The 115,343-nt window shown below is 71.5% G+C and carries 104 protein-coding genes, 4 tRNA genes, 1 pseudogene and 1 riboswitch (2 of these 110 cut by a window edge); of the genes and pseudogenes, 18 read left to right on the plus strand and 91 right to left on the minus strand.

Annotated features, from left to right (window positions below; translation table 11 throughout):
- On the minus strand, positions 1–921 hold the 5' portion of the coding sequence (locus tag AC1DPN_RS10600; protein WP_477085193.1) for an aldo/keto reductase. 15 nt of this gene lie to the left of the window's left edge; only the first 921 of its 936 coding nucleotides appear in the window; it begins with the start codon at positions 919–921; its stop codon lies off the left edge, out of view.
- Positions 922–1,093: 172 nt separating this feature from the next.
- Here AC1DPN_RS10600 and AC1DPN_RS10605 point away from each other — a divergent pair, with 172 nt between their 5' ends.
- Positions 1,094–1,438, plus strand: a complete 345-nt coding sequence (locus tag AC1DPN_RS10605) for an RNA polymerase-binding protein RbpA (RefSeq protein ID WP_028046368.1) — start codon at positions 1,094–1,096, stop codon at positions 1,436–1,438.
- A gap of 13 nt (positions 1,439–1,451) precedes the next feature.
- On the opposite strand, the gene AC1DPN_RS10610 is transcribed toward AC1DPN_RS10605, so the two are convergent.
- The 10 genes from AC1DPN_RS10610 to AC1DPN_RS10655 form a co-directional block, all read right to left on the minus strand.
- A complete protein-coding gene (locus tag AC1DPN_RS10610) occupies positions 1,452–2,213 on the minus strand; it encodes a polyprenol monophosphomannose synthase (protein ID WP_477084712.1) in 762 nt (253 codons plus the stop codon).
- The gene (gene lnt / locus AC1DPN_RS10615) at positions 2,210–3,772 is read right to left on the minus strand and encodes an apolipoprotein N-acyltransferase (RefSeq protein WP_477084713.1); all 1,563 of its coding nucleotides are present in this window, start codon (positions 3,770–3,772) and stop codon (positions 2,210–2,212) included. Before lnt ends, AC1DPN_RS10610 begins: the two co-directional genes overlap by 4 nt.
- A 455-nt stretch (positions 3,773–4,227) precedes the next feature.
- A complete protein-coding gene (locus tag AC1DPN_RS10620) occupies positions 4,228–5,856 on the minus strand; it encodes an amidohydrolase (RefSeq protein WP_477084714.1) in 1,629 nt (542 codons plus the stop codon).
- Positions 5,857–5,873: 17 nt separating this feature from the next.
- Positions 5,874–8,732 (minus strand): DEAD/DEAH box helicase, encoded by a 2,859-nt coding sequence (locus AC1DPN_RS10625; RefSeq protein WP_477084715.1) that lies wholly within the window; start codon positions 8,730–8,732, stop codon positions 5,874–5,876.
- Between the two features lie 62 nt (positions 8,733–8,794).
- Positions 8,795–9,712, minus strand: a complete 918-nt coding sequence (locus AC1DPN_RS10630; protein ID WP_477084716.1) for a diacylglycerol/lipid kinase family protein — start codon at positions 9,710–9,712, stop codon at positions 8,795–8,797.
- On the minus strand, positions 9,709–10,497 hold the full coding sequence (gene tatC, locus AC1DPN_RS10635) for a twin-arginine translocase subunit TatC (RefSeq protein WP_477085194.1): 789 nt from the start codon (positions 10,495–10,497) through the stop codon (positions 9,709–9,711). The genes AC1DPN_RS10630 and tatC overlap by 4 nt, the downstream gene beginning before the upstream one ends.
- Positions 10,498–10,540: 43 nt before the next feature.
- On the minus strand, positions 10,541–10,837 hold the full coding sequence (gene tatA / locus AC1DPN_RS10640) for a Sec-independent protein translocase subunit TatA (protein WP_477084717.1): 297 nt from the start codon (positions 10,835–10,837) through the stop codon (positions 10,541–10,543).
- A 62-nt stretch (positions 10,838–10,899) separates the two neighbouring features.
- On the minus strand, positions 10,900–11,229 hold the full coding sequence (locus AC1DPN_RS10645; protein WP_477085195.1) for a hypothetical protein: 330 nt from the start codon (positions 11,227–11,229) through the stop codon (positions 10,900–10,902).
- A 2-nt stretch (positions 11,230–11,231) separates the two neighbouring features.
- Positions 11,232–12,206, minus strand: coding sequence for a helix-turn-helix transcriptional regulator (locus AC1DPN_RS10650; RefSeq protein WP_477084718.1), 975 nt, complete (start codon positions 12,204–12,206; stop codon positions 11,232–11,234).
- Complete coding sequence (locus AC1DPN_RS10655) at positions 12,199–13,242, minus strand: helix-turn-helix transcriptional regulator (protein WP_477084719.1); 1,044 nt, start codon at positions 13,240–13,242, stop codon at positions 12,199–12,201. The genes AC1DPN_RS10650 and AC1DPN_RS10655 overlap by 8 nt, the downstream gene beginning before the upstream one ends.
- A 34-nt stretch (positions 13,243–13,276) precedes the next feature.
- On the opposite strand from AC1DPN_RS10655, the gene AC1DPN_RS10660 reads away from it, so the two are divergent.
- Positions 13,277–14,401, plus strand: coding sequence for a DUF3866 family protein (locus AC1DPN_RS10660; RefSeq protein WP_477084720.1), 1,125 nt, complete (start codon positions 13,277–13,279; stop codon positions 14,399–14,401).
- A gap of 10 nt (positions 14,402–14,411) precedes the next feature.
- On the opposite strand, the gene AC1DPN_RS10665 is transcribed toward AC1DPN_RS10660, so the two are convergent.
- From AC1DPN_RS10665 to mihF, 18 genes are all read right to left on the minus strand, one after another.
- Positions 14,412–14,870: a PH domain-containing protein gene (locus tag AC1DPN_RS10665; RefSeq protein ID WP_477084721.1), complete on the minus strand. Its 459-nt coding sequence runs from the start codon at positions 14,868–14,870 to the stop codon at positions 14,412–14,414.
- Positions 14,858–15,706: an ATP phosphoribosyltransferase gene (gene hisG, locus AC1DPN_RS10670; RefSeq protein ID WP_477084722.1), complete on the minus strand. Its 849-nt coding sequence runs from the start codon at positions 15,704–15,706 to the stop codon at positions 14,858–14,860. The genes AC1DPN_RS10665 and hisG overlap by 13 nt, the downstream gene beginning before the upstream one ends.
- A 16-nt stretch (positions 15,707–15,722) precedes the next feature.
- Positions 15,723–15,986, minus strand: coding sequence for a phosphoribosyl-ATP diphosphatase (locus AC1DPN_RS10675; RefSeq protein WP_477084723.1), 264 nt, complete (start codon positions 15,984–15,986; stop codon positions 15,723–15,725).
- Positions 15,983–16,690, minus strand: a complete 708-nt coding sequence (pnuC, locus tag AC1DPN_RS10680; protein WP_477084724.1) for a nicotinamide riboside transporter PnuC — start codon at positions 16,688–16,690, stop codon at positions 15,983–15,985. Before pnuC ends, AC1DPN_RS10675 begins: the two co-directional genes overlap by 4 nt.
- Positions 16,690–17,157, minus strand: a complete 468-nt coding sequence (ribH, locus tag AC1DPN_RS10685) for a 6,7-dimethyl-8-ribityllumazine synthase (protein WP_477084725.1) — start codon at positions 17,155–17,157, stop codon at positions 16,690–16,692. The genes pnuC and ribH overlap by 1 nt, the downstream gene beginning before the upstream one ends.
- Positions 17,154–18,509: a 3,4-dihydroxy-2-butanone-4-phosphate synthase gene (ribB, locus tag AC1DPN_RS10690; protein WP_477084726.1), complete on the minus strand. Its 1,356-nt coding sequence runs from the start codon at positions 18,507–18,509 to the stop codon at positions 17,154–17,156. The genes ribH and ribB overlap by 4 nt, the downstream gene beginning before the upstream one ends.
- Entirely contained in the window at positions 18,506–19,111 is a 606-nt protein-coding gene (locus AC1DPN_RS10695) for a riboflavin synthase (protein ID WP_477084727.1), read from the minus strand. The genes ribB and AC1DPN_RS10695 overlap by 4 nt, the downstream gene beginning before the upstream one ends.
- A complete protein-coding gene (gene ribD, locus AC1DPN_RS10700; RefSeq protein ID WP_477084728.1) occupies positions 19,112–20,170 on the minus strand; it encodes a bifunctional diaminohydroxyphosphoribosylaminopyrimidine deaminase/5-amino-6-(5-phosphoribosylamino)uracil reductase RibD in 1,059 nt (352 codons plus the stop codon).
- Between the two features lie 75 nt (positions 20,171–20,245).
- Positions 20,246–20,378, minus strand: a riboswitch (FMN riboswitch).
- Between the two features lie 83 nt (positions 20,379–20,461).
- Positions 20,462–21,124, minus strand: a complete 663-nt coding sequence (rpe, locus tag AC1DPN_RS10705; protein ID WP_477084729.1) for a ribulose-phosphate 3-epimerase — start codon at positions 21,122–21,124, stop codon at positions 20,462–20,464.
- 13 nt (positions 21,125–21,137) lie between these two features.
- Complete coding sequence (locus tag AC1DPN_RS10710) at positions 21,138–22,637, minus strand: RsmB/NOP family class I SAM-dependent RNA methyltransferase (RefSeq protein ID WP_477084730.1); 1,500 nt, start codon at positions 22,635–22,637, stop codon at positions 21,138–21,140.
- Positions 22,634–23,572, minus strand: a complete 939-nt coding sequence (locus tag AC1DPN_RS10715; RefSeq protein WP_477084731.1) for a methionyl-tRNA formyltransferase — start codon at positions 23,570–23,572, stop codon at positions 22,634–22,636. The genes AC1DPN_RS10710 and AC1DPN_RS10715 overlap by 4 nt, the downstream gene beginning before the upstream one ends.
- A gap of 10 nt (positions 23,573–23,582) precedes the next feature.
- Complete coding sequence (locus AC1DPN_RS10720) at positions 23,583–24,233, minus strand: HAD family hydrolase (RefSeq protein ID WP_477084732.1); 651 nt, start codon at positions 24,231–24,233, stop codon at positions 23,583–23,585.
- On the minus strand, positions 24,230–26,281 hold the full coding sequence (locus AC1DPN_RS10725) for a primosomal protein N' (protein ID WP_477085196.1): 2,052 nt from the start codon (positions 26,279–26,281) through the stop codon (positions 24,230–24,232). The genes AC1DPN_RS10720 and AC1DPN_RS10725 overlap by 4 nt, the downstream gene beginning before the upstream one ends.
- Before the next feature lie 85 nt (positions 26,282–26,366).
- Positions 26,367–27,569: a methionine adenosyltransferase gene (gene metK, locus AC1DPN_RS10730; protein ID WP_477084733.1), complete on the minus strand. Its 1,203-nt coding sequence runs from the start codon at positions 27,567–27,569 to the stop codon at positions 26,367–26,369.
- A gap of 37 nt (positions 27,570–27,606) precedes the next feature.
- Positions 27,607–28,803 carry a bifunctional phosphopantothenoylcysteine decarboxylase/phosphopantothenate--cysteine ligase CoaBC gene (gene coaBC / locus AC1DPN_RS10735; protein WP_477084734.1) on the minus strand — a complete coding sequence of 399 codons (1,197 nt, stop codon included), beginning with the start codon at positions 28,801–28,803 and terminating at the stop codon, positions 27,607–27,609.
- Positions 28,804–28,812: 9 nt separating this feature from the next.
- A complete protein-coding gene (gene rpoZ, locus AC1DPN_RS10740) occupies positions 28,813–29,076 on the minus strand; it encodes a DNA-directed RNA polymerase subunit omega (protein WP_028046344.1) in 264 nt (87 codons plus the stop codon).
- Between the two features lie 59 nt (positions 29,077–29,135).
- A complete protein-coding gene (gene gmk, locus AC1DPN_RS10745) occupies positions 29,136–29,705 on the minus strand; it encodes a guanylate kinase (protein WP_477084735.1) in 570 nt (189 codons plus the stop codon).
- A gap of 82 nt (positions 29,706–29,787) precedes the next feature.
- The gene (mihF, locus tag AC1DPN_RS10750) at positions 29,788–30,099 is read right to left on the minus strand and encodes an integration host factor, actinobacterial type (protein WP_028046342.1); all 312 of its coding nucleotides are present in this window, start codon (positions 30,097–30,099) and stop codon (positions 29,788–29,790) included.
- A 351-nt stretch (positions 30,100–30,450) separates the two neighbouring features.
- Here mihF and AC1DPN_RS10755 point away from each other — a divergent pair, with 351 nt between their 5' ends.
- A complete protein-coding gene (locus AC1DPN_RS10755) occupies positions 30,451–30,849 on the plus strand; it encodes a hypothetical protein (RefSeq protein WP_477084736.1) in 399 nt (132 codons plus the stop codon).
- A 1-nt stretch (position 30,850) separates the two neighbouring features.
- Here the strand turns inward: AC1DPN_RS10755 and pyrF are convergent, their stop codons facing one another.
- The 9 genes from pyrF to AC1DPN_RS10800 form a co-directional block, all read right to left on the minus strand.
- Complete coding sequence (gene pyrF / locus AC1DPN_RS10760; protein ID WP_477084737.1) at positions 30,851–31,693, minus strand: orotidine-5'-phosphate decarboxylase; 843 nt, start codon at positions 31,691–31,693, stop codon at positions 30,851–30,853.
- Positions 31,690–35,052: a carbamoyl-phosphate synthase large subunit gene (carB, locus tag AC1DPN_RS10765; RefSeq protein WP_477084738.1), complete on the minus strand. Its 3,363-nt coding sequence runs from the start codon at positions 35,050–35,052 to the stop codon at positions 31,690–31,692. The genes pyrF and carB overlap by 4 nt, the downstream gene beginning before the upstream one ends.
- Positions 35,052–36,248: a glutamine-hydrolyzing carbamoyl-phosphate synthase small subunit gene (gene carA, locus AC1DPN_RS10770; protein ID WP_477084739.1), complete on the minus strand. Its 1,197-nt coding sequence runs from the start codon at positions 36,246–36,248 to the stop codon at positions 35,052–35,054. The genes carB and carA overlap by 1 nt, the downstream gene beginning before the upstream one ends.
- Positions 36,245–36,790 carry a PH-like domain-containing protein gene (locus tag AC1DPN_RS10775; RefSeq protein ID WP_477084740.1) on the minus strand — a complete coding sequence of 182 codons (546 nt, stop codon included), beginning with the start codon at positions 36,788–36,790 and terminating at the stop codon, positions 36,245–36,247. The genes carA and AC1DPN_RS10775 overlap by 4 nt, the downstream gene beginning before the upstream one ends.
- Complete coding sequence (locus tag AC1DPN_RS10780) at positions 36,787–38,106, minus strand: dihydroorotase (protein ID WP_477084741.1); 1,320 nt, start codon at positions 38,104–38,106, stop codon at positions 36,787–36,789. Before AC1DPN_RS10780 ends, AC1DPN_RS10775 begins: the two co-directional genes overlap by 4 nt.
- Positions 38,103–39,116, minus strand: coding sequence for an aspartate carbamoyltransferase catalytic subunit (locus tag AC1DPN_RS10785; RefSeq protein ID WP_477084742.1), 1,014 nt, complete (start codon positions 39,114–39,116; stop codon positions 38,103–38,105). Before AC1DPN_RS10785 ends, AC1DPN_RS10780 begins: the two co-directional genes overlap by 4 nt.
- Positions 39,113–39,709 carry a bifunctional pyr operon transcriptional regulator/uracil phosphoribosyltransferase PyrR gene (pyrR, locus tag AC1DPN_RS10790; protein WP_477084743.1) on the minus strand — a complete coding sequence of 199 codons (597 nt, stop codon included), beginning with the start codon at positions 39,707–39,709 and terminating at the stop codon, positions 39,113–39,115. The genes AC1DPN_RS10785 and pyrR overlap by 4 nt, the downstream gene beginning before the upstream one ends.
- Before the next feature lie 61 nt (positions 39,710–39,770).
- The gene (locus AC1DPN_RS10795) at positions 39,771–41,189 is read right to left on the minus strand and encodes a pyridoxal phosphate-dependent decarboxylase family protein (RefSeq protein WP_477084744.1); all 1,419 of its coding nucleotides are present in this window, start codon (positions 41,187–41,189) and stop codon (positions 39,771–39,773) included.
- Positions 41,186–42,562, minus strand: a complete 1,377-nt coding sequence (locus tag AC1DPN_RS10800; RefSeq protein WP_477084745.1) for an MFS transporter — start codon at positions 42,560–42,562, stop codon at positions 41,186–41,188. The genes AC1DPN_RS10795 and AC1DPN_RS10800 overlap by 4 nt, the downstream gene beginning before the upstream one ends.
- 104 nt (positions 42,563–42,666) lie before the next feature.
- On the opposite strand from AC1DPN_RS10800, the gene AC1DPN_RS10805 reads away from it, so the two are divergent.
- The gene (locus AC1DPN_RS10805) at positions 42,667–44,982 is read left to right on the plus strand and encodes a putative bifunctional diguanylate cyclase/phosphodiesterase (RefSeq protein ID WP_477084746.1); all 2,316 of its coding nucleotides are present in this window, start codon (positions 42,667–42,669) and stop codon (positions 44,980–44,982) included.
- Positions 44,983–45,044: 62 nt separating this feature from the next.
- Here the strand turns inward: AC1DPN_RS10805 and nusB are convergent, their stop codons facing one another.
- The 25 genes from nusB to AC1DPN_RS10930 form a co-directional block, all read right to left on the minus strand.
- A complete protein-coding gene (nusB, locus tag AC1DPN_RS10810; protein WP_477084747.1) occupies positions 45,045–45,461 on the minus strand; it encodes a transcription antitermination factor NusB in 417 nt (138 codons plus the stop codon).
- 1 nt (position 45,462) lies between these two features.
- A complete protein-coding gene (gene efp, locus AC1DPN_RS10815) occupies positions 45,463–46,026 on the minus strand; it encodes an elongation factor P (protein ID WP_028046332.1) in 564 nt (187 codons plus the stop codon).
- Between the two features lie 139 nt (positions 46,027–46,165).
- Positions 46,166–46,606 carry a type II 3-dehydroquinate dehydratase gene (locus AC1DPN_RS10820; RefSeq protein WP_477084748.1) on the minus strand — a complete coding sequence of 147 codons (441 nt, stop codon included), beginning with the start codon at positions 46,604–46,606 and terminating at the stop codon, positions 46,166–46,168.
- Positions 46,607–46,655: 49 nt separating this feature from the next.
- On the minus strand, positions 46,656–47,780 hold the full coding sequence (gene aroB, locus AC1DPN_RS10825; protein ID WP_477084749.1) for a 3-dehydroquinate synthase: 1,125 nt from the start codon (positions 47,778–47,780) through the stop codon (positions 46,656–46,658).
- Positions 47,777–48,331, minus strand: a complete 555-nt coding sequence (locus AC1DPN_RS10830; protein WP_477085197.1) for a shikimate kinase — start codon at positions 48,329–48,331, stop codon at positions 47,777–47,779. Before AC1DPN_RS10830 ends, aroB begins: the two co-directional genes overlap by 4 nt.
- A 5-nt stretch (positions 48,332–48,336) precedes the next feature.
- Positions 48,337–49,527 (minus strand): chorismate synthase, encoded by a 1,191-nt coding sequence (gene aroC / locus AC1DPN_RS10835; protein WP_477084750.1) that lies wholly within the window; start codon positions 49,525–49,527, stop codon positions 48,337–48,339.
- A gap of 75 nt (positions 49,528–49,602) precedes the next feature.
- Positions 49,603–50,394, minus strand: a complete 792-nt coding sequence (locus tag AC1DPN_RS10840; RefSeq protein ID WP_477084751.1) for a hypothetical protein — start codon at positions 50,392–50,394, stop codon at positions 49,603–49,605.
- Between the two features lies 1 nt (position 50,395).
- Positions 50,396–51,094: a PilN domain-containing protein gene (locus tag AC1DPN_RS10845; RefSeq protein WP_477084752.1), complete on the minus strand. Its 699-nt coding sequence runs from the start codon at positions 51,092–51,094 to the stop codon at positions 50,396–50,398.
- Complete coding sequence (pilM, locus tag AC1DPN_RS10850) at positions 51,091–52,155, minus strand: type IV pilus assembly protein PilM (RefSeq protein ID WP_477084753.1); 1,065 nt, start codon at positions 52,153–52,155, stop codon at positions 51,091–51,093. The genes AC1DPN_RS10845 and pilM overlap by 4 nt, the downstream gene beginning before the upstream one ends.
- Positions 52,156–52,258: 103 nt before the next feature.
- Positions 52,259–53,044 (minus strand): prepilin peptidase, encoded by a 786-nt coding sequence (locus tag AC1DPN_RS10855; protein ID WP_477084754.1) that lies wholly within the window; start codon positions 53,042–53,044, stop codon positions 52,259–52,261.
- Between the two features lie 7 nt (positions 53,045–53,051).
- Complete coding sequence (locus AC1DPN_RS10860) at positions 53,052–54,578, minus strand: hypothetical protein (protein ID WP_477084755.1); 1,527 nt, start codon at positions 54,576–54,578, stop codon at positions 53,052–53,054.
- A 2-nt stretch (positions 54,579–54,580) separates the two neighbouring features.
- A complete protein-coding gene (locus AC1DPN_RS10865) occupies positions 54,581–55,216 on the minus strand; it encodes a PulJ/GspJ family protein (protein WP_477084756.1) in 636 nt (211 codons plus the stop codon).
- Positions 55,213–56,832 (minus strand): prepilin-type N-terminal cleavage/methylation domain-containing protein, encoded by a 1,620-nt coding sequence (locus AC1DPN_RS10870; protein ID WP_477084757.1) that lies wholly within the window; start codon positions 56,830–56,832, stop codon positions 55,213–55,215. Before AC1DPN_RS10870 ends, AC1DPN_RS10865 begins: the two co-directional genes overlap by 4 nt.
- A 105-nt stretch (positions 56,833–56,937) precedes the next feature.
- Positions 56,938–57,345, minus strand: coding sequence for a type IV pilin protein (locus AC1DPN_RS10875; RefSeq protein ID WP_477084758.1), 408 nt, complete (start codon positions 57,343–57,345; stop codon positions 56,938–56,940).
- A gap of 161 nt (positions 57,346–57,506) precedes the next feature.
- On the minus strand, positions 57,507–58,739 hold the full coding sequence (locus tag AC1DPN_RS10880; RefSeq protein WP_477084759.1) for a type II secretion system F family protein: 1,233 nt from the start codon (positions 58,737–58,739) through the stop codon (positions 57,507–57,509).
- Entirely contained in the window at positions 58,739–60,352 is a 1,614-nt protein-coding gene (locus AC1DPN_RS10885) for a type IV pilus twitching motility protein PilT (protein ID WP_477084760.1), read from the minus strand. The genes AC1DPN_RS10880 and AC1DPN_RS10885 overlap by 1 nt, the downstream gene beginning before the upstream one ends.
- A 128-nt stretch (positions 60,353–60,480) precedes the next feature.
- The gene (locus AC1DPN_RS10890) at positions 60,481–62,154 is read right to left on the minus strand and encodes a GspE/PulE family protein (protein WP_477084761.1); all 1,674 of its coding nucleotides are present in this window, start codon (positions 62,152–62,154) and stop codon (positions 60,481–60,483) included.
- 140 nt (positions 62,155–62,294) lie between these two features.
- Positions 62,295–63,143, minus strand: a complete 849-nt coding sequence (locus tag AC1DPN_RS10895; protein WP_477084762.1) for a shikimate dehydrogenase — start codon at positions 63,141–63,143, stop codon at positions 62,295–62,297.
- Complete coding sequence (gene mltG / locus AC1DPN_RS10900) at positions 63,140–64,291, minus strand: endolytic transglycosylase MltG (RefSeq protein WP_477084763.1); 1,152 nt, start codon at positions 64,289–64,291, stop codon at positions 63,140–63,142. The genes AC1DPN_RS10895 and mltG overlap by 4 nt, the downstream gene beginning before the upstream one ends.
- A gap of 55 nt (positions 64,292–64,346) precedes the next feature.
- Complete coding sequence (ruvX, locus tag AC1DPN_RS10905; protein ID WP_477084764.1) at positions 64,347–64,916, minus strand: Holliday junction resolvase RuvX; 570 nt, start codon at positions 64,914–64,916, stop codon at positions 64,347–64,349.
- Between the two features lies 1 nt (position 64,917).
- The gene (gene alaS, locus AC1DPN_RS10910; protein WP_477085198.1) at positions 64,918–67,599 is read right to left on the minus strand and encodes an alanine--tRNA ligase; all 2,682 of its coding nucleotides are present in this window, start codon (positions 67,597–67,599) and stop codon (positions 64,918–64,920) included.
- 90 nt (positions 67,600–67,689) lie between these two features.
- Positions 67,690–68,058, minus strand: coding sequence for a hypothetical protein (locus AC1DPN_RS10915; protein WP_477084765.1), 369 nt, complete (start codon positions 68,056–68,058; stop codon positions 67,690–67,692).
- Positions 68,058–68,426, minus strand: a complete 369-nt coding sequence (locus tag AC1DPN_RS10920; RefSeq protein ID WP_477084766.1) for a DUF948 domain-containing protein — start codon at positions 68,424–68,426, stop codon at positions 68,058–68,060. Before AC1DPN_RS10920 ends, AC1DPN_RS10915 begins: the two co-directional genes overlap by 1 nt.
- 120 nt (positions 68,427–68,546) lie before the next feature.
- On the minus strand, positions 68,547–69,173 hold the full coding sequence (rpsD, locus tag AC1DPN_RS10925; protein WP_477084767.1) for a 30S ribosomal protein S4: 627 nt from the start codon (positions 69,171–69,173) through the stop codon (positions 68,547–68,549).
- A gap of 232 nt (positions 69,174–69,405) precedes the next feature.
- Positions 69,406–70,773, minus strand: a complete 1,368-nt coding sequence (locus AC1DPN_RS10930; protein ID WP_477084768.1) for a replication-associated recombination protein A — start codon at positions 70,771–70,773, stop codon at positions 69,406–69,408.
- A gap of 93 nt (positions 70,774–70,866) precedes the next feature.
- Here AC1DPN_RS10930 and AC1DPN_RS10935 point away from each other — a divergent pair, with 93 nt between their 5' ends.
- Positions 70,867–73,110, plus strand: a complete 2,244-nt coding sequence (locus AC1DPN_RS10935; protein ID WP_477084769.1) for an MMPL family transporter — start codon at positions 70,867–70,869, stop codon at positions 73,108–73,110.
- 4 nt (positions 73,111–73,114) lie between these two features.
- Here AC1DPN_RS10935 and AC1DPN_RS10940 read toward each other — a convergent pair whose 3' ends face one another.
- From AC1DPN_RS10940 to AC1DPN_RS10965, 6 genes are all read right to left on the minus strand, one after another.
- Positions 73,115–73,888 (minus strand): GNAT family N-acetyltransferase, encoded by a 774-nt coding sequence (locus AC1DPN_RS10940; RefSeq protein ID WP_477084770.1) that lies wholly within the window; start codon positions 73,886–73,888, stop codon positions 73,115–73,117.
- On the minus strand, positions 73,885–75,654 hold the full coding sequence (aspS, locus tag AC1DPN_RS10945; protein ID WP_477084771.1) for an aspartate--tRNA ligase: 1,770 nt from the start codon (positions 75,652–75,654) through the stop codon (positions 73,885–73,887). Before aspS ends, AC1DPN_RS10940 begins: the two co-directional genes overlap by 4 nt.
- A 125-nt stretch (positions 75,655–75,779) precedes the next feature.
- Positions 75,780–76,388 carry a hypothetical protein gene (locus tag AC1DPN_RS10950; protein ID WP_477084772.1) on the minus strand — a complete coding sequence of 203 codons (609 nt, stop codon included), beginning with the start codon at positions 76,386–76,388 and terminating at the stop codon, positions 75,780–75,782.
- A 287-nt stretch (positions 76,389–76,675) separates the two neighbouring features.
- Positions 76,676–77,746 carry an Rv2578c family radical SAM protein gene (locus tag AC1DPN_RS10955; protein ID WP_477084773.1) on the minus strand — a complete coding sequence of 357 codons (1,071 nt, stop codon included), beginning with the start codon at positions 77,744–77,746 and terminating at the stop codon, positions 76,676–76,678.
- 63 nt (positions 77,747–77,809) lie between these two features.
- Positions 77,810–79,162, minus strand: coding sequence for a histidine--tRNA ligase (gene hisS / locus AC1DPN_RS10960; protein ID WP_477084774.1), 1,353 nt, complete (start codon positions 79,160–79,162; stop codon positions 77,810–77,812).
- Positions 79,163–79,207: 45 nt separating this feature from the next.
- On the minus strand, positions 79,208–79,924 hold the full coding sequence (locus tag AC1DPN_RS10965; protein ID WP_477084775.1) for an MBL fold metallo-hydrolase: 717 nt from the start codon (positions 79,922–79,924) through the stop codon (positions 79,208–79,210).
- Positions 79,925–80,082: 158 nt separating this feature from the next.
- Here AC1DPN_RS10965 and AC1DPN_RS10970 point away from each other — a divergent pair, with 158 nt between their 5' ends.
- The 3 genes from AC1DPN_RS10970 (at position 80,083) to AC1DPN_RS10980 (ending at position 83,672) form a co-directional block, all read left to right on the plus strand.
- Positions 80,083–80,847 carry a peptidylprolyl isomerase gene (locus AC1DPN_RS10970; RefSeq protein ID WP_477084776.1) on the plus strand — a complete coding sequence of 255 codons (765 nt, stop codon included), beginning with the start codon at positions 80,083–80,085 and terminating at the stop codon, positions 80,845–80,847.
- Between the two features lie 23 nt (positions 80,848–80,870).
- The gene (locus tag AC1DPN_RS10975) at positions 80,871–82,889 is read left to right on the plus strand and encodes a DUF349 domain-containing protein (protein ID WP_477084777.1); all 2,019 of its coding nucleotides are present in this window, start codon (positions 80,871–80,873) and stop codon (positions 82,887–82,889) included.
- A 126-nt stretch (positions 82,890–83,015) separates the two neighbouring features.
- The gene (locus AC1DPN_RS10980; RefSeq protein ID WP_477084778.1) at positions 83,016–83,672 is read left to right on the plus strand and encodes a hypothetical protein; all 657 of its coding nucleotides are present in this window, start codon (positions 83,016–83,018) and stop codon (positions 83,670–83,672) included.
- On the opposite strand, the gene AC1DPN_RS10985 is transcribed toward AC1DPN_RS10980, so the two are convergent.
- The 10 genes from AC1DPN_RS10985 to pdxT all read right to left on the minus strand — a co-directional run bounded on the left by AC1DPN_RS10985 (position 83,621) and on the right by pdxT (position 94,214).
- Complete coding sequence (locus AC1DPN_RS10985) at positions 83,621–85,945, minus strand: RelA/SpoT family protein (RefSeq protein ID WP_477084779.1); 2,325 nt, start codon at positions 85,943–85,945, stop codon at positions 83,621–83,623. The genes AC1DPN_RS10980 and AC1DPN_RS10985 overlap by 52 nt on opposite strands.
- Before the next feature lie 69 nt (positions 85,946–86,014).
- Positions 86,015–86,626, minus strand: coding sequence for an adenine phosphoribosyltransferase (locus AC1DPN_RS10990; protein WP_477084780.1), 612 nt, complete (start codon positions 86,624–86,626; stop codon positions 86,015–86,017).
- Positions 86,623–87,717, minus strand: coding sequence for a protein translocase subunit SecF (gene secF, locus AC1DPN_RS10995; RefSeq protein ID WP_477084781.1), 1,095 nt, complete (start codon positions 87,715–87,717; stop codon positions 86,623–86,625). The genes AC1DPN_RS10990 and secF overlap by 4 nt, the downstream gene beginning before the upstream one ends.
- Positions 87,717–89,549, minus strand: coding sequence for a protein translocase subunit SecD (gene secD, locus AC1DPN_RS11000; RefSeq protein ID WP_477084782.1), 1,833 nt, complete (start codon positions 89,547–89,549; stop codon positions 87,717–87,719). Before secD ends, secF begins: the two co-directional genes overlap by 1 nt.
- A 126-nt stretch (positions 89,550–89,675) precedes the next feature.
- Positions 89,676–90,110 carry a preprotein translocase subunit YajC gene (yajC, locus tag AC1DPN_RS11005; protein ID WP_477084783.1) on the minus strand — a complete coding sequence of 145 codons (435 nt, stop codon included), beginning with the start codon at positions 90,108–90,110 and terminating at the stop codon, positions 89,676–89,678.
- Between the two features lie 146 nt (positions 90,111–90,256).
- Positions 90,257–91,312 (minus strand): Holliday junction branch migration DNA helicase RuvB, encoded by a 1,056-nt coding sequence (gene ruvB / locus AC1DPN_RS11010; RefSeq protein ID WP_477084784.1) that lies wholly within the window; start codon positions 91,310–91,312, stop codon positions 90,257–90,259.
- Positions 91,305–91,919: a Holliday junction branch migration protein RuvA gene (ruvA, locus tag AC1DPN_RS11015; RefSeq protein ID WP_477084785.1), complete on the minus strand. Its 615-nt coding sequence runs from the start codon at positions 91,917–91,919 to the stop codon at positions 91,305–91,307. The genes ruvB and ruvA overlap by 8 nt, the downstream gene beginning before the upstream one ends.
- A gap of 87 nt (positions 91,920–92,006) precedes the next feature.
- Positions 92,007–92,573: a crossover junction endodeoxyribonuclease RuvC gene (gene ruvC / locus AC1DPN_RS11020; RefSeq protein ID WP_477084786.1), complete on the minus strand. Its 567-nt coding sequence runs from the start codon at positions 92,571–92,573 to the stop codon at positions 92,007–92,009.
- A gap of 225 nt (positions 92,574–92,798) precedes the next feature.
- Positions 92,799–93,557 carry a YebC/PmpR family DNA-binding transcriptional regulator gene (locus tag AC1DPN_RS11025; protein WP_477084787.1) on the minus strand — a complete coding sequence of 253 codons (759 nt, stop codon included), beginning with the start codon at positions 93,555–93,557 and terminating at the stop codon, positions 92,799–92,801.
- Positions 93,558–93,614: 57 nt separating this feature from the next.
- On the minus strand, positions 93,615–94,214 hold the full coding sequence (gene pdxT, locus AC1DPN_RS11030) for a pyridoxal 5'-phosphate synthase glutaminase subunit PdxT (RefSeq protein WP_477084788.1): 600 nt from the start codon (positions 94,212–94,214) through the stop codon (positions 93,615–93,617).
- Positions 94,215–94,421: 207 nt separating this feature from the next.
- Here pdxT and AC1DPN_RS11035 point away from each other — a divergent pair, with 207 nt between their 5' ends.
- From AC1DPN_RS11035 to AC1DPN_RS11055, 5 genes are read left to right on the plus strand one after another with little or no spacing between them, the layout of a single operon-like run.
- Positions 94,422–97,706: an FtsX-like permease family protein gene (locus AC1DPN_RS11035; protein WP_477084789.1), complete on the plus strand. Its 3,285-nt coding sequence runs from the start codon at positions 94,422–94,424 to the stop codon at positions 97,704–97,706.
- Positions 97,706–100,501, plus strand: coding sequence for an FtsX-like permease family protein (locus AC1DPN_RS11040; RefSeq protein ID WP_477084790.1), 2,796 nt, complete (start codon positions 97,706–97,708; stop codon positions 100,499–100,501). The genes AC1DPN_RS11035 and AC1DPN_RS11040 overlap by 1 nt, the downstream gene beginning before the upstream one ends.
- 34 nt (positions 100,502–100,535) lie before the next feature.
- Entirely contained in the window at positions 100,536–101,486 is a 951-nt protein-coding gene (locus tag AC1DPN_RS11045) for an ABC transporter ATP-binding protein (protein WP_477084791.1), read from the plus strand.
- Positions 101,483–102,199, plus strand: a complete 717-nt coding sequence (locus AC1DPN_RS11050) for an ABC transporter ATP-binding protein (protein WP_477084792.1) — start codon at positions 101,483–101,485, stop codon at positions 102,197–102,199. Before AC1DPN_RS11045 ends, AC1DPN_RS11050 begins: the two co-directional genes overlap by 4 nt.
- Positions 102,200–102,229: 30 nt before the next feature.
- A complete protein-coding gene (locus AC1DPN_RS11055; protein ID WP_477084793.1) occupies positions 102,230–103,456 on the plus strand; it encodes a kynureninase in 1,227 nt (408 codons plus the stop codon).
- Positions 103,457–103,495: 39 nt separating this feature from the next.
- On the opposite strand, the gene AC1DPN_RS11060 is transcribed toward AC1DPN_RS11055, so the two are convergent.
- The 10 genes and pseudogenes from AC1DPN_RS11060 to AC1DPN_RS11105 all read right to left on the minus strand — a co-directional run bounded on the left by AC1DPN_RS11060 (position 103,496) and on the right by AC1DPN_RS11105 (position 111,442).
- Complete coding sequence (locus tag AC1DPN_RS11060; RefSeq protein ID WP_477084794.1) at positions 103,496–104,032, minus strand: NUDIX hydrolase; 537 nt, start codon at positions 104,030–104,032, stop codon at positions 103,496–103,498.
- An 86-nt stretch (positions 104,033–104,118) separates the two neighbouring features.
- Positions 104,119–105,042: a pyridoxal 5'-phosphate synthase lyase subunit PdxS gene (gene pdxS, locus AC1DPN_RS11065; protein WP_477084795.1), complete on the minus strand. Its 924-nt coding sequence runs from the start codon at positions 105,040–105,042 to the stop codon at positions 104,119–104,121.
- A gap of 106 nt (positions 105,043–105,148) precedes the next feature.
- Complete coding sequence (locus AC1DPN_RS11070) at positions 105,149–105,844, minus strand: hypothetical protein (RefSeq protein ID WP_477084796.1); 696 nt, start codon at positions 105,842–105,844, stop codon at positions 105,149–105,151.
- Positions 105,841–107,055 (minus strand): glycosyltransferase family 4 protein, encoded by a 1,215-nt coding sequence (locus tag AC1DPN_RS11075; RefSeq protein WP_477085199.1) that lies wholly within the window; start codon positions 107,053–107,055, stop codon positions 105,841–105,843. The genes AC1DPN_RS11070 and AC1DPN_RS11075 overlap by 4 nt, the downstream gene beginning before the upstream one ends.
- Entirely contained in the window at positions 107,052–107,489 is a 438-nt protein-coding gene (locus tag AC1DPN_RS11080) for an LpxL/LpxP family acyltransferase (RefSeq protein WP_477085200.1), read from the minus strand. The genes AC1DPN_RS11075 and AC1DPN_RS11080 overlap by 4 nt, the downstream gene beginning before the upstream one ends.
- A gap of 94 nt (positions 107,490–107,583) precedes the next feature.
- A pseudogene (locus AC1DPN_RS11085) lies at positions 107,584–108,006 on the minus strand (LpxL/LpxP family acyltransferase); the annotation flags it as partial.
- Positions 108,003–108,614 carry a phosphatidylinositol phosphate synthase gene (gene pgsA / locus AC1DPN_RS11090; protein ID WP_477084797.1) on the minus strand — a complete coding sequence of 204 codons (612 nt, stop codon included), beginning with the start codon at positions 108,612–108,614 and terminating at the stop codon, positions 108,003–108,005. The pseudogene AC1DPN_RS11085 and the gene pgsA, both read right to left, overlap by 4 nt.
- Positions 108,615–108,621: 7 nt before the next feature.
- The gene (locus AC1DPN_RS11095; RefSeq protein WP_477084798.1) at positions 108,622–109,209 is read right to left on the minus strand and encodes an HIT family protein; all 588 of its coding nucleotides are present in this window, start codon (positions 109,207–109,209) and stop codon (positions 108,622–108,624) included.
- A gap of 3 nt (positions 109,210–109,212) precedes the next feature.
- A complete protein-coding gene (gene thrS / locus AC1DPN_RS11100; protein ID WP_477084799.1) occupies positions 109,213–111,225 on the minus strand; it encodes a threonine--tRNA ligase in 2,013 nt (670 codons plus the stop codon).
- Positions 111,226–111,369: 144 nt separating this feature from the next.
- Positions 111,370–111,442 (minus strand) — tRNA-Val (locus AC1DPN_RS11105).
- 300 nt (positions 111,443–111,742) lie between these two features.
- On the opposite strand from AC1DPN_RS11105, the gene AC1DPN_RS11110 reads away from it, so the two are divergent.
- Positions 111,743–112,171 (plus strand): SsgA family sporulation/cell division regulator, encoded by a 429-nt coding sequence (locus AC1DPN_RS11110; RefSeq protein ID WP_477084800.1) that lies wholly within the window; start codon positions 111,743–111,745, stop codon positions 112,169–112,171.
- Positions 112,172–112,301: 130 nt separating this feature from the next.
- Here AC1DPN_RS11110 and AC1DPN_RS11115 read toward each other — a convergent pair whose 3' ends face one another.
- A complete protein-coding gene (locus AC1DPN_RS11115; protein WP_477084801.1) occupies positions 112,302–113,399 on the minus strand; it encodes a chorismate-binding protein in 1,098 nt (365 codons plus the stop codon).
- A gap of 133 nt (positions 113,400–113,532) precedes the next feature.
- Here AC1DPN_RS11115 and AC1DPN_RS11120 point away from each other — a divergent pair.
- The 4 genes from AC1DPN_RS11120 to AC1DPN_RS11135 all read left to right on the plus strand — a co-directional run bounded on the left by AC1DPN_RS11120 (position 113,533) and on the right by AC1DPN_RS11135 (position 114,293).
- Positions 113,533–113,604: transfer RNA gene (locus AC1DPN_RS11120), tRNA-Gly, on the plus strand.
- Positions 113,605–113,656: 52 nt separating this feature from the next.
- A tRNA-Cys gene (locus AC1DPN_RS11125) sits at positions 113,657–113,727 on the plus strand.
- Between the two features lie 40 nt (positions 113,728–113,767).
- Positions 113,768–113,839: transfer RNA gene (locus tag AC1DPN_RS11130), tRNA-Val, on the plus strand.
- A 238-nt stretch (positions 113,840–114,077) separates the two neighbouring features.
- Positions 114,078–114,293, plus strand: coding sequence for a hypothetical protein (locus tag AC1DPN_RS11135; RefSeq protein ID WP_477084802.1), 216 nt, complete (start codon positions 114,078–114,080; stop codon positions 114,291–114,293).
- A gap of 71 nt (positions 114,294–114,364) precedes the next feature.
- Here the strand turns inward: AC1DPN_RS11135 and AC1DPN_RS11140 are convergent, their stop codons facing one another.
- Positions 114,365–115,343, minus strand: the 3' portion of a protein-coding gene (locus AC1DPN_RS11140) for a peroxidase family protein (protein ID WP_477084803.1). Its footprint extends 794 nt past the window's final position; the window shows 979 of its 1,773 coding nt (coding positions 795–1,773); its start codon lies beyond the right edge, outside the window; it ends in the stop codon at positions 114,365–114,367.

Below are 115,343 nucleotides of genomic sequence, written 5' to 3' on the forward strand. Positions count from 1 at the left end.
AGGGGACGCGTCGTCGATCGCGGCGAGCTGTTCGAGCGAAGGCTCCCACAGGATCGACGCGACGTTTGCCCGCAGCTGCTCGGGCGTCCGCGCCCCCGCGATGATGGTCGAGACTGCGGGCTGAGCGGCAAGACCACCGAGAGCGAGCGTCGGCAGATCGATGCCCCACTCGCCGGCGAGGGCGGCGAGCGCGTCGATGCGGTCGAAGTCCGCACCAGCCAGCCGGTCGGGCCAGCGGGACAGCCGGGATCCGTCGGGGGCCGTCTCGCCGCGTCGGTACTTGCCGGTGAGCAGCCCGGAGGCGAGCGGCACGTACGGGATGAGCCCGACGCCCACCTGCTCGAGCGCCGGGATCAGCTCGGACTCCGCGTCGCGCACCAGGAGGTTGTACCGGTTCTGGGCGGAGACGAACGCCGAGGCGCCGGCGGTCCGCGCGCTCCAGTCGGCGTCCACCACCTGCCAGCCGGCGAAGTTCGAGGACCCGAGGTACCGGACCTTGCCCTCGACGACCAGCTCGTGCAGCGCCGCCAGCGTCTCCTCGATCGGCGTCACGGGGTCGGGCACGTGCATCTGGTAGAGGTCGATCCAGTCGGTTCCGAGCCGTCGCAACGAGCCCTCGACCGCGCCGCGGATGTAGCTGCGCGACCCGGGGGCGACACCGTCCGGAGCGCCCGCGCCGAACTTGCTGGCCAGCACGATCTCGTCGCGACGCCCCTCCAGTGCGGAACCCAGGAGCAGCTCGCTCTGACCGAACGAACCGCCGTACACGTCGGCGGTGTCGAAGAAGGTGATGTCGGCGTCGAGGGCCGCCGAGACGAGCGCCGGAACCCCGTCGGCGGCAAGCGTTGCGCCGAACGTGTTGCATCCGAGGCCCGCGACCGACACGGTCGGACCCCCTGCGCCGAGCTCTCGGAAGGTCATCTGCCTGGTGGGAGCCTCAGAATTCATCCAGCGAGCGTAAGCCTCTCCGCCACATGCTGAGGGCGTTCACAGTCCCTTCACCTGGACCTGGAACACTGGAGGGGCTCCCACCGTTGGAACCGGTGGAAGTTCACACTCTCGACGGCCGTACAACGGCACGGAGGATCCCAAGATGGCAAACCGGTCCCTGCGCGGCATGCGCATCGGGTCCCACAGCATGGAGACGGAAGATGGCGTCGAGTTCGCGCCCCGCCTCCAGGCTCACTACGACTGCCCCAACGGGCACACGATCATTCTGCCGTTCTCGGTCGAGGCCGATGTCCCGGTGGTGTGGGAGTGCCGTTGCGGCGAGGAAGCACTGCTCCGGGATGCCTCGCGTCCCGAGGTGAAGGCCGGCAAGCCCCCGCGTACGCACTGGGACATGCTGCTCGAGCGCCGCACGGTCGGCGAGCTCCAGGAGCTTCTGGACGAGCGCCTCGACCTGCTCCGGTCGGGCAAGCTGCGCCGCAGCGCCTGACCGACCCGGTCTTCTAGCTCTTCGAACGACGGAACGCTCCCGCCACACGGCGGGAGCGTTCTGCTATGCCCCACCGGGTGACGCTCACGAGGGCTTCGACGACGATCGCACGGCTCATCTTCGACGTGCCGAGCTCACGCTCGACGAACGTGATGGGCACCTCGGTGACGCGAGCTCCCGTCCGGACGGCGCGCCACGCCATGTCGACCTGGAAGCAGTACCCCTGAGACGCGATGTCGTCGAGCGTCAGGTCCCGCAGCAGGGTGGCCCGGTAGGCGCGGAACCCGCCGGTCGCGTCGTGCAGCGGGATGCCGAGCGCGATCCGCGTGTAGGTGTTCGCGCCGCGCGAGAGGATGTGCCGGCTCATGGGCCAGTTGAGCACCTTGCCGCCCGGCACCCAGCGCGAACCGAGGACCAGGTCCGCGTCGTGCAGTGCCGTCAGCAGCTCGGGCAGGTCCTGTGCCCGGTGCGAGCCGTCGGCGTCCATCTCCACCACGACGTCGTACGAGCGCTCGAGCGCCCAGTGGAAGCCTGCGACGTAGGCCGTGCCGAGGCCGAGCTTGCCCGCGCGGTGCAGGACGTGGACACGGCGGACCTCGTCGCGCGCCGCGATCTCTTCGGCGAGGTCACCGGTCCCGTCCGGGGATCCGTCGTCGACGACCAGGACGTGCGCGTCCGGGACCTCGGCCGCCAGACGCTCGAGGGCGATGGGCAGGTTCTCGCGCTCGTTGTAGGTGGGAACGATGACGAGGACCCGCCAGGACGTGTCGCTCATGCCGCGACGCCGCGGTCAGCGCGCCGGACAGCACGGGCGCCGGCGATCCCCGCGGCCACCATGACGATCGCCAGTGCGTCGACGATCCACGCGGGCCACGAGCCGAGGCGTGTGGCCGGTGTCAGCGAGTCACGCAGCGGGAGCGAGGCGACCATCTGCTCGGCCGTGAACAGGCCGGTCTGCTGGGCGACGACGCCGTTGGGCTCGATGATCGCACTGACCCCCACCGTCGAGATCTGCACCGTCGCGCGTCCGTGCTCGATCGCCCGGAGGCGGGACATGGCCAGCTGCTGGGTGGACTCGTCAGAGATGCCGAACGAGGCGTTGTTCGTCTGCACGACCAGCACCTCTCCCCCGGCCCGGACCGCGTCCCGCACGATCGCGTCGTACGCGACCTCGAAGCAGATGACGTCCCCGATGCCCACCGTGCGACCCAACCTCTCGGACTGCAGCGGGATGTACCCGGGCTTGTTCCCGGGGAGCATATCGCTGGTGACCAGGTCGACCGCCGACGAGAACGGTCGCACGAGCGAGCGCAGCGGGATGTACTCGGCGAACGGCGCGGGGTGCTGCTTGCTGTAGGACTCGGTGACGCCGACGCCCGGGACCCAGAGGACGGCGGTGTTGTACCGACCCCCGCTCTCGGGGTACTGCACCGTGCCGATGAGCATCGGCGCGTCGACCGCCACGGCGGCGTCGTCGATCAGCTGGGCGGCCTCGGTGTCGACCTGCGGGTCGATGTCCGTGCCGTTCTCGGGCCACAGCACCAGGTCGAGCTCGCCGGGGTCCACCTGGTCGAGCAGGGCGTAGGTGCCCTCCACGTGGTTGCTGAGCACGGCCTTGCGCTGTCCGAACGCGTCGAGCCCGGTCCCGGGCACGTTGCCCTGCACAGCTCCGACCTTCAGGGAGCCCTGCTGCGCGGCGGTGTCGAGCGGGATCGTGAGGCCGACGACGAAGATGACCGCGACGACGGCGCACGCGACTCCGAGTCGTACGAGGCGCAGCCGGCGGGCCGAGAGCCAGATCCTGGCCAGCAGAACACCCACCGCGACCACGACGCCGGTCAGCAAGGGGGTCCCGCCCCACGAGATGAAGGCTGCGAGCGGCGAGTCCGCCTGCGAGAACGCGATCCGCCCCCACGGGAACCCGCCGAACGGCCAGCTCGAGGCGAGCTCCTCCGTCGCGGCCCACAGGACCGAGAACACGACGACCTGGAGTCCGGCGCTCCTCCACACGGCGTTCCCCCGGCGCGCCCAGGACCACGCGGCACCGAAGAGAGCGAAGTAGGACGCCTCGAGGGTCGACAGCGCGAACCAGGGCACCTGCCCGACGGCGTCCCCGGTCCAGCTGATCAACGGGATGAACAGCGCGAGGCCCCAGACGAAGCCGACCAGGGCGTTCCAGCGCGCGCTGTCCCGGCGCATGGCGAGGTAGACCAGCGCTATGCCGACGAAGGCCATGCCCCACCAGCCGGGAGCAGGGAACGCGAGCCGGGTCAGATAACCACCGGCGACGGCGAGAACGAGGGTCCACCAGCGGGCGGGTTCACGGGCGGGCACCTGAGGAGAGTACGACAGCCAACTGGGCGCCGACCGACCGGCCCGCGTGTCCTTCGTACCGGTCGGCGTGCAGGCGCACGGACCGTTGTCTACTGAACACGCGGGCCCGGTCGGAGCCCTAGCTCTCCACCCTCGCCCCCCATGGCCGCACGTCGTCGTGGGCATGTTGCTCCGGTGGATCCCCTGAAACCTACCCAGTTCCCGGGGCGTGTCAAGGCCGCGTCGGCGCAGGTGACAGCCGTACCCGCAGGTCACCACGGCACCCCTGGTGAGGTCTGTACCCATGTGTTCGGCGTGTCGGTCCGCGTGTCGCGAGATCAGGCCGAGACAGGCGACGCGGCTTTCCCGGCGGCTCTCCGTTTTTCACCCGGTCAGATGTCCAGTTCGCTCGGCGTGTCTCGGTCGGCGTGTCCGGAGAGGAGCCGTCGCGCGTCGTTCCGGAGGCCGTCGCGAGGTCAGAACGTGTCGTGCAGGACCGTGCCGCCGCGCACGGTGCGCAGGCACTCGGGCAGAGGCGCGTCGGGCGACATGTCCGGGAGCAGAGGTATCCCGGCGCGCGCGTCCGTGCTCCACGACGAGAAGCTGCCGTCGGCGGACTGGACCGTGAGGTGCTCGGCCCGCCAGACCGCCAGGTGTGCAGGCGACCCGACCCGCAGCTCCCCCGCTCCGGTGTGGTCGAGCCCGGCCAGACGCCAGCCTCCGCGCGTCGAGGCCCGGAAGGCGGCGCGTGCGGAGATCCGCTGGTCGACGGAGCGGTGCTGGACGGCTGCTCGCACGGCGGCCCAGGGATCGATCGACGTGACGGGCGAGTCGGAGCCGAAGGCGAGCGGGACGCCGGCGGCGGCCAGGTCCGCGAGGGGGTTGAGCGCGGCCGCCCGGCCGGCACCGAGCCTCGCGGCGTACATGCCGTGCGGTCCGCCCCAGGCGGCGTCGAAGCCGGGCTGCACGCTCAGCTGGACGCCCAGCAGGATCAGCGCCGCGAGCGTGGGTGCGTCCACGAGCTCGGCGTGCTCGAGCCGGTGCCCTCGTCGCGCGATCGCCTCCGGACCCTCGACGTCGACCGCGGCCCGCAACCCGATGAGCAGCTCGTCCATGGCCCGGTCACCGATGACGTGGAACCCGCCCTGCACCCCTGCGCGCGTGACCGCGGTGAGGTGGTTGCAGACCTGCTCGGCGGTCAGGTAGAGCGCGCCGGCGTTGTCCGGGGCGTCGGTGTAGGGCGCGCGGAGTGCGGCCGTGCGTGAGCCGAGCGAACCGTCGATGTTCAGGTCGCCGCCGATCCCCGTCAGCCCCGGGACTGCAGCCAAGATCTCGCGGGCGTCGTCGACGGTCACGCAGAGCTCACCGCGGTAGCCGACGAGGTGCGGCAGACCGCTGGTCTCGTCGGCGGTCAGCGCGAGCAGCTCGACGAGCCCCTCGCGCGTGTCGATGAACGGGGCCGACTGCTCGTGCACCGACACGACGCCGCGAGACGCCGCATGCTGGAGCGCCTCGCGGTACAGCCGCGTCCTGCGCGCGGGGTCGACCGCACGAGCCGCGTCGCGGGCAGCGTGGTGGGCGTCCCGCTCGACCCGACCGTCGAAGCTCCAGCCCGGCAGGACGTCCAGCCCGGCGCTCGCGGTCAGTGCGCTCGACACCACGGCCGAGTGCACGTCGACGCGGGCGAGGTAGACCGGAGCGCCGCCGGCCGCGGCGTCGAGCTCGTGCCGGGTGGGCGGCCGTCCCTCGGGCCACGCCTGCTCGTCCCAGCCGAACCCGAGCAGAGGGCCGTCGCCGGAGCGGTGCTGCGCGGCCCGGTGCACCGCGTCGAGCGCGTCCGCGAGGGAGCGCACACCGCCCGTCTGCGACAGGTCGATGCTCCCGAGCGCCAGTCCGGTCTCGAGCACGTGGACGTGCGCGTCGACGAACCCTGGCGCGACGAGCGCGCCGTCCAGGTCGATGACCTCGTCGGCGCGCGCGACCATGCCGTCGGCCGTGTCGTCAGCCCCGACCCAGGCGACGACGCCGTCCTCCACGAGCAGCGCCTCAGCGAACGGGTCAGCAGGCGTGTGTACCGCGCCGTGGCGGTAGAGGGTCGAGCTCACAGGGGCACGATAGGCCCCTAGACCGACGAGTACGCCACCACGCCGTGCCGCAGGGCGTCGACAGCCTTGCGCGCGGTCGCCCGCACGCGGTCCTGGGGCGCCGCCTGGGAGATCTGGTCGAGCACGTCGATGACCTGCTTGCACCAACGCACGAAGTCGCCCGCGGACAGCTCGTTGCCCTTGAGCACCGCGTCGAGGCTGCGTCCCGCGGCCCACCGGTGCACGGCCTCGACCAGCCCGGTGTCGAGCGGCTGGGTCGTCTCGACCTTGTGCGCGGCCTCCAGGTCGTCGAGCTCGGACCACGCGCGCACGGTCGCGTCGAGCGCGACGCCCAGCCGGCTCGCGGGACCACCCGGGATGCGAGGCTCGTTCGCGTCGTCGCGTCGGGACCGGTAGACCAGCGCCGAGACCGCCGCCGCGAGCCCCGGCGCGTCGAGCTCGTCGAACACGCCGCGACGCAGGCACTCGGCGAGCAGCAGGTCGTTCTCGGCGTAGATCCGACGCAGCCACCGTCCCGCGTCCGTGACCTCCAGCGTCGCCCGCCCGCCGTCGGCCTCCGACTGTGCGAGATAGCCGAGGTTCAGCAGGACGTCGCAGATCCGGTCGAACACGGCAGCGATCGAGCCGGTGCGCCCCGCGATGCGCGCGACGAGCGCGTCGTGCTCGCCCGACAGGCGCGCCCAGCGCTCGGCCCAGCGCATGTGGTCGTCGCGGTCCGGGCAGCCGTGACAGGGGTGTGCGCGCATCCGACGCCGCAGGTCGGCGATCTCGGCATCGTCGGTGGCCGCAACCCGCCGGGTCGGCCGGACGCGTGCCTTCGACGTGTGCGCGTGCCCGCCGTCGCTGACCGCGGCGCGGAGCTGGGCCGCGAGGTCTCGACGGGCCGCGGGCACCCGGGCCGTGAAGCCCTTGGGCACGCGCAGGAAGCCGACGGTCCGGGCCCCGGTGCCGACGTCGGCCACCGTGAGCTTGCGGACCTGCCGGTCGACGGTGAGGACCGTGGGCTTCGGTCCGTCGAACCCTGCCTCGCCGCCCGGGTCGATGACGACCACGTGCCCCGATCGACGCCCGACCGGGATCTCGAGCACGTCACCGGGACGCAGACCTTCGAGCGTCCGGGCGACCTCGGCGCGGCGGGCGGTCGCCTCGGCGCGGGTCAGGTCCTTCTCGCGGGCCGTGATCTGGCGCCGCAGCGACGCGTACTCGGCGAAGTCCCCCTGGTGGCACTCCATCGCCTTGGCATACCCGTCCAGGGCCTCTGTGTGCCCCTGTGCCTGACGCGCGAGGCCGACGACCCCTCGGTCTGCCTGGAACTGCGCGAAGGACGTCTCGAGGACCTCACGGGCCCGGTCACGCCCTACCTGCGCCACCAGGTTGACCGCCATGTTGTAGGTCGGGCGGAAGCTCGACTTCAGGGGGTACAGACGCTTCGACGCCAGGCCCGCGAGCTGCACGGGGTCGAGCCCCGAGTGCGAGACGACGACCGCGTGGCCCTCGGTGTCGATCCCGCGCCGACCCGCGCGGCCCGTGAGCTGCGTGTACTCCCCCGGCGTGACGTCCACGTGGTTGGAGCCGTCCCACTTGACGAGCTTCTCCAGCACGACCGACCGCGCGGGCATGTTGATGCCCAGCGCGAGCGTCTCGGTGGCGAACACGACCTTGACCAGCCCCTGCGAGAACAGGTCCTCGACGGTCTCCTTGAACAGCGGGAGCATCCCTGCGTGGTGGGCCGCGACGCCTCGGCTCAGCGCCTCGGCGAACTCCCAGTAGCCCAGCACCGGCAGATCCTCGGGCGGGACGGCCGCGCACTTCTCCTCGACGATCATCCGGATGCGGGAGGCCTCGGCCGGACTCGTCAGCCGCACGCCGGCCGCGAGGCACTGCTGGACCGCGCCCTGGCACCCGGCGCGGGAGAAGATGAACACGATGGCGGGCAGCAGCCCGTCGGCCTCGAGCGCGTCGACGACGGCGAACCTCGGCGTCGGACGACCGCCTCCCCCGGGCCGGTGCGGGCGGCTCTGCTGGCGGTTCCGGTGTCCGGGCCCCCGCCGCGGCATCGGCTCCTCCTCGCGGTTGCTGCGTCGCAGCAGGTGCGTGAGGTCCGGGTTGATGGGTGGGTCGACGCCCGGCGCGGTCGGGTCGACGTGGCCGGCGTACAGGTCGAGCAGCTCACCTCGTACAAGGACGTGCTGGCCGAGCGGGACGGGTCGGTGCTCACTGACCACCACGGTGGTGTCGCCGCGGACCGTCGCGAGCCAGTCGCCGAACTCCTCGGCGTTGGAGACCGTCGCCGACAGGGACACGAGCTGCACGTCGTCGGTGAGGTGGATGATCACCTCTTCCCAGACCGGCCCACGGAAGCGATCGGCCAGGTAGTGGACCTCGTCCATGACGACGAACCCGAGACCCTGCAGGGCCGACGAACCCGCGTAGAGCATGTTGCGGAGCACCTCGGTGGTCATCACGACCACGGGAGCGTCGCCGTTGATCGTCGTGTCGCCCGTCAGCAGCCCGACCTTCTCGGAACCGTATCGGCGCACCAGGTCGCCGTACTTCTGGTTGGAGAGCGCCTTGATCGGCGTCGTGTAGAACGCCTTGCGGCCCGACTGCAGCGCCAGGTGCACCGCGAACTCGCCCACGACGGTCTTGCCGGCACCCGTCGGCGCCGCGACCAGGACGCCGCTTCCGCGTTCGAGCGCGAGGCACGCGTCTACCTGGAAGTCGTCGAGCGGGAAGCTCAGCAGCTCCCGGAACTGCGCGAGCTCGGTGCGTTCCTCGTCGGCACGACGCCGCGAGGCCGCGTAGCGCTCGGCGGGAGAGGGCTCGGCACGAGCGGGCTCAACGGGAGGGGACGTCTTGCGGGAGCGGGCCACCACACGCACACCCTAGGCACAGTCGGGCAGCGAGCAGGGCCGCCGCGCGGCTCCCGGCCGCCGCGTCAGCACAGGACGGACACGGCTCCGGGCTCGATCGTGACCCGCAGGGGCAGCGGTCCGATGCGCTCGCCGTCCGCGAAGGCGGCCGGTGGGAGCCCGCCCAGCTCGGTGATCGGCTCGATGAGCACCGACCTGCTGCGGTAGACCTCGACCGAGGGATGTCCCACGTGCTTGCCTCCGTAGATGCCGGGGAAGATCTTCACCACGCCTGCCTTGCTGAACGGTCCGGCCACGATGACGTCGAGCAGGCCGTCGTCGACCAGCGCGTCGGGCGCGATCTTCAGACCGCCGCCGATCCAGGGGATGTTCGCGACGGCGACGAGCGTGCCGGTCGACTCCCAGACGTGGTCGTCCATGGTCACGCGGTACCCGTAGGGCACGAACCTGGGCAGCTCGGCCAGCAGCGCACGGACGTACCGGCCGGAGCCCTTGGGCCAGGTCATCTCGTTCGCCCGGGCGTTGATCGCCGCGTCGAAGCCGCAGGACAGCACCCCGAGGAACCACTCGTGCGCCGCGGTCCCGGGCGGGCCGACCCGCACGGCGTCGACCGGCCGAGCCCCTTCTGCCAGTCCGTGCTCGACGGCCGCGACGGAGCCGTCGACGTCGCCGGGCTTGGGTACGCCGAGCGTGCGCGCGATGTCGTTGCCCGTCCCCGCCGCCACGATGCCGAGCGGCACGCCGGTGCCGGCGACGACGTTCACGCCGAGGTGCACCATGCCGTCGCCACCGACCACGACCAGGGCGTCGAGCCCGGCGAGCACGCCCGCCCGGGCGCGGTCGGTCGCGAGCGCCAGGGACGCGGCTGACAGGTCCTGGACGTCGTAGCCGCGGGACTGCAGCAGCTCGTGCGTACGTCGGCCGGCGGCCGAGCCCCGCCCCTTGCCTGCGGTGGGGTTGACGACGACGCCGAGTCGGGTCACGCCGCCCCTCCGGGGGCGTCCCCGGGCATGTGCCCATCGAGGGTGGGCAGGCCCTCGGCGAGGCGGCGCTTGTTGACGCGCCTGTCGTGGATCTCGCAGATGCCCAGCGCGACGAAGTACAGGCCGCAGATCGGCAGGGCGACCATGAGCATCGTGATCGCGTCGGGCGTCGGGGTCATGACAGCGGCGAAGACGAAGGCGACGACCACCGCCCACCGCCAGCCCCGTCGCCACGCCGCCGCCGACACCAGGCCCGCGAAGTTCAGGGCCACGATCAGCACGGGGAGCAGGAACGCGAGCCCGAATGCGAGCAGCAGGCGCATGACGAAGCTCATGTACGTCTGCGCGTCGATGATGTTGGTCGCACCCTCGGGGGTGAACTCGGTGAGGAGCCGGACCGCGTTGGGCAGGGCCCACCATGCGAGGTACGCGCCCGCGAGGAAGAGCGGCACGGCTGCGCCGACGAAGGCGAAGGTGTAGCCCCGCTCGCGGCGCGTCAGGCCGGGCGTCACGAACGCCCAGAGCTGGTAGATCCACCAGGGGCTCGAGATGAGGACGCCCAGGAAGAACGAGACCTTGATCTGCATGTCGAACGACGCGGCGAGGCCGGCGAAGTTCAGTGTGATGAGGCTGCCGCGCTCTTCCGCGACGTCGACGATCGGCTGCTGCAGCGCCTCGAAGACAGGCGTGTAGAGGAACCAGCCGATCACCGAACCGACCAGCAGGCCGAGGACCGCGAGGAACAACCGGTGACGCAGCTCGACCAGATGTGCCCGCAGCGGCATCCGGCCGCCGGGTTCACCCCCGCGGCGTGCGCTCACGTGTGGTTCAGACCTTCGGCGGGGCGGAGCCCTCGGTCGGCTCGGGCCGGTCCGGGGTCGAGACGACGGGTGACTGCACCACGACCGGCGGCGTGACGACGGTGTTCTGGGCGGCCGGCGGGGTGTTGGCAGTCGCGTCCGACGTCGGGGCGTCGTCCTTGTTCAGGTCCTTGACCTCGTTCTTGAAGATCTTCATCGACTGGCCGACGCTCTTGGCGACGTCCGGGAGGCGCTTGGCGCCGAAGACGAGAAGCACCACGACGAGCAGGATGACGACATGCCAGGCGCTGAGGTTTCTGAGCACGGCCCGACCTCTCCCTCGTTGGGTGGATGAAACACAGCGATCCTACGCGTGCCGGTCGACGGTCAGCGCCAGTACGCCTTCCACGCGCGTCGAGTCGCTTCCCGTCGCGCCTGCCGTGCCACCCGCCGACCCGCTGCGGCCACGCGCAGCTCGGCGTAGCGGTCGTACATCTCGGCGGGGTCGTCGAACACGTTCGGTCCGGTGTCCTCACGCAGCGCCGCCGCGGCCGACTGGAGCTCGTCGACGCGCACCGCGAGCTGCTCGGCGACCTCCGCGGCACGGCCGAGCTCCTTGGCCAGCGCGAGGCCCGAGCGCCAGAGCCGGCGCCCCAGCAGGAACGCGCCGCCCAGGGTGGCGAGCACCAGCACGGTCCACACGGAGAACCAGAGCATCGTCACGCCCCCGTCTCGGCGAGCAGACCGTACGCCCGCAGGGCTGCGCGGGCCGAGGTCGCGACCTCGTGCGCCACCCGGGGCGGCGAGACGTCCAGGATCTCGTCGGCCACCTGCAGGACGAGATGCCGCAGCCAGGACTCCTGCACGATCCGCAGGTCCACCTCGAACGAACCGTCGTCGTGGTTGCGGACGGCCTCGACCGGCGCCGTCTCCGCGACCCAGCGGGCGCGGCTCCCCAGGTGCAGCGTGACGAGCTCGCCCTCCGGTCCGGGAGCGAACAGGTGTGCCCGGTCGCTCACCTGGTGGTCGAGGCTCGGCACGTCCAGGACGTGGGCCTCGAGCACCCGGTCGATGCGGAACAGCCGCTCGCCGTCGACCAGCAGGCACCAGCCGAGCAGGTACGACCGCTCGTCGTCGGTCGCCAGCCGGATCGGGTCCACGTCGCGCTCGGTCGCGATGTCCGAGGCGTTGACGTACCGCAGGTGCAGGCGTCGACCCTCCCGGAGCGCGGTCGCCACCGCGGCGGCGACCTCGGGCGCCCCGTCCACGGCGAGGCGGACGTCGACCGCCGCGGCCGCGTCGCCGGTCGCCGCGGTCAGCTTCCCGAGAGCCGAGCGCAGGACGGCGGCACGTTCGGGGTCCAAGGCGGAGCCGAGAGCCGAGTCGAGCGCACGCAGCGCCGCGACGAGGGCGACGGCCTCGCGGGCACCCAGGCGCAGCGGACGGGTCATGCCGCGCGACTCGGTCAGACGCACGACGCCCTGCTCGTACGACGCGGCGTCGAAGTCGATGAGGTCGTGCGGGTAGTAGCCGGGCGTGCCGGTGACCCAGAGCGTGTCGATGTCGGACATCACCTGGTTCGTCGTGACGCCGAACTGGTCGGCGATCTCCTCGACCGAGACACCCTCGTGGCGGTCGAGGTACGTGATCATCCCCAGCATCCGCAGGAGCCGGTCGCTCGCGCGCTCAGCCATCGACGCGCACCTCCCCTGCACCGTCGTCGTCGCGGTCGAGCTGGGCCGCGGTACGCAGGAGGTGGAGCACGTGCCCCCGCAGGCTCTCCGGTGCGAGCACCACGACGGCCGCGCCGTAGCCGACGAGCTCCTCGGCGAGCTCCCATGCCGCCCGGTAGGGCACGTGCACCAGCTCACGGTTGGCGATGATCGGGCCTGTCACGGGGTCGGCCGCCCAGTCCGGGGCGTCGGCCGGCGGCGGGACCGCACGTGCGCGAGGTGCGCTGGCGCGTTCGGGCAGGATCGCGAGGGTCGCGATGTTCTCGGGCCCCGAGCCCCAGGCACGCAGGGCCTCGGCGAGCGCGGTCGCCGAGGGGGCCTCGAACGTGCCGGGCTCCCCCACCGTGCGGACCGGTCCTTCGATGCGGCTGAGCCGGAACGACCGGCTCGCTGCGCGGTCTCGGTCGAGACCGATGAGGACCCATCCGCCCCGGCGAGCCAGCAGCTTCCACGGCTCGACGACACGCGTGCGGACCTCGCCGGTGGTTGCGGCGCGATAGGTGAACCGCACCGCCTGACGCGCCTGGACGGCGTCGACCAGCGGGCTGAACGCACCACCGCCGGCACGCACCCGCGGTGCCAGACCCGCGACCAGGTCGGTCGACTCGACACCCTCGCCGACGGCCCGCAGCTTGGTCAGCGCCCGTGAGGTGTCCGCCTGGACCGACTGGTCCTGCCAGACCTGCGCGGCCATCGCCAGCACGCCGAGCTCGGCGGCGGTCAGGTCCAGGGGCGGCAGCGCGTAGGCGTCGAGGTCGACGCGGTACCCGATGTCGTCACCGTGACCCGCGTCGGTGATGGTCAGGATCGGGATGCCGAGGTCGCGCAGCGTGTCCTTGTCGCGCTCGAACATCCGCTCGAACGCGTCGTCCGACGGCGCCTCCTGGTACCCGGCGACGCTCGTGCGCACCTGCTCCTTCGTCATCCGGCCCGCGGTGTTCACGAGGGCGATGACGAGGTTGAGCAGGCGCTCGGCGGGGGCGATCTGAGCAGCCATCGGGCACCACCGTAGTGGCCGGTAGCGTGGGCGCGTGATCACGTGGCGTGCAGGAGTCGTGGTGTCGCTCGGATCCACCTGGCCCGGGGCCGCCGAGGTGACGGTCGAGCTCGAGTCCCCGGTCGGCTCGGTCAACACCGGCGACACGGTCCGGGCACTGGCGTACCCCGGTCTCGTGGGCTCTCCGACGGTCGGCGACCGGGTCCTTCTCAACGTCTCCGCCCTGGCACGCGGCCTGGGCACCGGCGGCTACGCGCTCGTCGTCGCCCTGCCGGACGCGCCTCCGCTCGACCCGCCCGACGGTCCGGGGCACCTGGTCAAGGCGCGGTACACGCCGCTGCAGGCCATGGTCCTGGGTGTCGACGACCAGGAGTCCCCGCACCACGAGCTCCTGCGCGACGCCGACGACCTCGACGGTCTGCCCGTCGTGGTCGCGGACCTGCACTCCGCGCTGCCGGCGATCATCGTCGGTGCACGGTTCGCCGCCGCGCTCGCCGGGCGGTCCGCGCCGAGGGTCGCCTACGTGATGACCGACGGCGGCGCCCTGCCTGCCTGGTTCTCCCGGGCGGTCGCCGGACTGCGCAGCGCCGGCTGGATCGACGCGTGCATCACCACGGGTCAGGCGTTCGGCGGCGACCTCGAGGCCGTCACGGTGCACACGGGCCTTCTCGCCGCCCGTCACGTCGTCGGGGCCGACCTCGTCGTCGTCGCACAGGGACCGGGCAACCTCGGCACCGGAACCCGCTGGGGCTTCTCGGGGGTCGCCGCCGGCGAGGCCGTCAACGCTGTGGCAGCCCTGGGCGGACGACCGGTCGCGTCGCTACGGGTCTCGGGTGCCGACGAGCGCGAGCGTCACCTCGGCGTCTCGCACCACTCGCTCACCGCCTACGGGCGCGTCGCGCTCGCGGCCGCGGACGTCGTCGTCCCCGTGTTCGACCCGGGGACCCTGGACGGGCTCGGGCACCGCATCGACGACCAGGCCGCAGCGCTGTCGGCACGGCACCGTCTGGTGCGCGTGCCCGCCGGGTCGGACCTGCTCAGCGCCCTGGCCGGCTCGCCGGTCCGGTTGTCGACGATGGGCCGAGGCCTGGACGCCGACCCGGCGTCCTTCCTGTCCGCTGCCGCCGCGGGCGTGCACGCGGTCGACCTGCTCCGCTGACTCTCGAGCCTCAGTCGTCCCGGGACGTCTCGGTGTGCTGCGCGACGAGGGTCGACAGCCGGCGCGCCTCGGCGTCGGCGTACGCGCCGTCCGCGCGCTGGATGCCCATGACCGCGAGGGTGTCGCCGTCGGCCAGGTCGAGCTGCACCCACGGGCGCCCGGAGCCGAAGCGCACCGACACGATCTCGGCCCACTCGAGGCGTCGCGTGTAGACGAGGTTCCGGACGGTGACGCCGTCGGCGTCCACGCGTGCCTGGACGGTCGCCTGGCGCCAGCAGAACCACACGATGAGCAGCGCCACGAGCGCGAAGCCGACCTGGTCGCCCGTGTTGAGCCCGGGCATCATCACGATCAGGAGCCCCGTCAGGACGATCACAGCCACGCCGAGCACCAGCGTCACCACCCGCGCGGCGCGGGGTCGGAACGTCCTGTACGGCGACGCCACGGTCGACCTGCTCAGAGTCGGCACGCGTGGATCGACGTCACCAGGATCGCGCGGGCGCCGATGTCGTAGAGCGAGTCCATGACGCGGTTGGTCTGGTCGCGGCGGACCATCGCCCGCACGGCCGCCCAGTCGCGGTTGTGCAACGGCGAGACCGTCGGCGACTCCAGACCGGGCGTGATCGCGACAGCGTCGTCGACGAGGCCGAGCGGCACGTCGTAGTCCATGAGCACGTACTCGCGCGCCGTCAGGACGCCCTGGATGCGGCGCGTGAGCACGTCGAGGCCCGCCGGCTCGTCGCCGTCGGCCCTGCGTACCAGGACGGCCTCCGAGCGCAGGATGGGATCGGCGAAGATCTCCAGGCCCGCCGCACGCAGCGTCGTACCCGTCTCGACGACGTCCGCGATCACGTCGGCCACGCCGAGCTTGATGGCGGACTCGACCGCACCGTCCAGACGCACCACGCCGGCCGGCTCGATGCCGAGCGAGCGCAGGTACGCACGGACCAGCACCGGGTAGCTCGTCGCGACCCGGCGACCGCCGACCTGCTCGACGGCGGTCCACTCCCCCGCCGTGCCGGCGAACCGGAACGTCGAGCGGGCGAAGCCGAGCGGAAGGTGCTCGACCGCGGCGGACTCCGAGTCCAGCATCAGGTCGCGGCCGGTGATGCCGACGTCGACGGTGCCCGCGCCGACGTACACCGCGATGTCGCGCGGGCGCAGGAAGAAGAACTCGACGTCGTTGTCCGGGTCGGGCAGCACGAGCTCGCGCGAGTCACGGCGCTGCTTGTACCCGGCCTCCTTGAGCATCTCGACGGCGGGCTCGGACAGGGAGCCCTTGTTCGGGACGGCAATTCTCAGCACAGCGGGTCCTCGGGTCTCAGAGGTGCGCGTACACGTCGTCGAGCGTCAGTCCGCGCGCGATCATGAGCACCTGCAGGTGGTACAGCAGCTGGGAGATCTCCTCAGCCGTCCGCTCGTCCGACTCGTACTCGGCGGCCATCCAGACCTCGGCGGCCTCCTCGACGACCTTCTTGCCGATGCCATGGACGCCCGAGTCGATCTCGGCGACGGTGCGGGAGCCGGCGGGACGGGTGGTCGCCTTGTCCGCCAGCTCGGCGAACAGCGCGTCGAAAGTCTTCACTCGGCCAAGAGTAGGGGCTGATGCGGACGGCCCCCGTCGCCGTCCGCTGGCCGGGCGCGGGCCTGCTGCCGCCACCAGACGACGAAGCCCCAGATCACCACGCCGGCGTAGACGAGGTAGAGCACCGCGGACGGGTAGTAGCCGGCCGAGAACAGCAGGGGTACGCCGACAGCGTCGACCGCGATCCAGATGAGCCAGAACTCGATCCAGCCCCGGGCCATGCCGTAGGTCGCCAGGAACGACCCCGTGAAGATCCACGCGTCCGCCCACGGCCCCCACGAGCCGAGCGCCTGGAAGATGTAGGCGAACGCGACGGTCCCGACGACCCCGATGGTGACGAGCTGGATCCAGCCGCGCCGTCCCGCCCAGTGCGGGACGACCCCCGGCGCATCCGGGTCTCCGTGCGCGCGTCCGGCCGCCCGCGCCTGGCTCCACCGCACCCAGCCGTACACCGAGACGATGATGAAGAAGACCTGGCGTCCTGCCTGCCCGTACAGGTCACGCGCCTGCGGCGTGTGGAACACCCCGCCGAGGAACACGGTGAAGAGCAGCACGTTGCCGACGATGCCTACGGGCCACGCCCAGACCTTGCGCCGCATGCCGCCGATCGCCGATCCCAGCCCGAAGCCGTTGCCGACGATCTCGCGCCACAGGATGTCGTGGCCCGCGATGGTCCACGTCGCATCGAAGAGCCAGCTGTGCACTACAGCCCTCTCAGCGCCACAACCGTCGCCACGGCCGCCTCTGCCGCCTCGGCGCCCTTGTCCTCGTGCGAGCCCTCCAGGCCGGCGCGGTCGAGAGCCTGGGCCTCGTTGTCGCAGGTCAGGACCCCGAAGCCGACCGGGACGCCCGTCGAGGCGGCCACGTCGGTGAGTCCGAGCGTCGCGGCCTGGCACACGTACTCGAAGTGCGGCGTCCCGCCGCGGATGACGACGCCGAGCGCCACGACCGCGTTCGCGCCGGCCTCCACGGCGGCGCGCGCGGCGACGGGCAGCTCGAAGGTCCCCGGGACGCGGATGACCGTGACGTCCTTGACGTGCGCCGCCTCGAGGGCGCGCTCTGCACCTGCGAGCAGGCCGTCCATCACGACCGTGTGCCAGCTCGCGGCGACGACCACGACCTTCAGGCCGGTTCCGTCGACGGTCAGGGTGGGTGCTCCAGCACCGCTCATGCCAGGTCCTCCAGGTTCTCGAACGCGTGATCCTCGTGGTCGGCACCGGGCAGGGCCGGTGTCGCGTGGACGGGCGCGACCGCGATCGGGTCACGCTCCGTGCCGGGTGCCAGGTGGAGCAGGTGCCCCATGGACGTGGCCTTGGTCCGCAGGTAGGCCTCGTTCTGCGGGGTCTGCCCGACCTCGAGGCTGCGGATCTCGGCGACGTCGATGCCGTGCGCGCGCAGGCCGGCGACCTTGGCGGGGTTGTTGGTCAGCAGGCTGATCCGGGTGACGCCCAGGTCGGTGAGGATCGCGGCCGCGGCGCCGTACTCGCGACGGTCCGCGGGCCAGCCCAGGTCGAGGTTGGCCTCGACCGTGTCCCGGCCGGAGTCCTGCAGCGCGTAGGCGGCGACCTTGGCCAGAAGGCCGATCCCCCGACCTTCGTGCCCGCGCAGGTAGACGACCGCGCCGCCCTGCTCGGAGGCGAGCTCGAGCGCGGCGTCGAGCTGCGGACCGCAGTCGCACCGGGCCGAGCCGAACGCGTCACCCGTCAGGCACTCCGAGTGCACGCGGACCACCGGGTGCTCGGCCAGCCCGCTCGTGGGCACGAGCGCGACGTGCTCGTCGCCGGTGCGCAGGTCGCGGTAGCCGTGGATGCGGAACTCGCCGTGCTTGGTGGGCAGGTAGGCGGTGTGGGTGGCGTGCACGCGCTCACGGGGGGGCGCGGCGACGGCGACCTCGCTGGTCACGTCGTCGCCGTGACGCGTGCGCCAGGCGACGATGTCCTCGATGGTCAGGAGCACGAGCCCCTCCGCCTCGGCCAGCGCCGACGAGTCGTCGAGCCGGGTCATCGACCCGTCGTCGTTGACCAGCTCGGCGATCGCACCGACGGGCTCCAGGCCGGCGAGCCGGCACAGGTCGACCGCGGCCTCGGTGTGTCCCGCGCGGTGCAGGACGCCACCCGGGACGGCCCGCAGCGGGAGGACGTGACCCGGGCGGATGAGGTCCTCGCGACCCGACGCCGGGTCGGCCAGCACCCGGAGCGTCCGCGCCCGGTCGGACGCAGAGATCCCCGTGGTGACGCCCGTGGCGGCGTCGACGGTCACGGTGTAGGCGGTGCGGCGCGGGTCCTGGCTGTGCGGGACCATCAGCGGCAGGTCGAGCGCGTTCGCCCGCGACGCCGGCATGGGCGCGCAGAGGTACCCCGACGAGTGCCGGATCGTCCACGCGATCCACTCCGGCGTCGCCGACTGCGCGGCGAGGATGACGTCGGCCTCGTTCTCGCGGTCCGGAGAGTCCGCGACGAGGACCGGGCGCCCCTGGCGCAGCGCCTCGAGGGCCTCCTCGACGGTACCCAGGCGGATGCTCATCGGAGCACCCCGGCCGACGACAGGAGCCGCTCCGTGTACTTGGCCAGGACGTCGACCTCGATGTTCAAGCGAGCTCCGGGTGCGAGGGTACCGAGGGTCGTGGCCTCGAGCGTGGTGGGGATGAGCGAGACGCCGAACGACTCGTCGGCCACGTGCGTGACGGTCAGCGAGATCCCGGACACCGCTATCGAGCCCTTCTCCGCGATGTACCGCGTCAGCTCGGGCGAGAGTCCGATCTCGACGTCGTCCCAGCGCGGTCCCGGCGTGCGGCTCAGGATCACGCCCACGCCGTCGACGTGGCCCTGCACGACGTGCCCGCCGTAACGACCGCCGACGGCCAGCGCACGCTCGAGGTTCACCGGGCTGGTCACACCGAGGTCCTCCAGCGCGCTGCGTCGCAGGGTCTCCGGCATGACGTCGGCCCAGAACGTCCCGTCGCCGGGCAGCCCGGTCACGGTGAGACACACGCCGGAGACGCTGATCGAGTCACCCAGGCGCGCGTCCGAGGTGACGAGCGGTCCGCGCACGAGCAGGCGCGCGTCGGTCCCCTCGGTCTCGATCGCCGCGATGGTGCCGACTTCCTCGACGATTCCCGTGAACATTCAGCTCTCCTCCGTGGTGGTGCTGGGCGTAGCGACGATCAGGACGTCCGGGCCGAGCGGCACGACGCGCTGCGTGACGAGCCGCACGGCGTCGCCGATGGCGGTGATGCCGAGGTCGGCCATGGCGGGCGGCCCGGCGCCGAGCAGGACGGGCGCGACGTAGGCGTGCACCTCGTCGACCAGCCCGGCGCGCAGGAACGCGGCGGCGAGCGTCGGTCCGCCCTCGACGAGGACGTGCCGGACCTCGCGTTCCGCCAGCGTGGACAGGACGACGGCGGGGTCGTGCGTGCCGAGCTCGAGCAGCTCGCCCCCCTCGCCCCGCAGACGTGCACCGGCCGGCACGGGCCGATGGCCGACGACGACCCGCAACGGCTGGTGCCCGTGCAGCTCTCCGGCCGCGTTGCGCGCGGTCAGGGAGGGGTCGTCCGCCAGCGCGGTCCCCGTGCCGACGACGATCGCGTCCACCTCCGCCCGCAGGTCGTGCGCGTGGTGACGCGAGACCTCCGACGTGATCCATCGGCTCGACCCGTCGGCTGCGGCGATCCGGCCGTCGAGCGACGTCGCCAGCTTGAGCGTGACGAACGGCCGTCCCCGCTCGACCGACGGCAGCCACGCGCCGAGCAGCTCGCGGCCCTCGTCGGCGAGCACGCCGGTCTGCACGTCGACGCCGGCCTCGCGGAGGCGCTGCGCACCACCAGCTGCCACCGGGTTCGGGTCGCCGACCGACACCACGACGCGTGCGACGCCGGCCGCGATCAGTGCCTCGGAGCACGGTCCGGTCCGGCCCGTGTGGTTGCAGGGCTCCAGGGTGACGACCGCGGTCGAGCCGACCGTGTCGGTGCCGCGGGCCTCGGCGTCGACGAGAGCGGCGACCTCGGCGTGCGGGGTACCCGCGCCACGGTGCCAGCCCTCCCCCAGCACCTCGCCGGTCGGGCTGAGCAGAACCGCACCCACGCGTGGGTTCGGACCGTTCGCCGGGCCGCGGCGAGCGATCTCGAGCGCGTGCCGCAGGGCGGACAGCTCGGCGGGAGCGACGCGCTCGACCTCCGTGCTGGACATGCTCACCTCCGGGCGCGATGGCTCCGGGGTATGGGGCGGCAGGAAGGGTCCCGCAACCACGGCGCAGAGCGCCGCCACGTGATCCTCCCATCCGGACTTTCACCGTCGGTCCTGGAGTTCCACCAGGTCAACCGCCCGATCCTTGCGGACCGGTCGGGTCGCGGACTGTCACCGCCGGCTCGGAATTACACCGACCCCGGAGCACGTGTATGTGTTCGTACTGCGCCAACGATCATGCCACACCGGGCATTCCCGAGTTGAATCCCGACAATCAGCGTCGAGTTTCCCGGATCAGGCCGTGGCGCTGTCCGCGAGCTGGCGAAGCGCCGTGATCTCCGCGCCGATGTCGGCCGCGCCGTAGACCGCCGAGCCTGCGACGAACACGTTGGCACCGGCGTTCGCGATGCCGGCGATGGTGTCCCGCGAGACGCCACCGTCCACCTGGAGCCACGTCGACGCGCCGGTCTCCTCGATCGCCTGCCGTGTCCGGCGGATCTTGGCCAGCATGCCCTCGATGAAGGACTGGCCGCCAAACCCGGGCTCGACGGTCATGACGAGCACCATGTCGAACTCGGGCAGCAGGTCGAGCAGCGGCTCGACCGGGGACGCCGGGCGCAGCGCGATGCCCGCACGCACCCCGTTCGACCGCAGCTCGCGGGCGAGCCGCACGGGCGCCTGGGTCGCCTCGGCGTGGAACGTCACCGACGCAGCTCCGGCCGCCGCGTACTCGGGGGCCCACCGGTCGGCGTCCTCGATCATGAGGTGCACGTCGAGCGGTACCGCCGAGACCTGCGCGATCCTGGTGACGATCGGCAGCCCGAGCGTGAGGTTCGGGACGAAGTGGTTGTCCATCACGTCGACGTGCACGTAGTCGGCGTTCGCGATCGCCGCGAGGTCGCGCTCGAGGTTGACGAAGTCGGCGGACAGGATGCTCGGGTTGATCAGCGCAGGCACGCCTGCAGCCTAGTCACGCGGTTCGTCGCAGCAGCGTCAGGTGCATCGCGTCCGTGCCGTGCACGTGCGGCCACAGCTGGACGTCCAGACGTCCGTCGGGCAGGTCGATCTCGCCACCGGGTACGACGGCACGCACCGCGGCCTGCGCGTCGAGCGTCTCGACGGAGAGCCCGTCACGGCCCGCGGCGCGGAGCGCGTCCTTGACGACGAGCTGGGTCTCGGCCAGGTGCGGCGAGCACGTCACGTAGGCGACGACGCCACCGGGTCTCACCGCCCGGAGCGCCGACACGAGCAGCTCGCGCTGCAGGGCGCTCAGCGGTGCGAGATCGGCCGGGCTCCGGCGCCAGCGTGCCTCCGGACGCCGCCGCAGCGCACCGAGACCGGTGCACGGAGCGTCGACCATGACGCGGTCGAAGCCCGCCGGTTCCTGCGTCCCGACCTCGCGACCGTCACCCGTCCGCACGTCCTCGACCGCGTCGGCGGGGACCGCGCGCAACGACTGCTCGACGAGCTGGGTACGGTGCGGCTGCAGCTCGTTCGCGACGATCTGCGCGCCCCGCTCCCCCGCCACGGCGGCGAGCAGGGCCGCCTTGCCGCCGGGCCCGGCACACAGGTCGAGCCAGCGGTCGTCGCGACCCTCGACCGGGACGCCGGTCAGGGCCAGCGTGACCAGCTGGCTGCCCTCGTCCTGCACGCCCGACCGGCCGTCGCGCACGCTCGACAGGGCGGCCGGGTCGCCGCCGGCCAGGACGACTGCCGTGGGTGTGAGCACACCGGGAGTGGACCCCCCGGCCTCGGCGAGCACCTCCTCGACGTCGGTGAGGCCCGGTCGCGCCACCACCGTCACGTGCGGGGCGACGTTGTCGGCGACGAGCAGCTCCTCGATCTCGTCGGCCGAGCGACCGTGCCCGACGAGCGCCTCACGCAGCGCGCGGACCACCCAGAGCGGGTGGCTCTGCACGGCCGCCAGCGCGCCGAGCTCGTCGGCGTCCTGGGAGATGCGCTGCTCCCAGACGGCCAGCGACTCGCGACCGATCGCGCGCAGGACCGCGTTGACGAACTGCGAGGCACCCGTGCCGAGCTGCTCGCGGGCGAGGCCCACCGTCTCCGAGACAGCGGCGTGCGCGGGCACCCGCATGCCGAGCAGCTGGTGGGCGCCCAGCCGGAGGACGTCGAGCACGGGTGGGTCGATCTTCTCGGTCGGACGGGCGGCGGCCAGCGCGATGATCGCGTCGTAGCGCCCCTGCAGCCGCAGCGTGCCGTAGGCGAGCTCGGTGGCGAACGCCGCGTCGCGCGCGTTGATCCTGCGCTCCCGCAGCAGCGGGGGCAGGACGAGGTTCGCGTACGAGTCGGTACCCGCCACCGCGCGCAGGACGTCGTACGCGGCGGTGCGGGCTGCATCGCTGCCCTTGCGGCGCTGCGACGGCGCAGACGACGAGCGCTGGGTCCGGCCCTGCGCGCGCGCGGCCCCACGCTGGCGGCCGGTCGCGTCACGACGGTCGTCGGCGGTCATGCCGCACCCCCGAGCAGGATCGTGGCGTCGAGGCGGGCACCGCGGGCCCAGTCGGCGGCGACCATGGGCCGCTTGCCCTGCGGGGTGACGTCGCCGAGCCGGACGGCGTGCCCGCCGGTGCCCACGTGGACGTCGCGCTTGCCCGCCCGCAGCTCTCCGGGGGCCAGATCCGTGACGTCGGGCGCCTCGAGCACAGGTCCGAGACCCAGGCGTGAGCCGTCGGGCAGCGTCGTCCAGGCTCCGGGGGCCGGCGTGCAGCCACGGATCCGGCGGTCGACGGCGTGCGGCGGGTGCGTCCACCGCACGCGCGCATCCTCCGTCTCCAGCTTCGGCGCGTGGCTCACGCCGTCGGTGCTCTGCGCGACGGGGCTCAGGATCCCGTCCTCGATCGCGTCGAGCGTCTGCACCAGCAGGCCCGCGCCGGCGGTCGCCAACCGGCCGAGCAGGTCGCCGGACGTGTCGCGCGGGCGGATCGTCTCAGTGAGGAACCCGTACACGGGTCCGGTGTCGAGGCCCTGCTCGAGCCGGAACGTCGAGGCGCCCGTGACCTCGTCGCCCGCGATCAGCGCGTGCTGCACGGGAGCGGCGCCGCGCCAGGCGGGCAGCACCGAGAAGTGCAGGTTGACCCAGCCGTGCACCGGGACGTCGAGAAGCGACGGGGGGATCAGCGCTCCGTACGCCACGACCGGCGCGGCGTCGACGGCAAGCTCGGCCAGGCGGGCGCGGAAGTCGTCGTCGCGCGGCTTGTCCGGGGTGAGCACCTCCAGGCCGGCGTCGAGCGCGCGAGCCTTCACGGCGCTGACGCCGGAGGCGCGCCCGCGTCCCGACCGCGCGTCCGGGCGGGTGAGCACCGCGACCACCTCGTGGCGGGACCCCAGGAGGGCCTCGAGCGACGGCACCGCGGCCGCGGGGGTTCCGGCGAAGAGCAGTCGCATGGCCCCGATCCTAGGCGGGCGGCAGCGGTACCCCGCGCGCACGAAGGTCGGTCCGCAGCTGGTCGGCCGAGGTGAACCGCACCGCCTGGAGGCCGCACAGGGCAGCGGCGTCGACGTTCCGCGCAGCGTCGTCGGTGAAGACCGTGCGGGCGGGGTCGAGGTCGAAACGCTCGATCAGCAGCCGGAAGATGCGGGGATCCGGCTTGGCCAGGTGCACGTCCCCGGACACCAGGACCTCCTCGAGCAGGCCGATCGCGGGGGCTGCCGGGACGGCGTGGTGGAACGTCTCGGCCGACCAGTTGGTCAGGCCAAGGGTCCGGATCCCGGCGTCGAGCAGATCCCGGACGAGCTGCGCCGAGCCTGGGACCGGGCCGGCGAGCGAGTCGGCGAAGTGCTCGACGTAGACGTCGAGCGCAGGCGCGTGGTGCGGGAACCTCGCAACGAGCGAGGCGCGTGCCTCAGCCCAGGACCGTCCGGCGTCCTGGTGGTGGTTGAAGGTCGCGAAGTCGACCTCGTCGAAGAACGCGTCGACGTCCTCGCGGACCATCCGGCCGGCGTACGGCAGGTACGGGTCCCAACGGACGAGCACCTGCCCGAGGTCGAAGACGACGGCGTCGACGCTCGTCCGCGGTCCACGCTCACCTCCGCCGTCCACCCTCACCCGAGGTCCGCCGGGTCGAGCTGGACGCGGACCGTGCCACCCTCACGGCGCGCGCTGCGGACCGCCTGCGACGCGGCGAGCGAGCGGGCGAGAGCGGTGCCCCTGTTCCGCGGGACCCGGACCAGGGCACGGACCTCGGGCTCGAGGGACTCCTCCTCCCGGGCCTCGACAGGGACCGGGCCGAGGACCTCCAGCTCGGGGACGTCGAGACGGCCCACGAGCGTGTCCACGGCGTCGCGGGGACCCGTGACCGACGCGATCCGGACCGTCGGCGGCAGTGCCAGCTCCGCTCGCTCGGCCAGCTCACGCGACGCGTACCCGGCCGGGTCCCAGCGCACGAGCGCCTGGGTCACGCGCTCCTCGGCGTCCCCGACGAGCAGGACCACTCCCCCGTCCGCGGCCGAGCGGACGAGCGCCGCGGCCGTGAGCCAGCGCCGCAGCGCGTCCTCGCCGGTACGCAGCGCACCGCCTGCCGTGCTGACCGACGCGTCGAGCAGGAGCGCCGCCGCGTAGCCGCCAGCGGCCACCGGCTCGGCGCCCGGCGTCGAGACGACGACCGACGGGACGTCCGGCACGGTCGCCAGGACGCCCGCTGCGGCGCGAGCCCCCGAGACACGAACCGGGACGCCCGGGAATGCCCGGCCCAGCTCCTCGGCGGTGCGTTCCGACCCCACCCGCACGGACCGCAGCGCGGCGGAACCGCACTCGGTGCACCGCCAGTCGGTGGCCAGCCGGCCGCACCATCCGCACGTGGGTGCCGAGCTCGCGGATGTCAGGCCGAGCGGACCGTGACAGCTCCCGCACCGAGCGGACGCGCGGCACCGACCGCACGCGACCGCAGGCAGGTACCCGGCCCGCGGCACCTGGACGAGCACGGGCCCGTCCGCGAGCCTGTCACGCACCGCCCGCCAGGCCGGCGCGGGCAGACGCGCGGCCGCCGCGGGACCCTCGCGTGCCAGCTCGGCGGAGGTCAGGGCCTGGACCCGCGGCCCCCGGGCGCGCGTCGTGGCACGGTCGGCCGCGACCTCCCGTGCCCAGCCGCTCTCGACGAGCGCCTGCGCCTCGACGCTCCGGCCGTGCGCGGCGACGAGCAGCGCGCACGACTCGAGCTCGGAGCGCAGGGCGAGCACCTCGCGCACGTGCGGGTACGGCGCCCTGGGTTCGGCGTGCAGCGGGTCGCCGTCGTCCCACACCACGGCGAGACCGAGGTCGCGCACGGGTGCGAAGGCGGATGCGCGGGTGCCGACCACGACGTCGGCCTGACCCCGCAGAGCGGCGAGGAACGACCGGTAGCGCACGGCAGGACCGTCGTCGGCCGCCAGCCGGACCGCGCCGCCGGTAGCGCCCGGAGTCCAGCGCGGCACCCCGACCTCGCCGAGCGCGGCCAGGACCCGGTCGATGTCGCGCGCGTCCGGCACGACGACGAGTGCCCCTCGACCGCCGAGCAGGCATGCCGCGACGGCCTGCGCGATGGCGTCCGGCCAGCGGTCCCCCGCCGCGCCGGGCAGGGCGGACCAGACGGCTCTCGGCGCGCCCTGGGCCGTGAGGTGCTGGAGGAAGGCTGGGCCGCCTCGGTACGGAGTCCACGCGGTCGCCGAGGGCGTCGGCACCGCACGCGCCTCTGTCGGGCCCGGCACCTCCGCCTCGACGCGTGCGTGCCGTGCCGGGATCGCCAGGCGCAGGACGTCGGCGAGGGTGCCCGCCCAGCGGTCGGCCACGGCGCGCGCGAGCCGCGCCACGTCAGGCGACAGGACAGGCTCGGCGGAGACGACCTTGCGCAGCGGCGCCAGGGTTCCGTCGTGCTCGGCCTCCTCGACCCGCTCGAGCACGTACCCGTTGACGTCCTGGCCACCGAACCGGACCTTGACGCGAGTCCCAGGCACTGCCGTCTCTGCGAGCGTGGCAGGGACGACGTACTCGAAGACGCGGTCGAGGTGCGCGGGTGGCAGGTCGACGCAGACGCGCGCGACCGGCAGCAGCTCGGCGACCTCCACACCGCTGGCCGGCAGCCGCGTGCGCCGACGCGGCTGGGGCAACCCGTCGAGCATCAGCTGCTCGCCGTCCGCCGTCACGTCCACGAGCTCATCTCATCACCCGCGACCCACAGCGGGAGCGCGGGAATCCACAGGCCGGTCAGACGACCGCGGCCTGCAGGGCGGCGACGCGGTCCGTGCGCTCCCAGGTGAACTCGGGCAGCTCGCGACCGAAGTGACCGTACGCGGCCGTCTTCTGGTAGATCGGGCGCAGCAGGTCCAGGTCACGCACGATGGCGGCGGGGCGCAGGTCGAACACCTCGCGGATCGCGGCAGTCACGCGGTCGAGCGGGACCGTCTCGGTGCCGAACGTCTCGACGTACAGGCCGACGGGGTTCGCCTTGCCGATCGCGTAGGCGATCTGGACCTCGCACCGGCGGGCCAGGCCCGCGGCGACGACGTTCTTGGCCACCCAGCGCATCGCGTACGCGGCGGACCGGTCCACCTTCGACGGGTCCTTGCCCGAGAACGCGCCGCCACCGTGGCGAGCGATGCCGCCGTAGGTGTCGACGATGATCTTGCGGCCGGTCAGACCGGCGTCCCCCTGCGGTCCGCCGGTCACGAACACACCGGTCGGGTTGACGAGGAGGCGGAAGTCGGAGGTGTCGAGGTCGAGCCCGTCGAGGACGAACTCCACGACGTGCTTGGCGATCGCGGGCCGCAGCTGCGTCTCGAGCTGGATGTCGGGATCGTGCTGCGTCGAGATGACGACGGTGTCGAGCTTGACCGCACGGTCGCCGTCGTAGCCGATGGTGACCTGCGTCTTCCCGTCGGGGCGGAGCCCGGGGACGATGCCCTCCTTGCGCACGGCCGTGAGGCGCTCGGCGAGCCGGTGCGCGAGCCAGATCGGCAGCGGCAGGAGCGACGGGGTCTCGTCGGTCGCATAGCCGAACATCAGCCCCTGGTCGCCGGCGCCCTGCAGGTCGAGCGGGTCGATGTCCGAGGAGTCGTCGCGCACCTCGAGCGCCTTGTCCACGCCGGCCGCGATGTCCGGGGACTGCTGCCCGATCGAGACCGAGATGCCGCACGAGTCGCCGTCGAACCCGATGTGCGACGACGTGTAGCCGATGCCGTTCACGACCTGGCGCACGATCTGCGGGATCTCGACGTACGCGCTCGTGGTCACCTCGCCCGCGACGTGCACCAGACCAGTGGTGACCATGGTCTCGACGGCGACCCGAGCGTGCGGATCCTGTTCAAGCAGGGCGTCCAGGATCGCGTCCGAGATCTGGTCACAGACCTTGTCCGGGTGACCTTCGGTGACGGATTCCGACGTGAAGAGGCGCAGGGGTGTCTCGGTCATGGCGCACAGCGTAATGGTGAGGGTGCGCGATCCGGGCTCACGCGAGCGTGATGACCGCATCCCAGACAGCGTGCGCGACATCGTGCTTGCTCCCGGACGCCGTCGCGACGATCTCGCCGCGGCCGTCCAGGATCGTGACGTCGTTCGCGTCGGTGCCGAACCCGCGGCCGTCACCCACGGCGTTCACCACGAGGAGGTCGGCTCCCTTGCGCAGCGCCTTGGCGCGTCCGTGCTCGAGCACGGAACCCGTCACGTCGCCGGTCTCGGCCGCGAACCCGACGACCACCTGGTCCGTGCGCAGCCGGTCGTGCGCGAGCTCGGCCAGGATGTCGACCGTCTCGACGAGCTCGAGCACCGGTGCGACGCCGTCGGCGCCCTTCTTGATCTTCGTCTCGACCGCGTTCCGCGGCCGGTAGTCGGCGACCGCGGCCGCCATGACGACGACGTCGGCGTCCTTCGCTGCGGCACGGACGGCGTCGCGCAGGTCAGCACCGGTCTCGGCCGGGACCACGTCCACGCCCGGCGGCACGGGGACGCTGATGTTCGCCGCGACGAGCGTGACGCGAGCGCCGCGCTCGAGAGCGGCGCTCGCGAGGGCGACGCCCTGGCGTCCCGAGGACCGGTTGCCGAGGAAGCGCACCGGGTCGAGCGGTTCGCGCGTGCCGCCGGCGGAGATCACGACGTGCCGCCCCGCCAGGTCCTGCTCGCGGGTGGCGACGAGGGCGAGTGCCGCCGCAGCGATGTCCTCCGGCTCGGGCAGACGACCCGGGCCCGTGTCCGCACCGGTCAACCGACCGGCGGCGGGGTCGAGCACGTGCACCCCGCGGGACCGCAGCGTCGCGACGTTGGCGACTGTGGCGGGGTGCTCCCACATCTCGGTGTGCATCGCAGGCGCCAGGAGCACGGGGCACCGTGCGACTAGCAGCGTGGCGGTGAGCAGGTCGTCAGCCTGGCCGGTCGCTGCTCGGGCGAGCAGGTCGGCGGTGGCCGGCGCGACGATCACGAGCTCGGCCTGCTTGCCGACCGCGACGTGGGCGACCTGGTCGACGTCCTCGAAGACCTCGGTGGTCACGGGCTGACCCGACAGGGCCTCCCACGTGGCACGACCGACGAACTCGAGCGCCGCCCGGGTGGGCACGACACGGACGGAGTGTCCCGCCTCGCGCAGCAGCCGCAGGAGCAGCACCGACTTGTAGGCGGCGATGCCGCCGGCGACACCGAGGACGATGCGCATGGGGACAGGTCAGCCCTCGGTGGCCTCGGACGTCAGCAGGCCGGCGTCGATCTCGCGCATGGCGATCGAGAGCGGCTTCTCCTGCGGGCGGGTGTCGACCAGCGGGCCGACGTACTCGAGCAGGCCCTCGTTGAGCTGCGAGTAGTACGCGTTGATCTGACGCGCACGCTTGGCCGAGTACAGCACCAGGGCGTACTTGGAGTCAGCGCGCTCGAGCAGGCGGTCGATGGGGGGGTCGGTGATGCCGGTGGGGGCTGCGACGGTTCCGGACACGGTGATCTCCCAAGAGTACGAGGATGTTGGGGCTGCTCACGACAAGCACTGCCCCCATCCTACCTGGTCGGGATGCCCATCCCGCGGACGAGCTCGTCCGTCGCGCGGTGGACGTCGTCGTTCACGATGATCTGGTCGAACTCCTCGGCCGCCGCGAGCTCGACCCGGGCGGTCGCCAACCTGCGCTCCCGCTCCTCGGCACCCTCGGTCCCCCGCCCCACCAGCCGCCGCTCGAGCTCGTCGAACGTCGGCGGGGCGAGGAACACGAAGTGCGCGTCCGGCATGGACGCCCGCACCTGGCGGGCGCCCTGGAGGTCGATCTCGAGGAGTGCCGGCTCGCCGGCCGCGAGCCGTTCCTCGACGGGTCGCCGCGGAGTGCCGTACTTGTTCTGACTGTGCACGACCGCCCACTCCAGGAACTCCCCGTGGGCGACCATCCGGTCGAACTCGTCGCCGGACAGGAACAGGTAGTGGACCCCGTCCACCTCCCCCGGCCGCGGGGAACGGGTCGTCGCAGAGACCGAGAGCCAGACCTCGGGATAGCGGGACCGGACGTCGGCGGACACGGTCCCCTTGCCGACGGCGGTCGGTCCGGCGAGAACGGTCAGCCGGGCGGGCGTCGTCGTCATGGGTGGTGCAGCACTCCTCGGGCGATGTGGTGGGCCGTGAACGGAGCCTCAGGACGAGAGCAGCGCCGCAGGACCCGGTTCGTCACCCGAATCGGTCGACGAGAGCCTTCACCTGGTGCGGCCCGAGGCCACGGACGCGCCGCGTCTCGGAGATTCCGATCTCGGAGATGATCGCACGAGCCTTGACCTTGCCGACGCCAGGCAGCGACTCCAGGAGCGCGAGCACCTTGAGCTTGCCGATCGTCTCGTCCGCCTGGCCCTGCGCGATCACCTCGGAGAGCGTGCCCTGGGAGTACTTCAGGCGATTCTTGACCTCGGCGCGGGCCTGCCGCGCCGCAGCTGCCTTCTGGAGTGCTGCCGCTCGTTGTTCGGGAGTCAGCGGGGGGAGAGCCACGCGCGTCACCTTCTCGTCCTTGGGCCGGCGATCCTGCACGTCATGGACGCGGGACCATTGAGACGAAACTAGCGAGCGACCAGGTGAACGGCAACGCGGGGGGGTCGATCGGCGTCAGCTCTTCGGGTCGCGGTACCTACCGGGCGTAGCGTGAGGACGTCGGATGGCGTCCGCGGATCGAGGAGCGCGCGATGGGGGGCGGGACCGAGCTCGAGCGAGCGCAGGAGGCCGTCGTCGCCGGGGCGTGGCAGGAGGCGTACTCCGGTTTCGCGCGAGCGGCCACGGAGGTCCAGCTCGATGCTCGCGATCTTCTCGCATGGTCGTCCGCAGCCCTCCTGAGCTGGCACGACGATGAGGGGTGCGACCTCCTGGCGAACGCCTTCGACGCAGTACCGGAACCCGGACCAGGTGCCCGCCGGGCGGGTGCTGGTGGTGGGCGCGTCGCACGGGCGTCCGCGACGCCGCCCCGAGTTCGACGACGGCTCCGTCTGCGACGCTCGGTGCGTCGTCTGGGCAACGGGCTTCCGCGACGACTACCGCTGGGTCGAGCCCGCGCCGCTCGGCGACGACGGCTACCCCGTCACCGACCGTGGGGTCACGTCCGTACCGGGGCTGTACTTCATGGGTCTGCCGTTCCGGTACGCGTTCTCGTCGGCCATGGTGCTCGGCGTCAGCAGGGACGCGGCATACGTGGCACGACACATCGCCGCAGCGAGCCGTGCCGCGGACCGAGTCCCGGCGCTCGCCTGAGTCAGTCGCGCAGCGCCGCGCCGGCCTCGTCGGACGCGGCGCGGGCGGCCGCCCGAAGCGCGCTGACCGACGGACCAGCTGCGAGCACGCCGCGCGACGACGACGCGAGCACCTGACGGCGCGCCGCACCGAACACGCGTGCCAGCTCGCGCGGACCTGCACCCTGCGCGCCCACCCCGGGTGCGAGCAACGGTCCGTTGACGGCGGCCAGGTCGACGCCGGTGCGCTCGGCCGCGTCACCGACGGTCGCCCCGACGACCAGGCCGATGGAGCCGAGCGGGCTGGCGTCCGCGTTCAGCGCCGCCGCACGCGACGCCACGAGCGCAGCGATGCTCTGGCCGTCCGACGTGCGTGCGTGCTGCACCTCGTGCCCCTCCTTGTTGGAGGTCAGGCACAGGACGAACAGGCCGCGTCCCGTCGCGAGCGCGAGGTCCACGGCCGGGTCCAGCGACCCGAACCCGAGGTACGGCGACACCGTGAGTGCGTCACCGGCGAGCGGCGACCCGTCCCGCAGGAACGCGTCGGCGTACGCCGCCATCGTCGATCCGATGTCTCCGCGCTTGGCGTCGACGATCACGAGCGTGCCCGCGTCCCGACCGGCCGCGACGACCTCCTCGAGGACCGCGACTCCCCGCGAGCCGTGCCGCTCGAAGAACGCCGCCTGGGGCTTCACGGCTGCCACACGGCCGCCGACGCCCTCCAGGACCGTGAGCGCGAAACGGCGCAGCCCGTCGACGTCGTCGGAGAGCCCCCACTCCTCCAGCAGGCTGGGGTGCGGGTCGATGCCGACGCAGAGCGGTCCGTGCTCGTCCATCGCGGCCGCGAGCCGCTGCCCGAACGTCACGCTCCGACCGCCGCGCTCGCTGCGGCACGAGCAGCGATGCGCGCCTCGCGACGCACGAGCGCCGCCGCGTCGTGCTCCTGCAGGCTCGTCACCTGGAAGGGTCCGGCCTGGGCCGCCTCGATGGCCTGGACGGCCGCGCCGAGCTGCTGCACGGTCGTGACCATCGCCTTGTCGGCCGCCGTCGTGGCCGCGCGGATCTCGTAGCCGTCGGCCCGGGCGCCCTGACCCGACGGGGTGTTCACCACGATGTCGACGTCGCCCGCCGTGATGAGGTCGACGATCGTCGGCTCGCCGTCGCTCCCCCGACCCGAGGAGTACTTGCGCACGACCCTCGACTCGATCCCGCTGCGGTGCAGGACCGCCGCGGTGCCCTCGGTCGCGAGGATCTCGAACCCGAGCTCGGCCAGGCGCTTGACCGGGAAGACGATCGAGCGCTTGTCGCGGTCCGCCACCGAGATGAACGCGCGCCCGCCGCTGGGCAGCCCACCGAAGGCGGCTTCCTGCGACTTCGCGAACGCGGTCGGGAAGTCCACGTCCAGCCCCATGACCTCACCCGTGGAACGCATCTCCGGGCCGAGGACGGTGTCGACGACGACGCCCTCCTTGGTGCGGAACCGCTTGAACGGGAGCACGGCCTCCTTGACCGCCACCGGCGAGCCGAGGTCCAGGACGCTCGCGTCGTCGACCGGCAGGATGCCGCGGGCGCGCAGGTCCGCGATCGAGTAGCCCGCCATGACGAGCGCCGCGGCCTTGGCCAGGGAGACACCGGTCGCCTTGGAGACGAACGGCACCGTGCGCGACGCCCGCGGGTTGGCCTCCAGGACGTAGAGAACGTCCGACACCAGCGCGAACTGGATGTTGAGCAGGCCGTGCACGCCGACGCCACGGGCGATCGCCTCGGTGGAGAGGCGGATGCGCTCGAGCTCGCTCTTGGAGAGCGTGACGGGCGGGAGCGTGCAGGCCGAGTCGCCGGAGTGGATGCCGGCCTCCTCGATGTGCTCCATGACGCCGCCGAGGAACATCTCGGTGCCGTCGAACAGCGCGTCGACGTCGATCTCGATGGCGTCGTCGAGGAAGCGGTCGATGAGCAGCGGCGGCAGCGTGCCGGCGCGCCCTCCGTCGGCCGCGTTGTCGAGCGCGCGCTTCACGTACTCGTCGAGCTGGGGCTCGCTGTAGACGATCTCCATGCCGCGCCCGCCGAGGACGTACGACGGACGCACCAGGACGGGGAACCCGATCCGGCGGGCCGTGTCGCGCGCGCCGGCCAGCGTCGTGGCGGTGCCGAACGCGGGAGCGGGCAGCCCTGCGGCTTCGAGCACCTTGCCGAACTCTCCACGGTCCTCGGCGGCGTCGATCGCGGCCGGGGACGTGCCGAGGATGGGCAGCCCGGCGTCCGCGAGCCGCTGTGCGAGCGAGAGCGGCGTCTGGCCGCCGAGCGTCACGATCAGACCCTCGACGGGACCCGCCGCGAGCTCCGCGTGGTAGACCTCGAGCACGTCCTCGAACGTCAGCGGCTCGAAGTACAGCCGGTCGGACGTGTCGTAGTCGGTGGACACGGTCTCGGGGTTGCAGTTGACCATCACGGTCTCGAACTCGCCCTTGAGCGCGAGCGCGGCGTGCACGCAGGAGTAGTCGAACTCGATGCCCTGGCCGATGCGGTTGGGGCCCGAGCCGAGGATGAGGATCGCGGGCCGCGTGCGCGGTGCGACCTCGGTCTCCTCGTCGTAGGACGAGTAGTGGTACGGCGTCGAGGCGGCGAACTCGGCCGCGCAGGTGTCCACCGTCTTGAACACCGGCCGGAGGCCGACCGCGTGCCGGGCGCCCCGCACGGCGTCCTCGGACGTGCGACGCAGCGACGCGATCTGCACGTCCGAGAGACCGTGCCGCTTCGCGTGCAGGAGCACCGACCGCGTGAGCGCGGGGGCCGCGGCGGTCTCGGCGGCGACCTCGTTGATGAGCTGGATCTGGTCGATGTACCAGGGGTCGATGCCCGTGAGCTCGAAGACCTGCTCGAGCGACACCCCGGCGCGCAGGACCTGCTGGACGTCGACGAGGCGGTGCTCGGTCGGACGGCTGATCGTCGCGATCAGCGCGTCGAGGGCCTCACCCGTCAGGGCGTCGCCTGCCCAGTGGAACACCGAGCCCTTCTTGTCGAGCGAACGCATCGCCTTGCCGAGCGCCTCGGAGAAGTTGCGGCCCATCGCCATGGCCTCGCCGACGGACTTCATGGTCGTCGTGAGGGTGTCGTCGGCGGCGGGGAACTTCTCGAAGGCGAACCGCGGGACCTTGACGACGACATAGTCGAGCGTCGGCTCGAAAGACGCCGGCGTCGAGCCGCCCGTGATGTCGTTGGGGATCTCGTCGAGCGTGTAGCCGACCGCGAGCTTCGCGGCGATCTTGGCGATCGGGAACCCCGTCGCCTTCGAGGCCAGCGCGGACGACCGCGACACGCGGGGGTTCATCTCGATCACGACGACGCGGCCCGTCGAGGGCTCGATCGCGAACTGGATGTTGCAGCCGCCGGTGTCGACGCCGACCTCGCGGATGACCGCGATGCCGATGTCGCGCAGGCGCTGGTACTCGCGGTCGGTGAGCGTCAGAGCCGGGGCGACGGTGACCGAGTCGCCTGTGTGCACGCCGACCGGGTCGACGTTCTCGATCGAGCAGACCACCACGACGTTGTCGTGCTTGTCCCGCATGAGCTCGAGCTCGTACTCCTTCCAGCCGAGGATCGACTCCTCCAGGAGCACCTCGGTGGTCGGCGAGTAGTGCAGGCCCTGGCCGACGATGCGCCGCAGGTCCGTCTCGTCGTACGCGATGCCCGAACCGAGGCCGCCCATGGTGAACGAGGGACGCACGACGACCGGGTAGCCCAGGTCCTCGACCGCGGCGAGCGCGTCGTCGAGGGTGTGCACGATCGCGGAACGCGCGCTCTCGGCGCCGCAGACCGCGACGACCTCCTTGAACTGCTCGCGGTCCTCACCCTTCTGGATGGAGGCGATGTTGGCGCCGATGAGCTCGACGTCGTACTGGGCCAGCACTCCCGCCTCGTCCAGGGCTATCGCGGCGTTGAGGGCCGTCTGGCCGCCCAGCGTCGGGAGGATCGCGTCGGGGCGCTCCTTGGCGATGATCGTGGTGAGGACCTCGGTGGTGATCGGCTCGACGTACGTGGCGTCGGCGAACTCCGGGTCCGTCATGATCGTGGCCGGGTTGGAGTTGACCAGGATGACTCGCAGGCCCTCCTCCTTGAGCACGCGGCAGGCCTGCGTGCCCGAGTAGTCGAACTCGCACGCCTGGCCGATGACGATCGGGCCGGACCCGATGACGAGGACGCTGCTGATGTCTGTGCGCCGGGGCATCAGGCGGCACCCTTCTGGTCAGAGTTCATGAGGTCGACGAAGCGGTCGAAGAGATAGGCGGCGTCGTGCGGGCCCGCCGCGGCCTCCGGGTGGTACTGCACCGAGAAGGCGGGCAGGTCGAGTGCCTGCAGGCCCTCGACGACGTCGTCGTTCAGGTCGATGTGGCTCACCAGGACGCGGCCGTAACGACCGCCGTCGTGCGGCGCGACGGACTCCCCGTCGAGCGGGGCGTCCACCGCGAACCCGTGGTTGTGCGCCGTGATCTCGACCTTGCCGGTCGTGCGGTCCATGACCGGCTGGTTCACACCGCGGTGGCCGTAGCCGAGCTTGTAGGTGCCGTAGCCGAGCGCCCGCCCGAGGATCTGGTTGCCGTAGCAGATCCCGAAGAACGGGATCCGGTGGTCGAGCACCTCGCGCAGCAGCTCGACCTCGTGCGTCGCCGCACCCGGGTCGCCGGGCCCGTTGGAGAAGAAGACGCCGTCGGGCTGGGTCGCCAGGACGTCCTCGAAGGTCGAGCTAGACGGCAGGACGTGCACGCGCACGCCACGCTCGGCCAGACGCTGCGGCGTCATCGCCTTGATCCCCAGGTCGACCGCGGCCACCGTCGCGACCGGCGTCTCGAGCGGCGAGCCGTCCGGGCCGAGCGCCTCGACGACGTACGCGACGTCCGTCGAGACCTCCCCCGCCAGGTCGGCGCCGGCCATCGCCGGGGTTGCCAGCACCTCGGCGAGCAGCTCGTGCTCGGGCCGCTGCTCGCCGTCCGCACCGGTCAGTGCCGCACCGGAGAAGATGCCCGCCCGCATCACACCGCGCTCGCGCAGGTGCCGGGTCAGGGCGCGCGTGTCGATCTCGCTGATCCCCACGATCTCCTGGGCGACGAGGTCGTCGTCGAGCGTGCGCTGGGCGCGCCAGTTCGACGCGCGGCGCGCGGGGTCGCGCACGACGTAGCCGGCCACCCAGATCCGGGTGGACTCGGGGTCCTCGTCGTTCACGCCGGTGTTCCCGACGTGCGGGGCCGTCATCACGACGATCTGACGGTGGTACGACGGGTCGGTCAACGTCTCCTGGTAGCCGGTCATCCCGGTGTTGAAGACGATCTCGCCGAGAGTCGACCCCTCGGCGCCGTACGGGCGCCCGGTGAAGGTGCGGCCGTCCTCGAGCACGAGCACTGCCTGTTCACGAGCTGAGCCGGTCATGAGTTCTCCTCCTGCACGGGCGACGAGGCCCCGGGGGTCGGATGGATGAGGGGGACGATCGCGTCGACGAGGAGCTCGCGGTCGGCTGCGTGGTGCGGTCGCAGCCCGGTGTCGAGTCCTCGCGGGTCGTCGGGGCTGCCCTGCCAGGTGATCACCACGAGGCCGTCTCCCCCGACGACCTTGCCGGCGATACCGGGTCCGGTGGCCGCGCCACGGAGCGCCTCGGTCGGTACGAACAGGTCGGGCGCGCCTGTACGGGTGACGCGGACGCCGGCCGCGAACACGTCCACGGTCGCCGGGCTGCGCACGCCGAGGCCCTGGGCCGTGACCCGGTCGAGCCAGTCCCCCGCCCTCGTGGTCGAGACGTAGACGGCCCCGACGGGACCGAGCTGCTGCGCGCCGAGCTCGGTCGGCATCGGCGGCAGGGCCTCGATGAACGCCGCCGTGCGTCGGGACCGAGCCTTCCAGCCGGCCCGCATGCCGAAGAACGCGAGCAGCACGACGAGCACGAGGACGACGGTCGAGAACGTCTGACGGGTCAAGAGCGCACCACCACGGTCTCGTCGCAGGCCGAACCGTCCATGACGGTCGCGCGACCGCGCAGCCAGGTCGCGATGACGCAGCCCGACAGCTCGCGACCGCGGAACGGTGAGTTCGTGCTCATCGTGGCCTGCTCCTCGGGCACGACGACGCGTCGGATGCCCGGGTCGACGAGCACGAGGTTGGCCGGCTCGCCCACGGCGATCGGGCGGCCGTGGCCGGTGACCCGGCCGATCTGGGCGGGCGCCGTCGACATGACACGGGCGACGTCCGCCCACGTCAGCCGGCCGGTGTCGACCATCGTCTCCTGCACGACCGAGAGCGCGGTCTCCAGACCGGTCATGCCGAACGCCGCGGCGCCCCACTCGCAGTCCTTGTCCTCGCGCGTGTGCGGCGCGTGGTCCGTCGCGACGATGTCGATCGTGCCGTCGGCCAGCCCCTCGCGCACCGCCTCGACGTCGCGCTGCGTGCGCAGCGGCGGGTTGACCTTGAACACGGGGTCGTAGCCGCGCGCGAGCTCGTCCGTGAGGATCAGGTGGTGCGGCGTGACCTCGGCGGTCACGTCGATGCCGCGCGACTTGGCCCAGCGGATGATCTCCACCGAGCCGGCTGTGGACAGGTGGCAGACGTGCAGGCGGGACCCGACGTGCTCGGCGAGGAGCACGTCGCGCGCGATGATCGCCTCCTCCGCGACCGCGGGCCAGCCCGGCAGGCCGAGCTCGGCGGACACGACACCCTCGTGCATCTGGGCGCCCTCGGTCAGCCGCGGCTCCTGCGCGTGCTGGGCGATGACGCCGTCGAACGCCTTGACGTACTCGAGCGCGCGGCGCATCAGGACCGGGTCGTGCACGCACTTGCCGTCGTCGGAGAACACCCGGACCGCGGCGGCCGACTCGGCCATCGCGCCCAGCTCGGCCAGACGCTCACCCTCGAGCCCCACGGTCACGGCGCCGACCGGGCGGACGTCCACCCAGCCCGCGTCCCGACCGAGCCGCCAGACCTGCTCGACGACGCCCGCGGTGTCCTGCGTCGGCGACGTGTTCGCCATCGCGTGCACGGCGGTGAACCCGCCCATGGCTGCCGCACGGGTGCCGCTGCGGACCGTCTCGGCGTCCTCCCGACCCGGCTCGCGCAGGTGCGTGTGCAGGTCGACCAACCCGGGCAGCAGGACAAGACCCTTGCCGTCGATGATGACCGGGTCCGGACCGGCCTGAGCCTGTGCGTCCGCACCGATCGCCGCGATCACGCCCTCGGCGAGCAGCACGTCGGTCGTGCCGTCACCCAAGGGGCTGACGTCACGCAGCAGGTACGTCCTCACGCGTTCACCTTCGTCTCGTCGTTCGTCGTGCGTGCCGGTGCAGGCGGCGCCGTGGTGTCGCCACCCGCCAGCAGCAGGTAGAGGACCGCCATCCGCACGGCTACCCCGTTGGCCACCTGCTCGACGATCACCGCGCGAGGCGAGTCGGCCGCGTCGGCGGAGATCTCCAGGCCGCGGTTCATCGGCCCGGGGTGCAGGACGATCGCGTGGTCGGACAGGGCGGCCAGCCGCCGGGCGTCGAGGCCGTACCGGCGGGTGTACTCGAGCGGGCTCGGGAAGAACCCGCCTCCGGCGCTCGACATCCGCTCGCGCTGCACGCGCAGCATCATCACCGCGTCGGGCTTGTCGTCGGCGATCACCTCGTCGAGGTGGTACGAGACCTTGGCGGGCCACGCTCCGACGCCGACCGGCACGAGCGTGGGGGGCGCGACGAGCGTGACCTCGGCACCGAGCGTGTGCAGCAGGTGGACGTTGGAACGCGCCACCCGGCTGTGCAGCACGTCGCCCACGATCGCGACCCGCAGACCCGACAGGTCGCGCCCCGTGACGTCGCCGGGACCCGTCAGGTGCCGGCGCAACGTGTACGCGTCGAGCAGCGCCTGCGTGGGGTGCTGGTGCATCCCGTCGCCCGCGTTGATCACCGCGCCGTGCGTCCAGCCGCTCGTGGCGAGCGTGTGAGGTGCGCCCGACGCGTGGTGCCGGATGACGACGGCGTCGGCACCCATGGCCTGCAGGGTCAGCGCGGTGTCCTTGAGGGACTCCCCCTTGGACACGCTCGACCCCTTGGCCGAGAAGTTGATGACGTCGGCCGACAGGCGCTTGGCGGCGGTCTCGAACGAGATGCGGGTCCGCGTGGAGTCCTCGAAGAACAGGTTCACCACGGTGCGGCCGCGCAGCGTGGGCAGCTTCTTGATCTCCCGACCCTGCGTCGCGGCCATGGACCCGGCCGTGTCGAGGATCCGGACCGCGTCCTCCAGGCTCAGGTCGGCGGTGGACAGCAGGTGCTTCATCGCACCCCTCCTTCGATCAGCACGGCATCGCGACCGTCGCACTCCTCCAGCAGGACACGCACCCGTTCCGTGGTCGAGGTCGGCAGGTTCTTGCCGACGTAGTCCGCGCGGATCGGCAGCTCACGGTGACCACGGTCGACCAGGGCCGCGAGCTGGACCGCGCGCGGCCGCCCGAGGTCGCTGATCGCGTCGAGCGCCGCACGGATGGTGCGGCCGGAGTAGAGGACGTCGTCGACGAGGACCACGACCTTGCCGTCCAGCCCGCCGCCCGGGATGTCGGTCTCGCCGATCGTGCGCGTGGGGTGGTGCTGCAGGTCGTCGCGGTACATCGTCACGTCGAGGCTGCCGACGAGGCGCGCGGCATCGAGCCCGGGCTCGACCGCCTCCAGGCGCTCGGCCAGTCGACGCGCGAGGGGCAGACCACGCGTGGGGATGCCGAGCAGGACGACGTCGGCGCCACCCTTGTTGCGTTCGAGGATCTCGTGCGCGATGCGCGTCAGCGCCCGGGCGATCTCCGGGGCGCCGAGGACCAGGTTGCCGGCGTCATCGTCGGTGGTGGTCTCAGGCTTCTCAGCGGGCACAGCAGGGCACATGCAGCTCTCCTTCCCCGCCTCACAGGACGGGTCTTAAAGGAATGTCTGTCGGGCACTCACCCTACCGCCCGGATCGTCCCTCCCGAGCCGGGTCGACTGTGGCGGCGAGCACCTCGACGAGCAGCGGCCGGACCATCTCCGCGGGCAGCGCCTCGAGCGTCGCCATCACCGTGGCGAGCTCGTCGGGAAGCCCCTGCGTGAGCACTCTCTGCGCCAGCGACGGGTCGGGTGACGCGGGCGGCAGCCCACGCACGGCGCCCGCTGCGGCGACCAGGGTCGCGACGAGCTCGTCGACCACCTGCAGCGTGACCGGCGTGACGGTGAGGTGAGCGGTGCGCGGCAGCACGGAGCCGTCGGGCTGGGTCATGGCCGGCTGCGCCTGGAGCAGGAAGCCCCGCCTGCGCACCTCGTCGATGAGGAGGAACGGGTCCACTCGCTCGGCAGGATCCGCCGTCGCGTCCATGGCGACCGCAACGAGCGGGCCGGTCGGCTCCCCGACGACGCGCAACCCGTCGATCTGCCCGACGGCCGTCGCGATGGTCGACGTCGCGGCCCGCGTCGCCGCGACGAGCTCGCCCAGCCCGTCGGTCCCCAGGACCTGGAGCACCGCCCAGGCGGCCGCCATCGACCCCACGCCTCGCGAGCCGAGCATGGTCGGGTTCACGACCGGGTAGCCCGGCCATGCGGTCGTCGCGAAGTACTGCGCCCGGTGCTGCTCGCGGGAGCGGTAGAGCACGACCGAGGCGCCCTTCGGAGCGAAGCCGAACTTGTGCAGGTCCGCCGAGATGGAGGTGACGCCGGGTACGGCGAGGTCCCACGGCTCGTCGACGTCGCCCCACCACGGCAGGACCCATCCGCCGATGCACGCGTCGACGTGCACCGGGACCCCCGCGCTCGCGGCGACCTCGGCCACGGGGTCGATCACTCCGAACGGGTAGCTCGGCGCGCTGACGACGACCAGCGACGTCCGCTCGTCGACCCTGGCGAGCACGTCGGCGGCCGACGGCGCACCGGTGCGGGAGTCGACGGGGACGGCGACGACGTCGAGGTCGAGGTAGTGCGCGGCCTTGTGGAACGCCGGGTGCGCGGTCGTCGGCAGGACGAGCGTCGGGCGCGCGGTCGAGCCGTTCGATGCCCGCCACAGGTCGCGCGCCGACTTGACGGCCAGCATGCACGACTCGGTGCCGCCCGAGGTCACCGAGCCGACCGTGCCCTCGTCGCCGTGCATCACGTCCCGGGCGAAGCCCACGATGCGGCTCTCGAGCTCGGCGACCGACGTGAACGTGGTGGGGTCGAGCCCGTTGACCGGGAGGAACATGCGCACCGCGTCCGCCGCGACCTCGTCCAGGTCGGTGCGGCCCGGGTCGTAGACGTAGGACAGGATGCGGCCGCCGTGGGTCGGCGGGTCGGCCGCACGCCACGACGCCAGGTCGGCGAGGACGTCGGCGGACAGGCGACCAGGACGACGGTCGATGCTCACGAGTGGACCTCCAACGGGTCGCCCTGGTCGACGACGTCCGCCGACAACGGGTAGCGCAGCAGGGGCACGAGGCTCGCGAGGGCGAGCACCGCCGGTAGGAGCGAGAAGGCCAGCGAGATCCCGGTCAGCGCCCCGGTGGGCTGCGCCACGGTCTCGTCGGCGGTCGTGGAGACGAACCCCGTCACCGCCAGCATGCCCAGCACGAGCGTCGGACCGAGGGCGAGCCCGGCGGTCTCTCCCGCCGTCCACACCCCACCGAGCACGCCGGCACGGTCCTCGCCGCGCTCCCGCGCGTCCACCGCGGCCACGTCCGGGAGCATCGCGAGCGGGTACAGCTGCATCCCTGCGTAGGCCACGCCCGCGAGGGCCACGCACGCGTAGACCCACCCCCCGGGCGCCCAGCGCATCGGGACCAGCGCGAGGGCGGCGGTCGCGAACACGATCGTGGCGCCGACGAACGACCGCTTCTTCCCGAAGCGTCGCGCGAGTCGTGTGCCGAGCGGCATGACGAGGAGGGCAGGGGCGACGAGCGCGACGAACAGGTAGGTCACCGCACCCTCGGAGCCCAGCGTGTACGTCGCGACGTACTGAGCTCCGGCGAGCATCGCGCCGGTGGCGAGTGCCTGCAGCACGAACGCCCCGAGCAGGCGGCGGAACGCCGGGATCTCGCGCAGGGCCGCCCGGCCCTGCCGCAGCGCGTCGCCGCGAGCGTGCGGGGCCGGCTTCTCAGCAGCGATCCGTGCGCGTCGCGGGGCCCCCCACCACGCGGCGAGCATGCCCAGGCCGATCGTCACACCACCGACCACACCCATGACGGCGTAGCCGGCGCGGCCCCCGCCGGCGGCGTCCCGCACCAGCGGGCCGCCCGCGCCGAAGGCCAGGATCGCGACCGCCAGCACGGCGATCCGCGGCGCGAGCAGCCGGGTGCGCGACGCGTAGTCCGGGGCGATCTCCGCAGGCAGGGCGATGTAGGGCACCTGGAAGATCGAGAACGCGGTCGCGGCCGCGACGAAGGCGAGCACGACCCATGTCGCGGCCGACGCTCCCTCCAGTGCTCGGGGCGTCGCGAAGACCGCAGCGAACAGGAGCGGAAGAGCCAGCGCACCCGTGAGCAGGAAGGCCCGTCTGCTGCCGTGACGAGCCGCCGAGGCATCCGAGCGGGCACCGATGAACGGGTCGATCACGACGTCCCACAGCTTCGGCACCGTCACGACCAGACCCGCGATCCCCGCGGCGACGCCGAGCGTGTCCGTCAGGTAGTAGGCCAGCACGAGACCGGGCAGGGTGCCGAAGCCGCCCGTCGCGACCGAGCCGAGTGCGTACGAGGTGATGGTGCGCCGCGGCAACGCTGCCGGGCCAGGAACGGTCGTCACCGCGCCATGATGACAGCCGCCTGGCAGCCCTCCGCACGTGCTCCAGTCACAACCGGGTGACGGAACTCTGACTGCGGTCACCCGGATGCCACGTCACGTGAGGCGTGCTGGGTGACGATGTCCACTTCGTGCTGGCATCTGTACCGACATGGGTCACCGTCCTGCAGCTCCTCGCTGCGGGCGTCGTGGGTGGCTTCTGCGCTCTGCAGTGGGTGTGGTGGCGCGGCGAGGTACGGCCGGCTGGAGCCGCGTGGTCCTTCGCCCTCTCGCTCGACATGGCGCTCGTGCTGGCGGTCGGTGGGCTGTACGCACTCACGCTCCCCGGCACGTTCCAGAACATCCTCGTCTTCGTCCACGCGCAGCTCATCGCGGCCTTCATCCTGTTCGCGATACCGGCCACCCGGTCGATGGCCGGCGGTCCACCGGTGCGCGCGTGGGTCTGGCTCGCAGGCGCACTGTTCGCGATCCGCGCCTCGGTCTGGTGGGTGCCCGAGGACGTGCTGCCGAGCCGCCTCGGTCCGCACGTGCTCAGCGAGGCGCTGCTGCTCGTCCCGACCCTCGTCGTCGTCGCGTACGTCGTGCTCGCGGTCGGGCCCGCGCGCCTGACGCGCTTCGGCACGCTCCTCGTCCTGGCGGGCGCCGAGTCGCTCGCCATCTTCACCGCGGGCGTCCTGACGCCCGATCCCCGGCTCGGCGGCATCTTCGCGGCACTGTGGGCCATCCCGCTGGCGGTGGCTCTCGAGATCGTCGCCTTCAGCCGCATCCGGGAGGCACAGAACGCCGCCGCCCTGCAGAACCTGATGCGCGACGCGGTCGCTCGGCTGGCGAACGCCGCCTGGTTCGTCAAGGACGCCGACGCCCTGCTGGTCAGCGCCCGCGACGAGGCGCGCACGATCCTGGTCGACCCGAGCATCGAGGGATCGCTGCGGCCCATCGCGCGGGACCGGTTCGTCGCCGAGCTGTTCTCGGCTGAGAAGGTCGACCACTCCCCGCAGGACCGAGCGTTCTTGATCGACCTCGCGCAGATCGTGTCGGCAGCCGCGGAGCGGTACCAGCTCGCCGAGCGCCTCCACGCCACCGCGTTCGCCGACTCGCTGACCCGCCTGCCCAACCGTCGATCGGTCGAGCGTCACCTGTCGGACGTCCTCGACCAGGCCAACGTCGAGCGGACGCGCGTCTCCCTCATCTACTGCGACCTCGACGGGTTCAAGGGCGTCAACGACGCACTCGGCCACGCGAGCGGCGACGCGCTGCTGGTCCGCGTCGCCGACTACCTGCGCTCCGCCCTGAAGGACCGCGAGGCGTACATCGGCCGGTTCGGTGGCGACGAGTTCGTCGTCGTCCTGTCCCGGGCACCGTCCGACGTCGACCTCGTCTCTCTGGCACGCTCGCTGCGCGAGGGCTTCCTCGACCGGACCGTGGGCAGCCGTCCGGCCCGTCTCACGGTCGGCGTCGCGACGTGGATCCCGGGCGACATCATCGACGCCGACGCGCTGGTCCGGCACGCCGACACCGCGATGCTCGAGGCCAAGCGGACCAACGCAGGATTCCGCGTGTTCGACCGCGTCCTACGCCGGCGCGTCGAAGCAGCACGCCAGCAACGGTCCGCCCTCGAGTCGGCCGTGGAAGCCGGGCACTTCACCGCGTACTTCCAGCCGATCGTCGACGCCCAGACGCTGGAGATCGTCCAGGTCGAGGCGCTCGCCCGGTGGGACCACCACGGCCACCTGATCCTGCCGGCCGACTGGATCGATCTCGCCGAGGAGTCGGGCCTCATCGTCCCGATCGGGCTCTCGGTGCTGAGCCAGGCCCGTCAGGCGCTCGAGCGCTTCCAGATGCCGGTCGCCGTCAACATCGCCGCCCGACAGCTCGCCGAGCCCGACGCGCTCGCTCAGATCGAGACCGCCTGGGGCGACGCCTTCTGGGAGCACCTGACGCTCGAGATCACCGAGAGCGCACTCGTGCAGACCATCTCGGCCGTTCCCGTGCTGTCCGAGCTGCGCGCCCGCGGCGCCCAGATCGCGGTTGACGACTTCGGCACGGGCTACAGCTCGCTGGCCCGCATCGCGCGGCTGCCCGTCGACCAGCTGAAGATCGACCGGTCCTTCGTGCGTGACATGGGGACCGACCGTGGTGCGGGCGTCGTGCGCGCCATCGTCGCCCTCGCCCAGACGCACGGGCTCGACATCGTCGCGGAGGGCGTCGAGACGCCGGACCAGCTGACGTCGCTCATCGAGATGGGCGTGACGCGCGTGCAGGGGAACTTCCTCGGACGCGCGGCTCCGGGCCTGCCCGTGCGTGGCCCGCGACCGGTCACCGGCACGATCCCGATCGTCTCGCCGGCGCGGTCCCTGCGCTCCGTGCCGACCCAGGGGTCGCCGCGCGTGAGCCCGCTCGCCACGATCCACCGCACCGTCTGACCACGCACGGAAGGAGCGCCGCCCCGGTCCTCCGGTGCGGCGCTCCTCGTAGGTTGTGCGACTCAGGCGAGCAGGGTCGGCTTCAGGTCGACGATGCGGCCCAGCAGGCCGTTGACGAACACGGGTGACTCGTCCGTGGACAGGGACCGCGCGAGCTCGACCGCCTCGTCCACCGCGACCGCGTCCGGGACGTCGTCGTTGTAGAGGATCTCCCACGTGCCGATCCGCAGCAGCGCACGGTCGACCGCGGGCATCCGGTCCAGGGTCCAGCCGTGGGCGTGCGTCGCGAGCAGCTCGTCGATGCGGCCCTGCTCGGCGATCACGCCCTCGACCAGGTCGACGGAGTACTGGGGCAGGGACGCCTCGGTGCCCGGCTCGGTGATCCGCTTTGCGAGCAGGGTCACCGGGTCGACGCCCCGCTGGTCGGCCTCGAAGAGGACGTCGAGCGCCCGCTTGCGGGCCTTGGTGCGAGCTCCCACCTCAGTCGTTCACTCGGCCGAGGTAGCTCCCGTCGCGGGTGTCCACCTTGACCTTCGTGTTCGCCTCGAGGAACAGCGGCACCTGGATCTCGTACCCGGTCTCGAGCGTCGCGGGCTTGGTGCCGGCCGACGAGCGGTCGCCCTGCAGGCCCGGCTCGGTGTACGTGACCTCGAGGACGACCGACGGCGGAAGCTCGACGTACAGGGGTGCGCCCTCGTTCGTCGCGACCATCGCGCTCTGGCTCTCCAGGAGGAAGTTGGCGACGTCGCCGACCGTGGCCTCCGGGATGTTGATCTGGTCGTACGTGTCCGTGTCCATGAACACGAAGTCGGTGCCGTCCTTGTAGAGGTACTGCATGTCGCGCTTGTCGACGTTGGCGGTCTCGATCTTCAGGCCGGCGTTGAACGTGCGGTCGACCACCTTGCCGGACAGGACGTTCTTCAGCTTGGTGCGGACGAAGGCGCCACCCTTGCCGGGCTTGACGTGCTGGAACTCGATCACGGTCCACAGCTGGCCGTCGATCTTCAGCACGGTGCCGTTCTTCAAGTCGTTGGTGGTCGCCACGATCGTCGCTTTCCTGTCGGGTGATGAGTTCTCGGAGCGGTCCGTCGGCGGCACACCCTGCCGGGCGAACCCTCAGGGCGAACGCGTCATCGACGGCCGCAGACCGCCGACCATCCTACCGTGCGGGTCAGGGGCCCCCTCACACGCGCGAGGCGATCGCCTCCAGTGCCAGGCGGTAGCCCTCGACGCCGAAACCGGCGACGGTTCCCGTGGCGACCGGTCCGATGACCGAGGTGTGGCGCCAGACCTCGCGGGCGTACGGGTTGGACAGGTGCACCTCGACGAGCACGAGACCGGCCTGCGTGATCTGCGCCGCGGCGTCACGCAGTGCGTACGAGTAGTGCGTGAACGCTGCCGGGTTGAGAGCGACGTGCGCACGCGCGTCGACGGCCTCGTGCAGCCAGCCGACGAGAGCCGACTCGTCGTCGGTCTGGCGGACCTCGGCGTCCAGCCCCAGATCGGAAGCCCACGTCTCGACGGCCGCCACGAGCTCGGCGTGCGTGGTCGAGCCGTACACCTCCGGCTCACGGACCCCCAGGCGCCCGAGGTTCGGGCCGTTGAGCACCAGCACGCGTGTCATGACCGCGAGCCTAGGACGGGCCGATCGCCGTCGAGTCGCGCCGCGCGGCTCACAGCGAGATCGCCCGCGACGGGGTGGGCGCGCCTTCGCTGACCTCGGCGTACGCAGCGGCCAGCAGGGTCGGGTCAGGACCCTCGAGGCGGACCGGCTTGCCGATGTCCTCCAGGACGACGAACCGCAGCAGGTCGCCCCGGGTCTTCTTGTCGCGGCGCATCGCGGCGAGCAGACGGTCCCACCGGTCGCCGCGGTAGGTCACCGGTAGACCGAGCGACGACAGGATCGACCTGTGCCGGTCGACGACCTCGTCGGACAGCCGGCCCGCGAGGCGAGCCAGCTCGGCGACGTAGATCATGCCGACAGAGACCGCCGCGCCGTGGCGCCACTGGAAGCGTTCGACGTGCTCGACCGCGTGGGCGAAGGTGTGGCCGTAGTTGAGGATCTCCCGCAGGCCGCCCTCCTTCAGGTCCTCGCCGACGACCCGCGCCTTCACGGCGACGGCCCGCTCGACCAGCTCCAGGAGTACGGGCGACGACGCTGCGGCAGCGGGGTCCAGCAGCACCTCGGTGTTCGCCTCGACCAGCTCGAGGATCCGGGGGTCGGCGATGAAGCCGCACTTGACCACCTCGGCCAGCCCTGCGACGAAGTCGTGCCTCGACATCGACTCGAGCGCGGCGAGGTCACAGAGCACCCCGGCGGGCGGGTGGAACGCGCCGACGAGGTTCTTGCCCTCGGGCGTGTTGATCCCGGTCTTGCCGCCGACCGCCGCGTCGACCATCGCGAGCAGCGTGGTGGGCACGTGCACCACCCGGATGCCGCGCAGCCACGTCGCCGCGACGAACCCGCCCAGGTCGGTGGTCGCACCGCCGCCCACGGTGACGACGGCGTCGCTCCGGGTGAAGTCGGCCTGGCCCAGCACCTGCCACAGGAACGCGGCCACCTGGGAGGTCTTCGCCTCCTCGGCGTCGGGCACCTCGGCGACGAAGGCCTCGTAGCCGTGCGCTCGAAGATCGTCGCGGACCGCGTCTGCGGTGGTCGCGAGGGCGGACGGGTGCACGACGAGGACGCGACGCACCCCCGGCCCGAGGACGTCGGGCAGCTCCCCGAGCAGGTGCCGGCCGATGACGACGTCGTACGGCTGCTCCCCCTCGACCCGGACGGTCCTGGTCTCGCTCACAGCGGATCCTCCTCGACGTCCTGCCGGCGCAGTGCAGCCAGCTCCATCTCGATGAGCGCGGCGACGTCCGTCGGGCGCTGGTCGTCGGTCAGGACGCGAAGGGTGGCGACCGCCTCGTAGACGGGCCGGCGAGCCTCCATCAGCGCGCTCCACTGCGCGCGAGGGTTGCCCAGCAGCAACGGACGCGACGTGTTGAACCCGACGCGTGGCGCGGCGTGCGCGAGGCTGACGTCGAGGAACACGACGACTCCACCACCGCGGCGGTAGTCGGCGAGGAACGCCTGTGTCCGGGGATCGAGGACCGCTCCCCCGCCGAGCGAGAGAACACCGTCGTGCTCGGCGAGTGCTGCGGCGACCGCCGCTGCCTCCAGCGCGCGGAACGCGGGCTCGCCGTCCTCGACGAAGATCTCGGAGATCGGCTTGCCGGCCACGGCCTCGACGTCGGCATCCGTGTCGCGGAAGGAGAGCTGCCAGCGCTCGGCGAGGGCATGGCCGACGGTCGACTTCCCCGATCCCGGGGGTCCGACGAGAACGATGTGCGGACCGGGCACGGCACTCACGCGAGAAGGTCCGGGATGGCCGCCACGTACGCCTCGAGGTTGCGCCGCACCTCGGCCACGGAGTCACCACCGACCTTCTCCAGCAACGCGTCGGCGAGCACGAGCGCCACCATCGCCTCGGCGACGACCGCGGCTGGGGGCACGGCACAGACGTCCGAGCGCTGGTGCTGGGCCTTGGCGGGCTCGCCCGTGGACGTGTCGACGGTGGCGAGCGCGCGCGGGACGGTGGAGATCGGCTTCATCGCGGCGCGGACGCGCAGCACCTCGCCGTTCGTCATCCCGCCCTCGATGCCGCCCGCGCGGTTGGTGACGCGCACGATCCGGCCGGCCTCGTCGCGCACGATCTCGTCGTGGGCCTGCGATCCGCGGCGTGCCGCCGTGCGGAAGCCGTCGCCGACCTCGACGCCCTTGATCGCCTGGATGCCCATGAGGGCGGCGGCCAGTCGCCCGTCGAGCTTGCGGTCGGCGTGCACGTACGAGCCCAGCCCGGACGGCAGTCCGTACGCGAGCACCTCGACGACACCGCCGAGCGTGTCGCCGTCCTTGTGGCACTCGTCGATCTCGGCCACCATCGCCGCCGACGCGGCCGGGTCGAAGCAGCGCACGGGGTCGGCGTCCAGGGCCACGACGTCGTCGGGCGTCGGGAGTGCGGAGCCCTCAGGGACGTCGGCGGTGCCGATGCTCACGACGTGCGACACGAGTCGGACGCCGGCGGCCTGCGCGAGGAACCGGGCCGCAACCGTGCCCAGGGCCACGCGGGTCGCCGTCTCGCGGGCGCTCGCGCGCTCGAGCACCGGCCGGGCGTCGTCGAAGCCGTACTTGCGCATCCCGACCAGGTCGGCGTGCCCGGGGCGCGGACGGGTAAGCGGCGCGTTGCGCGCCCGCAGCAGCACGTCGGCGTCCTCGACGGGGTCCGACGACATCACGTCGACCCACTTGGGCCACTCGGTGTTCCCGATCTCGACCGCGACAGGCCCACCCTGCGTCCGACCGTGCCGCACGCCGCCGAGGATCCGGACCTCGTCCTGCTCGAACTTCATCCGCGCACCCCGGCCGTAGCCGAGCCGACGACGGGCCAGCGCCTCCTGGATGTCGGAGCTCTGCACCTCGACGTCGGCCGGGAGCCCCTCGAGGATGCCGACGAGCGCCGGGCCATGGGACTCACCGGAGGTCAACCAACGCAGCATGAGCGGATCCTCCCACGACGAGGTCCACCCCCCGGGCTGACGCCCGGAGGGTGGACCGTGAGTGACGCGCGGCGGTCAGCGACCGTCGACCGGCACCAGGGGGTTCTTGCCGGGGACGGCTCCCGGGAGCGCCGGCGGTGCGGCGTTCGGGTCGACCGGGGCAGGAACACCCAGGGCGTCCGGAAGCACGTACGTGAAGCCGGTGATCACGAGCTCCTGGTCACCGACCGCCGTGGCGGGCTTGCCGCCGGAGGCGTCCGCGACGTCCTGCCCGGTACCGGTGATGCCCGAGACCAGGAACAACCGAGGCGTGGCGTTCTGGAGGTCGGCGAGGAACGCCTGTGTGTTGTCATACGTGCCCAGCACGGTGATGGAGAACTGGATCGCCGTGAATCCTGCGGGGACCGCCGGGGCTGCGGGCGGCTTGGGAGCCGCCGCGGTCGTGTCGGTCTCGGCGGTCGTGCTCTCCGTCGTCGAGGGGCTGGGCTCCGGGGCCGGCGTCTCCGGCGTCGCCGGGACGACGGCCTGCGGCACGTTCGGAGCGATCGAGGTGAGAGTGACGGCGTGCGCCACGGCGATCGTGTCGAGCTGTCGCAGGTAGTCGGTGAGCATCGCGTCCGTCGGGATCTTCACCTGGAGCGCGGCAAGCTCGGCCTTGTACTCGGGCAGCTTCTCGAAGTCGGCCTTCAGCTGGGTGACCTGCTTCCCCAGCTGGATGTTCTGGGCCTCGGTCTGGGCCGTCTGGTCTCGGACCTCGGACGTCGAGGCGAGGACGGGCGAGATCGCGAGGAACCACGACGCTGCGACGAGGAGGAGGGCGAGGACGAGAGTCCCGCCGATCCACGTGCTCTTCTTGGCGTTACCCATGTCAGCCCTCCCCGTCAACCGGGTCGAAGCGGTGCGAGAACGCGCCGTCCGTGACCTGGACCGTCGCCGTGACGTTGTAGTAGATGCCGGACTCGTCCTCGGTGATCGAGGTGTCTGAGACCCAGGCGTCCGCGAAGCCCGGGACCGAGTTCAGGGAGTCGATCCAGGCGGAGGTGTTCGGCACGACGGTCGAGCGCGCCGTGAAACTGAGCTGGCCGATGCTCGGCGCCTGCAACGGGTCCGCCGGGGGCGCCGGTAGGGTCATCGGCGTCGAGACGGTGACGGCGTAGGTGTCGATGCTGACCTCGGCCGGGAGCACGGCCGTGAGTGCATCCACGTACGCCTTCCACTGGACGTCCGTCGCCATCCCGAGAGCCTGTGCTGTCTTGGCGTCATCGAGCGCGGCCAGGACCTGCGGAACCTCCGCGTACTTCTTCTGCTCCGCCTGGAGCCGGGCGGTCTGGTCCTGTGCCTGGGCGAGCTCGGACTTGGCAGCAGCTTCGGAGACCGAGGCCAGGGCGAACGCCGCGACGCACGCCAGGACGACGGCGATCAGGCCGATGCCGAGCATCCGCTTGATGGCGCGCAGGCCCCGTGCGGCCCGCACCTCGGGCGGCAGCAGGTTGACCTGGGGCAGGGTCCCGCTGAGCGCGGTCGCCGCGCCCGACCGGGACTTGGGACGTTCTAGCAACGTGGTCATGCGGCAACTCCGTAAGCCAGCCCCACAGGGAGGGCGATGAACGACTCGTGCCCTACCAGCGCGTCGCGCTGCACAGTCTTGGCCGACCGCAGCCCCGCGAGGGGGTCACCCAGAGTGACGGGCAGCCGGCTCGCGCTCGACAGGTACTGACCGAGCCCGGGCAGGTGCGAGCCGCCGCCGGTGAGCACACAGACGTCGATGCCGGCCCCTGCGTTGTTGCTCGAGTAGTAGACAAAGGTGTTGCGGACCGACTCGACGAGTTGGCGGACGACGCCGCTGATGGCCTCCGCTGCGTCGGCGCGGTCGGGTCCAACCTCGTACCCGATGCCGATCTCCCGCTTGAGGGCCTCGGCCTGGGGCCCGCTGATGCCCGTGGCGCTGGCCACCGCTGCGGTCACGTTCTGACCACCTGTCGGCAGCGAGCGCACGAGCCGAGGGGTGCCGTGTGAAGAGATCACGACCGTGGTGATGGACGCGCCGATGTCGACGAAGGCTGCGGTCGATCGGGACAGGTCCCCGCGCGCGAGTGCCCGATGCAGCGCGAAGGCGTTCAGGTCGACCATGCGGGGGCGTAGGCCGGCGGCTTCCACGGCCACGACGTTGGCGTTCACGGTGTCCCGCTGGGCCGCGACCAGCATGCCGTTGACGACCCGGCCGTGGGGCCCGTCGTACTCCGCGGTAGGGAAGTAGTCGAGGAGCGCATCGTCCGTCGACATCGGCAGCATGTCGCCGACCTGGAACGGCAGTGACGCCTTGAGCTGGGCGAGAGGCATCCAGGGAAGGTCGAGCTCGCGGACGATGACCCGCTGGTTGCCGACGCCGATGATGACGTCCTTGGACTCGAACTTGGTCTGGGCCCAGAGCTGGCGCAGAGAGCTCGCGACGACCTCCGTCTGGACGACCTCGCCGTCGCGGACGGCGCCGAGCGGCAGCGCCACCTGACCGAAGCGCACGAGCACGGGCGGCGTCTTGCCCATCGGGCCACCGCTGCCGATCTCGAGCTCCGCGGCCCGGACGCAGGACGAGCCGATGTCCAGCCCGATGACGCGTGTTGTACCCACGAGAGTCCTTCCGACGGACGTTGAGCGATCATTCGTTCTATCGGGTGACAGGGCGTGCGACTTGAGGAGAGGAACGCATTCCTGTCCGCGGGCTTCGGTGACCTCAGAAGATGCCGAGGTACGAGTCCCACAGCGGTTGACCGGCAACGATGCCGACGGCCGCCCCGAGGAGCATCCACGGACCGAACGGGATGCCGGACTTGCGTGTCGCGCGGCCGAGGGCGAGCAGGACGACCGAGAACAGGCCCCCCAGGACGAATGCCGAGAACCAGCCGATGACGAGCGCGCCCCAGCCGTACCAGCCCAGGTACAGACCGAGCACGCCCGCCAGCTTCACGTCCCCGAAGCCCATCCCCTTCGGGTACGCCAGCACGGTCAGGAAGTAGACGGTGAACATCACTGCGCCGCCCACCACGGCACGGACGAGCGCCGGCCAGTCGGCCGGGCCGCCCGGGTTCCAGCTCGCGAGCGCCAGCAGCACCAGCGCCACCGGGTACGCGGGGAGCACGATCGCGTCCGGCAACCGCTTGGTGTCGAGGTCGATCAGCGCGAGCGCGACGGAGATCGCGGCGAGGAACAGCAGCGCGGGCAGCACCCAGGTGGGCCCGGCGAACCAGGCGGTGAGTGCGAACAGCACCCCGGTCCCGAGCTCGACCAGCGGGTAACGGGCCGAGATCGACGTCCCGCAGTCCCGGCACCGGCCGCGCAGGACCAGCCACGAGACGACCGGCACGTTGTCGCGCCGCCGGATCGCGTGCCCGCAGGTCGGGCACGCGCTGGGTGGGTGGACGACCGACTCCCCGCGCGGGACGCGCCAGACGACGACGTTGAGGAACGACCCGATCAGCAGCCCGAGGACCCCGACGAGCGCGACGGCGAACAGCTCCACGCCCCGATCAGCCGCCCGAGTAGTCGAGCCACAGCGCGGTGGTGATCACGCTGGTGAAGGCCGAGTCGGCCTTGGCGTCGTAGTAGACGGCGGGGTTCTTCACCTCGGACGACGTGATCAGACCGTAGTTCGGCCCCGTGGTCGGGGTCGCGCACTGGTCGGCGGCGAGCACCGAGCCGACCGCACCCTGGCTCGACGTCTCCATCTGGATCTGGTCTCCGGCGACGAACATGCCGCTGCTGATCGGAGCGGTCATCTGGCCCGCGGTGAAGTTGGACGTGGTCACGAGGTCGCTGTCGGCGAAGAGCCACTGCCCCCCGAACGCCGTGCGATCGATCGCGTAGTGGTCCCACGTGATGTTCCCGTAGCGCTTGGTGGAACAGTCCGTCGGGTTCTGCGCGGCAGCGATGACGGTCAGGTGATCCACGGTGGCGTTGCCGTTCCCGTTGACGACGTTTCCCTGATCGACGTAGTACGTCCCAGAGATGACATCGCGCGTCGCGGTCCACGTGTGAGTGCCGAGATCGAACTCCCACCCACGGAACGACCCCCCGGAGGCGAGGCTGGCGCCTGCTGCGGTGCCGGTGCACGGACCCGAGGCCGAGTAGTTGCGCACCTCGCCACCGTGGCACAGGTCGTACCACTCTGCGAGTGCCGTGGCGTCGAGCGTCCCCGCCTGCCTGTAGAGGCTGCTCGCGGAGATACGAGGAACCTGCTGCGCGGGCTGGGACTGCACGGCGCCGCCGTTGCCGGAGTTCGCGGCGTTGTAGAACTTGTTCGAGGAGAAGCTCGACGAACCGGTGCTCGAGACGGGGCCGTAGACCGTCGGGTTGCCGACGCCGCTGACGACACCGTTGGCGTGCACGCCAGCCAACGAGGGGTCGGTGCCGGCGGCGCTCGTGACGGTCGTCGACGACGACAGTCTCAGGTTGCCGGCAGAGAGGATGGCGAACTGCGGCCGGTAGGGCATGAAGACGTACTCGTCCTTGACCAAGCGCGTGCGCTTGGGGTCGTCGAACGAGGGTGTCGCCGACAGGGCGTACACCCGGCCGTACTTGAGGTTGGTCGAGGGCGGCTTGAGCACCACGAACTCGCCACCGTCGCCCTGCTGCCGGCAGCTGGTGTTCGTCGCGATGGCGTCGAGGTGCGTCCGGGCCCAGGTGCGCTCGGCGTCCTCGGAGGAGAAGACCCCGTCCGCACCCTCCCCCGACGCGGGAAAGGAGATCTCTGCGTCGTTGCACAGTAGGGTCCCGCCCAGCGCCGTCGTCGTCGCGGGGATGGGATAGTCCGCACCGAGAGTCGTGAACGACTCCTGGATCTTGCCGAGGGCGAAGTCGATGCCTGTCTCGGACGTTGCGAGCCCCTTCTCGAACGACTGCCGGTTGCTGCTCTGCTTGACCCCGTTGATCGCCAGCCCGATGGCCGCGGTCGCGATGAGGAAGACGAACACGCTGACCCCGATGACGAGGATCAGGCCGACACCCTGGTCGCCCTGCGCTCGAAGCCGGATCGCCCGGCGCACCTTGCCGATCATGGTCACCCCTTGTTTCGGAGCCGCGCGGAGAATTCGACGCTTCGCGGGTTCGCGCCGCGGCCGACGATGGTGTCGTACGTCAATGTGATGTCGACCTGCTGCGCGGCGGTCGGAAGGACGTTGGCCGCAATGAGTCCACTACCGTCCCTGTACCCGAACACCGCGTCGACGATGAGCGACGAGGCCTGCTGGTGCCGCGTCTGCGGGGTGCCGTCCTTGCCGGTGACGCGCCACACGTCGTGGTGCACCCCGTCCACGTTCTGCTCCAGCCGCCACGTGATCCACTCACCAGGCTGCTCCACGTAGTCGGAGTTCGAGTCCACCCAGACCTGCAGATGGGCCGCGCAGTACGGGTCAGCGCTCGAGGCATCAGCGGGATCCGCGAGTCCGCCGTCGCAGACCACTCCACGCGACTCCCGGACGTCGCGGGCGATCCGGTCGAACACGATCTTCGCGTCAGAGAGGCCTGACTCCTCATCGTCCACGTGCGTCAGGACGCGGGTCGACTGGATCACGGCTCCCAGCACGAGCGACGAGACGACGCCCATGAGGATCATCGTGACCAGGAGCTCGATGAGCGTGACGCCGCGGTCGCCGGCTCGGCGACTCGTCTGGAGGGCCTCCCTGAGTCGGTTCACTTGACGTTCACCGTCAGGGACGCCGGCATCATCGTCGCGTCGTAGCCCAGCCGGAGGGTCGTCGACAGGGCCACACGGACGTGCAGCTGACTGTTCTTGCTCACCTGCTGCGCCGACATGGACGGCAGCTGCACCGCCACCTGTTGGAAGCCTGCGCAGCCGGAGGTCACGGTGCCCGAGGTGTACGCCAGGACGTGGCTGTTGCCGCCCGCGGAGTTCGTCGAGTAGAGCACGACCGGCACCGAGGCGCCCGATACGGCACCGGCGGGTGCCGCGACCCAGACCTGCACGACCGACCCACCCGAGATGTTCAGCTTCGCGCCGAGGTCCATCGACCAGTCGGCGTAGCTCGTCGGGCCGCTCAGGGCGAGCAGCGCCGCAGACGAGCTGGTCGCGGACGCCACGACCTGACGACCGGTCAGGGTCGCGCTCTGGTCCGTCGAGTAGGTGCCCAGCGCGCTGTTGCTCGGGGCCGTGCCGTTCATGTCGAGCTGCGCGAGAGTCGTCGACGTCGACAAGCCCTTGTTGTGCAGGGCGTACGACTTGGCCGTGTACCCCGTCGGGGGGCTCGACGCCGGCACGGAACCAAGGGCGCAGACGACGTCCGTCGCGGACGGTGACGGACTGGGCGACCCGGAGCCGGAGGGCGTCGGTGTGGGGGCCACCGTGGGCGCCACAGCACCGGACACGATCACAGTCGTCGCGGTCGCCGTGGCCGACGCCGTGCTTGCCGTCGGCTGGGCGACCGACCGCGCAGTCACGTTCGTCGTCAACGTCGCAAGCGGGGTCGACACGCTCGTGACGCGCACCAGGTAGAACCTGAACGTGGTGCCGGGCTGGATGCGACCGGTGTCGACGACGCCGTCGCCCGAGGTATCCGTCAGAAGGGCGTCGATGCCGTCGTCGTAGTCCCCGGAGTTGTCCGTGTCGGCGTGCAGCGAGAAGCCGGTCGCACTCCCGCTGAGCGTGAGGTTCCAGCGGTCGGGGGCGCCTTTGTTCTCGAGCGTGTAGGTGTGCACGACGGTCGCGCCCGGGTTGATCGACACCGTGGACGTCGCGGGCTTGAGGGTGAAGTACGGCAGCGGGAGCCCGCGCTGGGAGTAGGCGATGACCGTCGACGTGCTCCGCGTGTGCGTCTTCCCGTTGAAAGTCCACTCGATCGACACGGTGACCCGGCGGACGAGGTCGGTACCCGTACCGTCCACCGCGGTCACGTAGCGGCGAAGTGTGAACGTCGTTTCGTTGGTCTGCGCGTCGTGCAGCGTGTCGACCGCGGAGACGCCGGCGATCGACGCGGTGACGATGGCCTCGACTGAGCCGCCGACATCGATGCAGAGGGGACCAGCGGCACAGCTCACGACGCTCGGGTCACCCGACAGCAGAGAGGCATCCACCGAGAGCGAGCCGTAGCTCATCAGCCGCAGCTCCTCGATGGCCTGCGTCATGTAGTCGGTGGCCTGCTGGTTCTGCCGGCTGTAGACCGACGAGCGCACCGCGGCGATCAGCGTCGTCGCCAGCGCGCCGAAGACGATACCCGCGATCAGCAGGGCCACGACCATCTCGATCAGACCGAAACCGCCCTCGTCGCGGCGAACATTGCTGACCAGTCGACGCATCTCGTGCCCCTTCGTTCTGAGTCGTTCCTGGTGACGGACGAGCGGTGGGGAGGAAAGGATCACCCTTTCCTCCCCACCGTCAGCGCTGGAGGTCAGCGCCTCCGATCACGGCTGCGGCTGGAGCCCGCCAAGCGCGCTGTCGTACTCCCACGTCTTGCCGGAGGCCGAGACGGCGGTCAGAACGTACGAGTCACCGGCCGTGGCGACGATCGTGATCTCCTGGACGCCGGCGTCGTAGTTGCCCGCCTCGGAGTACTTGAAGCCGTTGTCCGTCAGGTCGGGGTCGACGACGTCGGTGTAGACGCCGTTGTCCGTCAGGTAGGTCTCCTCGGCTGTTGCGGCGTTCTTGAGGTCCGACTTGATGGCCGCGTCCCAGCCCTTCTGGCGCTGGTTCAGGAAGACCGGGATGGCGATGGCGGCGAGGATGCCGATGATGATGATGACCACGAGGAGCTCGATGAGCGTGAAGCCCTGCTCCTTCTCGTCCATCGACTTGCGGATACGAGCGATCATTGTCTGCTCCTGAAGATGAGTGGGTGCGTTGTCAACAGCGGTCCGGCTCGGCCGGTTCAGGTCCTGCATCATTGCTATCGGGCACATCTGCCTGCGGCTTGAGCCAACGACGCCGAATGTTCGACATTCACTCGGTCGGCGTAGTTCGTACCGGGAATGCCTCAGCCGATCAGGTCGAAGATCTTGAAGATCGGCATGTACATGGCGATGATCATGCCGCCGATGATCACGCCGATGACGGCGATCATGAGGGGCTCGATGAGGGACGTCAGCGCTTCGGTGGTCGCCTCGACCTCTTGGTCGTAGAACTCGGAGATCTTCTCGAGCATGGTGTCCAGCGCGCCCGTGTCCTCGCCCACGGCCATCATCTGCACGACCATCGGCGGGAAGACCGCATGCTTCGCCAGCGGCTCGGTCAGCGACTGACCTGTCCGGACCGCGTCCCTGACATCCTTCGCCGCACGCTCGATCACGACGTTGCCGCTGGTCTCGCCGACGATGTCGAGTGCTTGCAGCAGAGGGACGCCCGCGTGGATCATCGTGCCGAAGTTCCGGGTGAACCGGGAGACGGCGATCTTCTGGAACAGGTTGCCGAAGACCGGCACCTTCAACTTGATCGGGTCGAGCCGGTTGCGCACACCCTCGTCGTTCTTGTGGCGCGCCCACCAGACGGTAAAAGCGATGCTCACGACAAGAAGAATGGGCGCAAGGATCTTCATCCAGCCAGACAATGTGACCAGGATCTGCGTCGGCAATGGCAACTGGCCGCCGAGCCCCTCAAACATGCCGGCAAATACCGGGACGATGAACAGAAGCATTCCGACGGTGGCCAGGATCGCCATGATGAACACCATGACGGGATAGGTCATCGCGGACTTGATCTTCCCCCGGAGCTTGACCTCCGCCTCGTAGTTCTCCGCGATCGACAGCAACGAGGTGTCCAGGAAGCCGCCGACCTCGCCAGCCTTGACCATGTTGATCATCAGGGGCGGGAAGACGTCTGCATGCTTGTTCAACGCGATGGAGAGCGACGTGCCCTCCTCGACATCGCTGCGCACCTGGGCGACGACCTTCGCGAGTGGCTTGCACTCGGTCTGCTCGGCAAGGATGGTCAGCGCGCGGAGCAGCGAAAGTCCCGCGTTGATCATCGTCGCCAGCTGGCGGGACATGACCGCCAGGTCCTTGAGCTTGATCTTGTCGGTGAACCCCGGGATCGAGAACTCGGAGTTCAGACCTCCGGTGCTGACCTCCGAGATCGAGACCGCCGCGAGTCCCATCTCGCGCAACCGGTTCGCCACGGCCGCCTGGTTGGCCGCCTCGACGCGACCCTTGACGATCTTGCCGCCCTTGTCCCGGACCGCGTACTCGTACGTCTTCGTGCCCGCCGCGGTCATCAGAAGGCCTGGCTTCCGAACGAGGTGCCGCCCATGGTGGCCTGGTCACCCATGCCGGCCGCGCCCTGCGAACCGCCGGAGAACCGGCCCGTCAGTCGGTTGAAGTCCTCCACGTGGTGGCACTTCTCCAGTCCGGTCTCGTAGGAGATCTTGCCGGTCTTGACCAGATCCGACAGGTGCTGGTCCATCGTGTGCATGCCCTGCTTGGCGCCGGCCTGCATCGCCGAGTAGATCTGGTGCGTCTTGCCCTCGCGGATCAGGTTGCGGATGGCGGGGGTGGCCACGAGCACCTCGGTGGCGACGGCGCGCCCTGGCGCGTCCGACCGCTTCGCGAGGGTCTGGCAGACCACGCCCTGGATGGCACCGGCCAGCTGGGTGCGAACCTGGGCCTGCTGGTGGGCCGGGAACACATCGATGACTCGGTCGATGGTCTGCGCGGCGTCCTGGGTGTGCAGCGTGGCAAAGACGAGGTGACCGGTCTCGGCCGCCGTCAGCGCCACGGAGATCGTCTCCAGGTCGCGCATCTCGCCCACGAGGATGATGTCCGGGTCCTGCCGCAGGACATGCTTGAGCGCGGCCTGGAACGAGTGCGTGTCCTGGCCGACCTCGCGCTGGTTCACCACGCACTTCTTGTGGCGGTGGAGGAACTCGATGGGGTCCTCCACGGTCATGATGTGGTCCTCGCGGGTCCGGTTGGCGAGGTCGACGATCGAGGCGAGCGTCGTGGACTTGCCCGAGCCTGTCGGTCCGGTGACCAGCACCAGGCCACGAGGCAAGCCGGCGAACGTGCCCACCACCGGCGGCACGCCGAGCGCCTCGAGCGGCTTGATCTCGTAGGGGATCACGCGGAAGGCGGCCCCGATCGACTCACGCTGCTGGTAGATGTTCACGCGGAACCGAGCCAGGCCACGGACCGAGTACGACAGGTCGAGCTCGAGGTTCGCCTCGTACCGCTCCCGCTGCTTCTGCGTAAGGAAGGCGTAGATCGAGCGTCGGAGCCCTTCAGGCTTGACCACCCCGAACTGGTCCAGCGGACGCAAGGACCCGTTCACGCGGACCATCGGTGAGGTGCCGGTGGTGAGGTGTACGTCGGACGCACCGACGCGCACCATCTCGGTGAGGATCGCGTCGACAGGCAGGTCGTCCGCCTCGGGCTCCTGCCCGAGACTGCGACGCTGCCCGCCTTCCGGCGCGCGCACGGCGGTGTCCGCGGGGCGTTCCGCCGGCTGCTCGGGTGCCGCGGGCGCGGCCGGTGCGGGTACCGCCGCAGGCAGGAACGTCTGGGTCGACGCGGCAGCCCGCGCCTGCGCCGGCGGCTCGTAGGCCGGGGGCTGCGCTGGTACGCCGGCGGCGGGAGGCGCCCCTACGGGCTGCGCGTACGCGGGCGCAGGGTAGGACGTACCAGGCGTGGCGTAGGACTCCACGGGCGCCGTGTACGACGCGCTGGGCGGCGGCGCAACGCTCTGCGACGGGATCGGCGAGAACATCGCGTTCACGACCGGTCCGGCCGGCGCGGGCGGTCCGGCAGGCTGTACCGCCTGTGGTCCGGCGGGTCGGTACGGCGGCAAGGGCCGCGAGGGCTCCCCCGCGGATCCCTGATAGGGCTCGCTCACGTCATTCCCTCCACAAGGTCGCCTGGCTTCGACCGGCACGGGCGTGCAGGTATCTGGGCCTGTGCTCTGGTCCGTTCATCGGCGACACCCGCACCGAACTTGAGGTGCGCGCGTGTCTCGGTCGCCCGCTACGCGACGACGCGCAGGATCTCCTCGATGGAGGTCTGACCGAGTGCCACCTTTTCCCAGCCGTCGTCGCGCAGCGGGATCATGCCCTGCTTGACGGCGGTGGCGGCGATCTCCGCGCTGGACGAGTGGGCGACCGCGTGACGCTCGATGTCCTCGGTCACCCGCATGACCTCGTGCAGTGCCAGACGCCCCCGGTAGCCGGTCCGCGAGCACGTGACGCACCCGACCGGTCGCATCAGCTCGGGCAGCGGCTCGCCGTCGATCCACGGGAAGCGGGCGGCGAGCATCTCCTGCGGCGTCGGTGTGTAGGGCGCCTTGCAGTTCGAGCACAGCCTGCGCGCGAGACGCTGCGCGACGATGCAGTCGAGCGCCGAGCCGACGAGGAAGGGCTCGATGCCCATCTCCGTCAGACGCGTGACTGCCGAAGGCGCGTCGTTGGTGTGCAGGGTCGACAGCACGAGGTGCCCGGTGAGCGCCGCCTCGATCGCGATCTGCGCGGTCTCGTGGTCACGGATCTCACCGAGCAGCACCACGTCCGGGTCGGACCGCAGGATCGAGCGGAGCGCGCCGGCGAACGTCAGACCGGCCTTCGGGTTGACCTGGACCTGGTTGATGCCGGCGAGCCGGTACTCGACCGGGTCCTCGACGGTGATGACGTTGATCTCCGGCTTGGAGACGGCGTTCAGGGTCGCGTACAGGGTGGTCGACTTGCCCGAACCGGTCGGCCCGGTGACGAGGATCATCCCGTAGGGCTTCGTGTACGCCGCCTGGTAGACCTCGTAGTTGCTGTCGAGGAACGACAGGTCCCGCAGGTCGAGGCTGGCCGTCGAGTTGTCGAGGATGCGCATGACGATCTTCTCGCCCCACACAGTCGGCAGGGTGGCCACGCGCAGGTCGATCTTGCGCCCGTTGTGCACCACCGACATGCGGCCGTCCTGCGGCTTGCGCCGTTCCGCGATGTCGATGTCGCTCATGATCTTCACGCGGCTGATCACGCCGCTCTGGATCTGCTTGGGCGCCCGCTGCGTCTCGTGCAGCACGCCGTCGATGCGGTAACGGACCCGCAGGTCGTGCTCGGACGGTTCGATGTGGATGTCCGACGCACGGTCGGTGATGGCCTGCGTCACGAGCAGGTTGACGAAGCGCACGATCGGGGCGTCGTCGTCGGAGATCTCCCCCATCTTCGACAGGTCGGCCTGCTGCTCGGTCTCGATGTCCTCGAAGGCCTGCGAGAGACCTTCCATCTCGTCGTCGGCGCGGCAGTACCGGTCGATCGCACGCACGAGGTTGTCGTGCGCCGCCACGACCGAGATCACGGGCATGCCGGCCATGGATCGGACGTCGTCGACCGCCATGACGTTGCCCGGGTCGGCGGTGGCGAGCACGATCGAGCCACCCTCGAGGGCGACCGGGAGCACGGTGTACCGGCGGCACAGCGCGGCCGGGACAAGGCTGAGCGCCGTGCGGTCCACCGGGTAGTCGTCGAGGTCGATGAACTGCATCCCGACCTGCGCTGCGAGGGCCTTGACCAGCTGGCTCTCGCTGAGCACACCGAGATCCACCAGGGTGCGGCCCAGGGACGAGCCCCTGGTCATCGTCTCGTCGAGCGCTGCGAGAAGCTGGCTCTCGGTCACGAGCCCTTCGTCGAGCAGGATCTCCCCGAGCTGCTTCACGCGCCGTACCTCCGCTTCGCCCGCAGCCGCTCATGGCGCAGGACCTCCCGAGGAGCATCGGCACGAGGGCGTGCCTCGTTGAGCATCCGCAGGCGGTAGTTACCGACGAGTTTTCCGACGGGTGTCGTCGAGACGTCGGCTCAGTGGGCGAGTTGCGCCTCGAGGCCGGCAGCCATCGCGTCCACCGGGCCGGTCAGACCGGTCATGAGCCGAACCTGCTCGGCCGCCTGGTGCAGCAGCATCCGCTCGCCCCCGACCACGACTCCCCCGGCCGCCGCCCACGCGGCCGACAGCGCGGTCGGCCGCGGGTCGTAGGCCACGTCCAGCAGCACGCCCGAGACGGGACCGCTCAGCCGGGCGGCCAGCGGATCCGCGGCGTGCGGAGGCAGCGTCGACACGACGACGTCCGCGCGACCGATCTCCGCGGCAGCGGTGTCCAGCGACCGGAACACCGGCGTGACGCCCATCCGGTGGGCCGCGCGCATCAGGCCGCCCGCACGGGACAGGGCCCGGACGTAGACGACCGGGGACGCGCACCCGAGCTGCGCCAGGGCGGCCAGGGTGGACGACGCGGTCGCGCCTGCTCCGAGCACGGCGGCCGTCGCCACGGCCGCACCCTCCAAGCCCTCACCGAGCGCGGCGACGAGACCGTGCACGTCGGTGTTCGCCCCGACGAGCATCCGCGAGCTGCCCGTGCCCTGCAGCAGCACGGTGTTCACCGCGCCGACGACCTGGGCCAGCGGCTCGATGTGGTCGAGCAGCGGGATCACCGCCTGCTTGAGCGGCATGGTCAGGCTCAGCCCTGCCCACGAGTCGTCGAGCCCACCGACGAAGGCCGGCAGGCCGTCCTCGGTCACGTCGATGGCGTCGTACTGCCAGTCCTCGAGCCCGAGCGCCGCGTAGGCGGAGCGGTGCAGGGTCGGGGACAGCGAGTGCGCGATCGGATGACCCAGCACCGCCGCCCGGTGCGATGCCGTGCCTGAGGTCACTGACCGTGCTCGGAGAGCCACTGGTCGAGCTTGAGGCGGTTCTGGTTGTGCTCGTCGTTGGTCGTGGCGAACAGCGTCTCACCGGTCTCGGGGTTGACGGTGACCCAGAAGAGCCACGGGCCCTCGGCGGGGTTGAGGACCGCGTCGATCGACTTCTCACCCGGGGACGCAATCGGCGTCGGCGGCAGGCCGACGACCTTGCGCAGGTTGTACGGGTTCGTCGTGTCGGCCAGGTCTGCGTCCGTCAGGTCGGTCCCCGACTTGTGCGCGCCGTAGGCGGTCGCAGCGTCGATGTCGAGCTTCATGTCGCGGTCGAGGCGGTTCTGGATCGCACGCGCGATCTTCGGCCGGTCCTCGTCCAGCTTCGCCTCGCGCTCGACGAGGGACGCCTTCTTGAGCACGTCCGACCACTGCTCGCGCGGGACTCCCTTGGCCGTGAGGACCGCCTGCGTCTGCGCGGTCATCTGCGCCAGGACGCTGGCAGCCGTCGCGTCGGGCTGCACGTCGTACGTCGCCGGGAACAGCCAGCCCTCGGCATTGCCGCCGGCTTCGGCAGGCAGGCCGATCGCGGCCGGGTCCGCCGCAGCGGCGGTCAGCTCCTCGATCGGGATCAGGGTCTTCTCGCTGATCTTGGTGAGCGTCTGGTCACGCGTGAGCCCCTCCGGGATCGTGACCCGGAACGACGCGCGGCTGGCCGGGTCGAGCAGCGCCACGATTGCGTCGGACGCCTTCATCTCGAGCAGCATGTTGTACGTGCCCGGCTGGATCGTGCTGGCATCCGGGTTCTCGGCGAAGGCCTGGTTGAACGCCTTGGCGCTGCCCACGACACCGGCGTCGACCAGGGTCGTCGCCATCTGCGCGCCGGTCTGCCCGGAGGTGATCACGACCGTGGTCGCGCCGTGACCCGGACCCGGGTAGTCCTCGACGGCGCCCGCGTCCGCGGAGCCGCTCTGGAACATGCCACCCATGAGCTCGACGACGACGTACGCCGCGCCGAGCACCATGACGATCGCGACGACCAGGACGGCGATGGAGCGGCGGCGGCGCCGCTTGCGCTCGCGCATCTCTTTGGCGCGACCCTTGGACCGGGACGAACGACGAGGGTCGGGGGCGGGGGCCTGCGAGTCGCCGCCGAACAGGTCGGTCACCTCGTCACCTCGCTCCACAGGGGCCCACCACTCGGTCTGATTGCTCACGTGCGCGTCACTCCACCGTCGTCTGTGCGTCGCCCGCAGCCCCCCCGCGCGCCTTCGGAGGGTGCTGAGATGGATCGACGACGACCCGTTCTCCGGGACGTCGCCCCGTCGCACTCTCCGCGTCAAGCGCGGACTGCAAGATCACCACCGCGGCCGCCTGGTCGACGACCTTGCGGTGGCTGCGCCCGGATCGGCCGGACGCATGAAGCGCCTGATGAGCGGACACCGTGCTCATCCGCTCGTCGACCATCCGCACCGAGACCGGTGAGATGGCCTGCGCCAGTTGGACAGCGTACGCGCGCGCGGCCTGCGATGCGGCACCTTCCGACCCAGACAGGTGTCGGGGAAGTCCGACGTACACAACACCCACACGTCGCTCTTCCACCTCGCCCACCAGCGACGCGATGTCCGAGGGCACGCGGCCCTTCCCGCTGGAGTCTCGGGCGAGCGTGGCCACTGGCGTGGCCAGGAGACCGTCGGGGTCGCTCGCCGCGAGGCCGACCCGGACCGATCCCACGTCGACCGCGAGCCTGACCCCACGCACGACAGGCTCGGGCGTGTCGCGACGTCCGCTCACGTCAGCCGTTCGCCCCTGCGGCTACCGCGGCGAGCGCCTCGACGAGCTTGTCGGCGTCCGTGCCACCGCCCTGCGCGAGGTCGTCCTTACCGCCTCCGCCGCCGCCGAGGATGCCCGACGCCGTGCGCACGAGCGCACCGGCCCGCACCCCGCGCTCACGCGCCGCCGCGTTGGTCGCGACGACGACGACGGGGCGGCCCTTGCTGGTGCCGCCGACCGCGACGACCGACGGCGCCGCATCGCCCAGCCGTGAGCGCACGTCGAGGACCAGCGTGCGCAGCTCGTCGCTCGAGGTCACGTCGCCCGCGTCGTGCGTGACCACGCGGGTCTCCCCCACGGTCTGCGCGCCCGACGCCAACGAGCCCGCCTGCGCGAGGAGCGCCGCCTGCCGTAGCGTCGCGAGCTCCTTCTCGGACTCCTTGAGCTTGGTGAGCAGCGAGGACACGCGGTCCGCCAGGTCGTCCGGGCGCGCACCGAGCAGGCCCGAGATCTGGCCGACCAGGGCCCGCTCCTTCGCCTGGAACCCGTAGGCCCCCGCACCCACGAGCGCGTCGACGCGGCGCACGCCGGAGCCGATGGCCGACTCGGACAGCAGGGTCACCAGTCCCAGCTCCCCGGACCGCTTGACGTGCGTGCCCGCGCACAGCTCGAGTGACCAGCCCTCACCGATGTCGACGACCCGCACCTCGTTGCCGTACTTCTCTCCGAACAGCGCCATCGCGCCACGACCACGTGCCTCGTCGATCGGCATGACCGCGTCCGTGACCTCGAGGTCGTCCTGGAGTCGCTCGTTGACACGCGCCTCGATCTCCGCGACGACCTCGGACGGCGTGGCGGACGGCGAGCGGAAGTCGAAGCGGAGGCGGCTGGGCGCGTTGAGCGAGCCCGCCTGCGTCGCGCTCTCCCCGATCGACTCGTGCAGCGCCTTGTGGACGAGGTGCGTCGCCGTGTGCGCCCGCGCGATCGCGCGGCGACGGACGAGGTCGATCGCCGCGGTGCCGGCCTCGCCGAACGTCACGGTGCCGTCGACGAGCCGGCCGTGGTGCACGGAGAGGCCCTTGACCGGCGCCTGCACGTCGTCGACCTCGATGCGTCCGCCACCCTCGAGCACGATCGTGCCGGTGTCGGCGAGCTGACCGCCGGACTCTGCGTAGAACGGCGTGACGTCCAGGATGACCTCGACGTCGGCGGGCGCGGTCGCCGCGGGCGCGGGGACGCCGTCGACGAGCAGGCCGACGACTCGCGACCTCGTGGTCGAGTCGGTGTAGCCGACGAACTGCACGGGCTTGGCGCTCTCGCTGCTCAGTGTGCTGTGCAGCTCCTGGTACGCCGCGTTGTCGGCACGGCCCGCGCGCTTGGCCAGCGCGTCCGCGCGCGCACGTTCGCGCTGCTCCTTCATGAGGCTGCGGAACGCCGTCTCGTCGACCTGGACGCCCTGCTCCGCCGCCATCTCGAGCGTCAGGTCGATCGGGAAGCCGTAGGTGTCGTGCAGCTGGAACGCGTGCGCGCCCGAGAGCACGCTCAGCGCCTCCTTCTTCACCGCCTGCACGGCCGTGTCGAGGATCGTCGTGCCCGCCGCGAGCGTGCGTCGGAACGTGTCCTCCTCCGCGTACGCGACCTGGCTGATCTTGTCGAAGTTCGTCGCGAGCTCCGGGTAGCTCGGGCTCATCGCGTCCTTGCTCAGCGGGAGCAGCGTCGGGAGCGCCAGGCCGTCGACGCCCAGCAGGCGCATGGCCCGGATCGAGCGGCGCAGGAGTCGGCGCAGCACGTAGCCGCGGCCCTCGTTCGAGGGAACCACGCCGTCGCCCATGAGCATGAGCGCGCTACGGACGTGGTCCGCCACGACGCGCATGCGCACGTCGTCGTCCTGGACCGCGCCGTACCGCCGGCCGGACAGGTCCTGCGCACCCTGGATGACCGGGAACACCTCGTCGATCTCGTACAGGTTGTCCACGCCCTGCAGGAGGTACGCGACGCGCTCCAGGCCCATGCCCGTGTCGATGTTCTTCTGCTTGAGCTCGCCGAGGATAGGGAAGTCCTCCTTCCCGCCCCCGTCACCGCGCTCGTACTGCATGAAGACGAGGTTCCAGATCTCGAGGTAGCGGTCCTCGTCGACGACCGGGCCGCCCTCGGCGCCGAACTCCGGGCCGCGGTCGACGTAGATCTCCGAGCACGGACCCGCCGGTCCGCGCGCACCTGTGGACCAGTAGTTGTCCTTCCAGCCTCGACGCTGGATCCTCTCGTCGGGCAGGCCCGCGATCTCCTTCCAGAGCGCAGCCGCCTCGTCGTCGTCGTAGAAGACGGTGACCCAGATGGAATCGGGGTCGAAGCCGTAGCCACCCGACTCCTGCGACCCGGTGACGAGCTCCCACGCGTAGGAGATCGCCCCGGCCTTGAAGTAGTCGCCGAACGAGAAGTTGCCGTTCATCTGGAAGAACGTGCCGTGCCGGGTGGTCTTTCCGACCTCCTCGATGTCGAGGGTGCGCACGCACTTCTGCACGCTCGTCGCGCGCGGCCAGGGCGCCGTCTGCTCGCCCAGCATGTACGGGATGAACGGCACCATGCCGGCGATGACGAACAGCGTCGACGGGTCGGGCGAGATCAGCGGGGCCGACGGGACGACCGTGTGGCCGCGGCCCTCGAAGTAGTCGAGCCAGCGCTGGCGGATCTCGGCGGTGCGCATCGTGTCCATCTCTCGTGGTGTGTGGTTCTCGGGTGGACCTCATCGTGCGGTCCAGCCCTGGTATCGGTCGACGCCATTGTCCTGCGGGCGTCAGAAGAAGGGGTAGCTCTCGTCGTCGTCCGGGTCGTCCGTCGGACCCAGATCGTCGGCATCGCGCTTGCGACCTGCGCGGTGGCCCTGGACGGTCCGCTTGAGGTCGGCGACCCGCTCGGGTCGCTCGGCGCGGAGCGCGTCCACGTCGACGTCGCCCACCAGGTCGTGCCGCAGCTGCTGCTCGCGCTCGGCCATGCCCGCAGCGAAGTCGTGGCGGACGTTGCGCAGGGCCGACCCGAACCGCGCAGCCGTGCCCACGGCGTCGGTCGCGCCCGCCGGCACGTACGCCTCGACGATCGCCCGACCCTTGCGGATCACCACGATCGTCACGACGACGCCGACGCCGATCCAGACCAGGCGACGCATCAGCGGCTCTTGCGCGCGTTCGACGTCAGGCCCGAGAGGGCCTGGCGGACGCCGTAGGAGAACGCGGCCACCTTGATCATCGGCGAGCCGACCGTCGCGGCGAACAGCGAGGTCAGCGCGGAGACGTTCTCCGAGACCTGGGCCGCGGCCGTGGTGACCGTGTCGATGTTCTCGAGCTGGGTGTTCGACGACGCCACCAGGGTGGCCGTCTCGTCCAGCACCGGGACGGTGTGCGCCGTGAGCTCCTTGACCGACACCGTCGTCTCGTCGAGCACCCGGCCGAGCTTGACCAACGGAATGGCCAGCACGCCCACGAGCAGCACGAACGCGATCGCGGCGATCAGTCCCGCGACGTCACCCACCGACATGTTCTGCCTCCTGGTTCGGGGGTCATCGACCCCGCGGAAACCCTACCCGCGCACGAACGCCCCGCGTGCGCCGAGGCGCAGCGGGGCGATTCGTGGTGCGGCTTGCCGAACAGGCCCTGGTCAGCGGGCGTAGTACTCGACGACCAGCTGGACCTCGCACGTCACGGGGATCTCCGCGCGCTTCGGGTGGCGCACCAGGACCGAGCTCAGCTTCTCCAGCTGAACGTCGATGTAGCCCGGGACGGTCGGCAGGACGTCGCGGTGCGCGCCGGCGGCGGCGACCTGGAACGGCACGGTGGCCTGGCTCTTCGGCTTGACCTGGAGCGTCTGGCCCGGCTTCACGCGGAAGGAGGGGCGGTCCACGATCTTGCCGTCGACGAGGATGTGGCGGTGCACGACGACCTGGCGGGCCTGGAGGATCGTGCGGGCGAAGCCCGAGCGCAGGACGAGAGCGTCCAGGCGGGTCTCGAGGTTCTCGACGAGCGCCTCACCGGTCAGGCCCGGGGCCTTGCGGGCGTCCTCGTACGCACGAGCCATCTGCTTCTCGCGGAGCGCGTACTGGGCGCGCAGACGCTGCTTCTCGCGCAGACGGACGGCGTAGTCCGACTCGGTGCGACGACGCGCACGGCCGTGCTCACCGGGCGGGTAGGGGCGCTTCTCGAAGTGCTTGACGGCCTTGGGCGTCAGGGCCAGGCCGAGGGCGCGGCTCAGGCGAACCTGGCGGCGCGAACGGGTCACACTGCTCACAGAGATACTTCCTGTCGTTGTAGACGTCACACCCGATGACGGAGGAGTTCCGACGGGCGTGGGACCGACCATGGATGCGGCGCTTGCTAGCGACGCGGCTAAGGCCCCAGGTGGCCGTCCGTCGAGGATGTTGCGAGCAAAGCACGCACACCCGTCCCGCGGACGACCGCACCACTCTACCCTCTGACCACCGCGATCCCCCAATCCGCAGCAACGAGCCCGAGCGAGGTCGCTACGGGGTGTCGAGGATCGCGCGGATGCGCTCCAGCCGCTCCGACACGGACCGCTCGAAGCCTCGGTCGGTGGGCTCGTAGTAGCGGGTGCCGAGCAGCTCGTCGGGCAGGTACTGCTGCGCTGCCACACCGTGGGGCTCGTCGTGCGCGTACACGTAGCTCGTCCCGTGCCCGAGGTCCCGGGCACCGGGGTAGTGCGCGTCCCGCAGGTGCGGCGGCACGGACCCGATGCGACCCGCTCGCACGTCCGCCAGGGCGCGATCGATCCCGACGTAGGCGGCGTTCGACTTCGGGGCGGTCGCGAGATGGACGACCGCCTCGGCGAGGATGATCCGCGCCTCCGGCATCCCGATGAGCGCGACCGCCTGCGCCGCCGCGACCGCGGTCTGGAGCGCGCTCGGGTCCCCCAGGCCGACGTCCTCCGCCGCCGAGATGACGATGCGGCGGGCGATGAAGCGAGGGTCCTCGCCCGCGGCGATCATGCGTGCGAGGTAGTGCAGGGAGGCGTCCACGTCGGAGCCCCGCACCGACTTGATGAACGCGCTGATCACGTCGTAGTGCTGGTCGCCGTCCCGGTCGTAGCGCACGGCCGCGACGTCGATCGCACGCTCCATCGTGGCGAGGTCGACGAGGACGGGCGGCACCGCGTCCTCCTCGGAGAGGGCGGCACCTGCTGCTGCCTCGAGGATGGTGAGGGCCTTGCGCGCGTCTCCCCCGGACAGCCGCAGCAGGTGGTCCTCGGCGTCCTCGTCGAGCACCACCGCACCTGCGAGCCCCCGCTCGTCGTCCACCGCGCGACGCACCAGACGCCGCACGTCGTCGGCGGCGAGCGGCTGCAGGGTGAGCAGGAGGGAGCGCGACAGCAGCGGCGAGTTCACCGAGAACGACGGGTTCTCGGTCGTGGCCGCCACGAGCGTCACCCAGCGGTTCTCGACGCTCGGCAGGAGCGCGTCCTGCTGCGCCTTGGTGAACCGGTGGACCTCGTCGATGAAGAGCACGGTCTCGGTGCCACCCGTGGCAAGGCGCCGCCGCGCGTCCTCGATGACCGCGCGCACGTCCTTGACCCCGGCGGTCACGGCGGACAGCTCCACGAACCGACGCCCCGACGTCGCCGCGATCAGGTACGCGAGCGTCGTCTTGCCCGTGCCGGGCGGACCCCACAGGACCACGGACGTCGGCGCAGCACGCCGGGCCGCCTCGTTGGCCGGCTCGACCAGACGACGCAACGGAGAGCCGGGAACGAGCAGGTGCCCCTGACCCGCGACCTCCTCGAGCGACGCCGGGCGCATCCGGACCGCGAGGGGCGCCCCCTCCCCGACGGAGGGCAGGCCCGAGGTCGTCGACGTCACTGCATCGAACAGGTCCATGCGCGCAGGGTACGCACGCCCACCCACGTCCCGTGACCCGTGCGGCGCGCCCGGCGGGGACGGTTGTGCAGGTTGCCGCCATCACCTGCGACGATGTCCAGCGTGTTCGTCCGTGTCGGTCGCATCGTCGCCCACCGCCCACGCCTCACCGTCGCGGTGTGGATCGTGCTCGTCGTGCTCGGCTACGGCTTCGCCGTCGTCGGCGTGCAGGGCGAGAACCTGTTCGACCGGCTGACGACCGGTGCCCCCGAGGTACCGGGCTCCCAGAGCGAGGAAGGCCGCGCGATCCTCGACGCGGCCGACGAGGGCGGTGCCTCGCTGACCCTCGCGCTGCAGGGCATCGACCCTGCCGATCCTGACGTCGACACAGCCATGGACGACGTGCGGACGGACCTGTCGGCGATCGACGGGGTCATCGCCGTCATCGACCCGCTCGGGCTGCCCGACGGCGCGGCGAACCCCGCGGCAGCACCGCTCGTCGCGAACGACGGTGACGGCTTCCTCGTCGTCGTCGAGCTGGACCCGACGCTCACGGGCGAGGAGGAGGCCGACGCGGTCGCCGAGGTCCACGCGCAGCTGACCGAGGTACCGGACGACCTGCAGACCGTGGCTCCCGGCGTCACGGGGATCGTCGGTGGGACCGCGCTGATCATCGACGCCATCACCCAGCAGGTCGAGTCCGACCTGCGCACCGGTGAGGCGATCGCGCTGCCGATCGCGCTGATCATCATGGTGCTGGTCTTCGGTGGCTTCCTCGCCGCGTCGATGCCCATGGCCGGGGCGATCGCGTCGATCTCGGGCGGGATGGCGGCGCTGCTCGTGTTCTCGTACGCGATCGACCTGGACTCGTCGGTCGTCAACATCGTGACGGTTCTCGGGCTCGGCCTGTCGATCGACTACGGCCTCCTCATGGTGTCGCGCTTCCGGGAAGAGCTGCACAAGCTCGTCGACGAGGACGACGGGCGCGCCAGCAGGCGCCGCCGCGGCGACGGCGCGGTGCTCACGGCGATCGAGCGCACGATGGCCACCGCCGGCCGGACCGTGACGTTCTCCGCCCTGACGGTCGCCATCGCGATCGCGGGGCTCATGGTGTTCGAGGCGCCGATCCTGCGTGCCTTCGGCGCTGCAGGTGTCGCCGTCATCCTCGTCGCGGTCCTCTCGGCGCTGACCCTCGTGCCCGCGCTGATGGCGATGGCCGGCCGACGCCTGATCCGACCGAGCGCGCTCGCCCGGGTGCCGGGCCTGCGTGCCGTGCTCGCGCGGACGTCCGACGTGCAGACCGAGGAGGGGGTGTTCTCCCGGCTGACAGGGCGGGTGCAGCGCCACCCCTGGTGGGTCCTCCTGGGCACCCTCGTGACGCTCGGCGTGCTCGCCATCCCGCTCCTGCACCTCGAGGTGCGCAACTCGACCACCGAGCTCCTACCGGCCGGCAGCACCCAGCGGGAGTTCGTCGACCTCCTCGCGAGCGACTACACGGCGGCCTCGACACCGGCCATCACGGTCGTCGCCGAGACCACCCTCGAGGAAGCGACGGCCTGGGCGGCGACGCTCGAGGAGATCGAGGGCGTCGCGTCGGTGGACCCCCCGACGCTGGTCGGCTCGTACGTCACGATCGGCGTCCGGCCCGACACGGACGACCCGGGCGACGAGACGTCACGACAGGTCGTGCAGGACATCCGCGACCTCGACCCGCCCTTCCCCACGTGGGTGATCGGCCAGGCGGCGTCGCAGATGGACTTCACCGAGGCCGTCAAGGAACGCGCACCCATCGCGATCGGCATCGTCGCGCTCGCCACGCTCGTCCTGCTCTTCCTGATGACCGGGTCGATCGTGGTGCCCGTCAAGGCGCTGCTCACGAGCGCCCTGTCGCTGGCCGCCTCGCTCGGCGTCATGGTCTGGGTGTTCCAGGACGGGCACCTGTCCGGCCTCCTGAACTTCACGCCGACCGGCGGCATCGAGACCTACGTGGTCGCCCTCGTGGTCGCGTTCGGGTTCGGGTTGGCCATGGACTACGAGGTGTTCCTGCTCTCCCGGATCAAGGAGCTCGTCGACGCGGGCCGCTCCAACGACGAAGCCGTCCGCCTGGGCATGCAGCGGTCCGGGCGGATCATCACGTCCGCGGCGCTCATCGTCATCGTGGTGTTCGCGGGCTTCGTCGCCGGGCAGCTCCTCGTCATCAAGGAGGTCGGCTTCTCGCTCGCGATCGCGGTCCTCATCGACGCGACGATCGTGCGGCTCCTGCTGGTGCCCGCGACGATGACGCTCCTCGGGAAGCGGAACTGGTGGGCTCCCCCGTTCCTGCGCCGCCTGCACGAGCGCCTGGGGATCAGCCACTGACCGCTCAGGCGGGCGGACGGTCCGCTGTCGCCGGAGCGAACGAGGAGAGCTCGACCTCGGTCCGGTATCCCAGACGGTGGTAGAGGCGCCGCGCCGTGGCGTTGTCGGCGTAGATCCCGAGCGAGACCCACGCCGCGCCGTCGTCGAGACCTGCCCGCGTGGCGACGGCGGTGAGCGCCGACCCGATCCCTGCCCCTCGCGCCGCCGGCCGGACGCCCAGCCCGTGCAGGTGCCAGGACGCACGACCGTCGGTGGCGCCACGCGCGGCGACGCCGACGACGCCCACGAGGTTCGCACCGTCGTCGACTCCCCACCAGCCGACCTCGCCGGGCGCGAGCGGGTCGGCCGAGGTCTGCGGGTTCGACTCCTGCAGGCACGCGCGGATCGCGTCGGCGTCGAGGACCGGGTCGAGCCGCCGGACCTGGTCCTCACCGGGGACGCGCGGCGGGGCGGTGTCGGCGCACAGCCAGTCCCAGCGGGAGAACGGCACCAGGCCGAGCGCATCCAGGACTGCGCGCGAGGGCTGCGACGTGCGCGGGACGCTCATCCAGCGGACCAGCTCGTGCTGCCCCGCCACGAGAACCGCCGCACGGTCGACGGCCGCACCGTCGCCCCGCCCGAACAGGCTCACACCGGGCATCCCGGCGGAGCTCAGGACGAGTAGCACGCCATCGTCGTCACCCGACCACTCCAGGCCCGACCACCGGCTGCTGTCCGAGAGGATCAGCCGGTCCGCGCGCCACCGGGCGGGCAGACCGGCAAGGACGTCCGAGGTCACGCCGCCGGAGGAGCCTTCGGCTTGAAGTCCACGCCGGCCTCGCGGCGCTGCTCGGGCGTGATCGGGCCGGGCGCGGCCGTCAGCGGGTCGTAGCCGCCACCGGACTTCGGGAACGCGATGACGTCGCGGATCGACTCCGAGCCCGTCAGCAGGGCGAGGATGCGGTCCCAGCCGAACGCGATCCCGCCGTGCGGCGGCGCGCCGAACTGGAAGGCGTTGAGCAGGAAGCCGAACTTCTCCTGCGCCTCGTCCGGGCCGATGCCCATGAGGTCGAACACGCGCTCCTGCACGTCCCGGCGGTGGATACGGATGGACCCGCCGCCGATCTCGTTGCCGTTGCAGACGATGTCGTAGGCGTAGGCCAGCGCCGCGCCGGGGTCCTGCTCGAACGTGTCGATCCACTCGGGCGTCGGCGACGTGAACGCGTGGTGCACGGCCGTCCAGGCGCCGCCGCCGACCGCGACGTCGTCGTCCTCGCCGGTCGGCTTGAACAGCGGCGCGTCGACGACCCAGACGAACTTCCAGTCGTTGTCGTCGATCAGGCCACCGCGGCGGCCGATCTCGAGGCGCGCGGCGCCGAGGAGCGCCCGGGCCTCGCTGGTCTTGCCGGCGGCGAAGAACACCGCGTCGCCCGGGCTCGCCCCGACAGCCGCGACGAGACCTGCGCGCTCGGCGTCGGACAGGTTCTTGGCGACCGGTCCCCCGAGCTCGCCGTCCTCGCCGACCGTGACGTACGCGAGGCCCTTGGCACCGCGCTGCTTGGCCCACTCCTGCCAGGCGTCGAAACCACGTCGCGGCGTCGAGCCGCCGCCGGGCTGCACGACGGCACCGACGTAGGGCGCCTGGAACACGCGGAAGGGGGTGTCGACGAAGTACTCGGTGAGCTCGGTGAGCTCGAGCCCGAACCGCAGGTCCGGCTTGTCGTTGCCGAACCGGGCCATCGACTCCGCGAAGGTGATGCGCGGGATCGGGGTCGGGACGGTCACCCCGATCAGCTCCCACAGGGCGACCAGGATCTGCTCGCCGAGCGCGATGACGTCGTCCTGCTCGACGAAACTCATCTCGACGTCGAGCTGCGTGAACTCCGGCTGGCGGTCCGCGCGGAAGTCCTCGTCGCGGTAGCAGCGAGCGATCTGGTAGTACCGCTCGAGCCCGCCGACCATGAGCAGCTGCTTGAACAGCTGCGGCGACTGCGGGAGCGCGTACCAGGACCCGGGCGACAGGCGCGCGGGCACCAGGAAGTCGCGGGCGCCCTCGGGCGTGGACCGCGTCAGCGTCGGGGTCTCGACCTCGACGAACTCCTGAGCGTCCAGCACCCGGCGCGCTGCCTGGTTCGCCTTGGCGCGCAGCCGCATGGCACGAGCGGGTGCGGGCCGGCGCAGGTCCAGGTACCGGTACTTGAGCCGCGCCTCCTCGCCGACGACCTCGTCGAGCGACGACGAGACCTGGAACGGCAGCGGCTCGGACTCGTTGAGCACCACGACCTCGCTGGCGACGAGCTCGACCTCGCCGGTGGCCAGGTTCGCGTTCTCGTTGCCCGCGGGCCGGCGACCGACCTCGCCCCTCACCTGCAGCACGTACTCGGCGCGCAGACCGTGCGCGACGGCCTCGTCGCGGACGACGACCTGGGCGATGCCCGAGGCGTCCCGCAGGTCCACGAACGCGACGCCGCCGTGATCGCGCCGCCGGTCCACCCAGCCCGTGAGGGTGACGGTGGTACCGATGTGCTCGGCTCGCAGAGAGCCGGCCGTGTGGGTGCGGAGCACGGGTCGTCCTTCGTTCCGGGATGCAGGGGAGCGCCCTCGCGGGCACCGGACGATCCTAGTGGGGAAGCCGAGTGCGCCGCGTCAGGCATTCCGACCGCGGCGGTCGCCGGCGCTCCCGGGCCCCCTCATCCGCGGATGAAGGTCCGCACCCGAGTGACTGACGGGCGGCGCGGGGTCGAGGAGAAGCCGAACCGCACCGGGGGCACCACGTCGGCCAGCGCGCCCAGATCGGTCCTGTCCCAGCGACCCTCCGCCGCGACAACCGCCTGCTGACCGGACGCGCAGTACCACTCGACGCGGTCACCGCCGGCGGTGCCCCGCGTCCGGACGCCCGGTACCAGGAGCCGGGCGACCGGGTCGGCCGCGGTGGCGAACCCGCGGGAGAGCATGACGGTCCGGGGCAGCGCAGCAAGCAGGCGCCCGAGCGCCGTGGGGCCGCCGAGCCGGACCGTGAGGGCGAGGGGTCCGGCGTCGACGTGCCACGAGCGGCTCGCTGCCTCGGGGTGCACGCCCACCGGGACCACCCGCACCTCGTCGAACCGGTAGGTCGTCGACACGAAGTGCGCGACGTCGTCGCACGGCGCCAGCAGGATCCGGCGCCCGTCCGGCCGCTCGACCATCACGTCGGCGAACGCTCCCCACGGCGAGCTCCTCCAGCGCCCCAGCACCACACGGGTGCCTTCCTGCGTGCCCAGGCCGGCTATCCAGCCGTCGAAGACGTGGGCGTCCGTCACGGGCGGTCGCCCGCGCCGGGGCCGTCGGAGTCCGACCGAACGGGCGCAAGCGAGGGCTCTGCGGGCTGCCCAGCCGCCGTCGTCTCCGGCATGCGTTCCCTTCGTCGTCGACGCCTCGCCGCCCGACGAACCTGGACGATCGACTCGTGGACTCGTGGGCACCGGCTGCGCATTCGTGCCGAAGTGGGCAGCGACATCTCTGTCACCCGTGCGGGCGGCCCGCCAGTCATACCTCGATCCGGCCGGTCACGTCCTGTTGAGAGCGCTCGTGTCCGTGACCGGCACGTTCAGAACAGAACCGGCTGGGCGGACACGACGACCGGCTCGAACGCCGACGCCCCACCGCTCGCGATGCTTCCTGTCGGGTAGGCACCCTCCCCCACAGCACCCGTACGGCCCGTGCGATGCCCCGCCGCGTTCGCGAAACCATGCCGGACGAGCAGCGGGCGGACGCGCGCGTCCAGCCAGCGGGCGTACTCGCGCGGCACGTAGGCGCCGCGCCCGTAGAGGGCCTCGTAGCGGTGCACGAGCCCAGGTGCGTGCTCGGCGAGCCAGGCGAGGAACAGAGGCTTGACCGGGCCGCGCAGGTGCAGCGGGAGCACGGTGACGCCTGTCGCTCCGGCATCGGCCAACGAGGCAAGCAGGTCGTCCAACGGTGCTCGCCCGTCGGTGAGCCAGGGCAGGACCGGTGCGACCATCACGCCGCACGGCAGCCCGGCCTCACGGACCGCTCGGATCAGGTCCAGCCTCGCGCGAGGGGTCGGCGTGCCGGGTTCGACCACCTGCTGGAGCGCCTCGTCCCCGACGGCCAACGAGACCCCGATGCCGACCGGCACCTGCGTGGACGCCTCGGCCAGCTGGGCGAGGTCACGGCGTAGCAGCGTCCCCTTGGTGAGGATGGACAGAGGGGTACCCGACCGGACGAGCGCCTCGATGATGCCGGGCATGAACCGGTATCGCCCCTCGACCCGTTGGTAGGGATCGGTGTTGGTGCCGAGCGCCACGTGCTCACCGCTCCACGACGGTCGCGCGAGCTCGGCCCTGAGGACCTCCACCACGTTCGTCTTGACGACGATCTGCGTCTCGAAGTCACGGCCCGCGTCGAGGTCGAGGTACTCGTGCGTCGGCCGGGCGAAGCAGTAGGTGCAGGCGTGCAAGCAGCCGCGCGTCGGGTTCACGGTCCACCGGAACGGCATCGCCGACGCCTCGGGCACCTTGTTCAGCGCGCTCTTGCAGGTGACCTCGTGGAACGTCACGCCCGCGAAGTCGGGGGTGCGGACGCTGCGCACCAGCCCGGCGAGCGCCAGCCCCGGCAGCGCGCTCCCGTCGTCCCCCAGCTTCTGCCCGTCCCACCGCATGAACCCAGTCGAACATGTGTTCTATCGGGTGTCAACGCCTCGCAGCCTCTGGTCGCGCCGTCCTCAGTCGACCGGCACGACCCGCGGCCAGAGGTCCTCGGCGGCGGGCGCCCAGACGGACGCGTCCGCGTCGACCTGCTCGCCCGACCGGATGTCCTTGACCTGGTCCGGTGCGCCGTCGGCGCCGAGGAACCAGACGAACGGGATGCCACGCCGGTCCGCGTGCCGGATCTGCTTGCCGAACCTCGCGGCGCTCGGGGCTACCTCGACGGGGATGCCCCGCGACCGCAGCTGGGCCGCGACCTCGTCGGACCGTTCGCGCGCGTCCTCCGAACCCACAGCGACGAGCACGGCGCTCGGGACGGACCGGGTCGCCTGCACGAGGCCGGCGCCGATGAGGCGCGAGACCAGCCGGGAGACGCCGATCGACAGGCCGACGCCCGGGTAGGTGGTGGCGCCGTCCGAGGCGAGCGTGTCGTAGCGCCCGCCCGAGCAGATCGAGCCGAGCTGCTCGTGCCCGACGAGGACCGTCTCGTAGACCGACCCCGTGTAGTAGTCGAGACCGCGCGCGATCTTGAGGTCGGCGACGACGACTCCGGGTGCGCGCACCGCCGCGGCACGGATCAGGGCACCGAGCTCTGCGAGGCCCTCGTCGAGGAGGTCGTTGCTCACACCCTCACGGGCCGCGAGGGCGCGGACCGCGTCGATGACGGTCTCGTCGGACCCGCTGATCGCGGCCAGCTCGAGGCAGGCGCGGGCGCGGGCGTCGTCGGCTCCGGCCTCGGCGACGAGCAGCGCAGCGACCTTCTCGGGGCCGACCTTGTCGAGCTTGTCGATGCTGCGCAGCACGGCCTCGACGTCGTCCAGGCCGAGCCCGCGGTAGAAGCCCTCCGCAACCTTGCGGTTGTTCACGAGGATGCGCACCGGCGGCACGCCGATCTCCTGGAGCGCGCCGAGGGCCGCGGCCATCACGAGCGGGAGCTCGACCTCGTAGTGGTACGGCAGCTCACCGGCTCCGACCACGTCGATGTCGGCCTGCACGAACTCACGGAACCGGCCGTCCTGGGGTCGCTCGCCGCGCCACACCTTCTGGATCTGGTAACGCCGGAACGGGAAGGCCAGGTGGCCGGCGTTCTCGAGCACGTAGCGCGCGAACGGGACGGTCAGGTCGAAGTGCAGGCCGAGCCCGGCGGTGCGATCCACCTCCTCCTCCTGGAGGCGGCTCAGCACGTAGACCTCCTTGGAGGTCTCCCCCTTGCGCAAGAGCTGGTCGAGCGGCTCGACGGCGCGCGTCTCGATCCCGGCGAAACCGTGCAGCTCGAAGGTACGGCGCAGGACGTCGAGGACGTGCTGCTCGACGAGGCGCCCGTCGGGCAGCCACTCAGGGAATCCGGACAGCGGGGTGGGTCGGGCCATGGGGCCTGATCTTTCCAGACGCACGCGTGCGTCTGGACTCCCGGCTCAGCCCCGAAGGAACGGGTTGTGCGCCAGCTCGGAGGCGATCGTGCTCGTCGGACCGTGCCCGGGCACCACGACCGTCTCCGGAGGAAGAGTCGCGACGACCTCGCGCAGGGTCTGCTCCATGGTGGCGTGGTCGCCGCCCGGCAGGTCAGTCCGCCCGATGGTGCCGGAGAACAGCACGTCGCCCGTGAACGCGAGCCGTTCGTCGTCGGCCTCGACGAGGTAGAGGGTGGATCCCTCCGTGTGACCTGGTGCATGCCGTGCCACGATCCGCAGGCCGCCCAGCTCGAGCGTCTCGTCCAGGCTGCGCCGGTCCGCTGCCGCTCCGAACGTCTCGACGCGCGCGGGGGCGCGATAGGTCGTCGGGTCGACGCCCGCCGAGGCCAGTGCCTGGGCGAGCGGACCCCGAGGGTCGTGCACCGCGTGACCCAGCACGCCGAGCGTGCCGAACGGGTCGGCGAGCCTGTAGGCGTCCGCGGCGTGCAGCACGACGGGGACGTCGAGTGCCTCCGACAGCCGTGCCGCGTCCCAGGTGTGGTCCACGTGGCCGTGCGTCGCCAGGATCGCCGCCGGACGCAGCTCACGGGTCGTGACGAGCTCGAGGACGTCGTCGGCCACACCCGCACCCGCGTCGATGACGACGCACGTCCCCTCGTCATGGACGAGGATGCTGCACCGCGCACCGAAGACCGGGGCGACGACCGTGATCACCTGCATGCGACGCACCGTATCCCTGCCTGACCACGGCCGCTGTCCCGCGGCGTGGCGCAGATGGCGGCACGTGCCCCCGCCTTGCCTAGACTGTCCCGGGTTGCTTCGTGCAGTGCGGCAGGTGAGGTGCCTGTCGTCGACGCACAACGATGCGAGGAGTAGGCGTGACGATCAAGCGCGAGCGGGAGTACGAGCGCCGCCGGTACGAGAAGTGGCAGGAGCGCCAGGCTGCAGCGCGCCGCAAGCGCAAGCAGCGTCAGCGCTTCGTCGCCGGTACCGCGATCGTCGCGCTCATCCTCGCCATCGGCATCGGTGCCGTCGTCGTCAACAACCAGAACACCCCGGACGCGTCAGCGACGGAGCCGACCTCGACGTCGCCCGCACCGACCGCGTCGACCGACGCCACGGCCGAGGTCCCGGACCCGTCGCTCGCGCAGAACCGCACCTGGACCGGCGACATCTCGCTCACCCAGGGCGACCTCGCCATCGAGCTCGACGGTGCCGCGGCCCCGCAGGCGGTCGCGAACTTCGTGACCCTCGCCGGCAAGGGCTACTTCGACAAGACGAAGTGCCACCGGCTCACGACCGAGGGCATCTACGTGCTCCAGTGCGGCGACCCGACCGGCACCGGCACCGGTGACCCGGGCTACAAGTGGGGACCGATCGAGAACGCGCCGGCGGACGACATGTACCCGGCCGGCACCATCGCCATGGCACGCCAGGGTGGGGACGGGTCGTCCATGGGCAGCCAGTTCTTCATCGTGTACGAGGACTCGTCCATCCCGTCGGACGCAGCAGGCGGTTACACCGTGTTCGGCCACGTGACGTCCGGTCTGGACGTCGTGAAGGCCATCGCCGACGCGGGCACCACAGAGGGGTCCGAGGCCCCGGTGTCCGACGTCATCATCGAGGGAGTGAACATCCAGTGACTCAGACCCCGACACCCGATTCCGTGCCCGACGACGCGGAGGTGACCCCAGAACCGACCGACGCGCCGGACGAGGCGGTCGCCGCGTCCGACGCGGCTGACGCAGCCGTCCCCGAGGACGCCTCCGAGGACGTCGAGCCCGACGTCCTCGTGGCCGTGTCCGAGGAGGTCGTGGCCGACGAGGTCGCCCTCGTCGACGGTGCTGTCGTCGAGGACATCGTCGTCGTCGACGACGTCGTCGTGGTCTCCGAGGGCTCCGTCGAGGAGACCGTGCTCGTCGAGGAGGTCGTCACGATCGACGGTGACGTGGTCTCCGACGACGTCACCCTGGTCTCGGACGTCACGATCTCCGAAGAGGTCGTCTCCGACGAGACCATCGTTCTGGAGGACGGCGTCGTCGAGGACGTCGTGACGGTCACGGACATCACCACCGTCGCCGACATCGACGGAGACGGCGACCTCGACGTGGTCGAGGAGAGCGTCGTGGTCGAGCGGACGACCGTCACCGCCGACATCGACGGGGACGGCGACCTGGACGTCGTCGAGGAGACCGTCGTGGTCGACCAGATCACCGTCAGCTCGGACGTCGTCACCGTCGACGGTGAGGTCGTCTCGGACGAGGTCACCGTGGTCACCGCGGAGCCGAGCCGGACGCCCAGCCCGACGCCTACCCCGCGCCCGACCCCGAGCCCGCGGCCCCGTCCCGTCCCGCACCCGCCGGCCCACCCGGTGGCCTCGGCCACTGCCGCTCCCGGCCCGGTCGCTCCCCCGCAGGACGCCGCGGAGGCCGCACTCGCTGCCACGTTCGGCAGCGTCGACGACGAGGGCACGGTCTCGGTGCGGGAGGCGGCCGGCGAGCGTGTCGTCGGCCAGTTCCCGGGTGCGACCAAGGACGAGGCGCTGGCGCTCTACGTGCGGCGGTTCCTCGACCTGCAGGCCAAGGTCACGCTCTTCGAAGCCCGGCTGGGCGCGGCGGACCTGTCCGTCAAGGAGATCGACCAGACGCTGGCGAAGCTGACCGACGAGGTCGCAGAGCCCGCAGCCGTCGGCGACCTGGACGGGCTCCGCGAACGGCTCGACGCCCTGCGCGTCACCGCCGCCGAGCGTCGCGCCGTCGCCGAGGCCGAGCGGGCAGCGGCCCGTGAGGCCGCCGTCGTCGCGCGGACCGAGATCGTCGAGCAGGCCGAGAAGATCGCCGGCACGGACCCGTCGCGCATCCAGTGGCGGCCCGCGGGCGAGCAGCTCCGGTCGCTGCTCGACCAGTGGAAGGAAGCCCAGCGCACGGGACCGCGTCTCGACCGTCCGACAGAGGAGTCGCTCTGGAAGCGGTTCAGCCACGCGCGCACCACGTTCGACCGTGAGCGCAGGCACTTCTTCGCCGAGCTGGAGACCAGGAACGCGTCCGCCAAGCAGGTCAAGGAGTCGCTGGTCGCCGAGGCCGAGCGCCTCCAGACGAGCACCGACTGGGGCGCCACCGCCGGAGTGTTCCGCGACCTGATGGTCCAGTGGAAGGCAGCCGGACGCGCCAGCCGGTCGGACGACGACGCTCTGTGGGCCCGCTTCCGGGCGGCGCAGGACGCCTTCTTCGCCGCTCGCGACGCCCAGTCGGCCGCGACGGACGAGGAGTTCCGGGCGAACCTCGAGGTCAAGGAGGCGCTGCTCGCCGAGGCGGAGGCCCTCCTGCCGGTCACCAACCTGGCGGCTGCGAAGCAGACGCTGAACCGGATCCAGGATCGCTGGGAGGCTGCGGGCAAGGTCCCGCGCGGCGACGTCCAGCGCATCGAGGGCCGCCTGCGTGCCGTCGAGACGGCCGTGCGCGACAGCGACCAGGCGCAGTGGCGTCGGACCAACCCTGAGACGCGTGCACGCGCCGAGGGTGCCGCCGCCCAGCTGGAGCAGGCGATCGCCGGTCTCGAGGCCGACCTCACCAAGGCGAAGGCGGCCGGCGACGCCCGCAAGATCGCCGACGCGCAGGCCGCGCTCGATGCCCGACGCGCCTGGCTCGAGCAGGTCCAGCGCGCCGCTCAGGACGCGCGAGGCTGACGCTCACCACGCGATCGACGAAGGGACCGGGCCCGACGGCTCGGTCCCTTCGTCGTTCGGGCGGCGACCTGTCCACAGGCGCGTCCGAAGGCCCCGTGGACGGCGTGCGGCCGCGATGCTGGGCGGATGGACGTGCTTGCTCCCTACCGGCCACGGCCCGTCGCGCTCCCCGAGACTGTGCGGCTCACCGATGTCGGCACGGCCACGTGGTGGGGCCTCCTGGCGGACGACGTGGTGCGTCCGTTGTGGGGCGACGTCGCGCTCGCGGCCGACCTGCCCGAGACTCCAGCACGCCGTGCGGTCGCGATCGCCGACCTCGTCCCGGCGAGAGCCGTCGTCGGCCGACAGTCCGCCGTGTGGCTGCACACGGGCCGGTTCCCGCCGCGTCGGGTCGACGTCCTCGTGCCGGCACGCGCGAGGCGTGCTGACCCGCACCCGTTGCGCGTGACCGCGGAGGCGACGTTCGAGCCGGGCGACGTGCTCCGGTTCGGACCCGTGCGCGCCACGACGGTCCAGCGGACCGGGATCGACATCTGCCGGCACGTGCCGCTCGGGCCCGCGCTCGCCCTGCTCGAGCCGCTGCTCGGCGTCGGGTTCGACCCTGAGGCGGCTCACCGCGGGCTCGATCGCCTCGCGGGCCACCGCGGCACGCTGCTCGCCCGAGAGGTCCTCAGGCACGTCCAGGGTCTCGCGCGTCGCCCACCCGATCAGGACGACGGTGCAGGCAGGAGTCAGGTCCTCGCGACCGGGCCGTCGACCGCCTTGGCGCCGGTCACGCGGTAGACGTCGAACACGCCCTCGACCTTGCGGACCGCGGCGAGCACGGACGCGAGGTGGGACGGCTCGGCCATCTCGAAGACGAACCTCGAGAGGGCGACCCGGTCACGAGACGTCGAGACGGACGCCGACAGGATGTTCACGTGCGAGTCCGACAGGACGCGGGTGACGTCGGAGAGGAGCCGGCTGCGGTCGAGCGCCTCGACCTGGATCTGCACGAGGAAGAGCGACGAGCTGGTCTGGCTCCAGTGCACGTCGACCATGCGCTCGGGCTCGCTTCGCAGGCTGCCGACGTTGATGCAGTCGGAGCGGTGCACGGAGACGCCGGCGCCACGGGTGACGAAACCGACGATGTCGTCACCGGGCACCGGCGTACAACACTTGGCGAGCTTGACCCAGATGTCGTCGACGCCCTTGACGATGACCCCGGGGTCGCCCGTGCGCACACGACGCTGCGTGCTGCCCGGGCGTGCGACCTCGGCGAGGTCCTCCTCGTTGGCGGTCTCGCCACCCATCGACTGGACGAGCCGCTGGACGACCGTCGCGGCCGACACCTGTCCCTCACCGATCGCGGCGTACAGCGACGAGACGTCCGCGTACCGCATCTCGTTGGCGACGGCGACGAGCGACTCGTGCGACAGGAGGCGCTGGATCGGCAGGTTCTGCTTGCGCATCGCCTTCGCGATGGCGTCCTTGCCGTGCTCGATGGCCTCCTCGCGGCGCTCCTTGGAGAACCACTGGCGGATCTTGTTGCGGGCGCGCGGGCTCTTGACGAAGCCGAGCCAGTCGCGGGACGGTCCGGCTGTCTCCGACTTCGACGTGAAGACGTCGACGACGTCCCCGTTCTCGAGCGACGAGTCGAGCGGCACCAACCGGCCGTTGACGCGCGCGCCCATGGTGCGGTGGCCGACCTCGGTGTGGACGGCATAGGCGAAGTCCACGGGTGTCGAGCCGGACGGCAGCCCGATGACGTCGCCCTTGGGCGTGAAGACGTAGACCTCGGAGCCGGCGATCTCGAAACGCAGCGAGTCGAGGAACTCGCTGGGGTCCGCCGTCTCCTTCTGCCAGTCCACGAGCTGGCGCAACCACTGCATGTCGTTGCCGGACGAGTCCGGCTCGGAGCCCTTGGTGTTCTCCTTGTACTTCCAGTGCGCAGCGACGCCGTACTCGGCCCGACGGTGCATGTCGTGCGTGCGGATCTGGATCTCGACCGGCTTGCCCTCGGGGCCGATCACCGTGGTGTGCAGCGACTGGTAGAGGTTGAACTTCGGCATCGCGATGTAGTCCTTGAAACGACCAGGGACCGGGTTCCATCGCGCATGCAGCGAGCCGAGCGCCGCGTAGCAGTCGCGGACCGTGTCGACGAGCACGCGGACACCCACGAGGTCGTAGATGTCCGCGAAGTCGCGGCCGCGCACGATCATCTTCTGGTAGATCGAGTAGTAGTGCTTCGGACGCCCCGTGACCGTGGCCTTGATCTTCGCCTTGTTGAGGTCGGCGCCGACCTGCTCACGCACGGTCGCGAGGTACTCCTCGCGTGCGGGAGCGCGCTCCGCGACCAGGTGCACGATCTCGTCGTAGACCTTCGGGTAGAGCGTCGCGAACGAGAGGTCCTCGAGCTCCCACTTGATCGTGTTCATGCCGAGGCGGTGCGCGAGCGGCGCGTAGATCTCGAGCGTCTCGCGGGCCTTCTTCTCGGCAGACGCGGCCGCGACGAACTTCCAGGTCCGAGCGTTGTGCAGGCGGTCGGCGAGCTTGATGACCAGGACGCGGATGTCTCGGGACATCGCGACGACCATCTTGCGGACCGTCTCGGCCTGCGCTGCGTCGCCGTACGTGACCTTGTCCAGCTTGGTCACGCCGTCGACGAGCATCGCGATCTCGGGCCCGAACTCGCGACGCAGCTGGTCGAGCGAGTAGTCGGTGTCCTCGACGGTGTCGTGCATGAGCGCAGCGGCCAACGTCGACGGGGTCATGCCGAGCTCGGCAAGGATCGTCGCGACCGCGACCGGGTGCGTGATGTACGGGTCGCCACTCTTGCGCAGCTGCCCGCGGTGCGCCTTCTCGGCGACGACGTAGGCCTGCTCGACGACCGCGAGGTCCGCCTTCGGGTGGTTGGTGCGGGCCGCTTGCAGCACCGGCTCGAGGGCCGGGAAGGTCGCGCCGTTGCGTGCGCCGAACCGCCCCAGCCGGGACCGCATGCGACCGGACGGTGCGCCGATCTGCGCCTCGGGAGACACATCGAGGGGGTTCTCAGGCGTGCGGACGTCCTCCGTCATCGCATCCCCTCCCTCGGTCGAGGCGTCAGTCTACGACCGCCGGAGCACAAGGAACGCACCGTCCGGAGCTCAGGACACCGTGACCAGCACGTCGATCGGGTACTCCCCCAGCAGGTCGCGGCCTCGCAGGGCCTCGAGCTCGACGAGGAACGTCAGCCCGACGACGACCGCGCCGCACCGCTCGAGGAGTGCGACCGTCGCGGCCGCCGTTCCTCCGGTGGCGAGCACGTCGTCGATCACGAGCACGCGTGCGCCCGCGGGGATCGTGTCCGGGTGGACCTCGATCGTCGCCGTCCCGTACTCGAGCGCGTAGGACTGGGAGGCGGTCGGACCGGGGAGCTTGCCTGCCTTGCGCACCGGCAGGACACCTGCGCCGAGTGCAACGGCCACCGGTGCGGCGAACAGGAAGCCGCGCGCCTCCATCCCGGCGACGAGGTCGATCGGACCCTCGACGGCGGCGGCGATGGCGTGCACCACCGAGGTGAACGCCTCGGCGTCGGCCAGCAGCGGCGTGATGTCCCGGAACAGGATCCCCGGCGACGGATAGTCCGGAACCAGGCGGACGAGCTCGTCGACGCGGCGCAGGACGTGTGCGCGGTCGACGACCCCGTCGGACGCGTCACGCCCAGCAGGGGCGCCCGAGGACACCCCTGCCAGGTCTGAAGCCAGCCGCTCGGTCATTTCTTCGTCGGGCGACGCTTCGGCTGCGCGGCGACACCCTGGTGCGAGCCGGCCGTGAGCGCCCCGGCGGGGACGAACGTGGGACCGGTCGGACCCTCGGGGATGCCGCCGGAACCCGCGGCGCGCGCGGCGAGGACCTTCGCGGTGTGCGCCTTGATCGCGGGCTCCTGCAGGCGCAGGACGACCTCGAACGGTGTCGCCAGGAAGATCGACGAGAAGGTGCCGATGAGCATGCCGACGAACAGAGCGAGCGCGATGTCCCGCAGGGTGCCTGCGCCGAGGACGACCGCACCGACGAAGAGGATCGCGGCGACCGGCAGCAAGGCGACGACCGACGTGTTGATCGACCGCACGAGCGTCTGGTTGACGGCGAGGTTCGCCTTCTCCTCGTACGTCCAGCGCGACTGCTCGAGGGTGTCGGCGGTGTTCTCCCGGACCTTGTCGAACACGACCACGGTGTCGTAGATCGAGTACCCGAGGATCGTCAGGAAGCCGATGACCGTTGCCGGCGTGACCTCCCAGCCGACCGCCGCGTACACGCCGACCGTGATGATGAGGTCGTGGAACAGCGCGATCAGCGCGGCCAGTGCCATGCGCCAGTTCCTGAAGTAGACCGTCATGACGACCGTGACGAGCAACAGGAAGACGATGATGCCGATGATGGCGCGCTGCGAGACGTCCTTGCCCCAGGACGGCCCGATGAACGAGCTGGTGACGTTCTCGACCGGGACGTCGTAGGCCTCGGCGAGCGCCGCCTTGACCTCCTCGACCTCCGCTGCGTCGAGCGTCGCCGTCTGGATGCGCAGACTGTCGGCCCCGACCGTGGTGACGCGCGGCGACTCGGTCGGAGCGACCGCGAGCACGGTGTCGATGGCGAGCTGCTGGTCCTTGTCCGAGACGCCGGCGACGACGAACTCCGAGCCCCCGCGGAAGTCGATGCCCGGGTTCAGGCCCGGCTTCACGAGGAAGATGGCCGAGAGGATCACCAGGATGCTGGAGATGGTGAACCAGATCCTGCGACGGCCGACGATGTTGTACGAGCGGCGACCGGTGTAGAGGTCGTTGCCCCACTGGGCGAATCCGGCGGCCATCAGTGCTCGTTCCCCTCGGTGCGCCCGGACTCGGGCTCGGACTCCTGCGGCGGGGTGTCCACCGGTGCGTCGGTGGGCTCCGCGGCGGCCTTCTTCGAGGCCGCGCGCCGCTCGGCGATGGTCAGGCCCGGCGCACTCGGCGCGCCTACGGCGACGGGGACGCGCGAACCGGCACCGACGGTGCTGGCGTCGGCGGGCGCGTCCTCGGTCGCCGACCCTGTCGCGGCCGTCGTGACGACGCGGCCGCGTCCGGCGTACCGACCGGCGGGAGCGCCGAGCCGCCGCGGGTCCAGCCCGGACAGGACGTGTCCGCCGCCGAAGAACTTCGTCTTCGAGAGCAGCTCCATGACCGGGTGCGTGAACATGAACACGACGAGGATGTCGATGAGCGTGGTCAGTCCGAGCGTGAACGCGAAGCCCTTGACCCCACCGACAGCGAGTAGATAGAGCACGCCGGCGGCGAGGAGGTTGACCGCGTCGGAGGCCAGGATCGTGCGGCGTGCACGATCCCACCCGCGCTCGACCGCGGCGGGCAGGGTCCTGCCCTCGCGCAGCTCGTCACGGATGCGTTCGAAGTACACGATGAACGAGTCGGCGGTGATACCGATGGCCACGATCAGTCCCGCGACACCGGGCAGCGAGAGCCGGTACCCGTACAGCCACGACAGCAGGGTGATCACGCCGTAGGTGATCGTCGCGGAGACCACGAGCGAGAAGACCGTCACCAGCCCGAGCGCCCGGTACTGGAGCATCGAGTAGATGACGACGAGGACCAGACCGATGAGGCCCGCGATCAAGCCCATCCGCAGCTGCTCGGAGCCGAGCGTCGCCGAGATCTGCGACTCGCTCTTGACCTCGAACGACAACGGCAGCGAGCCGAAGTTCAGCTGGTTGGCCAGGCTGGCAGCCGACTCACGCGTGAAGTTGCCCGAGATGACGGCCTTGCCGTCCGAGATGATCACGTTGGGCGCGAGGCTCGGCGCGGAGATCACGAGGCCGTCGAGCACCATCGCGAACTGGTTCTGCGGTGACTCCTGCGCCTGGAGGCGCGTCGTGACCTCGGTGAACTGGTCCGTGCCCTTGGAGTCGAACGTGATGTTGACGACCCACTGCGTGCCGGTGCCACCGGACTGCAGCTGCTCGAGACCCGAGTTCGCGCCGCTGATCCGGGCACCCTCGATCTCGACCGGTCCGAGGATGTACTTGGCGCTGCCGTCCTGGTCGCAGGTGACGAACGCCTTCTCCGGGTCACCGGGGACGCCACCCTTGCGGTTCTCCGGGTCGGTGCAGTCCAGGGCGTCGTACTCCGCCTGGACCGCCGGCGTGATGTAGTACGCGGCGTCGCTCGGGCTGTCCGGGGCGGCCTTGGTCGGCTCGTCGGACGGCTCTTCACCCTCGGGCGTCGGCGTGGGGTCGGGGGCCGGGGCCTCGACGCCGTTCGCCGGGATCGTCGACTCGGCGGTCGGCTCCGTGGTGGTCGGCGTCGGCGCACCCTGGGCCAGCACGGGGCGGAACTCCATCTGCGCGGAGGTCCGGACGAGCTCGAGGGTCTCCTCGCTCGGGTGGCCCGGCAGCGAGACCACGATGTTCTTGCCCTGGCTCGTGATCTCCGCCTCGGCGACACCCGAGGAGTCCACGCGCTGCCGGATCACCCCGATGGCCTGGTCGATCGTGCCGGACGAGACCTCTTCACCGTCGGTCGCGACGGGCGTCAGGATGATCTGCGTGCCGCCCTCGAGGTCGAGGGCGAGGTTCGGCGTCCACGACGCGTCGGACCACTTCACGCCCGCGGCGATCGTGGCGAAGAGCGCAGCGATGATGATGCCGAGCACGACCAGAGTTCGGACGGGCCTGCGACGGCGTGTGGGAGGAGCCAACGGAGTTCTTCTCTCGTGCGCGCACCCGCCGGGAGCAGCGGGTGGGGTCAAGGTCCGGGCATCTGCGCCCGGACCGAAGGCTTACTTCTGGTCTGCGTCCCCGTCCTTGCGAACAGGCGGCAGGGACGACAGGTCGTCGGGGACGTCGATCACGGTGTCGTTCGCGTGCTCGATCCGGTCGGCGTCGCTCACGGCGTCGTCGTAGCCGTCGACGTCGTCGTCGTCGTCCTCGTCCGTGGCGTCCTCGTCCTCGACGTCGTCGACCGGCGGCTCGATCTTCTTGGAGATCGCCGCGCGGATCCAGCGGCTGCGGCTGCCCGGGGCGGACTCGAGCGTGATGACGTCGTCCTCGACCTCCACGACCGTGCCCAGCAGACCCGAGTGCGTCATGACCTCGTCGCCGGGTCCCAGGGTGTTGCGGAACTCCATGGCGGCGCGCTGCGTCTTTCGCGTGCGGCTCGACATGAAGAGCAAACCGGCCACGGCGATGACGACGAAGATAAGGAGGGGGTCCACAGCAACGAGCTCCGATCAAGGTGACGTTTCCGCCGCAGTCTAGGCGCAGCGACTCGCCGCTCCAACGCCTGACCACGGCAAGAGGTTCCGCGATGCGCGGAATCCCGGGCCGTACCAGCCCCGACGCGTTGCCAGGGCACCTGAAACTACCCGAACAGCGTCCCTGCCGTGTGCGGCACGTCGAGGCCGAGGTGGGTCCAGGCGGCAGGGAGCGCGATCCGACCGCGCGGCGTCCGGCCGACCAGTCCCTCGCGCACGAGGAACGGCTCCGCGACCGTCTCGACGGTCTCAGGCTCCTCGCCGACGGCGACCGCCAGCGTGGTCAGCCCCACGGGTCCGCCGCCGAACCTCGTGCACAGGGCCGAGAGCACGGCCCTGTCGAGCCGGTCGAGGCCCAGCTCGTCGACCTCGTACACCTCGAGCGCGGACCGGGCCGCCGACAGGCTGAGCTGTCCGTCCCCGCGGATCTCCGCCCAGTCGCGCACGCGGCGCAGCAGCCGGTTCGAGATGCGCGGCGTCCCCCGCGACCGGGAGGCGATCTCGGCGGCGGCCTCGTGCTCGAGCGGGACGCCCAGCAGCCCGGCGGACCGCAGGAGCACGCGCTCGAGCTCGTCGGTCGAGTAGAAGTCGAGATGAGCCGTGAAGCCGAACCTGTCACGCAGCGGCGCCGGGAGCAGTCCTGCCCGGGTGGTGGCCCCGACGACCGTGAACGGGGGAAGCGACAGCGGGATGGCGCTCGCGCCGGCACCCTTGCCCACGATCACGTCGACGCGGAAGTCCTCCATGGCGACGTACAGCAGCTCCTCGGCGGGCCGGGCCAGCCGGTGGATCTCGTCGATGAAGAGCACCTCGCCCTCCTCCAGGGAGGACAGGACGGCGGCCAGGTCACCTGCGTGCTGGATCGCCGGCCCGCTCGTAACGCGCAGCGACGTGGCCAGCTCCGCGGCGATGATCATGGCGAGCGTGGTCTTGCCGAGCCCGGGCGGACCGGACAGCAGGACGTGGTCCGGCGCACGGCCGCGCGCACGGGCGGCCTGGAGCACGAGCGACAGCTGGTCCCTCACCACGCGCTGGCCGACGAACTCGTCGAGGTTGCGCGGGCGGAGCGCCGCTTCAGCAGCCCGTTCGATGTCGTCGGCGGCGGGCCTGACCAAGGACTCCGCACCGAACCGCTCGGTGACGAGCTCCTCGCCGTCAGACATGCCCACCGCCCAGCGTCCGCAGCGCGGCGCGCAGCACGCCAGCGACCTCGTCCTGCGCGACCGGCCCCTCGGAGCCCTCCAGCACGGTCGAGACCGCGTCGCCTGCCGCGCGGGCCGTCCAGCCCAGACCGACGAGGGCCTCGACCACCATGTCCCGGCGGTCGCCCGGGACGGCTGCGGGCGTTGCGGCGGACGATGCCGCAGCCGGGACCCCGATGCGGTCCTTGAGCTCGAGCACGATGCGCTGGGCGCCCTTCAGGCCGATCCCAGGCACGCGCTGCAGTGCCTTGAAGTCCTCGTCGAGCACCGCTCGGCGCAGCCCGTCGGGGGTGTGCACCGCGAGCATCGCGAGGGCCAGCCGTGGGCCGACCCCGCTCACGGTCTGCACGATCTCGAACACCTCGCGCTCGTCGGCGTCGGCGAACCCGAAGAGCGTCAGGGCGTCCTCGCGCACGAGCAGGGACGTGGCCAGCTGGGCGGACGAGCCGACGCGCAGTCCCGCGAGCGTGGCGGGCGTGGCGTGCACCAGGAGGCCGACTCCCCCGACCTCGACGACCGCGGCGTCGAGCCGGACGGCCTGCACCGTGCCGTGGACTGAGGCGATCATCGGGCTGCCACCTGGTCAGAGCGAAGGTCGAAGCGCATGCGTCCATGCTGGCACACCGAGACGAACAGGTGTACGAGTGACACGCGGTCAGCCGCGGCGTCGGGCGGTCTGCTCGGCCGCGGCCCACGCGCGCTGGGCCGGCGTCAACGAGCCCGGAGCTCGCTGCGGTGCCCCGAGCGCACCCGCGGGTCGCCAGATGTGGCAGACGGCGAGCGCGAGCGCGTCGGCGGCGTCGGCGGGGCGTGGCAGCTCCTCCAGGTGCAGGAGGCGTTGCACCATCGACTGGACCTGCGCCTTCTCGGCCCGGCCGTTGCCCGTGACGGCCGCCTTGACCTCGCTCGGCGTGTGCAGCGCGACAGGGATCCGGCGGCGCGCCGCGGCCACCATCGCGATGCCCGCGACCTGGGCCGTGCCCATGACGGTGCGCAGGTTCTGCTGCGCGAACACCCGCTCGACGGCGACGGCGTCGGGGGCGTGCTCCTCGAGCCACTCCTCGATCTGCGTCTCGATGCGCAGCAGCCGCTGGTCGACGTCCCACAGGGCGTCCGACGTCGCGACACCGACCGCGACCATCGCCAGGCGCCGACCGGGCAGGCCGTCCACCACGCCGAGGCCGCACCGGGTCAGGCCTGGGTCGACTCCGAGGACGCGCACGCCGTCATGGTCGCAGCCGGACCCGCGGGTTCCGGGGAGGCCCGCCGACGACAGAGGGACCCGGCCGCCGAGCGGCCAGGTCCCTGTGCGCAGGGTGCTCAGTCGTCCTCACGGTCGGCCTGAGCCTGCGGTCCGCCTCAGTCCTCGGACTCATGGTCGGCCTGAGCCTGCGCTCCGCTGCGGGCGGGTGCGCTGGCGCGCCCCCACCCTTCGCTGCGCTCCGCCTCAGTCCTCGGACTCGAGCTCCGCCATGACCTCGTCGGAGGCGTCGAAGTTGGCGTAGACGTTCTGCACGTCGTCCGAGTCCTCGAGCGCGTCGATGAGCCGCAGGATCTTGCGCGCGCCCTCGGCGTCGACCTCGATCTGCGTGGCCGGCCAGAACACGACGTCGGCAGAGTCGTACTCGATGCCGGCGGACTGCAGGGCCGTGCGGACCGGCACGAGGTCGGTGGCCTCGGAGAGCACCTCGAACGCCTCGCCGAGGTCGTTGACCTCTTCGCCGCCCGCGTCCAGGACGGCCTCCACGACGGAGTCCTCGTCCGTGCCGTCCTTGGGCACGATGACGACGCCCTTGCGCGAGAACAGGTAGGAGACCGAACCCGGGTCGGCCATCTGCCCGCCGTTGCGCGTGAACGCCACGCGCACGTCGGACGCGGCACGGTTGCGGTTGTCCGTCAGGCACTCGACGAGGACCGCGATGCCACCGGCGCCGTAGCCCTCGTACATGATCGTGGCGTAGTCCGCGCCGCCGGCTTCCTGGCCCGACCCGCGCTTGACCGCGCGGTTGATGTTGTCGATCGGGACCGACGACTTCTTGGCCTTCTGCACCGCGTCGAAGAGCGTCGGGTTGCCCGCGAGGTCACCGCCACCGGTGCGCGCGGCAACCTCGATGTTCTTGATCAGCTTGGCGAAGAGCTTGCTCCGCTTGGCGTCGACCACGGCCTTCTTGTGCTTGGTGGTGGCCCACTTGGAGTGACCCGACATCGCTTCAGCTACCCCTTCGTCTCCCGCGGGCGCCCATGGACGGCTGCAGCGCCGGTCTCACAGGGTGTCGCGGACGATCTCTACGAACAGTTGGTGCACCCGGGTGTCCCCGGTGACCTCCGGATGGAACGAGGTCACGAGCAACGGTCCCTGGCGGACGGCAACGATCCTACCGGCGGCCGGACCCGTCTCGACGCGCGCCAGCACGGTGGCGGCCGGACCGACCTCCTCGACCCACGGCGCACGGATGAACACCCCGTGCACCGACCCGTCTATCCCGTCGATGTCGAGGTCCGTCTCGAAGGACTCGACCTGCCGACCGAAGGCGTTCCGACGCACGGTGACGTCCACCCCGCCGAGCGTCTGCTGGCCCTCGATCCCGCCCAGCACGCGGTCGGCGAGCAGGATCATGCCCGCGCACGAGCCGTAGGCGGGCATCCCCGCGCGCAACCGCGCACGGACCGGCTCGAACAGGTCGAACGCGCGCAGCAGCTTGTCCATGGTCGTGGACTCGCCACCCGGCAGCACCAGCGCGTCGACGGCGTCGAGCTCGCGCTCGCGACGCACGGGCACAGCCGAGACCCCGACAGCGGTCAGGGCGTGCACGTGCTCGCGCACGTCTCCCTGCAGGGCGAGGACTCCGACGGTCACGGTCACAGCGGGCGATCCTAGTTCGCGATCACCTGCGGCGGCCGACGCGACCACCGGGACAATTCCACCCCCGTGCGGTGCACGCCGTCGGCGCGTCCTCGATCCGGCAGGTGGAATCGCTCCCACACTTACTTCTGTGCCTTAGCATCACCGCGATGGCATTGCCCGAGGACCTGTCGGTCAGTCGGTAGAGACAGCGACGTCTGGAGGGCCATGGGAGGCAACAGCCGACTGCTGCTGCGCCGTGCACGCTCCCAGCAGACCCTGATCCTGGCAGTCCTGGCCGTCGCACTGGTCGGCACCACCGTCCTCGGCACGTTCGCGCTCCTGCTCTCGACGAGCCAGCACCACATGCTGGCCGTCGCGCTCGACCGGACCAGCGAGTCCGACCGGGAGATCGACGTCACCCTCAAGCTGAGCTCGGGCGACGCCGCGCCCGCCGTAGCGGCGGGAACGCGCGTCCTCGACGAGCTGCTCGGCGACGTGCCCGCGGGCCGCGAGGAGTGGCTCACGTCGGCCACCTACTCCCTGCAGGGCACAGCCGACCCCGTCGCTCCGTACGCCTATCTCGCGGCCGCACCCCAGCTCACCGAACGCAGCACGGTCCTCAGTGGAGCGCTGCCCGCTTCAGGTGTCGACGACCAGGGGCGCGTGCTCGTCGCGGTCCCGCAGGTCGCCGCGGACGCCTACGGCTGGTCGGTCGGCACCGTTCTCGAGGCCAAGGAGGCTGCGGCGAAGAAGACGGCGACGTTCGTGGTCACCGGCACCTTCGCGCTCACGGGAGCGGCTTCGACCTGGGGGCGCGACGAGCTGGGTGGTGCGCAGCACGATCCCGCCTACCCGGTGCTCGGGTCGGCCGGGATGCTCCTGACGCAGGCGTGGGGTCCGTTCGTGGTCGGCGACGCCTCAGTGCTGACCGACGGGACGGCACGCCTCGGCGTCGCGCACCTCGTCGCGCACCCACGGTTTGCCGACGTCGGTGGCACCTCGGTCGACGGGCTGCGGCAGCGCCTCGACGACGCCCAGCTCCGCCTCGCCGCGGCCACGGCCGACGACGCACTCGACTCGTCTGTCGTCACCCGGCTCGCCGGGACGGTCGACGACGCGGTGGGGAGCCTCCAGGTGACGCGCGTGACGCTCGTCGTCGTCGCGCTCCTGCTGCTGACGCTCGCCGTCACCGTGCTGCTGCTCGCCGCACGGATGCTGGCCGACCGGCGGGTCCCGGAGCAAGAGCTCATGGCCTCGCGTGGCGCGTCGCACGGGCAGCTCCTGAGGCTCGCGGTGCTGGAGGCACTGGCGATCGCGGTCGCGGCGGCCGTGACCGCACCGTTCCTCGCGCTGGCGGCCTTCCGTGCGCTCGCCGTGGTCCCGGCCGTGCGCCGCGGCGGTCTTGATGTCGACCCCGGCCAGCCCGTGATCCTGTGGGTCACCTGCGCGCTGTCGGCGCTCGTGCTGTCCGGCGTCCTCGTCGGACCGCTGCTGCGCCGCGGTGGTCCCGAGCGCGCGCAGGTCCGGCAGGAGCGACGCGGCTCCGCTGCACGCTCAGGAGCGGACCTCGCGCTGCTCGTCCTGGCAGGGGTTGCGCTCTGGCAGCTGCACTCGTACCGCTCACCGGTGGGGAGCACGTCAGGCGGGTCCGCCGGCGTCGACCCCGTCCTCGTCCTCGCGCCTGCGCTCGTGCTGCTGGCCGGTTCCGTGCTAGCGCTCCGGCTCCTGCCCGTCGTGGCACACGTGGGCGAGCGGCTCGCGGCACGGAGTCGTTCCTGGGTCGCTCCCTTGGCGGCCTGGGAGATCGGTCGCCGGCCCGCTCGTGCCACAGCCGCCGTGCTGCTGCTCACGCTCGCGGTCGGCGTCGGCGCATTCTCGTCGTCGTTCCTCGCTACCTGGCGCGCCTCGCAGCAGGACCAGACGGACCTCGCGGTCGGTGCGGACGTGCGAGCCACGCCGGTCGACGGCACGCCCCTGGCCGCGGCGGCCCGGATCACCGCCGTGGCCGGCGCCGAACAAGCGGCACCGGTCACCGTGCGCGACGTGACGATCGGGATCCCGAGCGCCGTCGCCTCCTCCGGTGAGGGCGGTGTGCCCACCACGCTCCTGGCCGTCGACACGACGCGCGCGGGCGACCTGCTCCGCGGCCAGAGCAAGGCCGGGTGGGGTGCGGCGACCGCAGCGCTGCGACCGGGCGAGCCCGCGACCGGAATCCCGCTGCCCGGCGAACCGCGCTACGTCGTCGTCGACCTGAGCACTGCCGCCACGGGGCCCGCGGACGCGTCGGTCCTCGCCTCGCTCGTCGTCCAGGACACGACCGGCGTCCGGACCGCGCTCCCCCTGCCGACCCTGGAGTTCGACGAGACCCGCGCCGACGTCGTCCTCGAGCTGCCGTCCGCACGGTCCGGCCTCCAGCTCGTCGGCGTGGTCGCGCGCGCAGTCCCCGACCCGCTCGCGTTGCTCGAGCACGACGTCCGCCTCTCGCTGCACCTCTCGAACCTTCGGGTCGCCGGCGGCACGTCGAGCACCGGCGACGGTGTGCCGCAACCGGCCGACCTCACGTCCGTCGAGCCGGTGGGTCTCGCGGGCGCGACCTGGAGCTCGCGCCGCTCGAAGGCCGGCGCCACCGCAGACGCCGGCTCGCTCGTCCTCACGACCATCCTCGCCGCGCGTCCGGACTTCGGTGCGGTGCCCGACCTCTCCGCGGCAACGTTCGCCGACCCGTCGGCGGGGAAGTCCAAGGTCGGTGCGCTGGTGACGCCGAACGTCCTCGACGCGCTCGACACGAGCATCGGCGACACCTTGCTGCTCTCGGTCGCCGGTGCCGACGTCCGGGTCACGATCGTGGGCACGGTCCCGTACCTCCCGGGGCACCCGTCGGGCCGTGGCGTGCTCGTCGACTCTGATCTGCTCGGCCGTGAGGTCCTCCTGGCCGGTTCCGGTCAGTCCCTGGTGGACGAGTGGTGGATCGCCGTCCCGGACGAACGGGCCGCGGCCGTCGCGGCAGCGATCGCGCAGGACGGGGCGACGACCGTGGTCCGAGCGACGGAACGGCAGGTCGCGACGGAGGGACCGCTGCACGTCGGTGTCCAGGCGGCACTGTGGATCGTCGTCGCGGCAGCGCTCGCTCTGGCGGTGAGCGGGCTCGCGATGAGCGCAGCCGTCACGGTCCGGTCGCGACGGCTCGAGCTCGCGCGGCTCCAAGCGCTCGGCGCCACCCGCTCGGGACTCGTGCGGTCGGTCCTCGTCGAGCATGCGATCTTCGGTGTCGTCGGGATCGTCGTCGGCCTGGGCCTCGGCATGCTCCTCGCCTACGTGGTCGCACCGCTCATCACCACGTCGTCCGCGGGGGAACCCCCCGTGCCCGGCGTCGAGGTCCAGTGGGACTGGGCGGCCCAGCTCGCGCTGCTGAGCGGCCTGGTCGCGCTCGTGGCACTCGTCGTGGGTGTCACCACGAGCACGCTGCTGAAGCGCGCGTCGGGCGAGCTGCTGCGTCTGGGGGACGAGTGATGAGCACCCTCACCGCGGTGCGCTCCGGCGTCCGCGCCGCTACCTCCGGCGCGGCGCTCGTGGCGCGCAGGCGCAGCGTCTCCGACGCGGGTCTGCTGGCGCTCACCGCCATCGTCCTGGCCGTCACCGTGGCGCTCTCGTTCGCGGTCCCGCGGGTCGTCGAGCACGCTGCCGACGAGGCCGTGCGCGCCGCCGTGGTCGAGGCCGGCAGCTCCGCAGACCTCGTCGCGCGAGCCGGTGCGGCAGTCCGGCCCGGCTTCGGGACGAGTGCCTCGGACACCCGCGACCCGAACATCGCCGCCACCCAACGCACGAACGCAGCAAGCGTCCAAGAGGCTCTGCCCGACCCGCTGCGGACCATCACCGGCCCGGCCGTGGTGTCTGTGTCGACGCCCATCATCCGCGGTCGCATCGCGACCGACAGCGGACCCCGCTCGGTGACCACGCGGCTCGTCTACGTCGGCGACCCCGAAGCGGAGCGCCAGTCGGGGCTGGTTCGGTGGGTCGAAGGCGCGGAGCCGTCCGCCGCGGCGCTCCCCGAGCGCGACCCCGATCGCACAACCCCCGCGCACCACGAGGTACAGGTCGGGATGGAGGCTGACGCCGCCGCTCAGCTCGGGGTCCGGCCCGGCGACAGCGCCGACGTCGTTCTGGGAACCTATGGCCCGGTCGACCTCGTCGTCACAGGGCTGTACACGGTCGACGACCCCGACGACCGGGTGTGGGCGGCCTTCCCCGACCTCCTGGACGCGCGCGAGGCCGCATCGACGGACGAGGTCGCGCAGGTCGCACTCTTGGTCTCCGAGACATCCCTGCCGGACGTCGAGCTCGTCGTCCGGCCGCGCCTGCTCACGACGCAGTACCGGTACACCCCGGCCGCGACCATGATCGACGCCGACTCGACCCGCTCCATCCGCACGGCCGTCGCCCAGGTCCGTACCGACCCGATCGCACTGACGCAGGCTGCCGGCGGTCCGATCACCGTCTCGACATCGCTCGCGTCCACGCTCGCCGCGGTCCAGGGACGGCTCGACGCCGCTGCCGCCCAGCAGTCCGTCCTCGTGCTCGGTCTCGCCGGGGTGGGCGCCCTCGTGCTCGTGCTGGCCGCCCGCCTGCTCGTGACCCGACGTGAGCCGTACCTGCTCGCCGAGCGCGCACGCGGCGCCTCGATCGCCTCGGTCGTGGTCCGCGCACTGCTCGAGTCGGCCCCGATCGCGGTCGTGGCCGGGTGCGCCGGGGCGCTGCTGGCCGGGGCAGCACCCGGTGGCGGTGCCGCCGTGGCCGTCGCGCTGGTCGTCGTCGCCGCACTGGCCCCGGCGATCATGTCCGCCCTGCACGTCCGGACCTCGTACTCCGGTCGTCGCACACCGGCCAACCGGTCGGACCGCGACCGCCTGCGTGGTCGACGCCACGCCCGCCGGGTCGTCGCCGGGGCGACGCTCGTCGTCATCGCCGTCGGCGCCGTCGTCTCGGTCCGTCGGCGTGGGTTGGCGCAGACCACCACCGGGGGCGTCGACCTCCTGCTCGCAGCGACGCCGCTGCTCGTCGCGGCGGCTGCGACGCTCGTCGTCGTGCGCCTCCTGCCGCCCGTCCTGCGTCGGCTCAGCCGCGCCGCACAGGAGGGCCGCGGGCTTGTTCCGGTCGTCGCGACCGCGCGCGCGAGTGCCGCGACCGGCACCGCGCTCCCCTTGATGGCGCTGACAGTGTCGGTCGCGCTCGTCGTGTTCTGCGGGACGATCGTCACGACCGTCGACGCCGGTCAGAGCGCGGCCGCAGACGCGCGCACGGGCGCCGACGTGCGCGTCGAGGGGCAGCTCACGGAACGGGACGTCACCGCGCTGCGCTCGCAGCCCGGAGTGACCTCGGTCGCCGGGATCGCGGTCCTCGCGGGACGCTCGCTCGGACAGGACTCAGGCACGACGGTCGATCTGGTCCTGGTCGACGCGGAGCAGCTCGCCGTCATCGCGTCGGCCCACGGCCGGCCCGACGACGCACTGCGACGCCTCGTGGCGGGCGACCCCGCGCAGCTTCCGGCGTTGGTCGGCCCCGAGCTCTCCGCGGCGGTCGAGCTCGTCGCGCCCGAGATCTGGACACTGGCCGGGCCCGTGACGCTCGACGTCGTCGGTTCGGTGGGCGACGAACCGCGCGTGCGCACGAACGCCACGGGGTCCGCACCCGACGGTCGCGTCCTCGTCGACCGGACGACGTTCGCCGCCACGCAGGGTGTGACGACCGACCCGAGCACGATCCTCGTCGACGGACCCGGCGCCCTCGCCGCGACGCGGGCGCTGCAGCTCGACGACCGGCCCCGGGTCGACGTCACCTCGCGCGACGGCTGGCTCTCGGACTGGCGGGCCTCACCCCTCAACCGCGACCTGGTGCTGCTCCTGCTCGCGACCTGCGGCGCGCTCGCCGCGTACGCCGCGCTCGCTCTGGTGCTCCTGGTCGCCGCGACGTCGCGAGAACGCGGTCGCGCGCTGTCCGCGCTGCGCACGCTCGGGCTCGACGCGCGCACCGGCTCCCTCCTGACGTTCGCAGAGCTCGCACCGCTCGCGGTCGCGGCGATCGTCGCGGGCACGGCGATCGGCGTCGCGGTCCCGTGGCTGACGTCCGCGGCGCTCGGGCTGGAGCTCGCCACTGGCGGGTACGGGCCCCCCGTCCTGCGCATCGGCTGGTGGCCGCTGCTCGGAGCCGTCGTGACGGTCACGGTCGCGCTGGTCGTGACCGTGCTGGTCGAGGGCGCGGTACGGCGCCGCGACAAGCTCGGCGAGGTGCTGCGGGTGGGCGAGCGATGAGAACGACCAGGAACACGACGAGGGAGACCACGCGATGACGACGACACTCGGCTCGCTGGAGGAACGCGCCCGCGCACGCACGGACGACTTCGGCGAGCACGCGCTCATCGTGTGCGACTCGCTCGTGCGCATCTACCAGTCCGACGGCGTCGAGGTGCAGGCGCTGCAGGGCCTCGACCTGCTCGTCGAGGCCGGCGAGCTCGTCGCGATCGTCGGGGCGTCAGGCTCGGGCAAGTCGACCCTCCTCTCCGTCCTGTCCGGCCTCGACGTACCGACGGCCGGCCGCGTGCGCGTAGGGACGTGGGACCTCATGGCGATGACGGCCCGGCAGCGGGTGGAGTACCGGCGCTCGATGGTCGGGTTCGTGTGGCAGCAGACGGCGCGCAACCTCGTGCCCTACCTGTCCGCCGCGGAGAACGTGGCGTTCCCGCTGATGCTCGCCGGGGCTCCGGCGCGCGAGCGGTCACAGCGCACGGACGAGCTGCTGGACGTGCTCGGGGTCGGATACTGCTCGGACCGGCGTCCGGGCGAGATGTCGGGCGGCGAGCAGCAGCGCGTCGCGATCGCGGTCGGCCTGGCGAACGCGCCGCGCGTGCTGTTCGCCGACGAGCCCACGGGCGAGCTCGACACCGCGACGTCGCACGACGTCCTCGAGAGCCTGCGAACCGTGAACCGTGAGCTGGGCACGACCGTCGTGATCGTGACGCACGACCCCGGCGTCTCCGAGCACGTCCGGCGCACCGTGGCCATCCGCGACGGCCGCACGTCGTCCGAGACCGTCCGCCGGACGCACATCCAGGACGACGGGACGGAGCACGTCATCGCCGAGGAGCTCGCCGTCCTGGACCGCGCCGGGCGCGTACAGCTCCCGCGTGAGTACCGCGAGGCTCTCGAGCTCGTCGGGCGCGTGCGCCTGGCACTGGAGGAGTCTCACGTCTCCATCCGGCCCGAGACCCCTAGGCGCAGCGACGAGGAGCAGCGATGACCACGACGGTGCCCGTCGGTCCGACGGCGACGACCGCGGCGCCCGCGGTCAGCGTCGAGCACGTCAGCCGCACCTACGGGCATGGCGCGGCGGCGGTGCACGCCGTGCACGACGTCTCGTTCACGGTGGCACCCGGGGAGCTCGTCGCGCTCGTCGGGAGGTCGGGGTCGGGCAAGACGACGCTCCTGAACTGCGTCGGCGGCCTCGACCGGCCCGACGAAGGGCGTGTGGTCGTCGACGGACGCGAGGTGTCGTCGCTCGACGAGGCAGGGCTGGTCGAGCTGCGCCGGGACGTCGTCTCCTTCGTGTTCCAGACCTTCGGTCTGGTACCCGTGCTGTCCGCAGCCGAGAACGTCGGTGTCCCCCTGCGCCTGCGCCGCGTGCCGACCGTCGAGCGCGAGGCCCGCGTGCAGCTGCTCCTGGACCTGGTCGGTCTCGGCGGGCACGCAGCGCAGCGGCCCGCGGAGCTGTCGGGCGGTCAGCAGCAGCGTGTCGCGATCGCGCGGGCGCTCGCCGCCTCACCGCGGCTGCTGATCGCCGACGAGCCGACCGGCCAGCTGGACAGCGAGACCGGCACGGCGGTCATGGCGCTCCTGCGGGCTGTCGTCGAGGCGGAGGGCATGACGGCCATCGTCTCCACGCACGACCCGCTGATGATGGCCCTCGCCGACCGCGTGGTCCGGCTCGCCGACGGCCGGCTGGTCGACGCATAGGCGAGGGTGCCAGCCGTACGCTCGACCGCTGTGACCGACCTCGATCAGCGCGCCGCGGAGCTCGACGCGGCGCACGCCTCCACCGACCTGCGCCACCGGTTCCTGCTGCCTGAGGGGGTCGTCTACCTCGACGGCAACTCGCTCGGCGCCCTCCCGGCCGGCGTCCCCGACGCCGTCGCCGCGGTCCTCCGGGAGCAGTGGGGACGAGACCTGATCGCCTCGTGGAACACCCATGGTTGGTGGGACGCGCCTGGACGGGTCGGCGACGCGATCGGCCGCATCGTCGGCGCAGCGCCCGGACAGGTCGTCGTCGGGGACTCGACGAGTGTCCGGTTGCACCAGAGCCTGCACGCGGCGGCCGCGCTGCGTCCGGGAAGGACGGTCGTCCTCACCGAGCCGGACGGCTTCCCCACCGACCGCTACGTGGTCGACGGCGTCGCCGCGCAGATCGGGTGGCGCGTCGTGCACGCGCGGCCGCACGAGATCCCGGCGCTGCTCGACGAGCAGGTCGCCGCGGTGGTCCTGTCGCACGTCGACTACCGGACCGGCGAGCTGCTGGACCTCCCCGGCCTCACGGCCGCGGCCCACTCGGTCGGTGCGCTCGCTGTGTGGGACCTGTGCCACTCGGCGGGCGCCGTACCCGTCGATCTCGATCGGCACGAAGTGGACCTGGCTGTCGGCTGCGGCTACAAGTTCCTCAACGGTGGTCCGGGGGCGCCGGCGTTCGGCTACGTCGCGGCCCGCCACCAGGGTGCGTTCGTCAACGTGATACCCGGCTGGCACGGTCACGCCGAGCCGTTCGAGATGGCCGACGAGTACCGGGGAGCGCCGGGGATCGCCCGCGCGCGGATCGGAACTCCCCCGCTGCTGTCGCTGCTCGCGCTCGAGGCGGCGCTCCAGGCTCTCGACGGCGTCGACATCGAGGCCGTCCGAGCGCGGTCGCTCTCGCTCACCCGGTTCCTCCGCACGGCGATCAGGGCCTTGGTGCCCGACGCTGCCTTTGCCTCACCCGAGGACGACGAGGTCCGCGGATCACAGGTCGCGGTCCGTCATCCAGCCGCCTACGGCATCGTCCAGGCGCTCGCCGCCCGCGGCGTCGTCGGCGACTTCCGGACGCCCGACATCGTGCGCCTCGGCGTCGCAGCGCCCTACCTGACGCACGCCGACATGGTCACCGCGGCGAGCGCCCTGCAGGCAGTGCTCCTCGCCGACGAGCACCTCGACCCGGCGTGGGCGACCCGCAACGCGGTGACCTGAGCCGGGTCGGCCACGGCTCGCGCTCCGCTCGCGCACCGCTCACTCGCGCGCGAGCCCCAGGTGCCTGGCGACGCCGTCCCACGCGGGCAGCAGGCCGCGCACGAGCGAGACCAGGCTGTCCGGGAACACCTCGATGTCGACCCGCTCGAGGTCGTCGAGCGACCACCACCGCAGCTCGTCGATGACGTCGAGCTCCAGGTCGGTCCAGCCCGCCCGGTGCCCGTCCCCGAACGCAGCCGCGGGGACCCGCGCCAGGTAGAGGACCTCGTCCTGCCGGCAGTGCTCGGCGTAGAAGTCGAAGATCGCGGAGCGCGTGAACACCGGCCCGACCAGGTCGTCGGGGCCCAGCACGATGCCCGTCTCCTCGCGCACCTCGCGAAGCGCTGCCGCCGCCGCGTCCTCGCCGTCGTCGATCCCTCCGCCGACCGTGAACCACCAGCTCCGATCGGGCTGGTCGACGTCGTGCCCGCGGATGAGCAGCACGCGGTCGTCCTCGTCGAGCAGGATCACGCGAGCGGCCTCGCGGAAGAGCAGGCCGTCGTCGCCGCGCCGCCACTCGGGCCCGAGACCGTGCACGGGTCCCCCACCGTCGGCACCGGACCTCGGAGAGACGGCTGAGGCCGCGGACGGATCGTCCGCGGCCTCCACCAGAGGGTCGCTCGTCACCAGCCGCGCTCGGCCAGGCGGTGCGGCTCGGGAACGTCCTCGACGTTGATGCCGACCATGGCCTCACCGAGACCGCGCGAGACCTTGGCGATCACGTCGGGGTCGTCGAAGAAGGTGGTCGCCTTGACGATCGCCGCAGCGCGCTCGGCGGGGTTGCCCGACTTGAAGATGCCGGAGCCGACGAAGACACCCTCGGCACCGAGCTGCATCATCATCGCGGCGTCGGCGGGGGTCGCGATGCCGCCAGCGGTGAAGAGAACGACGGGGAGCTTGCCGAGCTCGGCGACTTCCTTGACCAGGTCGTACGGCGCCTGGAGCTCCTTGGCGGCGACGAACAGCTCGTCCTCCGGCAGCGAGGTGAGGCGGCGGATCTGGTCGCGCAGCGTGCGCATGTGGGTCGTCGCGTTGGAGACGTCGCCCGTGCCCGCCTCGCCCTTGGACCGGATCATCGCCGCACCCTCGGTGATGCGCCGCAGCGCCTCGCCCAGGTTGGTCGCGCCGCAGACGAAGGGAACGGTGAAGCCCCACTTGTCGATGTGGTGGGCATAGTCGGCGGGAGTCAGGACCTCGGACTCGTCGATGTAGTCGACGCCGAGCGACTGCAGCACCTGCGCCTCGACGAAGTGACCGATGCGGGCCTTCGCCATGACGGGGATCGAGACGGCCTCGATGATGCCGTCGATGAGGTCCGGGTCGCTCATGCGGGCGACGCCGCCCTGGGCGCGGATGTCGGCCGGGACGCGCTCGAGCGCCATGACGGCGACCGCGCCGGCGTCCTCAGCGATCTTCGCCTGGTCGGCGGTGACGACGTCCATGATGACGCCGCCCTTGAGCATCTCGGCCATGCCGCGCTTCACGCGTGCGGTGCCGATGACGCCGGCGTGCGTCGCGGTGGTCGGCTGGCTGTTCTCGCTGGTCACGTCGAGCCTCACAGATCGTGTGCGGGTGGATCTTGGACGGGATCGCGGCCGTGCTGACCGCAGGGAGCAATCGTAGACCGTGCATCGGGACCTATCGGGGACCGTCTCAGGTCGCCCTGCCGTCGGAACCGGCTGCCGATCGGGTGCCCGGCCGGCCCAGGTTCTCCGGCCACGTGTCGTCGAGCTCGAGCGAGTGCGGCGCGGGCGCGTGGCCGGCCAGACGCATGAGCCGGACGAGCGGACCGCTGCGTGCGAGCGCCGTCTGCGAGACCGCCTCGTTGTGGAACCGCCGGGCGAGCTGGACCCGGTACCAGGCGGAGGCGAGCGCCTCGACGAGCTCGTTGCCCGTGGGGTCGGCGCGCAGGGCGGCGACCTCGTCCGGGTCGTCGAGCACCTCGCGCAGCGTCGCGGACAGCTCGCTCTCGATCCGCCCGCGGTCCACGGGGACGCGGCGCTCGTGCGCGGGACGGTCCTCGATCAGCGGGACCGCCCCACGGTCCGACGCCAGCAGCCGGCGCAGGTCGGCCGGCAGGGAGCCGTCCTCCGTGACGTCCGGCCCGCCCGCGGACAGTGCGGCCCATGCCGCCTCACCGACCAGCACGGAGCTGACCGGGTCGAACAGCCCCGAGGTCGCCAGCTCGGCCGCGACCGTCGCCCGTCGGACGAGCTGGGCGTCGAGGACCGCCTTCGAGGACGAGACCTTGCGGTGCAACCTGTCGAGGCGCGAAGCAGCGACCCACACCCACCACAGGGCGAGCGCGAGGACGATCGTGATGTAGACGAACAGCTCCGACCAGCTCATCGGGCCTCACTCCGTCCGAAGAGGCGCGCACCGCGTTGCGACGAGGGATCCTCGCGCACCGGCGCCCGACGGTCGGCGACGACCATCTCGTACACGGTGAGGACCTGGTCGGTCACCACCGCCCAGTCGTACTGCGGGACCACCTCCTGAGCACGCGCGGTGACCGCGGCGCGAAGGGCGGCATCGTTCAGCACGCGGAGCAGGGTTGCAGCCAGCGCCGCGCTGTCACCCGTGGCGAACAGCACGCCGGCCGCGCCGTCGTCGAGCACCCGCGAGAACGCACCCAGGTCGCTCGCGACGACTGCCGCGCCGGCACTCATCGCCTCGACGAGCACGATGCCGAAGCTCTCGCCGCCGGTCTGCGGGGCGCAGTAGATGTCGACCGACGAGAGCAGCCGGGCCTTGTCCTCGTCGGAGATCCCACCCAGGAACTCGACGGCGCTCGCGGCCTTGTCGCCGAGCAGCTCACGCACCTCGTCGGGCCCCGTCTCGCCGCGACCCGCGACGAGGAACCGAGCCCCCGGGATGGCGGCGAGCACGCGGGGCACGGCGTCCAGCAGGACGGGCAGGCCCTTGCGCTCCTCGTCGAGCCGCCCGAGGAACGCGATCGTGGGCGCCTCGCGCGTGCCGGTCCACCGGGCGTCCGGCTCGGCGTCGATGAAACCCTGCGTGTAGACGCCGTTCGGGATCACGACCGCGTCGCCGCCCATGTGCTCGACGAGCGTGCGGCGTGCGTCCTCGGACACGGCGATGCGCGCCGAGATCTTCTCGAGCGACTGGCGGACCAGCGGGTAGGCCATCTGCAGCGGCCGCGAGCGGATGAGGGCGGTGTGGAACGTCGCGACGATCGGTCCGTCGGCGATCCACAGCGCGAGCATGCCGAGGCTCGGGGTCACTGGCTCGTGCAGGTGCAGCACGTCGAACTCCCCCGCCGTGAGCCACTTGCGCACGCGTGCCGCGGTGACCGGTCCGAAGGTCATCCGGGCGACCGCGCCGTTGTACCGGACCGGGATGGCACGGCCCGCCGCCGTCATGTACTCGGGGATCTCGGTGTCGTCGTCGGCCGGGACCAGCACGGACACGTCGTGCCCGCGGGCGATCAGCGCCTCGGCCAGGTCACGGACGTGGAACTGGACGCCGCCCGGCACGTCGTAGGAGTAGGGGCAGACGATGCCCACGCGCAACTGTCGCGGGTCCACCTCGAGGCTCATGTCGTGCTCGAGAGCGTCGCCGCGTAACGCTCGGGGTCGAGGTCCTCGACGAACACCTTCTGGAGCATGTGCCAGTCCTGCGGGTGCGCACGGATGCCGATGCCGAGCTGGTCCACCCACGCCTGCGTCACGGCACGGACCTGGTCGGCGCGCGGGATGCCGTCCGGCACCTCGATCGGGCTCATGAAGTCGATGACGGTCCCCCACGGCGACTTCGCTGCCTTGCGTCGGGCCCCGGTCAGCCGTTCGTAGTAGACGATCGTGGTGACCAGTGGCGCGCCGGTCGAGACCGCCAGTGCGGCAGGTCCGGCGGCGAACCGCGCTCGGAGCCCGAACAGGTCTGCCTCGACGCCCGTGGCGGTCAGGTCGCGGTCGGCCAGGAGCGGGATCAGGCCGGGTCCGTTCCGGCACGCGCGCACCAGACCGCGGAACACGTCGCCCGAGCCGGTCAGGGGGAAGATCGTCAGCCCGATGACTCTCGCGGAACGCGACGAACTCCTCGAACAGCTCCGGGGGCTCGAGTCGTTCGGCCACCGTGGTCACGGGCGCGACCGCCCTGGTCGCCCACGCACCTGCGAGATCCCAGTTGCCCACGTGTCCGAGCGCGAGGATCACGGCCTGACCGCACTGCGCGTGCGGGACGACGTTCTGGAGGTTCACGGCGCGGACCCGGGCGTCGACCACCTCGCGGCTCATCGTGGTGAGCGCGAACGCTTCACCGAAGTACCTCATGTAGGAGCGCATCCCGGCACGCGTGAGCCGCCGCAGCGACCGGGCGCTCAGGTCGGGACGCGCGCGGGCGAGATTCTTCTCGAGCTGCACGACGCCGCCGGTACGCAGCAGCCAGGTGACGTCGGCGACCACGTTGAAGGCACCGCGCAGCAGGGAGCCGGGGACCTTGCCGGAGACCTTCCAGCCGAGCGCGTAGAGCCGAGCGACGTCCACCTTCACTGCGTCACTCCGGTGGCCTGCCGGTACACCTTGCTCATCCGCTGCACGACGGTGATGGCCGATGCCACGGCGAGCAGCGCCAGGACGATCGTGAGCACCACGGTCGGTGCGCCCATGCCGACGACGGCCGTCGCGACGAGGACCAGCACGAGCCGGTCGGCACGCTCGGCGATCCCGCCGGAGGCCGTCATACCGAGCCCCTCGGCCCTCGCCCGCGCGTACGGGACGATCGAGCCGAGGACCAGGCACACGAGCGCGAGGATCGCGGTGAGCCGGTCGTCACCACCGGCGGTGAACCACAGGACGAGGCCGGCGAAGATCGCGCCGTCCCCGAACCGGTCCATCGTCGAGTCGAGGAAGGCGCCCCACGGTCCGGAGCGGCCCGCCTGCCGCGCCATGACGCCGTCGAGCGAGTCGGTGAGCACGAAGACCGTGATGATGAGGGTGCCCAGCAGCAGGTGGCCGGTCGGGAACGCCCACAGTGCGGTCGTGACGACGACGAGCGTCCCCCCGATCGTCACCGCGTCCGGCGACACCCCCATCCGCAGCAACAGCCTGGCCAGGGGCGTGAAGAGGCGCGTCATGGCGCCTCGCAGTCCGTTCAGCACGTCAAGATCATTCCTCAGTCATCCCGTCGATCGAGCTCGGCCACGCCGCAGCGAGCCTCGCCCGCGTGTCGCCGAGCAGCTCGGGCAGAGCGCGGCTGCGCGCCACGATCGGCAGGAAGTTGGAGTCGCCTCCCCATCGCGGCACCACGTGCTGGTGCAGGTGCGCCGCGATCCCCGCCCCCGCGACGTCGCCCTGGTTCATCCCCAGGTTGAAGCCCTGCGGGTTCGAGACGGCACGCAGGGTCGTCATGGCCGTCCGGGTCAGCGCGGCGACCTCGTCCACCTCGTCCTGCGTGAGCTCCGTGTAATCCGCCACGTGCCGGTACGGGCACACCATGAGGTGCCCCGAGTTGTACGGGTAGAGGTTGAGCACGACGAACGCGACCTCGCCGCGCGCGACGATCAGACCGTCCTCGTCGCTGAGCGTCGGGATCCGGCAGAAGGGGCAGCCGGGACCGGCCTCTCGGTCGGTCGGCTTGTCCTGTCCCCCGATGTAGGCCATCCGATGGGGTGTCCAGAGGCGCTCGAAGCCGTCGGGCACGCCGGCGAACGCGTCGGCAGGCTCGATGGTGGGCTCCGACTCAGGGTCCCGCACGCGTCAGACCTGCACCCGGTCGCGCACCGCTGCGACGATCCGCTCGATCGCCTCCGCCACGGGTACGCCGTTGTCCTGGTGCCCGTCGCGGTACCGGAACGACACGGCGCCGGCCTCAGAGTCCTCGCCGCCCGCGATCAGCACGAACGGGATCTTCTGCGTGCTCGCGTTGCGGATCTTCTTGCCGAACCGGTCGTCGGACCGGTCCACCTCGGCACGGATCCCTTGCGCACGCAGCTGCGCCACCACGTCGTCGAGGTACGGCTCGAACGGCTCGGCGACCGGCACCGCGAGCACCTGGACGGGCGCGAGCCAGGCCGGGAACGCGCCGCCGTAGTGCTCGGTGAGGACCGCGAAGAACCGCTCGACCGAGCCGAACAGCGCGCGGTGGATCATGACGGGCCGCTGACGGCTGCCGTCCGACGCGGTGTACTCGAGCTCGAACCGCTCGGGCAGGTTGAAGTCGAGCTGGATGGTCGACATCTGCCAGGTGCGGCCGAGCGCGTCCTTGACCTGCACCGAGATCTTCGGGCCGTAGAACGCGGCGCCACCCGGGTCGGGCACGAGGTCGAGCCCGGACGCCTCGGCGACGGCGCGCAGAGTCTCCGTGGCCTCGTCCCAGGCCTCGTCGGAACCCACGAACTTCTCCGGGTTCTTGGTCGAGAGCTCCAGGTAGTAGTCGTCGAGCCCGTAGTCCTTGAGCAGGTCGAGGACGAACGTCAGCGTCGTGGTGAGCTCGTCGGCCATCTGCTCGCGGGTGCAGTAGATGTGCGCGTCGTCCTGCGTGAAGCCACGGGCGCGGGTCATGCCGTGCACGACACCGGACTTCTCGTACCGGTAGACCGTGCCGAACTCGAACAGCCGCAGCGGCAGCTCACGGTAGGAGCGCCCGCGCGCCGCGAAGATCAGGTTGTGCATCGGGCAGTTCATCGGCTTGAGGTAGTACTGCTGGCCGGCCTTGCGGACGTGCCCTTCCGCGTCGCGCTCCTCGTCGAGGGTCATCGGGGGGTACATGCCCTCCGAGTACCAGTCGAGGTGTCCCGAGATCTCGTACAGCTTGCCCTTGGTGATGTGTGGGGTGTTGACGAACTCGTACCCACCCTGCACGTGCCGCAGCCGGCTGTAGTGCTCCATCTCCATGCGGATCACGCCGCCCTTGGGGTGGAACACGGCGAGGCCGGAACCGATCTCCTCCGGGAAGGAGAACAGGTCGAGCTCGGTGCCGAGCCGCCGGTGGTCGCGACGCTCCGCCTCGGCGATCCGCTCGAGGTACGCGCGCAGCTCGTCCTTGGTCGGCCACGCGGTGCCGTAGACACGCTGCAGCTGGGGGTTCTTCTCGCTGCCACGCCAGTACGCGGCGGCGGACCTCGTCAGCTGGAAGCCGTTGCCCAGCAGCCGGGTGCTCGGGATGTGCGGCCCGCGGCAGAGGTCCTGCCACACGACCTGCTCGGTCTCGCGGCCGGCGCCACGGACGTTCTGGTAGATGCTCAGGCCGCCCAGACCCACCTCGACAGACGCACCCTCGGCCGCGGCAGGATCACCCTTCAGGCCGATCAGCTCGAGCTTGTACGGTTCGTCGCGCAGCTCGTGGCGCGCCTGCTCCTCGGTGACGTCCCAGCGCCGGAAGGTCTGGCCCTCCTTGGCGATCCGGCCCATGACCTTCTCGATCGCCTTGAGGTCCTCCGGGGTGAACGGGGTGTCCACGTCGAAGTCGTAGTAGAAGCCGTCGGTGATCGGCGGGCCGATGCCCAGCTTCGCGGTCGGGACGATCTCCTGGACGGCCTGCGCCAGCACGTGCGCTGCCGAGTGCCGCAGGACGGCAAGGCCGTCGGGCTCCTCGATGGTCACGGCCTCCACGACGCTTCCCGGCTCGAGAGGCAGGTGCAGGTCGCGCAGCTCGCCGTCCACGCGGACGACGACCACGTCGCGCCGGGCGGAGTACAGGTCGGTACCCGTCGTCCCCGGCTCCACCGTGGTCGCGATCCCGTCGACGGTGAGGGTGATGAGCTCGGGCACCGGTACTGCCTCCTTCGTGGCGGCCCGCCCGGGCGGCGGGCCACTCGATGCTACCGGCGGGGACGGCGCCCGCCCGACGGCTTACCCGACGGACCGGAGACGCCAGGAGGGGCCGGCCCGTGGGCCGACCCCTCCTGATGAACGTGGGCGATACCGGACTCGAACCGATGACCTCCTCGGTGTGAACGAGGCGCTCTACCAACTGAGCCAATCGCCCGTCGCCCGCTGACACTGTCGTGAACCACGACACCAGCGGGTGATGTCGAAGAGATGTTACCCGGGGAGCGACGAGATTCCGAAACCGAGAGCTCGAACGCCCTGGCCACGGGGACATTCGCGACATACGTGCGACCATGTGGCAAGTCGGGCACGAATCTGTCATCCAAAAGTTGGGTGCTGTGACCCAACCCCCGTTCGTCACCAGGTCCCTCCGGGTGAACTAGGGCCCCGTACCGGTCCAATCCGGCATTCGTCCTGCCATGATGGTCCCTCCAGCCCTTGCGAACAGGAGGACCCGATGACGAGCTCGGCATACGACGTCGTCGAGGTCGTCGCCATGCAGCTGATCGGGTCCGACGCGAGCGTCATCCCGGTGAGTGCTGAGTTCTCGTTCCGGACCACCGATCCGTACACGGTCCGCGCGGTCTTCACCGGCCCGCACACCATGTCGACGTGGCTCGTCGGACGGGAGCTGCTTGCCCTGGGGATGCACGCCACCGCGGATTCCCCTGCGGGAACGGGTGACGTCCAGGTGTGGCGAGACGAAGACCCCGACTACACGCTCGTTTCGCTCAGTGGGGTCGAGGGCAGCGCACTGCTCGCCGCGCCCACCGAGCCGATCGAACGGTTCCTCGGCGGTACTGAGGCATTGGTGCCTCTGGGTACTGAGAGTGACCGCATGGAAGGCGAGATCACGGCGCTCATCGCCGCGCTCCTCACCGCCTGACGGCAAGTTCTCCGACGACCGGTTCCGCTGACGCGGGGCCGGTCGTTTCCATGTCCCCGACGCTCGGGTGGGGCGTCGTGCGGCTGCGTCGCGACACCGTCGCCGGCCGCACGAAGGTCGGGCTGTCGGATCAGCGTGCGATCGGCCCGACGTCGACGTTGGAGGCGAGCCCGACGAGCCGGGCCGCCTTCAGCTCCGTCTCGGCCCACTCGGCGTCCGGGTCGCTCCCCCACGTGATCCCGGCGCCCGTGCCGAACCTCAGGACGCCGTCGGACCACCAGAAGGTCCGGATCCCGACGGCCAGCTCGGCCCGCACGGCGCCGTCGTGGCCGACCTCGACCCATCCCACGGCGCCGCAGTACGGTCCGCGTTCACTGGTCTCGAGGGAGTCGATGATGTCGAGCGCCGAAGCCTTCGGTGCACCCGAGACGGAGCCCGGCGGATAGGTCGCGTCCAGCAGGCGCGCCCAGAGGTCCGGTGCGGTCGCGACCACGGGGTCCAGGACGCCCTGGACTGTCGAGACGAGGTGGACCAGGCCGGGGTGACGTTCCTCACCCAGCAGGCTCGTGACCTCGACAGTGCCGGGGGCGCACACGCGCTGGAGGTCGTTGCGGACCAGGTCGGTGATCATGACGTTCTCGGCGCGGTCCTTGGCCGTCAGGCCGTCCGATGTCGCCGCCGTGCCCTTGATCGGACCCGACGTCACCACGCCGTCCGCCACCCTGAGGAACAGCTCGGGCGACGCCGTCACCACCCAGACGGGCTCGGCGTCGGAGCCGGTCGGGACGTGCACGCCGCCCGCGTACGGCGCGGGGTTGCCGGCGTCGAGGACCGCTGCCAGTGCACGCGCGTCGGGCTCGTCCGGGACCGCGGCCGACAGCACCCGGCAGAGGTTTGCCTGGTAAACATCACCATCTCGGATGTGGTCGCGCACCGTGCCGACCGCTTGCGTGTAGGCGTCTCGGTCCAGGGACGAGGTCCACGCACCGGCGTGCGGACCGTGCCACGGCGCTGCCGCTCCCCCGGGCTCCGCCCGTCGCCGTGCCGGGCGGACCGTCGCGAACCGCCACGCCCGCACCCGACCTTCGAAGTCACCGACGACCGCCCACCAGCCCGGCTCCGCCAACCGCTCGGGCTCGGCCCGCACGTCCACGACCTCGACCAGATCGGTCGCCTCGACACCCGCGAACCAAGCGATCCCGGGCGCTCGGACGGATCTCTCGGGCACCCGCACACGCTACCGACACCCACAGATCCGCACGGACACGCGCCTGCGACGAGCCAGTTGGACTCTCGCCGATGTCGTCGGTTAGAGTTCGGGACGCACACGGAGCACCGGTGAAAATCGGCGGACGTGCTGTGCGGACGTGGCTCAGTGGTAGAGCATCACCTTGCCAAGGTGAGGGTCGCGGGTTCGAATCCCGTCGTCCGCTCGGAGGCAGACATCCTGATCGGCCCCAAAGCCGCTCTGGACTGCGGTCTCAGGGTGGAGTGGCCGAGAGGCGAGGCAGCGGCCTGCAAAGCCGTATACGTGGGTTCGAATCCCATCTCCACCTCGTAGGACAAGTGCAGTTTGTTGTGCCCCGGACTTACCCCGGGCGATTGGCGCAGCGGTAGCGCGCTTCCCTGACACGGAAGAGGTCACTGGTTCGATCCCAGTATCGCCCACAACATCACCGCAGGTCACAGCCCCGGAAGCCACTCGGCTCCGGGGCTGTTCTGTCGCAGGCACAGTGCGGTCGTGCGCGCACCTGTCTGTCACCGCTCCCCCGTGCCGTCCGCCGCGCGGACTTCGCGCAGTACATGTGCCTGGCCAAGAGACCTGGCTGGGCTGCATCCAAACGGCTCCCTGTGCGGAAGAACTGTGGACGGGTGATCAAGCACCCACCAACAGAAGGGATGTCCGATGAAGCGCATTCTTGCCGCGGGGGCCATCGCAGCTCTCGCCCTGCTCGGCTCCGCAGCCGGCGCCTCCGCCGCGCCCGCCGAGGCCGCCTGCTTCGGCCAGGTGCACAAGACCGTCAACGCCGGCGGCGTGGCCGGGTTCACCAACGTCGGGGAGCTCGTCAAGGCCGTCGGTGGCGGCACCATGAAGAACGCCACCGCCAAGACGTTCTGCTAGTCAGCTCGTCCCTCCTGCGAAGCACAGTCGGCGGCTCGGATCTCTCATCCGAGCCGCCCGGTGTGGGGCGCCTAGCTCGTCGGGAGCGGCCACGGGGCGAACGCGTTGCGCACCCCGTGCACGGCCGGCGCCAGCTCCGGGTAGTGCCGCACGATGACGGACGACATGTCGTTGCCGTCGATCCACGCCATCCCCTCCGGCGTGTAGACCTTCGCGTTGAAGTCGACGCCGAAGAACCGGTCGCTCTTGAGGCGCCGGGACGCCATGAGGACGAAGATGCGGAACGCGGTGTCGCTGAATCCGAAGCCACGCGGGAGCTGCTCGCCGAGCATTCCGACAGCGAGGTCGACGTCCTCCAGGTTGTCGTCGTAGATCTCCCGCAGCTGCGCGACGGTCTCGGGGTCGTCGCCGAGCTCCTCGAAGCGGCGCACGGGTGCCATGTGCATCAGGCGCCGGAAGTCGTTGTACCGAGGAACGCCGCGTTCCCTGGAGCGCAGGACGTCGATCGCGGCCAGGTCGATGTGCTTGCCGTCGGCGCGCTCGAGCCGGCGCATGAACCGAGGGTTGTTGTGGAGGCGCAGGGCACCGGGATGGGCCACCCCGAGCGAGAAGAACACGTCGGACGCGGAGGCCCGCTCCAGGACCGGCCGGGAGCTCAACCCGTGCAGGTCCGTGAACTGCAGGTTCTCTCTCACGGCGCCCGTGACGGCGTCGCGGATCTCGTAGTCGTCGGGGATCAGGGGGTGCATCCGGTACACCGCGACGAACTCCTCGGTCATCGCATACGCGACGCCGTGGTGGTCCGTCGGTGACCCCGGGATGCCACTGACGAGGTCGCTCGAGCTGAGCCGACCGATCAGGTTGTGCACCCGCTCCTCGGCCAGCCCCCACCAGTTGGCGCGCATCGCGATGTGCAGCGCGGGGTGGCCGAGGATGGCGGGCGTCCACTCGACCGTGTGGATCTTGGCGATCAGGGCCGCGTTGACCAGCCGCGCCTTCTCGAACAGCTGGTCGTCGTTCCACGAGGGGTACGACGCCACGAGCCGGTCG

It is taken from the genome of Cellulomonas sp. P4_H4 (genome assembly GCF_056400865.1).

Excerpts from the sequence above, each read along its gene's own strand:
- AC1DPN_RS10605 (WP_028046368.1), top strand. The coding sequence starts at position 1,094 with ATGGCAAACCGGTCCCTGCGCGGCATGCGCATCGGGTCCCACAGCATG.
- AC1DPN_RS10610 (WP_477084712.1), bottom strand. The coding sequence starts at position 2,213 with ATGAGCGACACGTCCTGGCGGGTCCTCGTCATCGTTCCCACCTACAAC.
- tatC (WP_477085194.1), bottom strand. The coding sequence starts at position 10,497 with ATGCCGCTGCGGGCACATCTGGTCGAGCTGCGTCACCGGTTGTTCCTC.
- AC1DPN_RS10645 (WP_477085195.1), bottom strand. The coding sequence starts at position 11,229 with ATGCTCTGGTTCTCCGTGTGGACCGTGCTGGTGCTCGCCACCCTGGGC.
- AC1DPN_RS10650 (WP_477084718.1), bottom strand. The coding sequence starts at position 12,206 with ATGGCTGAGCGCGCGAGCGACCGGCTCCTGCGGATGCTGGGGATGATC.
- AC1DPN_RS10655 (WP_477084719.1), bottom strand. The coding sequence starts at position 13,242 with ATGGCTGCTCAGATCGCCCCCGCCGAGCGCCTGCTCAACCTCGTCATC.
- ribH (WP_477084725.1), bottom strand. The coding sequence starts at position 17,157 with ATGAGCGGTGCTGGAGCACCCACCCTGACCGTCGACGGAACCGGCCTG.
- ribB (WP_477084726.1), bottom strand. The coding sequence starts at position 18,509 with ATGAGCATCCGCCTGGGTACCGTCGAGGAGGCCCTCGAGGCGCTGCGC.
- AC1DPN_RS10695 (WP_477084727.1), bottom strand. The coding sequence starts at position 19,111 with ATGTTCACGGGAATCGTCGAGGAAGTCGGCACCATCGCGGCGATCGAG.
- ribD (WP_477084728.1), bottom strand. The coding sequence starts at position 20,170 with ATGTCCAGCACGGAGGTCGAGCGCGTCGCTCCCGCCGAGCTGTCCGCC.
- AC1DPN_RS10710 (WP_477084730.1), bottom strand. The coding sequence starts at position 22,637 with ATGACCGCCGACGACCGTCGTGACGCGACCGGCCGCCAGCGTGGGGCC.
- AC1DPN_RS10715 (WP_477084731.1), bottom strand. The coding sequence starts at position 23,572 with ATGCGACTGCTCTTCGCCGGAACCCCCGCGGCCGCGGTGCCGTCGCTC.
- AC1DPN_RS10725 (WP_477085196.1), bottom strand. The coding sequence starts at position 26,281 with ATGCTCGACGGGTTGCCCCAGCCGCGTCGGCGCACGCGGCTGCCGGCC.
- metK (WP_477084733.1), bottom strand. The coding sequence starts at position 27,569 with ATGACCGAGACACCCCTGCGCCTCTTCACGTCGGAATCCGTCACCGAA.
- coaBC (WP_477084734.1), bottom strand. The coding sequence starts at position 28,803 with ATGCGCATCGTCCTCGGTGTCGCCGGCGGCATCGCCGCCTACAAGTCG.
- gmk (WP_477084735.1), bottom strand. The coding sequence starts at position 29,705 with ATGACGACGACGCCCGCCCGGCTGACCGTTCTCGCCGGACCGACCGCC.
- AC1DPN_RS10755 (WP_477084736.1), top strand. The coding sequence starts at position 30,451 with ATGAGGGGTGCGACCTCCTGGCGAACGCCTTCGACGCAGTACCGGAAC.
- carB (WP_477084738.1), bottom strand. The coding sequence starts at position 35,052 with ATGCCCCGGCGCACAGACATCAGCAGCGTCCTCGTCATCGGGTCCGGC.
- carA (WP_477084739.1), bottom strand. The coding sequence starts at position 36,248 with ATGACCGGCTCAGCTCGTGAACAGGCAGTGCTCGTGCTCGAGGACGGC.
- AC1DPN_RS10785 (WP_477084742.1), bottom strand. The coding sequence starts at position 39,116 with ATGAAGCACCTGCTGTCCACCGCCGACCTGAGCCTGGAGGACGCGGTC.
- pyrR (WP_477084743.1), bottom strand. The coding sequence starts at position 39,709 with ATGTGCCCTGCTGTGCCCGCTGAGAAGCCTGAGACCACCACCGACGAT.
- AC1DPN_RS10820 (WP_477084748.1), bottom strand. The coding sequence starts at position 46,606 with ATGACACGCGTGCTGGTGCTCAACGGCCCGAACCTCGGGCGCCTGGGG.
- aroC (WP_477084750.1), bottom strand. The coding sequence starts at position 49,527 with ATGCTGCGTTGGTTGACCTCCGGTGAGTCCCATGGCCCGGCGCTCGTC.
- AC1DPN_RS10840 (WP_477084751.1), bottom strand. The coding sequence starts at position 50,394 with ATGGGTAACGCCAAGAAGAGCACGTGGATCGGCGGGACTCTCGTCCTC.
- AC1DPN_RS10845 (WP_477084752.1), bottom strand. The coding sequence starts at position 51,094 with ATGACCACGTTGCTAGAACGTCCCAAGTCCCGGTCGGGCGCGGCGACC.
- AC1DPN_RS10860 (WP_477084755.1), bottom strand. The coding sequence starts at position 54,578 with ATGATCGGCAAGGTGCGCCGGGCGATCCGGCTTCGAGCGCAGGGCGAC.
- AC1DPN_RS10870 (WP_477084757.1), bottom strand. The coding sequence starts at position 56,832 with ATGCGTCGACTGGTCAGCAATGTTCGCCGCGACGAGGGCGGTTTCGGT.
- AC1DPN_RS10875 (WP_477084758.1), bottom strand. The coding sequence starts at position 57,345 with ATGATCGCTCGTATCCGCAAGTCGATGGACGAGAAGGAGCAGGGCTTC.
- AC1DPN_RS10880 (WP_477084759.1), bottom strand. The coding sequence starts at position 58,739 with ATGACCGCGGCGGGCACGAAGACGTACGAGTACGCGGTCCGGGACAAG.
- alaS (WP_477085198.1), bottom strand. The coding sequence starts at position 67,599 with ATGCGCACCGCCGAGATCCGCCAGCGCTGGCTCGACTACTTCGAGGGC.
- AC1DPN_RS10915 (WP_477084765.1), bottom strand. The coding sequence starts at position 68,058 with ATGCGTCGCCTGGTCTGGATCGGCGTCGGCGTCGTCGTGACGATCGTG.
- AC1DPN_RS10920 (WP_477084766.1), bottom strand. The coding sequence starts at position 68,426 with ATGTCGGTGGGTGACGTCGCGGGACTGATCGCCGCGATCGCGTTCGTG.
- AC1DPN_RS10930 (WP_477084768.1), bottom strand. The coding sequence starts at position 70,773 with ATGGACCTGTTCGATGCAGTGACGTCGACGACCTCGGGCCTGCCCTCC.
- AC1DPN_RS10935 (WP_477084769.1), top strand. The coding sequence starts at position 70,867 with ATGTCCAGCGTGTTCGTCCGTGTCGGTCGCATCGTCGCCCACCGCCCA.
- AC1DPN_RS10955 (WP_477084773.1), bottom strand. The coding sequence starts at position 77,746 with ATGCGGTGGGACGGGCAGAAGCTGGGGGACGACGGGAGCGCGCTGCCG.
- hisS (WP_477084774.1), bottom strand. The coding sequence starts at position 79,162 with ATGGCCCGACCCACCCCGCTGTCCGGATTCCCTGAGTGGCTGCCCGAC.
- AC1DPN_RS10965 (WP_477084775.1), bottom strand. The coding sequence starts at position 79,924 with ATGCAGGTGATCACGGTCGTCGCCCCGGTCTTCGGTGCGCGGTGCAGC.
- AC1DPN_RS10980 (WP_477084778.1), top strand. The coding sequence starts at position 83,016 with ATGGACGTGCTTGCTCCCTACCGGCCACGGCCCGTCGCGCTCCCCGAG.
- AC1DPN_RS10985 (WP_477084779.1), bottom strand. The coding sequence starts at position 85,945 with ATGACGGAGGACGTCCGCACGCCTGAGAACCCCCTCGATGTGTCTCCC.
- AC1DPN_RS10990 (WP_477084780.1), bottom strand. The coding sequence starts at position 86,626 with ATGACCGAGCGGCTGGCTTCAGACCTGGCAGGGGTGTCCTCGGGCGCC.
- secF (WP_477084781.1), bottom strand. The coding sequence starts at position 87,717 with ATGGCCGCCGGATTCGCCCAGTGGGGCAACGACCTCTACACCGGTCGC.
- ruvB (WP_477084784.1), bottom strand. The coding sequence starts at position 91,312 with ATGTCTGACGGCGAGGAGCTCGTCACCGAGCGGTTCGGTGCGGAGTCC.
- ruvA (WP_477084785.1), bottom strand. The coding sequence starts at position 91,919 with ATGATCGCCTCAGTCCACGGCACGGTGCAGGCCGTCCGGCTCGACGCC.
- AC1DPN_RS11025 (WP_477084787.1), bottom strand. The coding sequence starts at position 93,557 with ATGTCGGGTCACTCCAAGTGGGCCACCACCAAGCACAAGAAGGCCGTG.
- AC1DPN_RS11035 (WP_477084789.1), top strand. The coding sequence starts at position 94,422 with ATGGGAGGCAACAGCCGACTGCTGCTGCGCCGTGCACGCTCCCAGCAG.
- AC1DPN_RS11040 (WP_477084790.1), top strand. The coding sequence starts at position 97,706 with ATGAGCACCCTCACCGCGGTGCGCTCCGGCGTCCGCGCCGCTACCTCC.
- AC1DPN_RS11045 (WP_477084791.1), top strand. The coding sequence starts at position 100,536 with ATGACGACGACACTCGGCTCGCTGGAGGAACGCGCCCGCGCACGCACG.
- AC1DPN_RS11050 (WP_477084792.1), top strand. The coding sequence starts at position 101,483 with ATGACCACGACGGTGCCCGTCGGTCCGACGGCGACGACCGCGGCGCCC.
- AC1DPN_RS11070 (WP_477084796.1), bottom strand. The coding sequence starts at position 105,844 with ATGAGCTGGTCGGAGCTGTTCGTCTACATCACGATCGTCCTCGCGCTC.
- AC1DPN_RS11075 (WP_477085199.1), bottom strand. The coding sequence starts at position 107,055 with ATGAGCCTCGAGGTGGACCCGCGACAGTTGCGCGTGGGCATCGTCTGC.
- AC1DPN_RS11110 (WP_477084800.1), top strand. The coding sequence starts at position 111,743 with ATGACGAGCTCGGCATACGACGTCGTCGAGGTCGTCGCCATGCAGCTG.
- AC1DPN_RS11135 (WP_477084802.1), top strand. The coding sequence starts at position 114,078 with ATGAAGCGCATTCTTGCCGCGGGGGCCATCGCAGCTCTCGCCCTGCTC.